The organism is Streptomyces sp. NPDC001568 (assembly GCF_042893755.1).
GTDB lineage: Bacteria > Actinomycetota > Actinomycetes > Streptomycetales > Streptomycetaceae > Streptomyces.
Map to the genome: position 1 here is coordinate 55,002 of NZ_JBIAVF010000010.1, position 114,883 is coordinate 169,884.

Below are 114,883 nucleotides of genomic sequence, written 5' to 3' on the forward strand. Positions count from 1 at the left end.
ATCGACTGCGTGACGATGCGCAAGCGTCCGCTGATCCAGTCGATCGTGGTCGGTCGCCCGCCGACCGAGGACGGACCGCTGGGCCGGGCCACCGAGCGGTTCTTCCTGCCGCTCCTGAAGATCATCGTTCCGGACATCGTGGACTACCACCTGCCGGAGTCGGGCGGCTTCCACAACTGCGCGATCGTCTCGATCGACAAGAAGTACCCGAAGCACGCGCAGAAGGTCATGCACGCCATCTGGGGCGCCCACATGATGTCGCTGACCAAGCTGATCGTCGTGGTGGACAAGGACTGTGACGTCCACGACCTGCACGAGGTGTCCTGGCGGGCGCTGGGCAACACGGACTACGCGCGTGACCTGACGGTGGTCGAGGGCCCGGTGGACCATCTGGACCACGCCTCGTACCAGCAGTTCTGGGGCGGCAAGGCGGGCATCGACGCCACGAAGAAACTCCCGGAGGAGGGTTACACGCGCGACGGCGGCTGGCCCGACATGGTGGAGTCCGACCCCGCGACGGCGGCCCTCGTGGACCGCCGCTGGAAGGAGTACGGACTGTGAGTCCCATCGCCGTGGGCGGACCCGCCCTCTTCATCGGTACCGACACCCCCTGCGTCGCGCTCGTGCGCCCCGAGATCGACCCGGCGCAGCCGGGTGTGCGGGAGGCGGCCGAGCGGGCGGGGGTGACCCCCGAGGAGTTCGCGGGGCCGTCCGACCTGTGGCAGTTGATCGCCGACCGGACGGACGGGGAGGGTCGCGAGATCGCCCTCAACGAGCTGTCCACCGCCGACGCCGACGCCTTCGCGAGCAGCCTGCTGGACGCGACCGCCGACCCGGACGCCGAGTTCACGGTCGTGCTGACCGTGGCCGCCCACGACGTGCTGCGCCTGAGCGGTCGGCCCGCCGGCGAGGGCTTCGCCTTCCTGGCGTCCGTCGTCCCGCCGCCGTCGGAGGGCACGCCCGCGCTGGAGGTGGAGATCGGTCCGACCGCCCTCGCCGACCTGCGCGTCGAACTCGAACAGTTCCGGAGGTCCCTGGGATGACGTCGGCCGCCGAGGGGGTCCTCGGGCCCGGACCCGCGCCCCGGACGCACGGCAGGGTGAAGGCGTTCCTGCGGCTCGTGATGATCGAGCACTCGGTCTTCGCGCTGCCGTTCGCCTACATCGCCGCCTTCACCGCGATGTTCCAGCTCGACGGGACCGTGCACTGGGGCACGCTGCTGCTCGTGACCATCTGCATGGTCGGGCTGCGGACCTTCGCGATGGCCGCCAACCGGATCATCGACCGGGAGATCGACTCCCGGAACCCGCGCACCGCCGGGCGCGAACTCGTCACCGGCGCGGTGTCGGTGCGCTCCGCCTGGACCGGGGCCGGGATCGCGCTCCTCGTGTTCCTGGGCTCGGCCGCGCTGCTGAACCCGCTGTGTCTGATGCTGGCGCCGATCGCCGTGGTGCCGATGGTGGTCTACCCGTACGGGAAGCGGTTCACGGACTTCCCGCACGCCATCCTGGGCGTGGCCCAGGCCATGGGGCCCATCGGTGCATGGCTGGCCGTCACCGGCGAGTGGTCCTGGGACGCGGTCGTGCTGGGGCTCGCCGTCGGGGTGTGGATCGGCGGCTTCGACCTGATCTTCGGCTGCCAGGACGTGGCGGCCGACCGGGCCGAGGGCGTCCGCTCGGTACCGGCCCGCTTCGGCATCCCGGCGGCCCTGTGGGGCGCCCGCGGCGCGCACGTGGTGACCACCGGGTTGCTGGCCTGGTACGGCGTGCTGACGGACGCGGGCGTGCTCTTCTGGGTCGGCCTGGTGATCGTGGTCGGCGCGTTCCTGTACGAGCACACCATCGTCAAGCCGCACGACCTGTCCCGCCTGAACCGCGCCTTCTTCACGGTGAACGGGTTCATCGGGATGGCCCTGTTCGTGTGCGCGCTGCTCGACCTGGTCGTGCGGGGGCTGACCTTCTAGACGCCGGCCCTGCGGACGGCGCGGTTCAGAACGTGAGGGCGGCGCCGGGCTTCGGTCGGCGGAAGAAGAGGGCGGTGGCCACGCCGGCCGCGAGGCCGCAGAGGTGGCCCTGCCAGCTGATCCCGTCGTCGGCGGGCAGGAGGCCGTAGAAGATGCCCGCTCCCCAGTAGAGGCCGATCACCACGCCCACCACGATGCCCAGGATCCTGCGCTCGACGAAGCCCCGCACGACGAGGTAGCCGAAGAGGCCGAAGACGAGGCCCGAGGCACCGGTGGTGATGCTGTCCGACTCGGAGATCAGCCAGGTGCCGATGCCGTCGGCGACGATGATGAGGGCGCTGACGGCGAGGAAGCGGCGGATGCCGCCGAGCGCGGCGACGAAGCCGAAGACCAGCAGCGGGACGCTGTTGGAGGCGACGTGGTCGAAGCCGAAGTGAAGGAACGCGGCCAGCGGGGACCGCAGGAGGCTCTCGGGTTCCCGGGCCACGATGCCGTACTCGTCCAGCGCGTGCCCGGTGGCGTGGTCGACCGCTTCTATGAGCCAGAGCAGGCCCACCCACCCCAGCATCAGCAGGGCGGCCGCCTTGGCCCGCCGCGTACGGCTCCACTCCTCGACCTGTGCTTCCGCCATGGCGGCCCCGCCCCCCGATGCGTCGTGCGTCCCACCCCTTGAAACGTCGGGCCACCTTACCCAGTGCCCTTCCGGTGTGGCCGGATAGTCTCGGAGGTATGACTGAGCGCAATCGCACCCCGTGGGTGGTCGGGGTTTCCGGGGCGTCCGGGACGCCGTACGCGGCGGCGGTGCTCCGCGGGCTGCTGGCCGCGGGGGAAAGTGTGGACCTGGTGGTGAGCAGGGCCTCCCGGCTCACCCTCCTGGACGAGACCGGCATCGCCTTCCGTGACGCGCACTGGCGCGATGACCTGGCCCGGTGGCTGGAGCGCGGGGCGGACGGGAAGCCGGGCACGTTCGCGGCGCCGGAGCTGGACGACGTCCGTCACTGGGCGGCCGGCGACCTGGCGGCCGGGCCGAGCTCGGGCTCGTACCCCGTGAAGGGGATGTTGATCGTGCCGGCGTCCACGGCCTGTGTGGCCGGGGTGGCGCTGGGACTGTCGAAGGACCTGCTCCAGCGGGTGGCGAGCGTGACGCTCAAGGAACGGCGCCGGCTGGTGGTCGCGGTGCGGGAGACCCCGCTCAGCGGGCAGACCCTGAAACACCTGGTGGCGCTGGACGAGGCGGGCGCAGTGGTGCTGCCCGCCTCTCCGGCGTTCTACGCGGGCGCGACGCACATCCAGGATCTGGTGGACTTCGTCGCGGGGCGGGTGCTCGACGCGGCCGATGTGCCGCACGGGCTGTACCGCCGGTGGGAGGGGGAGCTCGGTGGCTCCCGGCCTCCCGAGGGGGCGAGCGGCGGTGACTAGCGCTTCTTGGCGCTGCGCGGCTTGCGGGTCTTGTCCACGTGGTGGGCGGCGGACGGCTGGTCGGTGCGGGATCGGTTGGCCAGCTCCTGGAGCTGTCGCATGTGTGCGTAGGCCATCTCGATCGTGTACACGGTGAACCACTCCTGAAGATCGTCATTGATCAGTTGAAAGATTCGCAGGGTGTTGACCCTGCACGCCTTTGATTCTATACCTAGACTTGCAGCATCGCCGAATAATGGAAGGCTCCACGTAATGGACACGGTGGACAGGCAGCTCATCCAGGCACTTCGCGAGAACGGTCGTGCCTCGTATGCGGAGCTGGGCCGTCTCGTGGGCCTCTCCGGCCCCAGCGTCACCGACCGCATCAACCGGCTGGAGACGGCCGGCGTCATCACCGGCTACCGCGCGACGGTGGCCGCCGCCGAGCTCGGGCTCGGCGTCACCGCGCTGATCGGCATCTCCCTCTCCGACGCGGCGGACCACGAGGACGTGGCCCGCCGGCTGCGCGACCTCGCCGAGATCGAGGACTGCTGGTTCATCGCGGGCGACGACTCCTTCATGCTGAAGGTCCGCGCCAGCGACGTCGACGGCCTGGAGAAGATCATCCGTAGGCTCTCGGGCACCAAGGGCGTCTCGCGCACCCGCACCACGATCGTGCTCTCCACGAAGTGGGAGAACCGGGTCGGGGAGCTGCCCGAGGAGAGCTGAGAGTACGGTGGGTGGCGGTTGCAGGCAGGTCAGGACAAAGAGGAGACACCGGCATGGACGCTGGGCTCAAGCGTGAGCTGGAGGAGAAGGTCCGCTCCGGCGAGCGGCTGACGCGTGAGGACGGCATCGCCCTCTACGAGTCGGACGACCTGGCCTGGCTCGGTGGCCTCGCGCACGAGGTGCGCATGCGCAAGAACGGTGACGTGGTCCACTTCAACGTCAACCGCCACCTCAACATGACGAACGTGTGCACCGCCTCCTGCGCGTACTGCTCCTTCCAGCGCAAGCCGGGGGAGAAGGACGCGTACACGATGCGCATCGAGGAAGCCGTCCGCCTGGCCAAGGCCATGGAGAACGAGAACCTCACCGAGCTGCACATCGTCAACGGTCTGCACCCCACCCTGCCGTGGCGGTACTACCCGCGTTCGCTGTCGGCCCTCAAGGAGGCGTTGCCGAACGTCTCGCTGAAGGCGTTCACGGCGACGGAGATCCACCACTTCGAGACGATCTCCGGGATGTCGGCCTCCGACATCCTGGACGAGCTGATCGAGGCCGGCCTGGAGTCGCTGACCGGCGGCGGCGCGGAGATCTTCGACTGGGAGGTCCGTCAGCACATCGTCGACCACCGCACCCACTGGGAAGACTGGTCGCGCATCCACCGCCTGGCCCACTCGAAGGGGCTCAAGACCCCGGCGACGATGCTCTACGGGCACATCGAGGAGCCGCGCCACCGCGTGGACCACGTGCTGCGACTGCGCGAGCTCCAGGACGAGACCGGCGGATTCCAGGTCTTCATCCCGCTGCGCTACCAGCACGACTTCGTGGACATGCAGGACGGCAAGGTCCGCAACAAGCTCCAGGCGCGCACCACGATGGCGACCGGCGCCGAGGCGCTGAAGACCTTCGCGGTCTCCCGGCTGCTCTTCGACAACGTCCCGCACGTCAAGGTGTTCTGGGTGATGCACGGCGTCCAGACCGCCCAGCTCGCCCTGCTGCACGGCGCGGACGACATGGACGGCTCGGTCGTGGAGTACAAGATCACGCACGACGCCGACAACTACGGCACCCCGAACAAGCTCGGCCGCGAGGACCTCCTCGACCTCATCCGCGAGGCGGGCTTCCGCCCCGTGGAGCGCAACACGCGCTACGAGATCATCCGCGAGTACCCCGGCCCGGACGCCGACCTGCGCGAGACCCCGCAGGCGATGCGCCTCTGAGCGCTCGCAGCCCTCGACGGAGCCCCGGTCCCCAGCGGACCGGGGCTTCTCCGTTGCCCGAGCGGGGATGTAATGATTAGACTGCGCTAATGACCCTTACTTTCACCTTCGATCCGGTCGTCGACCCCGCCCTGCGCGACGGCATCGTCGAGCTGTGGACCGAGGTGTCCAACGCCGGTGGCGCGGTCGGCTTCGTCCCGCCCGTCACCTCCGACGAGGTCCGGCCCGAACTGCTCAAGCACCTCACCGCCATGGCGGAGGGTCGGCACCGGCTGCTGGTCGGTCGGGACGCGGCGGGCCGGGTGGGCGCCGTCGCCTTCCTCGCGCTCAACACGCACCGGCTGATGCGGCACTGGGTGTGGGCCTACACCGTCATGGTCGACCCGGCCCTCCAGGGGCGCGGCGTCGGCCGCGAGCTGATGACGGCCCTCGCCGACGCGGCCCGGTCACTGGAGGGCATCGAGGCCGTCCGCCTCACCTGCCGCGGCGGCCTCGGCCTGGAGCGGTTCTACGCAGGCTGCGGCTACAAGGAGGTCGGCCGCGTCCCCGACGCCATCCGCGTCGCCCCGGGCGACGACCGCGACGACATCACCCTCCTGCTGCCGCTGCACTGACCCCCGGCGGGCCGTCACGGGGCCCCGGCGTGCTTCACTGGACGGGCCCAAAACATCATGCCCGTAGGACGACGAGAGAGAAGGGGTCACCGTGTCCCTCAAGACGAGCGCGACGATCCGCTACACCGCGATGCGCCTGGGCGTCTTCGTCGGATGCCTGGTCCTCGTCGCCCTGCTGGTCCGCCTGGGCTGGGTGCCCTCCGGCCTCGGCGACGCCAACCCCGCCTGGATCGTGCTGCTCGCGCTCGTGCTGTCCGCCCCGCTGTCGTTCGTCCTGCTGCGCAAGCAGCGCGACGCGATGTCCGTGCAGATCTCCGGACGCGTCGCGGGTGCGAAGGACAAGCTCGCCGCGAACCGCAGCCAGGAGGACGGGGCCGACGACGCCGCCCGCGTCGGCTGACCGAGGCCGCGTTGGCTTCCTCACACACCGAACCGCCCCAGCTACGGGAATACCGCCCGTAACGCTGGGGCTTTCGCGTTTTCCGGGCCGAACGGGCCGGGCGTCGGCCCCTTCTGGATCAAAGAATCGCTTTGGGCTTCTCAAAGGAGAAGTGTTAGCGTGTTCAACATGTTGACCACAGTTGCGCACCCGATGACCGCGAGCGTCCCGCTCGTGGCGCGCCTGCACGTCGACCTCTGCCGCCGCGTGTCCGCGGCCTGTTGCTGTTGCCGCTGATTCCCTCTGCAGTTGAGCTTCCCTCCGCAGTCGAGCTGAATCGATACAGCAGCGGTCCCGGCCGGCCCGGCCCCTTCCGGCTGCTGCCGCACCGCACCCCTCGCAGAACCTTCCGCCGTACCTCGTGCGTCCCCCCGGAGAGTGTCCGTGTCCGCCACGCCCCAGGCCCAGGCTCCCGCCAAGGCCTCCTTCAAGTTCCCGTTCTGGGCCCAGATCGTCGCCGGTCTCGTGCTCGGTGTGCTGTTCGGCTGGCTCGCCCGCAGCCAGGACATCAGCTGGCTGAAGACCACCCTCGAACAGGTCGGTGACATCTTCGTCCAGCTGCTGAAGCTGGCCGTCGCCCCGCTCGTGTTCTTCGCGATCCTGGTGTCCATCACCAACCTGCGGAAGGTGAACAACGCCGCGCGGCTCGCCTCCCGCACCCTGCTCTGGTTCATGATCACGTCGCTGATCGCGGTCGGCATCGGCCTCGCGATAGGCCTGCTGACGAACCCGGGCGCGGGCACCGGCCTCACCCCGGCCGACGGCAAGGAGCCCAAGCGGACCGGCTCCTGGATCGACTTCCTGACCGGCATCGTGCCGAAGGACATCATCACGCCGTTCACCGAGCTGAACGTGCTCCAGATCGTCTTCCTGGCCGCCGTCGCCGGTATCGCCGCCCTCCAGCTCGGAGCCAAGGCCCAGCCGGTCCTGAACCTCGCCGAGTCGGTCCTGGAACTCCTCCAGAAGGCCCTGTGGTGGGTCATCCGCCTCGCCCCGATCGGCACCGTCGGCCTCATCGGCACCGCCATCGCGAGCTACGGCTGGGACCTCATCGGCAAGTACGCCACCTTCACCGCCGACGTCTACATCGGCTCGGCGCTCGTCATGTTCGGCGTCTACCCGCTGCTGCTGTGGGCCGTCGCCAAGGTCAACCCGCTGCACTTCTACAAGGGCGCCTGGCCCGCGATCCAGCTGGCCTTCGTCTCGCGCTCCTCGGTCGGCACCATGCCGGTCACCCAGAAGGTCACCGAGCGCCTCGGCGTCCCGAAGGAGTACGCCTCCTTCGCCGTCCCGTTCGGCGCCACCACGAAGATGGACGGCTGCGCCGCGATCTACCCGGCGCTCGCGGCGATCTTCATCGCGAACATCTTCGACGTGCAGCTGGGCATCAAGGAGTACCTGCTCATCGCGTTCGTCTCGGTGGTCGGCTCCGCCGCCACGGCCGGTCTGACCGGCGCGACCGTGATGCTGACCCTGACCCTCTCCACGCTGGGCCTGCCGCTGGCCGGTGTCGGCCTGCTCATGGCGATCGACCCGATCCTCGACATGATGCGCACCGCCACCAACGTGGCCGGCCAGGCCGTCGTCCCGGTCATCGTCTCCGCCCGTGAGGGGATCCTGGACAAGGAGGCGTACGCCACCGCCTCCGCCTCCCCGCTGGACGAGAAGGCCGACCCGGCCGAGACCCCGGCCGAGGAGAAGGCCGGCGCCCCGGTCCCCGTCACCGCCTGATCCGGACGCGCCCCGAGCGCGCCCACCCGCCGCGACCCCCGCCCCCGTCCGGGCGGGGGTCGCGGTGTTTGCGCGTTCGGGGACTCCCGGCTCACACGGTCAGGGCCCGGACGTAGGCGACGCCGGCGAGCAGGAACGGTACGGCGTACCACCAGCGGCCCATCGTGCGGTGGAAGACCGGGACGGCCGTCAGCAGCAGGCCCGCGAAGCACACCGCCACGCAGACCCCGGCCAGGAACCGCACGTCGTCCCGCAGCGGGTCGTGCACCGACTGCGGGCTCATGGCCAGCGCGAGGAAGCAGGCGTACACCGCCGGTACGTAGAGCAGCGCGAGCGGGACGCCGAGCACCCAGCGCAGACAGCCCCGGTCCTCCGGCAGGTCGATGCTCTCCCGCCGGTGGGGCCCGTTGCGCGTGCGGGGCGTGGTCCGGGCCGGGGGCACACGGGCTTCCACGGGCGACGTCAGGAGCGCGCGACGAACTCGGCCCAGGCGCCCGGGGAGAACGCGAGGTGGGGGAGCGCGGTGTCCTTGGAGTTTTCGACGCCGAAATCGGCGGCCCGCTTGCCCGCCTCCTCGCGCCACACCCTCAGCCGGCGGCCGAGCGCCGACAGGACAGCGACGCCCTGTTCGTCGTCCGGGTCGACGTCCCAGCCCGCGTCTTCCGTACCGTCCGTGTCCATCGTCATGCCCGCTCGCTCCCGACGCACCGAAATCGACTCAGCAGTCCTGCCCCTACGGCGTCCGGGACAGCCCCTCCAGCGCGGGACAAGCGCGGGACAAAGCCCGGACCGCAGAAGGCTCGCCCTGAAAACGGTAGGCAGGGCGCTCCACGCTGAGCGATGTGAATACTCAAATCTGGTTCACCGAATACCAGTTCGGCGTGCGGCTCGCTGTCGAGCAAGTGCGTTCCTGGGGACTGTCGCCGGACGGGCCCGCACGGGAGGGTGCCGGGGCGGGACTTCCAGGTCGTGCTCACCCGTACCGGCGGTGTGCTCCGGATCGAGGTGGTGGACACGCGCCGGGACCGGATCCCAGGACTTCGCGACCCGGACGTGGACGCGGAGTCCGGGCGAGGGCTGGCACTGGTGGCCGCGCCGGCCGATCGGTGGGGCGTGGATCAGGGGCCGCCGCCGCGCAAGGTGGTCTGGGCGGAACTGGACCTGCCCGGGGAGGGGCTCAAACCGTGACGCGGGAGGTCGGAACGCGGTCGTGCTCGACCTTTAAGTACCAAGTACCGAGGTGGAACCAACCAACCCCACCCCTCCGGCTCCCCGCTCACTCACACGGGTGAACTACGCCAACTGGGCTGGCTTTTGATGCGGTTGAGCGGCATATGCTCGGCCCCACAACTCCCAGACATGAGACGGCCCCCGCCGGGACTGGCATCCCGAACGAGGGCCTGACCAAACAGGAAGAAAGCAGCTTCCGCATGGTGTCAAAGCACCCTAGCGCGCCCTCGCGCGCTGCGTCCCGGGTTCCTGCCGGGACCATCCGATCCGGTGTAGTCCACGTCAACGTGCGGCACGCCCACCACTACACCGTGGTGGGCAACCACCTCGCCCAGCACCCGGCCCTGTCGCTGGTGGCCATCGGCCTCGCCCTGCACATCCAGTCGCTGCCGACCGGCGCCAAGGTCGGCATCAAGGCCCTCGCGGAGCGCTTCCCCGAGGGGGAGGTGCGCATCGCCGGAGCCCTTCGGGAGCTGGAGGCGCACGGCTACCTGGAGCGCAGCCGCGTACGTACGCCCGAGGGCCGCCTCCTGACCAGGACCGTGTCCTACAACCACCCTCGGGGCGCCGCACCGCCACTGCCCCCGCACACCGACGAGCCCGACCCGGACCCGGACCCGCAGCCGGACCCCGACCCCGAGCTGGACCCGGAGCTGGACCCGGACCCCGACCCGGCACCAGGCGCCGTACCGGTTCTTGCTCCCGTGTCGGCTTCCGCATCCGGGATCGCCGCGGGCCTCCCGAGCCAGGAGGCCATGGATCTGCTCGCACGGCTGCGTTGCGACGATCCCCGGCTGCTGCTCGCGGAGGAACGCGTACGGCAACTGGCGCCCGGCGTGGCCGCCTGGCTGGAGCGGGGCGTGCATCCCGAAGCCGTGCGGCACGCCTTGACCGCCGAACTGCCGGCCGACCTCCGGCACCCGGCCGCATTGATCGGCTACCGGCTGCGGACGTCCATGCCCCCGCATCTCCCCGCACCGCCCCCGGTCACCGCATCCTCGCGGCCCGACCCGCTCCAGAACTGCGACGGCTGCGACCGCGCCTTCCGCGCCCCGGCCCCGGGCCGCTGCGTCGACTGCCCACCCGAGACCCACGCCGCGGTCGCCTGAGCGGGCCACGGGGCCTGTTCTCACGCGCAGTTCGGCTTGGGCCCGGGCACCGTCACCCGGCCGCGTTCCGGGTGTCCGGGCCGGCGTGGGTCGCCAGGAACTCCGCGCGTTCGGGCGTGGCGGGGAGCGGGGCGACGGCCGTGGCGAGACGGGCCGCCAGGTCCGGGAAGAGGAGCCAGGCCGTGGCGGGGCGGGTGACGGCGGCGTGCAGGAGGTCGCCCTCGTAGAAGCAGGCGTCCAGCAGCGGGTCGTCGACCAGCAGGTCGACCGCCAGCGGCAGGACGTGGGGGAGTGCCACGTCCTGGCTGATCAGGGTGCGCAGGTCCGCGGGCGCGAGGCTGCCCAGGGGGCGCCGACGCAGGGCGTGGACCTTGGTGGCGAGGCTCGTCGCGTTCGGCGACGCGGGTGGCCACGGGGGGCCGTCGATCTCGTCGAGGGTGCGGTCCAAATGGTGGAGCATCATGTCGCCCTTGCGTCTGCCGAGTTGCGGAAGAGTGGAGAAGCCTCCCTGTCTACCAGTCGGGAGCGCCTATCGGCGGGAGTACGAGCCGATGCCGACGAGGCAGTACACGTACTCGTTCAGGACGCTGCCGCCCATCGTGTAGCGGTAGGAGAAGGCGTATTCGGTCTTCGAGTTGGTGTTGCAGCGGTCCATGTCCGAGGTGAACGGGATGCTTTCGATCACCCGGTAGTGCGCGTCGGACGCCGAGCAGGGGACCTCGTCCACACCCGTGACGCGTTGCGCCGTCGTCGAGTCCGGGAGCTCGCCGTTGAGGCAGGTGCCCCGATCGAAGGGGGTGGGGGCCTCGGCGCTGGGGGTGACGGGGTAGTAGGGCGCCGAGGTGGTCGGGTCCGGTGCCGGCGCGGCGCTCTGCGAAGGCGTCGACTCGGTCGCCATGTGGGTGGGGGCCGGGGCGTAGGACGGGGAGTACTGGTCCGCGCTCGGCGACTGCGAGGAACCGGCGGCGGTGGACGCCTTGTCGTCGGAGCCGTCGTCCCCGGTGTTCACCATGAAGAAGGCGACGGCGACGGCCGCGGCCACGCCGAGGGCCACCAGACAGCCCGCGCGGCCGGACGTGGCGGGCGCACCGGGCGCACCCGGCGACCCGGGCGCACCGAACGCGGCGGCGGCCATCGGGGTCGTCGCGCCGACCGTGCCGCCGGTCACGAGGATCCGCAGTAGTACTTCCTTGCCGGCCACCTGGGCCCGGATGAGGTCGCCGTTGCGGGTGGGCGGGATGCGCAGGCTGACCGGGCCGCCCGCGAGGTCGACGCTGATGACCGTCCCCGCCGCGGCCTGCTCGGCGGTGAGCGAGAGCTGTATTTCCTGTGACGACACCGGAGTCCCCTTCCGATCGCGGGCCCGAAGCCGTCGGACGGACCGCCCCGATTCTGCCCGCTGCGCGTCGGCGAGCGCACGCGTTCTGCCATACGGAGTAAGGCAGTTGACCATCCAGATGGTCAAAGGGATTGAGGATCGGGCCTGTTCGAGGACGTGACCGCTTCACTACCCACATGGTGCCATTGCCATCGGCATCATGCTGCTGAGGTTGAACGCCGCGGCCGGTCGCCCCCCGCACGAGCAGGTCGCGGGCGTCATCCGACGTGCCGTCGACGAGGGCGAATGCGCCCCCGGGGACCGGGTCCCGACATCGAGTCCGCCCGGGTCGAGGAGCGCGGGCCCGCCCGCGCCGGCGGCTGGGGTTACCGGATCGACGGGCTCGGTACGACCGTGATGCCGCGCGGCGGCGAGTGCCTCGTGATCCGCGCCGGGGGTCGGGACTTTGCCGTGAGCGTGGACGACGCCGAACGCGGCGCCGCCTTGCTGAACTCCCTGAAGGCCGCGGGGGATCGGGCGGGAGGCTGACTTCCGGCGGCCGTCCCGAGGGGCGCCGCACGGGCCCCCGCGTGGGGAAAGACCCGGTCCGGGGGGTGGTCGGACCGGGTTACCCGTGCGTAGATTACCGGCGGTAACTCCGATCGATCCGAGGAGAGCGCGCCGTGCATGCCGAGCCGAAGCTGGTGGAGCCCGTCAAGACGACCGTCGCCGGGGTGGTGCGGGAGGTCTCCGTACCCCCGCTCGCGGGGATGCCGCAGAGAGGCTCCCTCGGGGACCTACCGTTCGACAACGCCCGCGAAGCCCCCGGTGAGGCCGTCCTCGCCCGCAAGGCGCCCGACGGCACCTGGCACGACGTCACCGCCGACCGGTTCGCGGCCGAGGTCCTCGCCGTCGCCAAGGGGCTCATCGCCGAAGGGCTCAGAGCGGGCGACCGGCTGGCCATCATGGCCCGCACCACCTACGAATGGACCCTGCTGGACTTCGCCGGCTGGGCCGCCGGCCTGGTCACCGTACCGATCTACCCGACCTCCTCCGCCTCGCAGGCGCGGTGGATCCTCTACGACTCCGGCGCCGTCGCCTGCGCCGTCGAGGACACCGCGCAGGCCCGGATCATCAGCGCCGAACGCGGCAACCTGCCCGGGCTGGCGCACCTGTGGGAGCTCGACACGGGCGCGGTGGCCCGCCTCGTCAAGGCCGGGGAGCACCTGCCCGACGCGCTCGTGCACGCGCGCCGGGAGGCCCGTACGCCGGACACCGTCGCCACGCTCGTCTACACCTCCGGCACCACCGGACAGCCCAAGGGCTGCGTGCTGACCCACGCCAACTTCTTCGCCGAGGTCGACAACGCGGTGGGGCTGCTCCACCCGGTCTTCAAGTCGGTCACCGAGGAACCGGCCTCCACCCTGCTCTTCCTGCCGCTCAGCCACGTCTTCGGGCGGATGGTCGCCGTCGGGTGCATGCGGGCCCGCGTCAAACTCGGCCACGCGCCGAGCATCCGCACCGAAGAACTGCTCGCCGACCTGGCGGGCTTCCAACCGACGTTCCTGCTCGCCATCCCGTACGTGCTGGAGAAGGTCTACAACACCGCCCGCGCCACCGCCGAGCGGATGGGCCGCGCCGCCTCCTTCGACCGGGCCGCCAGGATCGCGCAGAGCTTCGGCGAAACGGTCGAGGGCAAACGCCCCGGCCTGGGACTGCGCGCCGCCCACGCCCTGTACGACCCGCTCGTCTACCGGCGCATCCGGGCCGCCCTCGGCGGGCGCGTCCGCTACGTCCTCAGCGGCGGCTCCCCGCTCGGCCGGCGGCTCGCCGCCTTCTACACCGGCGCCGGCGTCGAGGTCTTCGAGGGCTACGGACTGACCGAGACCACGGCCGCCTCCACCATCACTCCGCCGCTGCGCCCCCGCCTCGGCACCGTCGGCTGGCCGCTGCCCGGCACGTCCGTACGGATCGCCGACGACGGGGAGGTGCTGCTGCGCGGCGCCCACGTCTTCGCCGGCTACTGGAACGTCGCCGCCCAACCGGCGGGCGACTGGCTCGCCACCGGGGACATCGGCGAACTGGACGCGGACGGGTACCTGACCATCACCGGCCGCAAGAAGGACCTGATCATCACCTCCGGCGGGAAGAACGTCGCCCCCGCGCCCCTGGAGGACTGGCTGCGCGCCCACCCGCTGGTCGGCCAGTGCATGGTGATCGGCGACAACCGGCCGTACGTCACCGCCGTCATCACGCTGGAGCCCGACGGGCTGGCGCACTGGCGGCAGATGAACAAGAAGCAGGGCGTGCCGATCCGCGAACTGGTCTCCGACGAGGACCTGCGCGCCGACCTCCAGCGGGCGGTGGACGAGGCCAACCGGACGGTGTCGCGCGCCGAGTCCATCCGACGCTTCACCGTCCTGCCGGGGGACTTCACCGAGGCGCGCGGGCACCTGACACCCTCGCTCAAACTCCGGCGCGGCGCCGTCGCCCGGGACTACGCCGCCGAGATCGACGCCCTGTACCGGGGGCCGCGGGAGCGGTGAGGGCGGGGCCGGTTGACGACGCCCGTTCGCGATGCCGGTTGACGATGCCCGTTCGCGACGCCGGTTCGCGATGCCGGTTCGCGACGCCCGTTCGCGATGCCGGTCATATGATCACGGCGACCCGGTGTGCGGAGATCGACCGCGCGCCCGAGCTTCGGGGGAAGCCGTGACCGTGAGCCTGTCCGCGATCGTGCGCAGGGCCGTGCGCAAGGCCGTGTCCGCAGCCGTGCCCAGGGCCGTGCCCGGAGCTGTCTCCGTGCTGGTGGTCGTCGTCTGCGCGGGCGGCGCGCTGGCCGGGTGCTCCGGGGCCGAGCCGAAGCCGAAGCCCACCGCGGACGCCGCGCCGACCCCGCCCCCGATCGTCATCCGTACCCCGGCCCCGGCCACGACCCCGCCGCCGGCGGGCACCGAGGAGTTCGGGCCGGTCGTCGCCCGCGACGGCGACGCGACCGCCCACGCCCCCGTACGGGCCGCCGGCGGCGTGCTGCGGGTGCCCGTCTCCCTCACCAACCGGGGCACCGTACGGGCCTTCTACGAGGTCACCCTGCGCGTCACCGGCCCCGACGGCTACGAGGCCACGGGCAGCTTCAGCACGGACACCGTCGGCGTGTACCCGGGCGCGTCCTGGCCCACCGAGGTCGAGGTGTCGATGCCGGGCCGGGCGGCGCCGGCCGACCCGAAGGTGGAGATCGCCGAGGTCCAGGTGGACCGGCACTAGGCCGGGCCGCGGACAGCCCCGCGCCCCGGCGGGAAAGACCCGCCGGGGCGCGGGGGCGGGGCCGTCTAGCAGTTCCCGCGGGCCGGGCGGCCCGCGAAGCGGTCCGCGAGCCAGTTGCCGACCTCCAGGGAGTGCGTGATCACGCCGCTGACGTGTTCGCCGAGCCAGATCGTGTCGAACTCGACGTTCGCGCCCTTCGCGCACCACTCCGAGCGCAGCCGGCTGCCGACCCCGTACGGGATCAACTCGTCGGCGAGCGCGTGGTACTGGTACACCGGCGCGGCCGGGGCGGTGCCGCCGAGTCGGCTCCGGTCGAGGCGGGCCCGCCAGTCCGGCTGCTCCAGCGGGTTGCGGGTGGTCAGGTCGGAGATCCGCTTGAAGGATCCGGCGATCGCGTCGATGGCGACGCAGTGCTCCTTCATCCCGCTCACCAGGGCCTTGCCCGCCGGGTTGAGGTAGGAGTCCAGCCTCAGCTCGGGGAAGGCCGCGTCCTGCCCGGCCGCCGCCATGAAGATCAGTCCGGATCCGTAGGAGCCGTTGTTGAAGTCGGCCACCTTCCGCAGGTCCGCCGGGACACCGCCCGTCGCCGTGCCCTTCACCTTCAGCTCGGGCGCGTACGAACCCTGCAACTCGGCGGCCCAACTGCTGGCCTGGCCGCCCTGCGAGTACCCCATGATGCCGACCGGGGTGTCCGGGCCGAGCCCCGCCGCGGGGAGGCGCAGTGCGGCGCGCGCGGCATCGAGGACGGCGTGGCCCGCCGACGGGCCGACGGTGTAGGTGTGCACGCCCGGGGTGCCGAGGCCCTCGTAGTCGGTGACGACCACGGCCCAGCCGCGCAGGGTCAGCTGCTGGATGAGGTTGGCCTCCATGGAGGTGCCGTACGGCAGGTTGTTGCTCGGCGCGCAGGAGTCGCCCATGCCGACCGTGCCGACGGCGTAGGTGATCAGCGGGCGCGGACCGCTGCGGCCGTCCTGCGGGACGATGACGGTGCCCGAGACGACGTTGGGGGCGCCGTCGGCCGTGGTCGAGCGGTAGTGCACCTTCCACGCCTTGGTGTTCGTGGGCTGCCCGGGCAGCGGGTGGAAGGCGGAGGGCGCGCTGGAGACGAGGTCACCGGGCGCGCCGGCGGCGGCGGGGGCGGAGGTGTCGGCGGTGGCGGCGGAGGGGATCCAGGCGGACATGGCCATGGCGGCCACGACGGCGAGGGCGGTCCTGCGAAATCGCATGGGGCGGCTCTCCCAACGGTCCGTACGGGGTGGGTGAGGAGAAGGTAGTGACCGACCGGTCAGGATGTCGCTGACTGCGCAGCTCACCTTTCCTGACCCGGAGGCCCACCCTCCCCGACACCCGCCCCGCCGCCGGGCAGCGGCGCGCCGACGCCGCACCCGGAGCCGCCTTCACGACACGCCCTGTCCCCCGGACGCGATCCGGTACGCCCCCGGTGTCGTGCCCGTCCAGCGGCGGAACGCGCGGTGGAACGCGGTGTCCTCGGAGAAGCCGAGCCGGGCGGCGAGTTCCGCGATCGGCTCGCCGCTCTCGGCCAGCCCCGCGATCGCCGCGTCCCGCCGTACGTGGTCCTTGAGCTGCTGGAACGACGTCCCCTCCTGCCGGAGCCGGCGCCGCAGCGTCGCTGGGGACACCGCGAGCCGGGCCGCCACCTCCCCGAGCTCGGGCAGTCGCGGGGAGGTCCGCAGCCGCCGCGTCAGGGTCCGGCGCACCTGCTCCGCGACGGTGGTCCCGTACGCGGGGCGCGAGAGCAGGTCGAAGGGGGCCCGGCGCAGCATCGCGTCCAGCGCGGCCTCGTCCCGCACCAGGGGCGCGGTCAGCCAGTGCGCGCCGAACACCGCCTCGGTGCGCCCCGCGCCGAAGCGCACCGGGCAGTCGAAGAGCAGCGCGTACTCGTCCGCGTGCGGCGGCGCCGGATAACTGAAGGACGCCGAGGTCAGCGGGATGCGCCGGCCGATCAGCCAGCTCGCGAGCCGGTGCCAGATGGCGAGCACGCACTCGGTGAGGAACCGTTCCTCGTCCCGCTCGAAGTCGTTGCCGACGCTGAACCGGGCCTCGCCGCCGTCGGCGTCGACGTGGAGCTCCAGCTCGGGCCCGCCGGGGAACAGCCCGTAGAAGGCCGCCCCGCGCTCCACGGCCGCACCCAGATCCCGGCAGCCCAGCGAGGCGTGACACATCATCGCGAACGTGCCGGGCCGGCTCGGGACCGCCGACAGGCCGAGGAACTCGTCCTGCGTGGTCCGGTACAGCGCCCGGAACAGCCGGGCGAACTGCGCGGAGGTGATCAGCGCCCGGTCGTCGCCCAGCAGCAGCGGCGGGATCTGCGCTTCCTGGAGCAGCGGCAGCAGGTCGAAGCCGGCGCTCCGCGCCCCCGCGAGCACGGCGCGCACGTGGTGCACGGTGACCGTCCGCCTCCCCATGACCTCGACGGTAGCCGCAATGAGCGCTGGGGTCAGTGGTGGTGACGCGTCCGGTCATGCCGGAGCCGGCCCGCCGGTGCCTAGCGTCGTGGGTCACCTACTGCGGGAGGGCACGCGATGGACGGTCGGCCGGACACGCTGGCGGAGTTCACCCGGTGGACGGAGGAGAGGTACGGCCCCGGGACGGCCCTGCGCTTTCGCGCGGGACCGGACGGCTGGACGACCCGGACCTACGCCGAACTGGCCGCCTCCGTACGGGCGGCCGGGCGCGCCCTGATCGGCCCGGACCTGGCCGTCGCGGCGGGCGAACGGGTGGCCGTCCTGGCGGAGACCGGGCCGCTGTGGACGTACACGCACTTCGGGGTGCTGGCCGCCGGCGCCGTCCTCGTCCCCGTGTACCCGACGGCGGGGGAGGAGGAGTTGGCGTGGGTGCTGTCCGACTCCGAGGCGGTCGTGGCCGTCTGCGACGACGCCGCCCGGGCGGCCCGGGTGGAGGCCCTGCGGCCGAAGCTGCCCGCGCTGCGGGCCGTCGTACGGATGGACGCCCTGGCCGGGCGGGCCGCCGCCCCGGAGGCGCGACTGCGGGAGCGGGCGGCGGCGGTGGGCCCCGACGACGACGCCTCGATCGTCTACACCTCGGGCACCACGGGCCTGCCCAAGGGCTGCCGGCTCACCCACGGCAACTTCGGGGCGGTGCAGGACGGCACGCTGCCCCTGGTCCGGGGCGGGCCGGGGGACTCCACGTACCTGTACCTGCCGCTGGCGCACCTGCTGGCGCAGCTGATCCAGTTCACGACCCTGCTGGAGGGCGGTGAGCTCTGCTACTTCGGGGGCCGGGTGGAGGACGTCGTCGCCGAGCTGGCCGAGGCCCGACCCACGCACCTGCCGTCCGTGCCGAGGCTGTTCGAGAAGGTCCACGCGGTCGTCCTCGCGCTTGCCGACGGGCAGGAGGGCGGCCGGGAGCGCTTCGCGGAGGCCGTCCGGCTCGGGGTGCTCGCCTGCGAGGGCCGGCTGCCCGAGGAACTGCGGGCCGCCCACGAGGCCGCCGAGGAATCGCTGTACTCCCTGGTCCGGGCCGCCTTCGGAGGCCGCCTGAAATGGGCGCTGACCGGCGGCGCCCCCATCGCCCCCGACACGCTGGACTTCCTGCGCGCCTGCGGGATACGGGTCTTCGAGGGCTACGGGATGACCGAGTCCGGCGGGGTGATCAGCCTCAACCACCCGGACGCCGTCCGGTACGGCACGGTCGGCCGTCCCATCGCGGGCTGTGAGGTCCGGATCGCCGCGGACGGGGAGATCCTGGCCCGCGGCCCGATGGTCTTCCCCGGCTACCACGCGAACGCCGCCGCCACCGCGGGGACCCTCGACGCCGACGGCTGGTTGCACACCGGGGACCTCGGCGAACTCGACGGCGACGGCTTCCTGTCCGTCACCGGCCGCAAGAAGGAACTCATCATCACCTCGGCGGGTAAGAACATCACCCCGACCGAGGTGGAGTTCGCCGTGCGGGCCGCCTCCCGGTACGTCTCGCGGGCCGTCCTGATCGGCGACCGGCGGCCCCACCCGGTGGCCCTGATCACCCTGGACGCCGAGGAGGTCGCCGCGTGGGCGGCCCGCCGCTCCCTCGACCCCGGACCCCGCCCCGGAATCCACCCGCAGGTCCGCGCCCTGGTCGCGGAGGCCGTCGCCGCCGCCAACGCCACGGTCTCCCGCCCGGCCCGCATCCGCGCCTTCCACATCCTCGACGCGGACTTCTCCGTCGAGGACGGCACCCTCACCCCGACCCTCAAGCTGCGCCGCGGCGCGGTCGCCGAGCGGTACGCGGCGCAGATCGAGGCGCTGTACGGGGGGTGAGGCGGGGGCGCCGGACGCCGGAGCCCGGCCCCGAACCGGACCCGGAGCCCTGAACCGGACCCGACCCGACCCGGCCCGGAGCCCCGACCCGGCCCGGAGCCCGGACCCGGCCCGGAGCCCCGACCCGGCCCGGAGCCCGGACCCGGCCCGGAGCCCGCCCGGAGCCGGCCCGGAGCCCGCGTCGGGCTCAGGCCAGGGCCCGGCCCAGGCGGTCCAGGCCCTCCGTGATCTCGGCGGGGGTGTGCGTGGTGAACGACAGCCGGAGCGTGCGCGGGTCCGGGGTGCCGGTGAAGAAGGGGGCGCCGGGCACGTACGCCACGTCGTGCGCGACGGCCGACTTCAGCAGCGCCGTCGCGTCGTACCCCTCGGGGAGCCGGGCCCAGACGAACATGCCGCCCTGGGGACGGTTCCACTCCGAGCCGGCCGGGAGCGCCCCGCCGAGGCCGGCCAGGAGGGCGTCCCGGCGGGCCCGGTAGGCCTCGCGGACCGTGGCCACGTGCGCGTCGAGGTCGTGGGCGGCCAGGTAGTGCGCGGCGGCCAGTTGGTCCACCGTCGAGGTGTGCAGGTCCGCCGCCTGCTTGGCCACCACCGCCGCCCGGCGCAGGGCCGCCGGCGCGCGCAGCCAGCCGAGGCGCAGCCCCGGCGCCATCACCTTGGAGAAGCTGCCGAGCAGGGCCGTACGGTCCTCGGCGCCGGGCTGGGCGGCCAGCCACGGCTCGTGGTCGCCCTCGTAGCGCAGGTCCCCGTACGGGTCGTCCTCCACCAGCCACAGGCCGTGGTGGGCCGCCAGCGCCGCCACCTCCGCCCGGCGGGCTCCCGGCAGGGTGCGACCGGTCGGGTTCTGGAAGGTGGGGACGGTGTACAGCAGCTTCGGGCGCTCCCGGACGAGGATCTCGGCCAGGGCGTCGGGCAGGAGCCCTCGTGCGTCGCAGGGGACCGGTACGACCCGGGCTCCGGCCAGGCCGAAGCACTGGAGGGCCGCCAGATAGGTGGGGTTCTCGACGAGCACCGTGTCGCCGGGCTCCAGCAGGGTCGCCGCGAGCAGGGCGAGCCCCTGCTGGGAGCCGGTCGTCACCAGGACGTCGTCGGCCGTGGTGGCCAGCCCGCGCGCCCGGGCCCGGACCGCCACCGCCTCGCGCAGTTCCGGGGCGCCCTCGGTGGTGGAGTACTGGAGGGCCCGGGCGGCGGCGGGGCCGCTGAGGGCCGCCTCGTAGGAGGCGCGCAGCCCGGCCGTGTCGAAGAGTTCGGGGGCGGGGAGCCCGCCGGCGAAGGAGATCACCCCGGGGCGTTCGGTCAGCGCCAGGATCTCGCGCACCGGTGAGCCGCCCACCGAGACGGCGCGGGCGGCGAAGGAGGGCAGGGGGCGGGCTGGGGCGGAGGGGCTCACGGGGGCTCCTTCGGATGGTGGGTGCGGCGCAGCCTAGCGAAAGAAGGTGCAGATGGCACCTACTTGTTCACCAGGTGAACGCTCCCCGCCCCCTCCCCAACTGACGCCTCATCAGATACACCGGAGCCATGACAACGGACGAGCGAGCAGCAGAGCCGGACGACGTGGCGGCCCCGGGCGCCGGCGACACCCGGGGCCAGGACACCCGGGCGGAGGACTACGCCGCGCTCGCGGCCGTAGGCCCGTACGGCGTCCGCCCCGGCCACGCGCTGATCACCATGGTCGAACCGCACCCGGGCCACGAGTTCGCGTACAACCGCTGGTACGAGGACGACCACTACTACGCCGGCGCCATGGCCATGCCCTGGATGTACGCCGGCCGCCGCTGGGTGGCCACCCGCGAGCTCCAGGAGCTGCGCTACCCGGAGAAGTCGGCGGTGGCCCAGCCCGTGACCGCCGGGTGTTGGATATCGACGTACTGGGTGACCCAGGGCCGCTACGACGAGCACATGAAGTGGACCGTCGGCATCAACAAGCGGCTGAACCGCGACGGCCGCGTCTACCGCGACCGCACCCACGTCTTCACGGCCTTCCAGGACCACGCGGCCACGGTCTACCGCGACGGCGCCGCCGGCCCCCGCGACTTCCACGCCCTCGACCACCCGTACGCCGGGCTGGTGGTCCAGGTGGTCGATGCCGAGGGGCCCGAACAGCGCGCGGAGCTGCTGGAGTGGCTGCGCTCCCGGGCCCTGCCGAAGAGGCTGAACGGTTCTCCGGCGGCGATGGTGACCGTCTTCCGGCCGACGCCGCTGCCCGGCGACCGGATGACCTACGTCAAGCAGGTCGAGGGGGTCGACACCCGACTGACGCTGCTGTGGTTCCTGGAGACCGACCCGCGGGCCTGCTGGGACCACTTCCGCGGGCTGGACGCGGAGGTCGCGGAATCGGGGCTGGGGCGGGTGGAGCTGGTGGCGCCGTTCATTCCCACCGTGCCGGGAACGGACCGGTACGTCGACGAACTCCGGTAGGGGCTCGCGTCGATGTTCCGCTTGGCGTTCCGGTCGGGGTTCCGGATGGAGTTCCGGTCGGTCGTTCCGGCGGCCGGGCGGGGTGCCGCCCGCTGCCCGGGTCCCGGTGTCCGGGCCGCCGTGCCCCGGGTGCGGGCACGGCCGAGCCCCCTCGGCCAGGACGGCGGGCCGGTCGAGAGGGCTCCGATCAGTGATGCGCGTACAACAGTCGAGGTGGACGGCGTGATGTTCAGACGAGGCGCCCCGACCGGCCCTCGGTGACGTCGGTGACGAAGGAGGTCCAGGAACCCGGCGCGAAGGTGAGGGACGGGCCGTCCTGCACCTTCGAGTCTCGGACCGAGATGGATTCCACCGCGGGGGACTTGACCTCGACGCAGGCGCCGTTTCCGCCGGAGTACGAGGACTTGGTCCAGTTTTCCGTGGCGCCCTGACGAATAGCCATGTTTCTCTCCGGTTCAGCGAGTAGTTCCGGTTCGTGCCGGCCGAATTCTCCGGCCGACGTGATCGACGCTACCCGCACCTCCCGACGGGTGAAGGAGGCATTCACTCGACCGGGTGGCATATTCCATTCAGGCCTTCTGTGGCTGGGGATGGACGGTGTACCGTACCCGGCCCTCCGTCGTCCCCAGCCACTTCCGCCACCCAGGCCCCACCCGTTACGGGGCTTTGACCGCGTAGTGCTCGATGATCTCGCCGATGAACTGCCGGGTCTGCTCGACGTTGAGCGCCTGGGCGCGCAGGTGCTCGTACATCACGCTGTACTTCTGGACGTCATTGGCCTTCTCCAGGTACAGGTCGCTCGTCACGCCCTCGATGTAGACCACCGTCGAGTCCGAGGCGTCGGGGAATTCCAGGATCGCGTACTGGCCGTTGACACCGGGGTGCGCGCCCATCGAGAAGGGCATCACCTGCACCGTGATGTACGGCTGCTGGGACTGCTCTATCAAGTACTCCAGCTGCCGCACCATCAACTGCGGATCGCCCACGTGCCGGCGCAGCGCGGCCTCGTCGATCACCGCCCACAACCGCAGCGGGCCGACCTCCGGATTGTTGTTGTCCGTCTCCGAGAGCCGCTTCTGGCGGTGCATCCGGACCTGGACGCGCTTCTCCACGTCGGCGGGCGCGGTCTCCGGCAGGGCGCCGCGGATCAGGGCCTGCGCGTAGTCGGGCGTCTGGAGCAGCCCGGGGACCATCTGCGGCTCGTAGGTGCGCAGGCTGGCCGCGTCCGTCTCCAGGCCGATGTACACGCTGTACGGGATGTCGCCGAAGGCGTGCCACCAGCCCTGTTGACGCGAGTCCTTCGCCATCTGCATGAGCGAGTCCACGAGGCGCGGGTCCTCGACCTCGTACACCTCGCACAGGTCGCGGACGTCGCGCTGGCTGATGGACCTGCGGCCGTTCTCCAGTCGGCTGATCTTCGACTGGGAGACGAGGAGGCGCTCGGCGACCTGTTCGGCCGTCATGCCCTTGTCCTCGCGGAGCTTGCGCAACTCCATGCCCAGTCGGCGGCGTCGGACGGTGGGATTGACATTGGACGCCACGGGTCGGCCCCTCTCTCTGTGTGTCTGCTGTTCAGCAGACTGCCACCGAAGGGCGCGACGCCGCTGGGGAACGGCAGGGAAATGCGAACGCGCGAGGTGGCGGGGCCGGTGGTCCGACCCCGCCACCCCGCGCGCAGGCGACCTGCGGACCGGGTCTTTGGGGGACTTCCGGCCGAGGTGCTGACAAAGCGGTGGAGCGGTGGAACGGTGTGCAGTGGACCCCGCGGCGGTACAGGGGTGTCGCGGGCCCCACGGGTCGTGCCTGCCGGCGCGCCGTCCGCCCGCTAGTGCGCGGCCACGCGGGCCATCGCACCGGTCCGGCGCGGCTGCAGCGGTACGCCGCCGCTCGCCGGGGGCCGGGCGGCCGGCGGAGCCGGAGCACGGTCACGGCGCGGCTGAGCGGCCACGCCGTTCTGGACGTCCATCACGGCGTGCGCCACGAGACCGCCCATCGGGTCGTGTCGGATCAGGTCCCGAAGTCGGGACCTGGACGACCGCCCCTCGTTGCCGGGGTACAGGTGCTTGCCGAGTCCGACCGCGTGGGCCAGCGCGGCGAGCGCCGCGGTCCGCGGGTCCGGCGGTACACCGGTGCGGATCGCACTGTCCAGCCGGGCACGGATCTCCCGGCTGATCGCCGTGTCGGTCGCCTGGTAGCGAGTCGTCGGCAACACCCCGCACATCTGGCCCGCGACGGCATGGACCATGCCGCAACGCTCCAAGTGGGCGAGGTAGATCTGGCGGAGCCCCAACCGGGGTCCACCGATCCAGTGGACGGCCCGTACCGGGCTGCCGCGACGGCGCAGCAGTTCCAGTGCGGAGTCCAGTGTCGGATCTCCTGTCGGCCGTGGCATCACCACGGCGATACGATCCCCGTCAGGGGCTATCCGTCCTGCCAGAGCCAGCTCCACTAGCTGTGCCCCGGCCAGGCCGAGGTCGAGCGACTGCGGCTGCGCCGTGGTTCCCGTGGTCGGGTCCAAAGCGAGCAGCAGAAGCTCCTCCGGAATTGTTCTGCGGCTCTTGCCCATCCATGCCTCCCCGCGTGGATGAGTGACAGGGTGACGCCTCTCACATTCATCTGTCGAGAGCGCGTGGCCGCTTTGTGGGGGAACCCGTAGCTATGTCGTTCTCGTCTCGCACGGGGGCGATGCCCCCTAGACGGGACACTGTTAGACGGTTCGGACAGCGACCGGACGGCGATCGAGGAGGAACGGTGGCGGGCGAGTCCCCCGACAAGTCGGTAGATGAAGGAGCGTCGGGGGCGGCGGAGTCCTCGTCCGCGGAGCGGGATCCGCGGATGTCGGTGTTCCAGCCGCGCGACCCCCTGAAGGAGGCCGTGGCGGCCTGGGTGGCGACGGCCGAGCCGGCCGAGCCGGCCCGGAAGGCGGGTGCGGCGGCCGGCAAGGGCGGGCCCGAATCGGGCGCCGAGCCGGGGGACGGGACGTCCGCCGACGGCGGCGACGCCGCCGCGGGCGCCGACGAGACCCAGGCGTTCGAGGCCGTGCCCGACGCGCAGCCGTCCCCCGGTCGGGTGGACTCCCCGGCCGCCCCCTCGAAGTTGGCGGGCCTCGTACGGCAGTCCGCACCCGCGGAGGCGGACCGGAAGTCGGGCTCCGCTGCGACGGACGACGCGGACGGCGCGGACGGCGCGGACGGCGCGGATGCGGATGCGGATGCCGGTGCGGACAAGCCCGGCGTGACGGCGTTCGGGGTGGCCAGGTCAGGTTCCGCTTCGAAGTCCGGTGCTGGTTCCGCTTCGGCCGCCGGCGCTGCTTCCGGTACGGGTTCCCGGGGTGCTTCCGAGGAGGCGCGGGGCGGGTCCGAGGAGTCGGCGCGTGATGGGCGTGCTGCGGACAAGCCCGCGACCACGGCCTTCGGTGTCGTGAAGTCCGGCCCCGCCAAGGAGGACGGCCAGGCCGACGAGAGCGAGCGCACGGCCGTGTTCCGGGCACCGAAGGTGGATTCCGCTTCGGGCACCGGGGCCGCTGCCGCGAACAAGCCCGAGGTGACCGCGTTCGGGGTGGTCAAGTCCGGCTCCGGTTCCGCTTCCGGTGCCGACCGGGACGGTGCGGGGAAGCCGGCGCGCGACGCCCGGACCACGGCGTTCGGGGTGGTCAAGCCCGAGCAGAAGCCGGATGCCGGGTCGGGTGCCGAGCCCGATGCCGAGCCCGATGCCGGGCCGGGCGCGACGCCGGCTGCGGCCGACAGCGAGCGCACGGCCGTCTTCCGTGCGGTGAAGTCGGACTCGGCGCCCCCCGCCGCGTCCGAGGCGCCCGCCCGGAGCACGGCCTCGGCCGACGCTGCGAAGGGCGCCGCCGGGTCCAAGGACACCGACGCCGCCGAGAACACCCGCAACGGCGGCTCCGACAGCGAGCGCACGGCCGTTTTCCGCGCCGTGAAGCCGGACTCGGCACCGCCCGCCCCCGGGAAGACCCCGCCCGCGGCGCCCGACAGCGAGCGCACGGCCGTCTTCCGTACGGTGAAGCCGGACTCGGCACCGCCCGCCCCCGGCAAGACCCCGCCCGCGGCGCCCGACAGCGAGCGCACGGCCGTCTTCCGCGCCGTGAAGCCGGACTCGGCGCCGCCCGCCGGCCCGGGCCGGCCCGCCTCGGCCGCGGACGGGCCGAAGAAGCCCGCCACGGACGCCAAGGATCCGAAGGACCCGAAGGACCCGAAGGGCGCCGCAGGTCCCAAGGACCCCGCGGACGCTCCGGGAACCAAGGCCGACGGCCCGGCCGCCGGTGAGGGCAAGGGTGCCGACCGCCCCGCGGGCGGCAAGGGAGCCCCGGGCCCCACCGACGGCAAGCGCCCGGGCGGCGCCGGCTCCGACAACGAGCGCACCGCCGTCTTCCGGGCCGTGAAGCCGGGCGGCGCTCCGCCGGCTCCGGCCGGTGACGCGGCCAAGGCGGCGGGGGAGCGTGCGTCCAGCACCTTCGTCCCGCTGCGCGGTGACCTCCCGGCCCCGCCGAAGCCGACCCCGGCGGCCGGACCCCCGGCCCCGCCGAAGCCGGCGCCGACGCACCCGGCCGCGCCCGAGCCGGCGACCCAGGCCCCCGCCGCCCCGGCCGCCGCAGCCGCCGCCGCGACCGCGAACCGGCTCGACTCCAGCGAGCGGACCACGCAGCAGCCGCTGCCGCCCAGGCCGCCGCTCGACATGCTGGCGGACCTGACGAACAACCCGCCCCCGCCGCCGAGCCCGCTGCGCACCGCCGTCCGGCGGTTCAAGATCTACGCCCCGATCGTGCTGCTGCTGGCCGTCGTCCTCGCCGTCGTGCAGCTGGTGCGCCCGCTGCCCGCGCCGAAGCTCGCGCTGACCGCGCAGTCCTCGTACACCTTCCCCGGCGGGAAGCCCGACCTGCCCTGGCCCACCGAGGGGCAGGCCTCCATGGCCGCCGCCGGCCTCGGCACGATCGGCTCCTCCGGCGAGCAGAAGCCGGTGCCGATCGCGAGCGTCACCAAGTCGATGACGGCGTACATCATCCTGCGCGACCACCCCTTCAAGAAGGGTGAGAAGGGCGCGATGATCGACATCGACAAGACCGCCGAGACCGAGGGCCAGAAGGACAAGTCGGACAACGAGTCGACCCTCAACACGGTCAAGGAGGGCGACAAGATCTCGACGTACGACGCGATCGCGGCCCTCATGATCCCGTCGGCCAACAACATCGCGAGGCTCCTCGCGCGCTGGGACGCCGGTTCCCAGGAGGCGTTCGTCAAGAAGATGAACGACACCGCCAAGGAACTCGGCATGACCAACACCACGTACACGGACCCCTCGGGTCTGGACGCGACCACGGTCAGCACCGCCGAGGACCAGGTGAAGCTCGGCCTGAAGATCGTCGAGATGGACGCGCTGCTGGACATCACCCGCAAGCCGAGCTGGGTCGACCCGTACGGCAAGACCTGGCCGAACTGGAACCGCCTGGTCCCGGCCAACGATTCCCTCGGGATCAAGACCGGTACGACGACCAAGGCCGGCGGAAACCTCCTGTTCGCCGCCCAGAAGAAGGTCGGCGGCACCAACCAGCTGATCGTCGGCGCGGTCCTCGGACAGCACAAGCCGCCGATCATCGACAGCGTCATCGCGGCGAGCCGCACGCTGCTGATCGCGACCCAGAAGTCCCTCGAAGGCGCGCCCGTCGTCAAGAAGGGCGACGTCGTCGGGTACGTCGACGACGGCCTCGGCGGCCGGACCCCGGTCGTCGCCACGGCCGACGTCCAGGCGGTCGGCTGGTCCTCGCTGACCGTGGACATCAAGCTGGGCGACGGGGGCGCGAAGCTCCCCGGGACGGCCAAGGCCGGAACCGAGGTCGGCGTGCTGACCGTCGGTGACGGAGCCAGTCAGGTGAAGGTGCCCGTGGCGCTGAAGACCGAGCTGGCCACCCCCGGCATCGGCAGCAAGCTCGTCCGCGTCGGCTGACCGCAGCCGCGCCGGACCGGCGCCCCGGGCAACCCCGGGGCGCCGCGGCGCGTCCAGGTAACCGGGACGGCACCCACGTGCGCGTGTCGGGGAGAGAGCGTCATCGGTGACCACCGCTGAGCAGCACCAGAAGTCCGGACAGCCCCGGCCCTCCGGGTCGTCGGGCCGGTCCGACGCGCCCGCGGGCGGGTCGGGCGCGCCGGGCGGGTCGGCGCCGGGCCCCTCGGGATCGGGGGAGCAGCCGGCGGCGCCGGCCGGGCCCGACGGCATAGCGGCCCGGGCGCTCGCCGGTGCGCACCGGCACCCCGTGGCCGTCGCCACCGCGCTCGCCGCCGTGCTGCACGTCGTCTGGTTCTTCACCTTCGCCAACAGCGGCGGCGACCTGGCGGCGCAGGACGCGTGGGCCGAGTTCGTCGGCCGGCATCCCGACACCGCGTACAACCTGGCCTGGTACGGGGGCATGCACCCGGTCTCGTACAGCGTGGTGTCCCCGTACGTCATGCACATGATCGGCGTCCGGACCACGATGATGATCGCCGGGACCTGCTCGGCAGGCCTCCTCGCGCTGATCCTCACCCGCTGCCGCGACACCGTCCGGCGCCCGCTGTGGCCGGCCCTGGCCGGGGTCTACGGGCTGCTGTGCAACGCGCTCTCGGGCCGGGTCACCTTCGGCCTCGGCGTGCTGTTCGCGCTCGGGGCCGTCGCCGCCGTCTTCTGCTGGCCCCGCAAGTGGGCCCGGCGGCGCTGGGCCAAGGCCGCCGTCGCCGCCCCGCTCGCCGCGCTGGCCACGGCCGCCAGTCCGGTCGCCGGCCTGTTCCTCGGGGTGATAGCCGCCGCGCTGTTCCTGAGCGGCCGACGGCCGGGCGCGTACGCCCTCGGGCTGGCGCCGGTGGCCGTCGTCGGGCTGTCCGCGTGGCTGTTCCCCTTCTCCGGGACGCAGCCGATGAAGATCGGCTCGGCCTGGCTGCCCTTCGTGTTCGGCCTGGCCATCGTCCTCCTCGTACCCAAGCGGTGGAAGACGGCCCGGATCGCCGCCGCCGTCTACGCCCTCGGGGTGTTCCTGACCTGGGCGATCGACTCCCAGGTCGGATCGAACGTCACCCGGCTGGTCATGCTGTTCGGCGGCGCGGTGTTCCTGGCCGCCGTCCCGTACGCCGCCCCGCGCTCCCGGCGTCGGCGCGCGCTGCTGCTCGCCTTCGCGGGCCTCACCGTCTGGATCACCACCAACAGCGTCACCGACATCGTCCGCACCACGCCGGTGGCGGCCTGGAACCGCGAGCTGGCCCCGCTGATCTCCCAGCTGCGGAAGGTCGACGCCGACCGCGGCCGGGTCGAGGTGGTCCCGGCCAGCAGCCACCGCGAATCCTCGGCGTTCCCCGCGTACGTGAACCTCGCGCGCGGCTGGAACCGGCAGGCCGACCTCGAACGCAACCCGCTCTTCTACGACGACACCCTCACCGCCGAGAGCTACCGGACCTGGCTGGACCGCTGGGCCGTGCACTACGTCGTCCTGCCCGCCGACAAACCCGACTCGGGCGGCGAGGACGAGGCGAAGCTGCTGCGCGAGGGCCTCCCGTACCTCCGCGAGGTGTGGGGCGACGCGAACTGGAAGCTCTTCCAGGTCCAGGACCCGGGCAGCCTGGTGGCCGGCCCCGCGACGGTCGTCCGGGCCGGCGCGGACCAGATGGTCATCGACGTGGAACGGCCCGGACGGGTCCTGGTCCGCATCCCGCACTCGCCGTGGCTGGGCCTGGTGGACGCCACCGGCAAGCCGGTCCTGCCCCCGCAGGAGACGTTCGCCTCCCGCGCCCGCGGCACCTCCGCGATGCCGAAGGAGTACGCGAACACCGCCGGCTGCCTGTTCAAGGCGGCCCCCGACGACGCCGGGGACGTGTGGACGGAACTGCTGGTGCCGGCCCCCGGCCGGTACCGGGTGTCGGCGAAGTACCAGATCCCGCGCGGCACGCCCTGCCCCGAGACGCTGATCCAGGCCGGCCTGGGCACCCCGGAACCCGTACGGCCCTGAGCCCCCGTTCTTGCTGCAAGGGCTGCAAGTCATTTCTTTACGTGCTGTTCCGGGTGCATTGGTCCGCATATCTGCATACGATCCGAGTAGTCCGATTGGGTGCTTCCCGAGGGAGTTGACGACGGGATGAGCAAAGAGCAGAAGCAGGACGTCCAGGCCGCACTGGCGAAGACGACGGAGCAGCTCCAGCTGCCCCGCACGGCCGCCGGTCACGGCTTCGACGGTCCGATCCGGAGCAAGGTGAAGGGCGGGGTCCACACCAAGGCCGCCCTCAAGCGCGCCGGCACTCCCCAGGGCGACAGGATCGGCGAACGCAGCAGAGGCCTCAGCTGACGCGACACCCTCCCCGAAAAAAGGCCCTCCCGCACCCCGGGAGGGCCTTCCCCGTACGGCGGGACTCGCCGGACATGTCGGTCGGCCCGGGTCGGCGGCGATCCGGCCCGGGGGCCGCCCCACCGCAGGCGAGCCGGCGCGGGAGCGCCCGTCGGCCGAGCTGCGTGACATCCGCGCACCGCTGTCGGCTCTCGATTCCCGGCATCTGCGGTCAGCGGCAGGTGGATCTCAGTGGGCCGGGCGCTGCGGGGTGCCGGCGACCCCGGCCTCGGTTGCGCCGGCACCGTGGATGCCAAAGGGGCCTCACCTACCAGAACTGGTAGGTGAGGCCCCTTTGAGCTGGTGCCCCCGGCAGGATTCGAACCTGCGACACCCGCTTTAGGAGAGCGGTGCTCTATCCCCTGAGCTACGAAGGCATCGTGCGTGGTGCGGAGCCAGGGCTGCGCACCGGCGCCAGTGTAGCGGGTGGGGGCCACCGGTCGCTGTCGGATTCGAGGCGAGGTGATCTTGGGGGCGTGCGGTGAGGGGCACGGATCCGGCGGTGCGGGTGCTCGCGGTGGGCGAAGGGTGGGGCGGGAGGGCCGTCGGGGTGCGGAGGGGGTGCCTCGGGTGCGGTCGGGGCCGGTGGCCTCGTGCGGGGGAATGTCGGGGGTGACGGTGCGTCAAGATCCGCTTTCTGGTAGTTCTTTCAGCGGGGTACGGGCCGCTGGCCCGGGGCGGTGTTTCGGCGACGCCGCAGGGAGGACGTACATGGGCACCACCACGCGGGACGAGGTCCTCGCGGGCGAGCAGCGGGCCGTGGACCACGCGTACGACTGCTACTCGGCGCGACTGACCGAGATGAGCGGCACGTCGGCGGCCAATGCCTCGGCGAGCGGCAAGGACGGGATCGCCAACCGGATCGGGGCGGAGGCGCGGGCCGCCGCGTACGGGGGTCTCGGCGACGAGGCCCTGGTCTTCGCCCGGGTCGACGCGCCGGACGAACCCGGAACCGAGCCCCGCCCCTGGTACATCGGGCGGCGAGGCGTGCGGGACGCCTCGAACGAACCGGTGGTCCTGCTGTGGACGAGCCCCTTGGCGAAGAAGTGGGCGGAGTTACGGGCCGAGGAGCCCGGTGAGGTGACGCTGCGGCGCCAACTGCGCTGCGTCCGGCGCGTGGTCGAGGGCTACTTCGACGACATCGCGATCCGACCGGCCGCCGCCACCACCGAACCCGCGCCCCCGATCGAAGCCCTGCCCACCCCCACCCCCACCCCCGAACCCGCGCCCGCCGCCGTCCCGGAACCCCGCACGGACTCCGACCGCGGCGACGACGGCGCCGTCGGCGGCGACCCGGGGGCGCCGGAACCGCAGGCGCCGTCCCCCACCCCCGGCGACCTCGTCCGCCGGCAGCGGCGGAAGGCGCTCCAACCGGACGACTTCCTGCTGCGCGAGCTCCAGCGTTCTCGCGGCGGCCGGATGCGGGACATCGTCGAGACCATCCGCCGTGACCAGATGGACCTGGTCACCGGCGCTCCCTCGGACATCCTCGTCGTGCAGGGCGGCCCGGGTACGGGCAAGTCCGCCGTCGGGCTCCACCGTGTGACCTGGCTCGTCAACAACGAGCACTTCAAGGCGCAGGACATCCTGGTGATCGGTCCCCACCAACGGTTCCTCGACTACGTCGGGCAGGTCCTGCCCACGCTCGGAACCCGGGACGTGAACGCCGTCCAGCTGAGCCGGCTGTGGGACGGCGAGATCCTCGGCACTGACTCCCCGCAGGCGCGGCTGGTCAAGTCCGACGAGCGCATGGCGGCCGTCCTGCGGCGCCGCGTCGAGCACGACTACCGGCCCGAGGTGCTCGACGACCTCGTCGTCGCGCCGTCCTTCGAGGGCGACGAGCCCGCGGTCGTCGTCACCGCCGGCAGCACGACCCTGCGCGTACCGCGGTCCGAGGTCCGCGTCCTCCTGGACCGGGCGCACCAGGGCGAGGGCCCCTACCGGGAGCGCCGTGACCGCTTCCGCGGCCTGCTCGTCGACCGTCTCCTGGAGGAGCTCTCCGGCATCGCACCGCGGCGCGGGCAGGCCGGGACGATCCGCCGTGACCTGGAGCGCAACCGCAGGGTCGAGCGGCTCATCGAGCGCGTCTGGCCCTCCCCGGGTGCCCGGGAGGCCCTGCGCGGCCTCTACGACTCGCCCGACCTCCTGCGCGCGTGCGCCGACGGCATCCTCGACGAGGGCGAACAGGCGGCCCTGCTGCGCGCCCGCGCCGCCAGCGCCGACGACGATCCGTGGACCCTCGACGACCACGTCTGCCTCGAAGAGCTCAGGGGCCTCATCAGCGGGGAGATCCCGAGGCGTTACGGACACATCGTCGCCGACGAGGCGCAGGACCTCACGCCCATGCAGGCCCGCGCCCTGCGGCGGCGCTGCGCCGTCAACGGTTCCATGACCGTCCTCGGCGACCTCGCGCAGGCGACGGGACCCCACATCCCGGACGGCTGGGACCGGCTGGGCACGCTCCTGTCCGACGACGGTGACTGGCGGGTCGCCGAGCTCAACACCAGCTATCGCGTGCCCGCCGAGATCATGGAATTCGTCGCCCCTCTCGCCCGGGCGATCGCGCCGACCCTGCCCTACCCGCGGGCCGTGCGCGAAGCCGGCGAGGACGCCGTGCGGACGGTGGCGACGGAACCGTGGAAGCTCCTCGACGACACCGTCGCCCAGGTGACCCGCCTCGTGGGCACCAGCGACGGGAACACCCCGCGCTCGGTGGCCGTCATCGTCCCCGACGACTCGCACTGGCTCGACGCGATCAGTCACCGGATCGACGGGCAGGAGGACATCGGCCCCCGGCGCCGCGGCGCCGTGTCCGTCCTGGCGGCCACCCACGCCAAGGGCATGGAGTACGACCACGTCCTGGTCATCGAGCCCGCGACCATCGCCGACCGCGGTCCGGCGGGCCTGCGGCAGCTGTACGTGGCCCTCACCCGCAGCACCCAGAGCCTGACCATCCTGCACACCGCCCCGCTGCCGGCGGTGCTGGTGGGCTCCGGGGCCCGCCCCGCAGCGCCCACGACCGCCGCCGAGGGGACGGCGGAGGCGGAGGTGGCGGTGGCCGCGGCTCCGGGAGGGCTCCCCCGGATCGGATCCGATCTGCGGGTCGAGGTCGTGGACACGGCCCCCGGTGGGCGCTTCAAGGTCAAGCCCGTCTCCCCGGGGATCGGCCGTCCGCTCGTTCTCGCCGTCCGGCACGGATCGGTTCCGCCGCGCCGCGGCGAGAAGCTGGACTGCTGGGTGTTCGCGAACGAGTCGAACCAGACCGTCCTCACCTCCGACCAGCGGGGCCGGTCGCCCGTCTCCCCGCGGATGGCGGGTCGCTACATCGCGGCCCTGGACGTGCTCGGCGAGCTGGCCGGCGGCGACGGGGACGTGCCCGACGCCCGCGGCCGGCTCTCCGAGTTGCAGGGCATGGCCAACCGCGTCCTGCGGCGGGACCAGGCCGACTGGGTCGATGTGCTCCACCTGTTCGGCTCGCCGGACCGGGAGAGGCTGGGCGTCCTGCGCGACCTCGCCGCGACGGCCAACCGCGCCCTGAAGGAGGGCACCTTGGACGCGGCCCGTCTCGGGGAGGCCCTGACGGCCTCGGGCTGGTCGCGGACCCTGGCCGAAGCCCGACGAGCACTCCGGGACCGCTTCGCCGCGGAGGCCGGAGCGGACCCCGCTGCCGGCAATCCCGCCGCCGAGGAACCCGCCGCCGCGCACACGCCCGAGCCGCAAGCTCCGTACACGCCCGAGCCGCAGGCCCCGCACCAGCCCGAGCCGAAGGACGAAGAGCAGATGACCCTCGCGGACAGCACGACCGTGCCGGCCCCGGAACCGGCCCCGGAACCGGCCCCGGGCACCAAGGAGGGCTTCCTGCGCGCGCTGGAGGCATCGGCCGCCGCCGACCGGACGTGCAGGAAGCACGAGTCGGTCCGCCACGCACTGAAGTCGTCCCTGTTCTGGGCCGACCTCCAGCCCGCCGACTCGCCCGTCGTCGACGTCAGTTGCGTCACCGCGCGCGGCCTGTTCCTCTACGAGGCGCTGGGCGCGGGCCTGTCCACCTACGCGGACCTCCGCTCGGGAGCGACCCGTCTGCTGGAGATCAACCACACCCTGCCCGGCCGGGCCGACGGCCTCTACCTGGTGCTGTCCGAGCCGCCCGCCGAGGAGTGGTCGGCGGACACCGTCCGCGACGTCTTCAACGTGCACGTCATCTGGTGGAGCCCCGAGGGGTGGGGCGGACGGGACACGGACATCGCGCTCGGCTCGGCGCGGCCCTGACCGTCGGAAGCGGACGGACGCGGCGACCGGGAGGCGGTCGCTCGCGGTCGCCGGGAGGGTCCGGGCGGAGACCGGGACGCCCGGAACCGCCCGGGGGGTTCGCCCCCTAGCCCGCACCCCGCAGCCCGCACCCCGCAGCCCGCCCGCGTCGGCTCCGTGCGGGCCGGCCGGCTCCGCCTGCGGGCCGGTCGCCTCACACCCCCATCGGAGTGTGCAGTTCCACGATCAGCTCCACCTCCACGGGTGCGTCGAGCGGCAGCGCCGTCACCCCGACCGCGCTGCGGGCGTGGATGCCCGCGTCGCCGAAGGCGGTGCCGAGCAGTTCGCTCGCGCCGTTGACGACGCCGGGCTGGCCGGTGAACGAGGGGTCGCTCGCGACGAAGCCCACCACCTTCACCACCCGCTTCACCGCGGACAGGTCCCCGGCGACCGAGGCCACGGCGGCGAGCGCGTTCAGCGCGCACTGCCGGGCCAGGTCCTTACCCTGCTCCGGGGTCACCCCGGCACCCACCTTGCCGGTCAGCGCAAGGGCCCCGTTCACCATCGGCAGTTGGCCGGAGGTGTACACGTGGTGCCCGTTCAGCACGGCCGGTACGTACACGGCGACCGGCGCGGGGGCGGGCGGCAGGGTCAGCCCGGCCGCGGCCAGACGCTCTTCGGGGGTCGTGGGGGTCACGGTCACGACGGGCTCCTCCGGGGGAAGTGGACGATGGGTTTGACCATGCCCGGCTCCCGCGCCGAAAGCCGACGAAAGGCCTCCTCCACCCGGGTGAAGGGAAATTCGTGGGTGGTCATCACGGTCGGATCCAGCAGCCCGTCCCCGATCAGATCGAGCATCCGGGCCGTCCGCGCGCCGATCGCGGGACCGCTGAACGCAGGACCGCCGGCCGCGGGACCGCCGGCCGCGCCGTCGTACGCGCCCCCGCCCTCCGCCCCCGTCCCCGCGCGGCAGCGGGCGTGGATCACGCGCCCGCCCGGCGCGGTGCCCGTCCGGGCCGCCCGCGCGGCCCCCCGGTCGGCGGTCGCCAGGACCGCGCAGTCCGCGCCGGCCCCGCCCGTCAGCTCCAGGAGGCGTTCGGCGGAGTCCTCGTACGCCGGGTCCACGACCACGTCCGCCCCGAACCGCAGGGCCAGCAACTGCCGCTTGGGCTCCGGTTCGACGGCGATGACCCGCGCGCCCCGCAGCCGTCCGGCGGCCACCGTCGCGCTGAGCCCGACCGCGCCCTGCCCGAACACGGCGACGCTCCCGCCCGCCGGCGCCCCCGCCTCCTCGGCGGCGGCGAAGCCGGTGGCCAGCGCCCCGGCGGCGTAGAGAGCCTGGTGGTCGCTGATCCGGTCCGGCAGCGGGACCAGCCCCGCCCCGGTGACCGGGACGCGGAAGTACTCGGCGAGTCGTCCGCGGCCCTCGGCCGCCACCCGACGGCCGACGTACGCGGGCGACACCCCCGCGCCGACGGCCCACACCACGCCGACGGCCTCGTGGCCGAGCCCCTCATCGGAAGCGGCGTGCCCGTCCCAGGCGCACACGAGGGCCGCGGTGGTCCGTACGAGGACCTCCCCGGGCCGTGGCGGCGGCACGGGCCGTTCGATCAGGTCCGGATCGCCGTCGGGGCGCAGTACGAGGGCCTTCACGGCGGTCAGCCTCCCAGGGTCGTCGCGGGTCGGTCGGGGCCGGCCGACGGGCCGCGGCGAACGCCCCGACCCCCGGACACCCGGCCCGCACCCCCAGCCTCCCCGCCCCCGGGCTCCCGCACGGGGGCCGGAGGTCCGGACCTGCCGGGCCGAGTGGCACCCGGCCCGCCGGTCCGGGCGCCGGGCCGGCTGCCGTCAGGACCGGGCGCCCTCTGGTCAGGGCGCCCTCTGGTCCGGGCGCCCTACGGACCGGGCGCCGTCAGGGGCGGGTGATCCGTACCTGGTAGCTGCCGTTGCGCAGTTCGCCGACCACCGAGACGCTGATGCCGGACTTGTCGTCGGTGAAGGTCTCGCCCGGTACGAAGGGCGCGTCCGACAGTTCGGCGTGCACGTTGGGCCGCCGGGTGCAGCCGCCGCTGGCGGCCGCGCTGTCCCGTACGGTGACGGGCCCGCGCCCGGTGTCGACGTCCGAGTCCACCTTGTAGATGAGCACGCCGGGCCTGCACACGGCCTCGTCGTTCCCGGCCCGCGTCCGCACCTCCACGGCGTATCCGGCGCTCTCCGACAGCGGGACGAAGGCCAGCTTCGTGCCGCCCGCCACGGCCAGCGGCGACAGCACGTGGTCACTGACACCCGACTTGGAGGCGCAGCTGATCTGCTCCCCGTCCAGCCACCCCAGCTTCCACTTGTGCCAGCCGAGCAGGTCGTTGTTGGCGCCCCAGTCCTCGCTCATGATGTCCCAGTGCCCGACCGTGCCGCCGCCGTCGGCGGTGTAGAGGTCGGGCAGTCCGAACACGTGCCCGTTCTCGTGGGGGAGCACCCGGTAGCCGGTCTCCCGGTAGGAGCCCGAGCCGTCGTCCTGCCGGCTGTAGACGAACGAGGTGTTCGCGAGCGGTACGCCGTCCGCGACCGGGGCCTCGGCGTTGCCCGAGAAGGTCACCGACAGGACGGTGTCCAGGGCCGACGGGCCGGCGTTCGGCGTGACCAGGATGTTGACGAGGTCGTACTTGCCGAAGTCGACCTCGCTGTCGGCGGCCTTCGCGATGTGCTCGACGAGCTGGCGGTAACCGGGCTCGTACGGGGACCCGCGCCCGATCCCGTACTGCGCGAACGGCATCGGCATCCGCAGCCAGTCCGTTATCGGCGCCTCGGCCCGGTAGCTGAGCCGCCCGTAGGAGCTGGTCCGGAACCAGTCGGAGGTCTGCGGGAAGAACTCGGAGAGGCGGTCCATCGCCGTGCCCTCACCCTTGGCGTCCGGGAAGTCGATCATCAGGTTGAGGGCGCGCACCTCACCGGTCGACCGCGAGTACCCGGGCGGCGTCGGCAGGCCCTCGGACATCTGCACACCCATCGTCCCGGCGATCCGGCAGGGCGCCAGCACCGATTCGGCGGTGGTGGCCACGGGGCCGGCCGCCGAGTTCCCGCGACCGGGAATGCCGGTGCTCGCGGTCGCCGTGACGCCGAGGGCCAGCGCGGTCAGGCCGATGTACGCGCAGGCGCGGCAGGGTCTGCGTATCCGGCGGCGGGTCTGCGGCATGGAGATCGCCTTCGGGTCCGCGGCAGCCGGCCGGGTCCGGACTGCGCTCTGTCCGTTCACCCTCCGTCGGCTGCGGCGCGCCCGCGCGTCGGGAGCGTCCAATCGGGACCGGACCCCCGAACCGCCCTGTGAGCCAGGTCACACGCGAGGGTGAAATAACCGGGGAGTCCCTCTCCGTTTGCACCTACGTCCCACGAAGCGGGGAGCTGCTCCCCGTTTCGGAGCGCCCGCCCCGAAACGGTGCCCGCAGCCCGTGCGCACCCGCACCGCACCTCACCTCACCGCAACCCGCATCCACGTCCGTTCAGGAAGGTCCCGGAATGAAGAGCCCGACCCGCACCCGCGCGGCCACCCCCGCGGTGACGGTGGACCTCACCACCGCCCCGATCTGCTCCTCACCCGAGCCGGTCGTCGTGGGTGCGGCCCCCACCCGGGTCCCGAAGCCGCGTGCGGACGCCGTGCGCAACCGGGAGCGGATCCTGGTCGCGGCCCGCGAGATGCTGGTGGAGTTCGGCTCGGACGCGCCGCTCGACGAGATCGCCCGCCGCGCCGGCGTCGGCAACGCCACCCTCTACCGGCACTTCCCGGACCGCTCCACCCTGGTCCACCACGTGGTCCTCTACGTGACGGGCCGGGTCGCCGCCCTCGCCGAGGACGCGCTGGCCGAGGAGGCGGACCCGTTCACCGCGCTCTGCCGCTTCGCGCACGCCGCGGCCGACGAACGCATCGGCGCCCTGTGCCCGATGCTCGCCGCCGGCTTCGACCCCGATCACCCCGAACTGATCGCCTCCCGCACCGCGTTGGAGGAGGCCGTGGAAGCCCTCGTGGCCGCCGGGCAGGGTGGCGGGCTCGTTCGTGACGACATCGGCGTCGGCGACCTGATGGTCGCCCTGTCCCAGCTGAGCCGCCCCCTGCCGGGCACCGGCTGCCCGGACATGGACCGGTACGCGCACCGGCACCTCCAGCTCTTCCTCGACGGCCTGCGCGGCCCGGCCCGCTCCGAACTGCCCGGTGTCGCGGCCTCCTTGCGGGACCTCAGACGTAAAACCACATGACGCGCCAAACCCTCTCCAACTAGTCTTTTTCAGTCATTCCGCACAGTGAAGCAGGTACCCCCATGTCAAAAACAGCCGCGACCGCTCCGCCGGTCGTCGCCGATCCCAATCGTTGGAAGGCGCTCGTCTTCATAGCCCTGGCGCAGCTGATGGTCGTCCTCGACGCGACCATCGTGAACATCGCGCTCCCGTCCGCCCAGACCGATCTCGGCATCTCGGACGGAAACCGCCAGTGGGTCATCACCGCGTACGCGCTCGCCTTCGGCGGGCTGCTGCTCTTCGGCGGCCGCATCGCCGACAAGTGGGGTCGTAAGAACGCCTTCGTCGTCGGCCTCGTCGGCTTCGCCCTGGCCTCCGCGCTCGGCGGCGCCGCCACGAGCGAGGCGATGATGCTCGGTGCCCGCGCCCTCCAGGGTGCGTTCGGCGCGCTGCTGGCCCCGGCCGCGCTCTCCCTGCTGGCCGTCAGCTTCACCGACGCCAAGGAGCGGGCCAAGGCCTTCGGCATCTACGGTGCCATCGCGGGCGGCGGCGGCGCCGTCGGCCTGATCCTCGGCGGCTTCCTCACCGAGTACCTGAACTGGCGCTGGACGTTCTTCGTCAACATCCCCTTCGCGATCGTCGCGGCCGTCGGTGCCTGGATGGTCATCCGTGAGCCGGTCGGCTCCCGCAACCCCGCGAAGCTCGACGTCCCCGGCGTGCTCCTCTCCACCACCGGCCTCGTCTCGCTCGTGTACGGCTTCACCCGCGCCGAGTCCGAGGGCTGGTCGGACCCGCTGACGATCGGCCTGTTCGTGGCCTCCGCGGTCCTGCTGCTGGCGTTCGTGTACGTCGAGTCCAAGGTGAAGTCCCCGCTGCTGCCCCTGCGCGTCCTGCTGGAGCGCAACCGCGGCGGCGTCTACCTCTCGCTGGGTCTGGCCGTCATCTCGATGTTCGGCCTGTTCCTCTTCCTCACCTACTACCTCCAGGTCGTGAAGGGCTTCTCGCCCGTCAAGACCGGCTTCGCCTTCCTGCCGATGATCGCGGGCATGATCACGGGCTCCACCCAGATCGGCGCCCGCCTGATGACCCGCGTGCCGCCGCGCATGCTGATGGGGCCCGGCTTCCTCGTCGCCGCGACCGGCATGCTGCTGCTGACCCAGCTGGAGGTCGGCTCCTCCTACCCGGCGCTGATCCTGCCGGCGCAGCTGCTGCTGGGCCTCGGTATGGGCACCGCGTTCATGCCGGCCATGTCGCTGGCCACGCACGGCGTGAACCCGGCCGACGCCGGTGTGGCCTCGGCCATGGTCAACACCTCGCAGCAGGTCGGCGGCGCGATCGGTACCGCCCTGCTGAACACGATCGCCGCCTCGGCGACGACCGCGTACCTGACCGACCACGCGGCCGAGGCCGCGGCGGGCGGCCCGGCCGCGCAGCTGGTGCAGGCCAAGGCGATGGTCGAGGGCTACTCCTCCGCGATCTGGTGGGCCGTCGGCATCCTCGTGATCAGCGCGAGCATCGCGTTCACCCTGATCACCACGGGCCGTCCCGGCGCGGGCGCACCCACCACGGGCTCGGGCTCCGACTCCGAGGACGCCGAGTTCAAGATCCCGGTGATCGCCCACTGACGAGGATCCCGGTGCGGGAATGACTGATGACCCCGCTTCGTTCAAATTTAAACGAAGCGGGGTTAGTCTTTGTGCGGCAGCCCCGGTAGCCCCCGGCGGCCCCGCCGGCGACCAGGGGACAGCCCTGCCGACGGCCCGTTCCGGCTCCCCGGCGCCCGGCTCCCGTACCGACCTCCCGACCAGCACCGAGGAGCGCCCGATGACCTCCGCGCCCGCCCCCGCCCGCATGCCGGCGCTGTACCTGAGCCACGGCGCCCCGCCGCTCGCCGACGACCCCGTCTGGCCCGGCGAGCTGGCCGCCTGGTCGGCGGCGCTGCCCCGGCCGCGCGCGATCCTGATGGTCTCCGCGCACTGGGAGGAGGCCCCGCTGGCGCTGAGCGCCACCGAGCCCGTCCCCCTCGTGTACGACTTCTGGGGCTTCCCCGAGCACTACTACGCCGTGCGGTACGGGGCCCCCGGCGCCCCGGAACTCGCCGCCTCGGTCCGCTCCCTCCTGCGGACCCCCGGCACCCCCGTCCAGGACATGCCCGACCGGGGCCTCGACCACGGCGCGTACGTCCCCCTCGTCGAGATGTACCCCGAGGCCGACATACCGGTCCTGCAGATCTCCCTGCCGACCCTCGACCCGGCTCGTCTGATGGACATCGGCCGCCGCCTCGCGCCGCTGCGCGACGAGGGCGTGCTCATCGTCGGCAGCGGGTTCTTCACCCACAACCTCGCGGCGCTGCGGCACACCGGACCCGGCGTCCCCGGCTGGTCGGCGGAGTTCGACGACTGGGGCCGAGAGGCCCTCGCCGCCGCCGATGTCGACGCCCTGCTCGACTTCGAGGTCAAGTCCCCGGCGGGCCGGCTGGCCCACCCCCGGACCGAGCACTTCGCCCCGCTGTTCGTCACCCTCGGCGCCGCCGAGGCGGACCTCGGCGCCCAGCGCACCGCGGTGGACGGCTTCTGGCTGGGCCTCTCCAAGCGCTCCGTCCAGTTCGGCTAGCCGGCCGGGCCCCGCCCGCCACCGATGCCGCGACCCACCGCGTGCGGGGCCAGGCGCACCCCGACCTCCACCGCACTCGCGTACGCCGGTTTCGGGCGGAACGCGCTGCTTGTCGTATATCCGGCCATTCGATCGCCAGTCCAGGCAACCAGAAGGCGGTGCGACCCGTCTTCAGGGTGGGAGTGCGGCCACGGGCGGCGCTGTTCCGGGCTGAAGGGCACCATGTCGCATGTGACGGCGGTCTCACGGACGTCGGGGTGGTGCAGCCACGTGAGGCCTGCGAGATCCGCTTCGGTTCCGGGCCTGACCTGCACCCCTTCGGGTTCTCGCGGTACTTCGCGCCCCTCCGTGACCGGGTGATGGCGGGGCAGGATACTGCAAGATCTCGAAAAAGAGGGAGCACCGTGGGAATTCTGTCCCGATTCCAGTCGTTGTTTCCATCGGAAGCGGGCACTCGGGAGAGTGTCCGAAGGACGTACCGCCGCAGCGCTGGCCGCTCCGGGCCGTCCTCCAGCCGCACCGCGACCGACTCATCGCATCGCAAGGGAGCACGCATGGCAACCCGCGCCGTCGCCCGTCGTCAGTCCACGAGCAGCGCCCGCGCCGTGGGCGGGGAGATCGCCGACCGTGACCTGGTCGGCATGTACCTGGACGAGATCGCGCGCACCCCGCTGCTCGACGCCGCCAAGGAAGTGGAGCTCTCGCAGATCATCGAGGCGGGCGTGTACGCCCAGCAGATCCTCGACGAAGCGATAGAGCGCGCGGGGGACGCCCCCGCCCGCGAGGAGCTGGAAGTCCTGGCCGCCGAGGGCGAGCGCGCCAAGGAAGTCTTCATCCGGTCCAACCTCCGCCTGGTCGTGGCCGTCGCCCGCCGGTACCCGCGCAGCGGGCTGCCCCTCCTCGACCTGATCCAGGAGGGCAACGCCGGCCTGGTCCGGGCCGTGGAGAAGTTCGACTACGCCAAGGGCTTCAAGTTCTCCACGTACGCCACGTGGTGGATCCGGCAGGCCATCACCCGGTCCATCGCCGACCAGTCCCGTACGATCCGCCTTCCCGTCCACCTGGTCGAGGAGCTCGGCCGGATCCGCCGGGTGCAGCGCGAGTTCAACCGCGAGAACGGCCGCGACCCGGAGCACGCGGAGATCGCCGCCGAGCTCGACTCCACGGAGAAGCGCGTCGGTGACGTCCTGGACTGGGCGCGGGACCCGGTCAGCCTGAACATGTCGGTGGACGACGAGGGCGACACCCAGTTCGGTGACCTGCTGGAGGACACCTCGGCGATCTCGCCGGAGCAGTCCGTGCTCTCGTTGCTGCGCAGCGAGGAGCTGGAGGACCTCCTCGGCAAGCTGGACCAGCGCACCGCGTCCATCATCAAGATGCGGTACGGCATCGAGGACGGCCGCGAGCGGACCCTGACCGAGGTCGGCAAGCAGCACGGCCTGACCCGCGAGCGGATCCGGCAGATCGAGAAGCACGCGCTCCTCGAACTGAAGCGGATGGCCCGCGACACCGGCTTCGACGCCGTGGCCTGACCGGTAAGCGACCCTGCGGCCCGACCGGCCCGCGTCGCCACCCCCCTGACGAGCCCCGGCACCTACCCCCCCCCAGGTGCCGGGGCTCCCTCGCCTCCGCCCCGCCGTGCCCACGGACCACGCCCCGCCGGGCCCGGCCCCGCCCCGCCGGACCAAGCCCCGCCGGGGCCGGACCCGGGACCGAGCCCCGCCCCGCCGGGCCGAGCCCCGCCGGATCAGGCCCCGCCCGCCGCCCCCGACAGGCGGGCGGCCAGCGACCGGGCGGCGCCCGACAGGAACTCCGGCGCCAGCACCGTGAACGGGAGCCCCGTCAGCGCCAGCCGGGCCGCCAGCCACTCCGGGGCGTCGGCACTCTCGAAGCGCACCCGCGCCCCACCCGGCTCCTCCCGCGCCACCTCCCGCAGCCAGCCCGGCAACTCCGCCGGGGCCACCGCGAAGGACACGTCGACCCCGTACCGCTCCCCGCCCCGCAGCCCGCGCCGGACGAACTCGGCCGCCTCCATCGGCAGCTCCCGCGCCGCGAACCGGGCCCCCGTGGCGAAGGGCTCGCTCACCCGGTCCACCCGGAAGGTCCGCCAGTCCTCCCGCTCCAGATCGAAGGCCACCAGGTACCAGCGGCTCCCCGTGCTCACCAGCCGGTACGGCTCCACCTGCCGCCGGCTGTCCGCCCCGTCCCGCGCCCGGTACGCGAACCGCAGCCGCTCCAGCCCCGCGATCGAGGCGGCCATCGTCGTCAGCGTCCGCGGATCCACGCTCGCACCGTCGCCGCGGGTCACCGCGACCGTGGCCGACTGGAGCGCGCCCACCCGGCGCCGCAGCCGCGACGGGAGCACCTGTTCCAGCTTCGCCAGGGCCCGCACGGAAGCCTCCTCGACCCCCTCGATCGCGTGCCCGGCCCCCGCCCGCAGGCCGACGGCGATCGCCACCGCCTCCTCGTCGTCCAGCAGCAGCGGCGGCATCGCCGCCCCCGCCACCAGCCGGTACCCGCCCTCCGCGCCCAGCGAGGCCTCCACCGGGTAGCCGAGGTCGCGCAGCCGGTCGATGTCCCGCCGGATCGTCCGCGCGCTCACGCTCAGCCGCTCGGCGAGTTCGCTGCCCGGCCATTCGCGGGGGGTCTGCAACAGGGACAGCAGGGTGAGCAGCCGCGCCGGGGTGTCGTTCATGGCCCAAGGCTGCCATCGAAATAGGACACCATCTGACCTACATGCCGTCTAGGTTTCTCTCCATGAGCACCGAGACGTCCCAGACATCGCCCGAAAGAAAGACCGGGCCCGTACGAGAAGAGCGGACCGAACCCACCACATCCGCACCGGATCCGGCCGCCGCGCCGGGCACCGCCGAGGAGGGCGCCGCGTCGCCCGGCGACCGCCGCCGCTGGCTGGCACTCGCCATCGTGATGACCGCGGCCTTCATGGACCTGGTCGACGTCACGATCGTCAACATCGCGATACCCAACATGCGCGAGGGCTTCGGCGCCTCCACCAGCGCGATCCAGTGGATCACCGCCGGCTACGCGCTCGCCTTCGCCGCCGGCCTGATCACCGGAGGCCGTCTCGGTGACATCTACGGCCGCAAGCGCGTTTTCCTCCTCGGCATCGCCGGGTTCACCGCCGCCTCGCTGCTCTGCGGCATCGCCGCCAACCCGTCCATGCTCGTCGCATCCCGCATCCTCCAGGGCGCGATGGCGGCCTTGATGGTCCCGCAGGTGCTGTCGATCATCCACGTCACCTTCCCGCCGCACGAGCGCGGCAAGGTCTTCGGCATGTTCGGCGCGATCGTCGGCCTCGGCGCCGTCTCGGGCCCGATGCTCGGCGCGCTGCTCACGCAGTGGAACCTCTTCGGTCTGGAATGGCGCCCGATCTTCCTGATCAACCTGCCCGTCGGCATCGCCGGCGTGATCCTGGGCCGCAAGTTCATCACCGAGTCCAAGGCACCCCGGGCCCTGCGCCTGGACCTGGTCGGCGTCGTCCTCGCCACGGTCGGTCTCGTCATGCTGATCTTCCCGCTCACCCACGGTCGGGAGAACGACTGGCCGCTGTGGGGCTTCCTGTGCATGGGCGCGGTGCCGTTCCTCTTCGTCGGCTTCATCGCCTACGAGAAGTACAAGATCAAGAAGGACGGTTCGCCGCTCGTCGAGCTCTCCCTCTTCAAGGTCAAGAGCTTCGCCGGCGGCATCGCCGTCCAGCTGACCTTCGGCATCGCGACGGGCATCTTCTTCCTCGTCTGGACCCTGTACATGCAGATGGGCCTCGGCTGGAGCGCCCTGCGGGCCGGCACCACCGGCATCCCCTTCTCCGTGGCAGTCTCGGCCGCCGCGGGCATCTCCGTCCAGAAGCTCGTTCCGCGCTTCGGTCGCAAGGTGCTCCAGGCGGGTGCGCTGACCATGGCCGCGGGCCTGCTCCTCTACATCTGGGAGTCCGAGCACTACGGCATGGGGATCACGTCCTGGCAGATGGCGGCCCCGCTGGTCGTCATGGGCATCGGCATGGGCCTCATCGTGGCCCCGCTGACCGACACCGTCCTGTCCCAGGTCCCGCGTGAGCACGCCGGATCGGCCTCCGGCCTCATCAACACCACCGGCCAGATGGGCAACGCCCTGGGACTCGGCCTGACCTCCGTCGTCTTCTTCGGGTTCATCGACGACGATCGGGTCTACGGCGCCCCCTACGTCGAAGCCTTCCGGGGCGCGCTGTGGTGGGTCGTGGCGGTCCTCGTCGTGATCTTCGCGGTGATGTTCATGCTGCCGCGCAAGCAGGTCCCGATGGGTGAGCGCGAGGGTGCGGCCCCGCACACCGCGCCCTCCCCGGACAAGGCCCCCACGGCCTGACGGTCCCCCGCGGCCCGGCCCGCGCGCACCGTACGGACATGTCCGCCCCTGTGGGCGGGCGTGTCCGTTTTGCTTTGCTTCTCCGGTTCTGTAGGCGTACCGTAAGGGTGAAACCACAGATTCGGGCACAGGACGGACCCAAAGCCACATGTACGCACCCGAGCGCCAGCAGGAGATCCTGCGCCTGGCCCGCGAGGCCGGACGCGTGGACGTGCTCTCCCTGGCCGAACGCTTCCAGGTCACCGCCGAGACCGTGCGCCGCGATTTGACGGCCCTGGACCGGGCCGGCCTGATCCGCCGCGTCCACGGCGGCGCCATCCCGTCCGGCCGCCTCGACTTCGAGCCCGACCTCACCGAACGCGAGGCCACCGCCGCCGACGAGAAGGACCGCATCGCGGCCGCCGCCCTCCTGTGGATTCCCGACGGCGCCGGCATCATCCTCGACGCCGGCAGCACCGTCGCCCGGCTCGCCGCGCGCATCCCGGTCGACCACGCGCTGACCGTCGTCACCCACGCGCTGCCCGTCGCCGCCCGGCTCGCCGACCACACCGGCATCGACCTGCACCTCGTCGGGGGCCGCGTGCGCCACCGCACCCGGGCCGCCGTCGACGCCTGGGCGCTGCGCGCCTACGCCGAGGTCCGCGCGGACGTCCTCTTCCTCGCCACGAACGGCTTCACCCCCGAAGCGGGCCTGACCACGCCCGACCTGGCCGAGGGTGCCGTCAAGCGGGCGGCGATCGCCGCCGCCCGCCGGGTCGTGCTGCTGGCCGACTCCGCGAAGGCCGGCCAGGAACACTTCGCCCGCTTCGGCACCTTCGCGGACGTGGACCTCCTCATCACCGACACCGGGCTCGCCCCGGCCCACAAGGCGGCGATCGAAGCCGCCGGTACGGAAGTCGAACTCGTATGATCGTCACCGTCACCCCCAACCCCTCCCTGGACCGGACGTACGAGGTCCCCTCGCTGGAGCGCGGTACGGTCCTGCGCGCCACCGGCGACCGGGTCGACCCGGGCGGCAAGGGGGTCAACGTCTCGCGCGCCGTCGCCGCCGCCGGCGTCCCCACGACGGCGGTCCTCCCGCTCGGCGGCAGTCCCGGCATACTGCTCGCCGAACTGCTCGGCGCGCAGGGCGTGGACGTCACCGCGGTCTCCATCGCCGGCCGGACCCGCACGAACATCTCCGTCGCCGAACCGGACGGCACCCTCACGAAGATCAACGCACCCGGCCCGGAGCTGCTGCCCGACGAGTCGGCCCTGCTGCTGGAAACGGTGCGCGCCTGCTCCGCCGAGGCGGACTGGATCGCCTGCTGCGGCAGTCTGCCCGGCGGCCCCGGCCCCGACTGGTACGCCGAACTCGTCGCCCGGGCGCACGAGGGCGGAGCCCGCGTCGCCCTCGACACCTCCGGCCCGGCCCTCCTCGCGGCGCTCCCCGCCCGCCCCGACGTGATCAAGCCCAACGCGGCGGAACTGGCCGAAGCCGTCGGCCGCCCGCTGCCCACCCTCGGCGACGTCGTCAAGGCGGCCGAGGAACTGCGCTCGCTCGGCGCCGGATCCGTCCTGGCCTCCCTCGGCGCCGACGGACAACTCCTCGTCTGCGCGGAGGGCGCCTTCCACGGCACCGCGCCCGTCACCACCGTCCGCAGCGACGTCGGCGCGGGCGACGCGGCCCTGGCCGGGTTCCTCATCGCGGGCGGCGCCGGCCCCGCCGCGCTCGCCTGCGCCCTGGCCCACGGGGCGGCGGCCGTACAACTGCCCGGCAGCGCCATGCCCACTCCCGCGGACCTGCGCCCGGCGGAGGTCCGCGTCACCGCGGACCCGCCCCTGGACCTCCCGCTGACCGGATGCGCCGGCTTCTGACCCACGCTCCCCGCCCGGGCGGGGAGCGTCAGCGCACCCGGGCGCGGACCTCCATGGCCCCGCGCGCGACGGCCTCGCTCTCGTAGACCTCGCACATGTGCCGGCCGTCCGGCGTGGCCGTGTGCTCGACCTCCCACAGGCTGAGTTCGCTGCCGTCCAGCAGCACGAACGCGTGCTCGTACAGGCTGAACCCGGCGTCCCGCCCGTCGGCGAGGCACTGCCGGCCCCCGAACGCCTGCGTGATCCGGTGCCCGTACGCCGACCGCAGCAGCGCCGCCACCGCCTCACCGGGACGGTCGAGGTTCTCCGCGCGCCGCAGCACCCGACGGGCGTGGTCCGCGGACTCCTCCATCGCGTACTCGCGGTTGCGCTCCTGCGGCGTCGACGCCGCGAACAGGGCGCTCAGCACGGAGAGGTCGTCCTCCCGGTCGCCGTCGAGGCCGCCCGCCGGCGACGGATCCAGCACCGATTCCGCGGGCGCCTCACCGAACAGCGCGGTCACCGCGAGGCCGAGCTCCGCCTTGCTCGCGAACACCTCGCAGCGGGTGCCGCGGTCACCCCTCAGCCGGTAGGCGAGCTCCCACAGGGACGCCGAACCGCCGTCGGCCAACAAGTAGGTGTGCCGGTGCGTCTCCCGCCACAGACCCGCCGCCGGGCTGTGGTGGGTGGTGTACAGCGAAGAGCTGTGGGCGAGCGCGGTACCCAGACGCTCCACCAACAGGTCCGGCAGATCGAAGGAGTTGAGTGCGCGGCCGAGGAGTCGCTCGAGGTGCGCCTCGGTTGTCTCGTACGGATCGCTCAAGGTGGGTCTCCAGGCCGTCGCAGGTTGTCACTTCGCAGACGCTCAACGTAGCCCCTGGTTCTGACATCACGTCCGGGGTTCGGTAAAACGTCCGGGAAGTATCAGGGGTTCCCGCCACACCTTCAGGTCAACTTCCTGCTGTATAGGCATGATTCGGGTCGCTCTGTGCAACTGCGGGGGACTATGGGTGCCATGGCAACGAATACAGTGGGCGTCCCCCGTCAGCAGGGACTGCCCGGCGGTCGACACGAGGACGAACCGCCACCGGCCCCGAAGGGGCTGCCATGGCTGCTGGTGCTCACCGGCGCCGCGGGGCTGTTGGCCTCCTGGGTCATCACCCTGGACAAGTTCCTCCTGTTGGAGGACCCGGACTTCAAGCCCGCCTGCAGCCTGAACCCCGTGGTCTCCTGCGGCAGCGTCATGAAGAGCGACCAAGCGGCCGTCTTCGGCTTCCCCAACCCGATGCTGGGTCTGGTCGGCTACGCCGTCGTGATCTGCGTGGGCGCGGGTCTCCTCGCCGGCGCCCGCCACCGCGGCTGGTTCTGGCTGGGACTGAACGCGGGAACCCTCTTCGGCACCGTCTTCTGCGCCTGGCTGATGGTCCAGTCGCTCTACGAGATCAACGCCCTGTGCCTGTGGTGCAGCCTGGCCTGGGTGGCGACGCTGCTGATGTTCTGGGCCGTCACCGCGCACAACGTCCGCGCCGGGCACCTGCCCGCGCCCGCGCCGGTACGGGTCTTCTTCGCCGAGTTCGGCTGGGCGCCGCCGGCCCTGCACATCGGGGTGATCGCCATGCTGGTCCTGACCCGGTGGTGGGACTTCTGGACCGGCTGACGGATCCCGCCCCTCACGCACGGGAGCCCCGGCAGCCGCAAGCTGCCGGGGCTCCCTCACCACCCCGTCACGAGCGGGGCACCCCCTGCTCCACGGGCACCGGGGGCCCGGCCGGAGGGGGCGGTGTTCAGCTGCCGATGGAGCCGTTGCCCGAGAGGACCGGGATGTTGCTGAGGATGTGCGAGAGCGGCTCGTCACCCTTGGCCTGGGTGGAGTTCTCGGCGCACTGCTGGTTCTGCGGGTTGGACAGGACGTTGATGTCCTGGACGCCCACGTTGATCAGGGCCAGGATCGACTGGGCGTTGACCTTCGCCGGCAGACCGATGCAGGGCTTGTTGAGCGTGCCCTGGACCAGGCCGAGCTGCGGGCTCTGGTCGCCGTGGGTCTTCTGGTTGCCGTAGACCTGGGAGGCGCCGTTGCCGTTGACGGTGTTGATCCCGTTGTCGTTGCCGATGGCCATGGCCGGAGCCGCGGCCGCAGCGCCGGCGCCGATGGCAACGGCGGAGACCGCGGCAGCAGTCATGATCTTCTTGAGCATCATTGGTCCTTTTGTCGCACGAGTGCCCGTTAGCGGAGCTCCCTGGACAACTCCCGCTCGCGGGGTTGGTTCCGCTCCTTCACTCAAACGGCCCGTTCGTGCGGCGCCATTCGCCGAAGCGGGTGAGGCCGCTCCGGACGCGTGCGCGAAGCCCGTACGCAGCCACCGGTTCCACCCGGGCGTCCTCCGTCCGGTTGCGGTCCGTAGAAGGTGTTCGCACGGTGGGTAAGGAGGCGGATCGCTCGGGTCCGCTTCTGAACGTCCACTTCCGAAGGAACCTCCATGCAGCGCACCAAGCCGTCCCGCCTCCGCGTCCTCGTCCCGTCGGTCCTCGCCGTCGTCATACTGTCCGGCGCGGTCGCCCCCGCGGTCGCCGCGGACGGCGAGGGTTCGGCCGCCCTCACCAAGAAGGTGGAGGCCGTGCAGGAGCAGCTGGAAAACCTTGAGGGGCTGGAGTCGCGCGCGGCGGCCGGCCCGATCGACGACCTCCTCGCCGGCATCGGCACGACCCTGTCGGACCTCCTCAAGTCGCTCCAGGCGCTGCTGCCCGGCGTGACCCTGCCGGAGATCAAGCTGCCGACGCTCCCCGCCCTCCCGGAGATCCCGGCGATCCCCGGCGTCCCCGCGGTCCCGGGCCTTCCCACGGTCCCGAGCGTCCCCGCGGTCCCGAGCCTGCCGCCGGTCCAGGTTCCGCAGCTGCCCGTGGCCAACCCGGCCGTGCCCCCGACGAGCGGCCTCACCCCCGCGATCCCGGCGATTCCGGCGATCCCCGACATTCCGATCCACTAGCAGTTACGACTAATGGGCTGAACAGGTCTGATCGGTTCCGCAGCCGTGTCGTCCGGGACGGTGGACCGTTTCGCTCGGTGTGAGCCCCGGCATCGGGGCAGGACATCGAACAGAAGGTGCACTTCCCATGAACTCTGCTGCTGCCAAGAAGGCCGCCCTGGTCCTGGCCACCGCTGGTCTCGCCGCGGCCGGTGCCGCCGGCTCCGCCGTCGCCGACTCGTCGGCCGAGGGCGCGGCCGTGGGTTCCCCCGGTGTCCTCTCGGGCAACCTGGCTCAGGTTCCGGTCCACGTCCCGGTCAACGTCTGCGGCAACTCCGTGAACGTGATCGGTCTGCTGAACCCGGCGTTCGGCAACGTCTGCGTCAACGACTGACGTTCGTCGCAGTCTGCACACGTGACTGTGGGCGCCCCCGGCCTCGCCGGGGGCGCCCACCGTCATGTCGGCGGCAGTTCAGTGGGCGCCGCCGTTGAGCTTCACACCGCCGAGGAGCTCCGGGGACGCCTGGGGGGCGACGTTCGCGACCTCCAGCACCTGGCCGGGGAGGTTGTTGCGGGCCTCGTTGACCTTCTGGACGGTGCCGAAGACCTTGTCGACGCTCTCGCCCTGCTCGGCGAGACCGTTGCCCACCGTCTGGGGGAGCGCCTCGGTGACGGGGCCGACGGCGTTCAGCGCGTCGGACAGCCCGCTCGTCGCGCTCATGGGGGGCATCGACGCCGGGGTCTCGGTGGCGAAGGCGGGGGTCGCGGCGCCGAGGGCGGCGAGGGAGCCGGCGACGACAGCGGCGACCTGCTTGAGCTTCATTATCGAAATCCTCGTCTTTCGTGGGCGGAGACGTCAGCGGCGACCGTCGCGCCGCTTTCGCCCTGGGTAACGATTACCGGCCGCTACGGAAACGCCGGGCTTCGGAGCACGGCAACGGCCGGAGAATCCGACGAGGGATTCTCCGGCCGATATTTCTTCTGATTACCGGTATTCCCGGTCAGGAGATCCGGGACCTCCGGTACAGGATCGCGCCGCCCAGGATCAGGGCCGAGGCGAGCGCCGCCGCGGCCGCCGGCTGCCCGGCTCCGGTGGCGGCCAGCTCCGGCGCCGCCGCGTGGGCCGGCGCGGGGAAGGCGGGGGCGGCCGGCGCCGGGGCGGACGGGACCTCCGCGGCCGGGACGGGCCCGGGAGCGGGCGCCGGGGCCGGTACGGGAGGCAGCGGCGCGGGGGCGTCACCGCCGGGGGCGGCCGGGGGCTGGTCGCCGGGACGGACGCTCTCCGGCACCGGGACGGGCGCCGGAGCGGGCCTCACGGGCAGGCTGCCGTGCGGCGGCCGCGTCTCGGGCGGCTCCTGCGCGGCGGGCGGCGCGGGGGCGGGCAACGGCGCCGGGAGCGTGTGGGGCTGCGGCTCGGGCTGCGGCTGCGGTACCTCCTGGACGGGCCCCGGGACGGGCTCGGGCGCCGGGAGCGGTACGGGCTGCGGCTCGGGGAGCGGCGGGACCTCGGGCACCGGGACGGGCGCCGGAGCGGGCAGCGGCGCCGGGTACTCCGCGACCGGCACCGGCGCGGGCTCCGGCAGCGGCGCGGGGTGGTGGGGCGCGGGCGGCGCCGGGTGGGGGACCGGCTGCTCGGCGTGCGGCGGGGGACCCGTGGGGTGGTCGTCGCACTCCTCCTGCGGCTGCTGCTCGCCCGGGCCTCCGTAGCCACCGTCGTCGTGACCGTGGTGGGACGGCTCCTCGTGGCGGGGCGCCGCGTGCCGGGGGAGGTGCGCGCGGGGTTCCTCGTAGCCGCGTTCCTCCTCCTGGCGCTGCGAGGGCAGCGCGTGCCGGCCGCCGGGGCGTTCGTCGAGGTAGCGCTCGAAGGCTTCGGCGTGCTCGGGGCTGAGGTAGCGCTCGTAGTCGTGGTCGACGCCGGAGCCGGTGGTCGTGGCGCAGGTGTTGCCCATCGCGGGGTTGAGGGCGGCGCCCCCGTCCACGCTGTTGCCGCACACGTTCGGGGCGAAGGTGATCGGTACCGAGACGCTGTTGCCGGACAGCACACCCGGCGAATGCGAGGCCTCGGCCGTCGACCCGGGATGCGCGTGGGCCGCGCCGGTCGCGATCGACAGCAGGCTGGACGCGGCCGCCGCCGTGAGCATCCCCTTGCCCAGTACCTGTCGGCTCAGTACCTGTCGCATGGGTCCTTCCCTGTCTACCGGCGCTGGGGCCGGTGCTGAATCGAAGGTGGCCCCGGAGTGCACCGCCGTGCACTCCGGGGCCACCCCGAGGAGGTTCGCCCTCACGGGCGCAGGTGCTTCGTCAGGCGTTGACGCAGGTGTTGCCGAACGCCGGGTTCAGCAGCGCGATCACGTTGACGGTGTTGCCGCAGACGTTGACCGGGACGTGCACCGGGACCTGGAGGAGGTTGCCGGAGAGGACGCCGGGGGAGCCGGCGGCCACGCCGTGGGCACCCGCGTCGGCCATGGCGGGGGAGGCGACACCAGCGGCCATCAGCGCGCCGGCGGCCAGCACCACTGCCTTCTTGTACGTCATTTGATTTCGATCCTTTCCCGCAGAGGCGTATCCACTGCAAAAACAACAACGAGCGGCTCCGGGAAAAGAAACCGGAGATTTTCGGGGGCGGCCGGGCAATTCACTCCGATGCCCCCGGGGTTCACGTACGGAATTCCGAACGGATTCGGTCCGGAATTCGAGAGGTCCTATACGCGGCGAGGCCGTCGCGACCCGAGGGGTGCGACGGCCTCGCCGGGGCGGGGCTGAGGGGGGTCAGCTGCCGGAGGAGACGTTGCCCGAGAGGATCGGGATGTTGTCCAGGATGTGCGAGAGGGCCTCGTCGCCCTTGGCCTGGGTCGAGTTCTCGGTGCACTGCTGGTTCTGCGGGCTGGACAGGACCGGGATGTCCTGGACGCCGACGTTGACCAGGGCGAGGACCGACTGCACGTTGGCCTTGGCGGGCAGGGCGATGCAGGGCTTGTTGAACGAGCCCTGGATGAGCGCCATCTGCGGGCTCATGTTGCCGTACGTGGCCTGGTTGCCGTAGATCTGCGAGGCGCCGTTGCCGTTCACGGTGTTGATGCCGTTGTCGTTCCCGATCGCCATCGCCTGCGGGGCCATCGCGGCACCCAGACCCACGACGGAGGCGGCAACCGCTGCGCCAGCCACAAACTTCTTGATCATTTTCGTCCCTTTTTTGCAGGATTGCCCGGTACTGGAGCACCCGGATCAACGGCCCTGCCCCGGCCCGGGTTGCGTCGATTCACCCGGATGCCGACGTTTCGGATCGGAAGGTTGACGATCAGGCGTTCCCGCGCGGGTTCCCGGAGGGGGCGCGGGGCGGGTCGGGCCCGACTTTCGTGGTGATTTTCGCTATCCGTCCGCACGGGGGTGCGCGGCCTTAACGACCCGCCCACTTCGAGGGTGTGTGCCGTCGCCCAAAAGGCCGTACGAGCGAGTCCGACGTGATTTCCAGCCTGATTTCTGACAAAGTTCACTCCTGTTTTGTCCCCTTGATCGAAAATGGAGACAGGGACATGGGTTCACCCCGCAGAATCCTCGGCACACTCGGCCTGCTGTCCTGCCTCGCACTTTCCGCCCACGCCCCTGCGGTGCAGGCGGCGGAACCGGCCGGGCCGCGCGAATTGCCGCGGGTTCCGTTCACGCAGCGTTATCAAGCCGTCCAGCACGGCGGGCTCGTCCGGGCTTCGAACTCGGGCATCAGCTGCCGCAAGGAGGAGTCCCCGCAGGCGGAGCCGTGTGCCGAGGTCAAGCGGGGTGCGGCCGGGGTCAACAGCGACTTCGAGATGTTCTACAGCGAGGTCGACAAGGACCCGGACACCTACAACTCCACCCGCGCCGAGCTCAAGGTCCCGCAGGGCGCGAAGGTTTCGTACGCCCGGCTCTACTGGGGCGGGAACCTGCGGGTGGGGGAGCAGAAGCCGCCGCAGGACAACGGTCGGGTGCTGGTCGCCGAGCCGGGGGGCGCGTACAAGGCGGTCCTGGCCGACACCGTGATCGGGCACCGCACGGACGCCGGCAGTGACGCCTACCAGGCCTCGGCCGACGTGACCCCGCTCGTGCGCAAGGGCGGCGCCGGTCTGTGGACCGTCGCCCAACTGAACATCGCCATGGGGCACTCGGACGTGGGTGCCTGGGGCGGGTGGACGCTGGTGGTCGCCTACGAGCACCCGCAGGAGCCGCTGCGTCGGATCTCGCTGTGGGACGGCTTCGAGGGGCTGGTGGCCGGTGGCGGCGAGGCGGCCGGGGAGACGGTGGAGATCACCGGGCTCGACGCGGCGGCCGGTTCCGCGGGGCGGGCCGGGGTGGTCGCGTACGACGGGGACCGCGGGACACTGGGGGACTCACTCACGGTGACCGCCGACAGTGGTCGTCGGATCAGCCTCAGTGATGCAGAAAATCCTTTTAATGATGTTATGAATTCCACCATCACGGAATTCGGACGTCCCTCGTTCGTGCGACAGCCCGAACATATTAACAATCTCGGATATGACGCGGACGTGTTCGATCTCGGTCCCGCGCTGTCCGGTGGTGCCCGCAGCCTGAGCTTCAAGTTCACAGGCGAAAGTCAGGGTCAATTCCTCGGTGTGCTCTTCGTTCAGACAGACGCGCGCCGCTGAACGCAGGAGTCCACTCCACGTGCCGACACATCCATCAGCGCAGCCCTCACAGCCCTCACAGCCCTCACCGGCACCTTCCGGAGCCGGCTTCACCGTCCTGCACCTCGTGCAGCCCGTGGACGGCGGCGTGGCCCGGGTGGTCACCGACCTCGTACGGGCCCAGGCCGCCGGCGGGCTGCGCGTCGTCGTCGGGTGCCCGCCCGGCGGGCGGCTCGCCGACGACGCCCGGGACGCCGGGGCCGAGGTGCTCCCCTGGCGCGCCGGGCGGGCCCCCGGCCCCGGCCTGCCCGCCGAGGTGCTCGGCGCCGCCCGGCTGGTCCGCCGGGTCCGGCCCGACCTGCTGCACGCCCACAGCGCCAAGGCGGGACTCGCCGGCCGGCTCGCCGTACGGGGCTCCCTGCCCACGGTGTTCCAGCCGCACGCCTGGTCCTTCGACGCCGTCGGCGGCGCCACCGCCGCGCTCGCGCTGCGCTGGGAACGCTTCGGCGCCCGCTGGGCCGACCGGGTGCTCTGCGTCAGCGAATCCGAGCGCCGGGAGGGGGAGTCCGAGGGCATCGCCGGCCGCTGGTCGGTGATCCGCAACGGCGTCGACCTCGACCACTTCCGACCCGGTCGGCCCGACCCCGGGCTCGACCGGGCCGAGGCCCGCGCCGGGCTCCCGCTGCCCGACGGACTACGGGGCGAGCGGCCGCTCGCCGTCTGCGTCGGCCGGCTCTGCCCGCAGAAGGGCCAGGACATCCTGATCCGGGCCTGGCCGGAGGTGCTCGGAGCCGTTCCCGAGGCCCGGCTGGCGCTGGTCGGGGACGGTCCGGACGGCGAGCGGCTGCGCCGCACGGCACCGCCCGGTGTGTTCTTCGCGGGGGCCGCCGCGGACATCCGACCGTGGCTTCGGGCCGCCGATCTCGTTGTACTGCCGTCGCGGTGGGAAGGAATGGCGCTCGCTCCGCTCGAAGCCATGGCCTGTGGTCGACCGGTCCTGGTCTCCGACGTCAGCGGTGCGCGGGAGAGCCTGCCCTCCGGCCAGGGACGGCTCTGCCTGGTGCCGCCGGAGGACCCGACGGCCCTGGCCAAGGCCCTGGGGCGGCTGCTCGCCGAACCGCGGCTGCTCGCCGAACTCGGTGAGCAGGCCCGGCAGCACGCCCGGACCGACTTCGACGTGCGGCGGACCGCGGACGCGGTCACCGGCCTGTACCACGAACTGCTGGGCAGGCCCCGGCCCTCGAACCAGGAGCGCATCAGCCGATGACGATGGACAGCGCACCCGCCCGGCACGGCGGGCAGGGCGGTACGGGGCCGGCCGGCGGCAGCGCCTTCGCGCCCGCGCCGCCGGCGGAAGCCCGCCGCTCCGTGACGGCGATCCACCCCCCTCGGGGGCCCCGGGCCGAGCGGGCCCGGCCCGTCCTGCGTCCGCAGCGGGTCCGCCGCCGCGACGGGGTCGGCCCGCTGCTGACCGTGGACGCGCTGGCCGTCGCGGCCGCCGCGGCGGCCCTACCGGCATCGGCGCTGCCGCCCGGTGCGGGCGCGCCCGCCGTCGTCCTGCTCGCCGCCGCGTACACCGCCCTGCACGCGCAGGCCGGCCTCTACCGGCCCCGGCTCGCGCCCTCCGCCCTGTTCGAACTGCCCGCGCTGCTCGGGCGGGCCGCCGTGCTGTGGTGCGCGGCCGCCGCCGTCCTCGCCGCCGCCCTGCCGGGGCACGCGCTGGGCTGGAGCGCCCTGCTCGGCGCCGTCTGCCTCCAGGCCCTGCTGGCCTGCGCGGGACGCGGATTCGTCAACCAGCTGCACCGCCGCTCCGCCGTGCGCAGGCCGCTCTCCGCGCTCGTCGTCGGCCCCGGCGAGGGCGCCGGCGCGGTAGCCGCCGCCCTGCACGGCCGCCCCGAGTACGGGCTGCGGCCCGTCGGCATCGCCGACACCACGCCCGCCGCCGACGGGCAGGGCGGGCAGCTGCCGCTGCTCGCCACCCACGAGGACATCCGCCGCGCCGTCATCCAGAACTCCGTGCGGCACGCCGTGTTCACCCGGCCTCCCGAGGCCGACGAGCGGACCGCCTCCCTGGTCCGGCTCTTCCACGACCACGGCTGCCGGCTCTGGCTCGCCGACCCGGCCGGCACCGCCAAGGTCACCGGTATGCGGGTCGCGCAGCCCGCCGACCAGCTGTGGGGGTACGCCGTGCAGCCGCTGCTGCCGCGCCCCTCCCGGCCGTTGGAGCGCTTCGTCAAGCGGGGCATCGACTCCTCCCTCGCCGCCCTGGCCCTGCTGGCCGCGGCCCCCGTCATGGGCGCGTGCGCGCTGGCCGTACGGCTCGCCGACGGACCCGGCGTGATCTTCCGTCAGGAGCGGGTCGGCCTGTACGGGCGCCCCTTCACCCTGCTGAAGTTCCGCACCCTGCGCGCCGACGAGCACGAGGCCGCGACCCGCTGGACGGTCGCCGGCGACCGCGGCATGAGCCCCGTCGGCTCCTTCCTGCGCAAGTCGTCGCTGGACGAACTCCCGCAGCTGTGGAACGTCGTACGGGGTGACATGAGCCTGGTCGGACCGCGCCCCGAACGACCGTTCTTCGTCGCCAAGTTCAGCAGCATCCACCCGGGCTACGAGGCCCGCCACCGGATGCCCGTCGGGATCACCGGTCTCGCGCAGATCAACGGCCTGCGCGGGGACACCTCCATCGAGGACCGGGCCCGCTTCGACAACCACTACATCGACACCTGGTCGCTGTGGCAGGACCTGTGGATCCTCGCCCGGACCGCGGCCTCCTTCTTCCGCTTCCGGCTGGGAGGGAGTTGAGCATGAGCCTCGCCGCATCCGCCGCGTTCCGCCTTCCCGGGCTGCCGGGTACGCTGCGCCGGCACTGGCCGTTGCTGCCGCTCGCCGCGACCGTGCTGTTCCTCCTCGCGCCCCTGCCAGCCGGGGACGCGACCGCCTCCGGAAAGGTCGGCCCCGCCGACGCCGCCTCGCTGCTCCTGGCCCTGGTCTGCGGGGTGCAGGCGCTGCGGGGCCGGGTGCGGGCGCTGAGCCCGTTGGGCGTGCTCGTCCTCGGGCTGCCGGCGGTCGGGCTGGCCGTGGCGACGGTGACCGCCGGTGACCCGTACGCCGCCCTGCCCGGCTTCGTCCGCTACCTCCAGGTCTTCGTGCTGGTGCCGGCGGCGGTGGTGCTGCTGGTGCGCGACGCGCGCGAGTTCAGGCTGGCCGCCGGGTGCTTCGTGGTCCTCGCGCTGGTCCAGGGCGCGGTGGGGGTCGTGCAGTACGCGACCCACACCGGTGCCTCCTACCAGGGCGAGGACATCCGCGCCGTGGGCACCTTCGGCCCGGGCGACGTCATGGGCATGGCCACGGTGGTCGCGTACGGGCTGGTCGTGGCGACCGCCGCCGCGCTCGCGCCGGGGCTCGCGCCCCGGATCCGGCGGATCGCCGGGGCCTGCGCGCTGGTGCTCGTGGTGCCGCTGGTGCTGTCGTTCAGCCGGGGCGCCTGGATCGCCACCCTCGGCGCGGCCGTGCTGGTGATGCTGCTCGCCGGGATCCGGCGGGCGCTGAAGGTGCTGATGGCGCTGGGCGCCGCCGCGGTGGTCCTCGTCGGGGGACTGGGCGTCGGCTCCGAGATGGTGGCCGAGCGGCTGACCTCGATCACCCAGGTCTCCAGCGCCCCCGACCAGTCGGTGACCGACCGCTACACGATGTGGGCGGCGGCCGGGTCGATGTGGCGGGAGCGACCGGCCGCGGGCGTGGGCCTCAAGGGGTTCCCCGCCCACCGCGACGGACACTCCTCGCTCGGCCTGTCCTCGGGCAGCGACACCGCCGGCGCCGGGCAGGCGTACCTGCGCCAACCGCTGCTGTCCCCGCACAACATGTACCTGCTGATCCTCAGCGAACAGGGACTGATCGGGCTCACCGCCCTCGTGGGCGGCTGGGCGGTGCTGCTCGTCGCGGGTCTGCGCCGGTACGCGAGCGGGCGCGGGATCCGCGACTGCGGGCTCGTCGCGCTCGGGCTCCTCGTCTGGCAGTTGACCGACTTCCTCTACGCCGACATCGGCGGCCCCTCCACCGTCCTGACCGGAGTGATCATCGGACTCGCCGCCTGGTGGGCGCTGCCCTCCCCCGGGGACCGGTGGGCACCGGGCTCCGGGGGCGCGCGCCCCGAGGGACCGGCCACCCGGTGACCGACACGACGCCCTGGCGGCGGCCCGCGGTCGCGGCGACCGAAGTCGCCGCGACCGCGGGCCGTCCGTCGCGCCCGGCGCCGGTCCCCGCCGGCCCGCTCCCCGAACCCGGGTTCGCCGCGCCCGACCCCGGCTTCGTCGCCGGGGCACCGCGCGGCGGACCGGCCCGCGGTCCGGTGCTCTCCGCCGCCGGGGCGGGAGCGGGAGCCGGGGGCGGAACCCGGGACGGGAGCGGGGCCGCCGACCCCGACCCCGCGCCCGGCACGGCCCGCGCCGCGGCGGGCCCCGAGCACGACGGCGCCCCGCCCGCACCCCGCAGGCCCGTGTTCGCCCGTACGGGCCGGGGCGGCGGCGCGGGGGCCGCGGCGGTACCGGCCCGCGCGGCCGGCCCACGTACGGACGGCGGCTCGGGCGCCGGCGGCGGTACGGCGGCAGCCGGGGGCGGGCCGGGCGGATCCGGATCCGGATCGGGCTCCTCCGGGGGCGGGCCGGCCGCGGCCGCGCCGCTCGGCCGGTTCCTCGCCAAGGCAGCCGCGGTCACCGCCGGGCTCACCGCCGCCGGGGCCGTCTTCGGGCTCGTGCGCGACCAGACCATCGCCCACCTCTTCGGCGCCGGACACGACAGCGATGCCTTCCTGATCGCCTGGACCGTGCCCGAAATGGCCTCGACGCTGCTCATCGAGGACGCCATGGCGCTGCTCATGGTGCCCGCCTTCAGCCACGCCTTGGCCCGCAGGGCCGCCGCCCGCGCCGGCCTGACGCGCCGCGAGGCCCGCACGCAGGACCCCGTACGGCTCCTCGTCGGAGCGACCCTGCCGCGGCTCCTGGTGCTCCTCGTGGCCGTGGCCTCCGTCCTCGTCGTGGCCGCGCCGCTCGTCGTCGGGGCGCTCGCGCCCGGCCTGCCCGACCCCGGGCTCGCCGTCGAGTGCACCCGGCTGACCGCGCTCACCGTGGTCTCCTTCGGCATCGCCGGGTACTTCAGCGCCGCCCTGCGGGCCCACCGGTCCTTCCTGCCGCCCGCCGCGATCTACGTCGCGTACAACGTCGGGATCATCGCCGTGATGGTCGCCCTGCACACCTTGTGGGGGGTACGGGCCGCCGCCGCCGGGGTCGCCGTCGGCGGCCTGCTGATGGTCCTCGTCCAACTGCCCGCGTTCATCCGGAACGTGGGCTTCGGCCCGCGTCGTGTCAGGTCCGCCCCGCGCAGCCAGCGCGACCGGGACCGGCCCACCCTCATCGCCTTCGGCGTCATCGCGCCCGTCATCTTCTTCGCGGTGTTCCGCCAGTCCCAGGTCCTCGTCGAACGCTTCCTGGCCGCCTCGCTGCCCTCGGGCGCCATCTCGCACCTCAACTACGCGCAGAAGGTCGCGCAGATGCCGATGGTGCTGTCCCTGATGATCTGCACCGTCACCTTCCCCGTCGTCGCCCAGGCCATGGCCGGCGGGGAACGGGAGAAGGCCCGGCGCCGGGTGGAACGCGACCTCGCCCTGGCCTCGCTCGCCGTCCTGATGGGCACCGCCCTGGTCATCGGCTACGCCCCGCAGATCATCCAGGTCCTCTTCGAACGCGGCGCGTTCACCCACCAGGACACCCTCGCCACCGCCTCCGTCATGCGGGTCTACGGCCTCGGGCTCCTCGGCCACTGCCTCGTCGGCGCCCTGTCCCGGCCCTTCTTCTCGACCGCCCGGCCCACCTGGTTCCCGGCGCTCGCGATGGGCGCCGGGCTCCTCGTCAACGTCGTCGCCGGAGCCTTCGCCGTCGGCTGGTGGGGCACCTGGGGCATCGCCGCCGCCAACGCCGCCGGCATCTCCACCACCGCCGTCCTGCTGCTCACCGGACTCGGCTCCCGGATCATCGCCATCCAGGTCCGCCGGGTCGCCGTCAGCATCGGCCGGCTCGCGGTCGCCGCCGTCGCCGCCTGCGGCACCGGCTGGCTCGCCGGGCCGATGATCCCCGACCCGCTGCTCAGCGCCGCCCTCGGGTGCCTGCTGGTCCCGGCCATGTTCGGGGCGACCGGCATGGCCATACGGGCCCTAGAAGTCACCGTCCTGCCCGCCCAGCTCGCCCAGCTCACCTCCCAGCTCACCCAGAGGTTCCGCAATGTCCGCTGACACCGACACGGCGCCCGCCGCCGCGGTGGTCCCCGCCCGCCGCGCCGCGTCGCCGTGGGTCCTGATGTACCACTCGGTCGCCGAGTTCACCGACCCCGCCGAGGACCCGTACGGCATCACCGTCACCCCCGCCGCCCTGGAGGCGCAGCTGCTGTGGCTGCGCGCCCGCCGGCTGCGCGGGGTGTCCGTCGGCGAACTGCTGCGGGCCCGCGCCGCCGGACGCGGCCGCGGGCTCGTCGGGCTCACCTTCGACGACGGGTACACCGACTTCCTGACCTCGGCCCTGCCGCTGCTGCGCCGGCACGACTGCACCGCCACCCTGTTCGTGCTCCCCGGCCGGCTCGGCGTCGACAACGTCTGGGACCCGCTCGGCCCGCGCAAGGCGCTGCTCACCGCCGAGGGCATCCGCGAAGTCGCCGCCGCCGGGATCGAGATCGGCTCCCACGGACTGCTCCACCAGGACCTCACCGCCGCCCCCGACGACGTCCTCCAGCAGGAACTGCGGGGCAGCCGCGACCTGCTGCGCGAGCTGACCGGCACCCTCCCCGAAGGGTTCTGCCACCCGTACGGGCACCTCGACGCCCGCGTCACCGCCGCGACCCGGGCCGCCGGCTACGCGTACGCCTGCGGCATCGCCCCCGGCCGGCTCGTCGGCCCGCACGCCATGCCGCGCACCCACGTCAGCCAGGCCGACGGCGCCGCCCGACTGTGGATCAAGCAGCTCCGCCACCGCGTGGCCGAACTGCGCCGGGTGGTGCTCCCGTGAACGAGGTCAAGGCACTGCACATCATCACCGGGCTCGGCGTCGGCGGGGCCGAGCAGCAACTGCGCCTCCTCCTGCGGCACATGCCGATGCGGTGCGACGTACTGACGCTGACCAACCCCGGCCCGGTCGCCGAGGGGCTGCGCGCCGACGGGGTCCGCGTCGTGCACCTCGGAATGACCGGCAACCGGGACCTGGGCGCCCTGCCCCGGCTGGTGAGGTTCATCCGGCGCGGGCGCTACGACCTCGTCCACACCCACCTGTACCGGGCCTGCGTCTACGGGCGGCTCGCGGCCCGGCTCGCGGGCGTCGGCGCCACCGTCGCCACCGAACACTCCCTCGGCGACGCCGAGATCGAGGGCAGGCCGCTGTCCGGCGGCGTCCGGGCCCTGTACCTGGCCAGCGAACGGCTCGGCGCGGCCACCGTCGCCGTCTCGGACACGGTCGCCGCCCGGCTGGAGGGGTGGGGGGTGCCGGCGCCCCGCATCCACGTCGTACCGAACGGCATCGAGGCCGCCCGCTTCCGCTTCGACGAGGGCGTCCGGCGGGCCACCCGGGCCCGGACCGGACTGCCCGAACGGGCCTTCGTCATCGGCGGGGTCGGCCGGCTGGTGCCGGGCAAGCGGTTCGACGTCCTCGTCCGGGCCGTCGCGGCCCTGCCCGGCGCGCACCTGCTGCTCGCCGGCGACGGGCCGGAGCGGGCCGCGCTGCGGGCCCTCGCCGCCGAACTGGGCGCCCAGAGCCGGATCCACCTGCTCGGGGAGCGGGACCCGCTGGGCGACAGCGCCGACGGGCGCACCCCCGGCATCCCCGCCCTGCTGGCCGCCATGGACGTCTTCGTGTCGCCCTCGCGGGAGGAGGCGTTCGGGCTCGCCGTCGTCGAGGCGCTGGCCGCCGGACTGCCCGTCCTGCACGTCACCTGCCCCGCCATCGACGACCTGCCTGCCGCCCAGGCGCCGGGCGCGCGCCGCATCGGGCCCGGCACCGAGGAGCTGGTCGCCGCGCTGCGCGGGCACATGGAGGCCGGCGCCCGCCGGCTGCCGGCGCCGCCCGTGGTGCGCCGCTACGACATCGCCGGCAGCGCGAGCCGGCTGCTCGACGTCTACGCCCTCGCGCTCGCCGCCCCGGTCCCCGGCGGGACGCCGGCCCCACCGCTGCCCGCGCCCTCCACCCCGGCGGGACGGGGTCCGGCCGCGCCGGGCTCCGCGCCCGCGGGCAACGGCTGACCCCGCATCACCACCCGGCCCGCGGAACGGCCGGGTCCGTCGAACTCCCCTCCCCCAGGAAGCGAGCACCGCACATGGCCGAGACCGCCGACCAGAAGAAGTCCGACCACCGCTCGGAGAAGAAGCGCCGCGCCCCGCGCCCGCCCGCGTGGTGGCCGTTGCCCGCCTGCGCCCTGCTCGGCATGGCCGCGGGCGGGGCGTACGGGGTGCTCAAGGCACCCGAGTACGCCGCCACCAGCTACGTCGTCGCCGTCCCGGACGACACCACCGAACCGGCGACCGCGCTCGGCTTCGCCCAGGCCTACGCCCGCATCGCCACCAGCAGCTCCACCCTCGCCTACGCGCAGCCGCGCGCCGGCATCGACGCCAAGCGGCTGCGCACCCAGGTGCGCGCGGAAACCTCCCCCGAGTCCCCGATGATCGCGATCACCGGGACCTCCAAGAGTCCCGCCGAGGCCGCCGACATCGCCAACGCCGTCGCCGACGCGCTGTCGCTGAGCAGCAATCAGGCGGCGAAGAACACCGGCGTGCAGCTGCTCCTGTTCAACCAGGCCGTCGCCCCCGCCGACCCGGCCTCGCCGTCCGCGCCGATCAGTGGCGCCGTCGGGCTGTGCGCGGGCGGGCTGCTGGGTGGCCTGTGGCTGCTGGCGCGGCCCGCCCGGACCGGACGCCCCGCACGGCGTGCGGACGACGGGGCGACGCAGTCGAGCGTCGAGGAGTACGCCTCCCTGCCCGCGCAGGGCGAGCACACCGAGACCAAGGAGAAGGAGTCCGCGCGATGAAGCAGGGCTCCACCGGGGCCCTGTCGGTGACGCTGTGCCGCGACCCCCGGCAGTTCGCCGCCCTGGAAGAGTCGTGGAACCGGCTCTTCCGCGGCTGCCCCTCCGCCACCCCGTTCCAGAGCCACGCCTGGCTGCACTCGTGGTGGCTGTCGTACGGAAAGGAGGGTCGGCTGCGGACCGTCCTCGTGCGCCGGGGGGAGGAACTGGTCGGGGCGGCCGCGCTGATGCTCGTGCACCGGCCGTTGCCGCGGCTGGTGGCGCTCGGCGGCGGGATCACCGACCACTCGGACGTGCTGGTGGCCGCCGAGCACGCCGAGCAGGTCGTCCCGGCGCTGGCCCGCGGGCTGCACCGGGCCGCCCGCAGCGCGATCGTCGACCTGCGCGAGGTGCGGCCGGGTGCCGCCGCCGAGGCGCTGTACGAGGCGTGGCCCGGGGCGCGCGGCAAGCTGGCCGACTCCACCTGCATGGAGCTGCCCGCGCTGCCCTTCGACGAGCTGGTGAAGCGGATGCCGTCCTCCGGCGCCCAGCGGGTGCGCGCCAAGCTCCGCAAGACGGACGCCGCCGGGATCGAGGAGCACGAGGTCACCGAGCCGGAGGTGCCGCAGGCCGTACGGACCCTGCTGCGGCTGCACGAGAAGCAGTGGCGCGGGCGCGGGGTGACGCCCGAGCACCTCAAGCCGCGGTTCGCCGAGCACCTGACCCGGGCCACCCGGCGGATGGTGCGCGCCGGGGAGGGCCGGCTGACCGAGTTCCGGCTGGACGGGAAGGTGGTGGCGGCGAACGTCACGCTGCTGTCCGCCGGGCTGAGCGGCGGCTACCTGTACGGCGCCGATCCGGATCTGCGCGAGCGCAAGGTGGACGTGGCGACGCTGCTGCTGCGCTACGAGACCGGGCGGGCGCTCGCCGACGGCCGGCCCGTGGTGAGCTTCCTGCGCGGCAGCGAACCGTACAAGAACCACTGGCGCCCCGAAACGGTGGTCAACCAGCGGTTCCTGATGTCCACGGCCGCGCTCGCGCCCCTGCTGCGACTGCACGAGTCGCAGGTGACGGGGCGCGAGCGGGCGGTGGACGCGCTGCGCGAGGCGATGCCCGCCGCGCGGGACTGGCGGGCCCGGATCAACGAACTCCGGGTCCGGTGACCGTGCCGGTGCGCTCGCCGCGCGGGGGGCGGGGGCGGGGGCTAGAAGGGCCAGACGTAGGAGTCCTTGCCCCAGTTGAGGTTGAAGCAGACGGCCTGGTTGCCGACCAGCTTGGACAGCCACTCGCCGAAGTTGAGCGGTACGCACCACTGGGTGCTGTTGTTGGGCTGCGGCTTGGGCGGCTGCGGCTTGGGCACCGAGGGGCTGGGCGTCGGCGACGCCGGCAGGGGCGCGGGTACGGAGACCCCCGGGGAGGGCACCGGCGGGAACACGGGCGGTACCGGGACCTGCGGCGAGGGCGCCGGGGGGACGACCGGCGGCACGGAGACGTCCGGCTTCGGGACGACGGGGGTGGGCTCGACGGGGGTGGGCTCGGCCGGGGTGGGCTCGACCGGGGTGGGCTCGACGGGGCCCGGGACCGGGGTCGGCACCTCGGGGCTCGGCACCGGAACGGGTACCTCCGGCGAGGGGACGGCGGGCGAGGGGACGGCGGGCGTGGGGACCGCCGGTGTGGGGATCTGCGGGGTCGGGACGGCCGGGGTGGGGACCGCGGGGGTGGGGATCTGCGGGGTCGGGATCGCGGGCGTCGGGACCACCGGGGTGGGGATCGCGGGGGTCGGGACCACCGGGGTGGGGACCACCGGCGTCGGGATCACCGGGCCGGGCAGGTCCGGAGTCAGGGCCTCGCGGAACACCCGGGAGGACTCCGGGTTGGCCTTGCACTGCCACACGCCGTGCGGGCAGTAGTCGGTGATGGTGTGGTAGAGCGGCTTGTGCTGCTCGATCCACTTCAGCATCCGCCGCATGTACTCCGGGTTGTCCCCGTTGCGGAACAGGCCCCACTCCGGGTACGAGATCTCCTTGCCGTGTGCCTTCGCGAAGTCGACGTGCTGCTGGAGCCCGTACGGCTGGGTGATCTGCTCGTCGAAGTTCCGGCCGGGAGCCTGGTCGTACGAATCCATGCCGATGATGTCGACCCAGTCGTCGCCCGGGTAGCACTTGGTCCAGCCGATGGCGTCCGTGCCCCGGTTGGGGGCGAAATCGAACTTGAACTCCTGGCCGGGGACGGCGCGCATGGTGTTGACGACGCGCTTCCAGTACGCCTTCCAGTTCTGCGGGTCGGGCCCGCAGCGGTGGGTGTAGGTGGTGCCGTTCATCTCCCAGCCGAGCACGATCACCGTGTCCGGGACGCCCAGGTTCACCAGCCGCTCGGCGAGCCTGCGGAAGTGCTGGTCGTACTCGCCGTTCGCGCCGGCCCTGATCAACTGGGCCACCTGACGGTCGGGGATCCGGCTCTCGTTGCGTGCCTGCATGGGCACGTTCAGGACGAACAGCCGGTCGGCCTGCGCCTTGCGCCAGGCCGCCCAGTCCGCGAGGAAGCCGACGTTGCCCTCGATGCCGCCCCACACGTCGCCGGGCAGATAGGTGTGTCCGACCCGGATCTCCTTGCCGCCCAGCCAGCGCGACAGGGACGGGATCCGGGCCACCCCCGGTGGCCCGAAGTCGAGGTACGCGCCCATGGCGACGTCGGAGGTCCTGGACGCTTCCTCCTCGGGTGCCGACAGCGCGGCTCCCGTGGCGAGCAGTCCGGCCGTGACCGTACCGATGCAGGTGCTCGCCAGTCGGCGGCGTGGTCTGGGCATGGCGTCTCCCGAGCTTTCCTGAACCGGTGTGCTTACCAAAGACGTTAGGCATCAGATCTGACGAATGGCCTGTCCGGTGGCCGCTGCGTAGGCCATTCGCAGGTGCGCATCCATCCCGCTTGGTCCGACTAGGTGAAAGACACCGTTTCCATGCACGCGTTCGCCAACCATGTCCCCGCGGTTCTGCTCAGACTCGATCGGAACCCGTTCCACCACGGAACCCTCGGCGCCGTCAGATCGCTGGGGCGCAAGGGCGTGGAGGTCCATGCCGTCGTCGAGGCCGGGGGAGGCCCCATGGGGCGTTCGCGCTACCTGCGCGCCACTCACCCGGGGCCGGACGGAGGGCTGGACCCCGAGGCGCCGGACGCGTTGCGGAAGTGCCTCGTACGGGTGTCGGAGCGGATCGGCCGGCCGGCCGTGCTCATCGCGATGGACGACCTGAGCGCCATCGCGGTCTCGCGGATGGCAACGCTGCTGACGGACCGTTTCCGGATGCCCCATCAGCCCGACAACCTGCCCGCGCGGGTGGCCGACAAGGCGGAGCTGTCGCGGCTGTGCGCGCGCTGGGACGTCCCGCACCCGGAGACCGTGATCCCGGCGAGCGGGGCCGAGGCGGCGGAGGCCTGCTGGCGGCTCGGCCTGCCGGTGGTGGCGAAGTGGAGCCGGCCGTGGCTGCTGCCCGCGGGCACCGGGCTGCGCAGCACCACCCTCGTGCACACCACCGCCGAGGCGCGGGGGCTGTACGAGCGGTCCGCGGAGGCCGGTAGCCGGCTGCTGCTGCAACGGTTCCTGCCGGCCGGCCCGGACACCGACTGGTTCTTCCACGGCGCCTTCGCCCGGGGCGGGCACCCGCTCCTCGCCGGGTCGGGCCGCAAGGAGCTGTCCTGGCCGGTGCGTACGGGGCTGACGGCGGTGGGCCGCTGGCTGCCGGACCCGGCGGTGGAGGAGGCCGGCCTGCGGCTCGCCGACCGGCTCGGCTACCAGGGCATCCTCGACCTCGACTTCCGTCGGGACGAGCGGGGCTGCTTCCGGCTCGTGGACTTCAACCCGCGTCCCGGAGCCCAGTTCAGGCTGTTCACCGACGACACCGGGCTCGACGTGGTCCAGGCGATGTACCTGGACCTGACGGGTCAACGGGTGCCGGAGCCCGTCGGCGGCCCGGGCCGGGTCTTCGTCGCGGAGAACTACGCGCTGCTCGCTGCCGTACGGGGGCGCTCGCTGCCGTGGCGTCGCGGCGGCGCGGGTGGCGCGGCGTCAGGCACGACCGCTCCGCGCGGCGTTGCCGGCGGCGGCGCGGCGGAGGGACCCGTCGCGGCCACCGAGCCGCCGCTGCTGCCGGGCGGGCGGCGGCCGGAGGGCCGGTCGGACGTGCCGCCGCCGGCGGCGCCCCGCGCGGCGGGCCCCGTACGGGGCCGTGGCGCGGCGGGGCCCGGACCGTCGCGGCCGAGGCCGAAGGGGGAGCGGGGGCGGACGGAGCCGGCCTGGTTCGCCGCCGACGACCTCCAGCCGTTCCTGGCGATGCTCGGCGCCTTCCTGGGCCGGGGCCTGGGCAAGGGGGTCCGCGTCCTGCGGGGCGTCCCCGGGCAGGGTCGGCGCACGGCCCGGGCGGCCGTCCGGGCGCCCCGCCAGCGGGCGCAGCCCCCGGCGGCGTCCCGACCGGCCCCGCCCGAGGCCTCGGCGGAGCCGGACGAGCTGGTGACCCGGTGACGGGTGACCCCGTCCCCGAGGGCGGCCGGGCCGGGTTGGTGACGAGCGAGTCGGAGGAACTGCCGTGACGCGGGTGGACGACCTCGTGGTGGTCGGCGCGGGACCGTACGGGCTGTCGATCGCCGCGCACGCGGCGGCGGCCGGGCTCGGTGTGCGGGTGTTGGGGCGGCCCATGGCCTCCTGGCGGGACCACATGCCCGAGGGCATGTACCTCAAGTCGGAGCCCTGGTCCTCGAACCTCTCCGCGCCCGGCGGCCGCCACAGCCTGGCCGAATACTGCGCGGGCCTGGGGGTGGCCGCCGACCACGGCAGCCCGCTGCCGATCGGCACGTTCAGCGCGTACGGTCTCTGGTTCGCCGGGCGGGCCGTGCCCGAGGTGGAGGAGGTGACCGTCACCGAGGTCAGCCCGCAGGGCGAGGGGTTCCTGATCCGCACCGCCGAGGGGCCCCCGCTGCTGGCCCGGACGGTGGCCCTGGCGGTCGGCGTGATGCCCTTCACCCGGTACCCCGACACGCTGCGGGAGCTGCCGCCCGGGCACGTCTCGCACAGCAGTGACCACCGTGACCTGACGCGGTTCGCCGGGCTCGACGTCACCGTCCTCGGTGCCGGGCAGGCCGCCCTGGAGACCGCCGCGCTGCTCGCGGAGGCCGGAGCCCGGCCGACGCTGGTGGCCCGGCGGGCCCGGCTGAACTGGAACACCGTTCCGCAACCCCTGGAGCGGCCGCTGGCGCGGGCCCTGCGCGAGCCCCACAGCGGCCTCGGCACGGGCTGGCGCAGTTGGGTGTGGTCGGAACTGCCCTGGGCGGTGCGCCGGCTGCCCGCGCCGACGCGGGAGCGGATCGCGGCCACGGCACTGGGACCCGCCGGGGCCTGGTGGCTGCGGGAGCGCTTCGAGCGGCGGGTGCCGGCGCTGCTGGGACACCGGCTGCTGGGGGCGGTCGCGGACGGCGGGCGGACCCGGCTCGCGCTGACCACGGCCGCGGGGGAGTCCGTCGTACTGGAGACGGCGCACGTCGTCGCCGCGACCGGGTTCGCCCCGGACCTGCGCCGGCTGGAACTCCTCGACGCCCGGTTGGGGGCGGCGCTGGAGACCGTGGGGGACGGCGGTACCCCGGAGCTGAGCGCCGGCTTCGAGTCGTCGTGGCCCGGGCTGTTCTTCGCGGGGCTGCTGACCGCTCCCTCATTCGGCCCTTCCATGCGATTCGTACACGGTGCGGGGTTCACGGCGGGGAGACTGGTGAGAGGAGTCCGCAAGCGCCTCGGCGCCCGGGGTCCGCTGCCGGGCTCCACGGGCGGCGCCCGGACGGACCGGGCCGCCGCCGGGCATCCGTAGACGTAACTGCGCCGAGATCCACCTGAGAGGGGTCCGCGATGGGAGCGGAGCGAGCACAGGGCGGCCGTGGCTGGGTGCGCATCCCCGCCAGCCGCGGCGAACAGCCCCCGGCCGGCCCGGCCCCGTCCGGGCCGTACGGGGCACCCGCTCAGGGGGGTCCGGCGTACGGGTCCCCGGGGTACGGCACGCCTTCGTACGGGCAGCCTTCGTACGGGCAGCCTTCGTACGGGGCTCCGGCCTACGGGTCCCCGGGCGCAGGGGCCTCGAACCGCAGGTCCGGAGGCTATCCGTCCGGGGATCCCTGCGCGATCTACCACTCCCTCGTCAAGCGCTGGCGGGAGGCCGGACGCACCCTCCCGGGGCATCCTGACGAGGAATGGGAGCGGCTGATCTCCCAGCCGTGCTGGCCCGGCCGTTAGGTGGTGTGTCTCTTGGCAGCGGCTGAGCGCGACGGATCCGAGCAGGGCCGGGAGAGTCCCCTGACAGGCCCGGGCGAACGGCTCGCGCTGAACGGCATGGGCAGCTTCGAGTGGGACCTGGGCACCGGGACGCTGCTGCTGGACGCGGCGGGCCTGGTCGTCTTCGACCTGGAGCCGGAGGAGTTCGACGACACCCCGGAGGGCCTCGGGCTGCGGATCCCGGCCGACGACGCGGCCCGTCTGTCGCAGACCGTGACCGAGGTCCTGGACGGCGACGGCGAGACGTACGGCTCCTACTTCACCGTGCGGCGGCGCGACGGCCGCGACCAGTGGACGCACACGCAGGGCCGGGTGCTGCGCGACGCGGACGGCCGCCCCCCGCGGATCGTGGGCATCGTCCGGGACGCGACGGCGGAGCTGGCCCACGCCACCGCGCTGCGGAAACTGGAGTCGGCCCGTGCCCACCAGGCGACCATCGTGCAGCGCACCACGGAGGCCCTGTCGCGGGCGGTGACGGTCGACGACGTGACGGCCGCCCTGACCGGCGCGGGCGCACTGGAGCGGCTCGGCGCCGACGGGCTGGCACTGGGCCTCGTCGAGAACGGCGCCATCAAGATCATCGCGTTGAGCGGGGAGAGCCTGGAGATCCTCAGCGAGCGACAGTTCACCCGGCTGGACGGATCCCTGCCGCTGTCGCAGGCGGTCGTCACCCGTACGGCGCGCTTCGTCACCTCCCTCACCGAACTCGCCGGCGAGTTCCCGCTGCTGGCCGACTACCTGAGCCGGATCCGCTACGACGCCGCCGCCTACCTCCCCCTGATCGCCCAGGCCAAGGCCATCGGCGGGCTCGTCCTGTTCTACCGGCGGCGCACCGAGTTCAGCCCCGAGGAACGCAACCTGTGCCTCGGTCTGGCCGGCATCGTCGCCCAGTCCCTCCAACGGGCGCTGCTCTTCGACCAGGAACGCGAGTTCGCGACGGGCCTCCAGGCCGCCATGCTGCCCCGCCGGATCCCGGAGATCATCGGCGGGGAGATCGCGGTCCGCTACCACTCCGCCTGGAGCGGGCGCGAGGTCGGCGGCGACTGGTACGACGTGATCGCGCTGCCCCGCGACCGCGTCGGGATCGTCGTCGGTGACGTGCAGGGCCACGACACGCACGCGGCGGCCATCATGGGGCAGCTGCGGATCGCGCTGCGCGCCTACGCGGGCGAGGGGCACCCGCCCTCCACCGTGCTGGCGCGCGCCTCCCGCTTCCTCGCCGAACTGGACACCGAACGCTTCGCCACCTGCATGTACGCGCAGGTGGACCTGGAGACCGGCGGCGTACGGGCCGTGCGCGCGGGCCACCTCGGCCCGCTGATCCGGCACACGGACGGGCGTACCGGCTGGCCCAACGTGCGCGGCGGGCTGCCGCTCGGGCTGGCCTCGCTCTTCGAGCGGGAGGAGTTCCCCGAGACCCGGCTCGACCTGGTGCCGGGCGAAACCCTCGTGCTGTGCACGGACGGGCTCGTGGAGGAGCCCGGAACCGACATCAGCCAGGGCATGGAGGCCCTCGCCCAGGCCGTCCGGAGCGGCCCCCAGGGGGCCGGGGCGCTCGCCGACCACCTCTCGGACCGGCTCTGGGAACGATGGGGCTCCGGCGACGACGTGGCCCTGCTCGTCCTGCGCCGCGCCCCTGACCCGGGCACCCACCGGGCGCCCCGGATCCACCAGTACGTCCACCAGGCCGACCCGGAAGGGCTCTCCGAGGCCCGCTACGCCCTGCGGCACGCCCTGCGCGACTGGGGCATGCCCGAGCTGGCCGACGACGTGGAGCTCGCGGCCGGGGAACTCCTCGTCAACGCCCTCCTGCACACCGACGGCGGCGCGGTGCTGACCATGGAGGTGCTGCCGGAGCCGGTGCGGCGCATCCGGCTGTGGGTCAAGGACCGCTCCAGCGTGTGGCCGCGCCGACGCAGCCCGGGCGAGGCGGCCACCACGGGGCGCGGGCTGCTGCTGGTGGACGCGCTGGCCAGCCACTGGGGCGTGGAGTCCCGCGGCGACGGCAAGGCCGTCTGGTGCGAGTTCGACGTGGACGGCATCCGCCGCGCCGGAGGGTGACCGGATGCCTACGTCGGGTTGTGGGGCGCGGGGCGCGGGGTGATGATGCGGCCATGGAACGGACGGTTTTCAAGGCTTCGCGACGGAACGCGCAGTGCGCCGCCTGAACCGGGGCGCGGTCACCGCGCTGCTGGCGGCCCTGCTGCTGGTGGCCGGGGTCCCCACGGTCGTGGACTGGACGACGGGGCGTCCGCACGCGGACCCCGGGTGCCAGACGGTGGCGTTCATGTCGATGACGGGCGAAGCGCCCGAGTGCCGGTAGCGGCGGCTACCGGACGACGCGGGACATCGTCCTGTCGGGCCGACTCCTTCGGATCCCGCCCGACAGGACGGCCCTAGCGGCGGCGGTCGTGCACCGTGATGTCCCGGGCGTCCTCGGCGACGATGTCGACGGCCCGCGGCAGCATCCCGCCGCCGAAGTGGATCTCCTGGAGCTGCGCCACCGCGCGGGCCGCGCCCCCCTGCACGCCCCAGGTGCGGCCCGGCTTGCTCTCCGCGCGCCACGGGTGCTCGTGTCCGTCGCAGACGGCGTCGCCGGCGCCCATCGTCACCCGGACGCCCTCCTGGATCACCGTCGCCCTGACCTGAACCGCTCCGTCGGGTGACGCGGCCTCGCAGCTGTAGGTCCCGGAAAGGGTGATCCTGCCGTCGGGGGTGATGTGGGCGTCCGACCGTACGGAAATCTCCTGATGGAAAACGGTGGCTTCCGCGGGAACGGCCAGCGCGGCGGTGGCGGCCAGTGCGGAGCAGGCCGTGAGGGCCAGTCGGACGGCGGTCGTGCGCATTCTTCCTCCAGGTGGACGAGCGGGGTGGACGAGGCCGGCGGTATTCCGCCGGAACGCATTGTGCTGGCAGTTGGCGGGCAACTCGCTCCCTCCGCCCGTGTCGGTGTGTGCAATTGCCCGCTCGGGCGCGTGAGACTGACCGGAATAAATTCCCGAAGTTCGAAGATCCCCGAAGGGATCCCGTATGCGCTGCCTTTCCGCCCCCGCCCTCGCCGGCGCGGCCCTGATCCCGCTCCTGCTGCTCGGCGCCACCGCCTGCTCCGGAGAGACCGAGGGGGCCGCCGTCGCCCCCGCCGCGGCGCCCGCGGTCCCCGTCGACGACGGAGCGCCCGGCGCCGACGAAGACCCGGCCGCGCCGCCGCGCGAGGTGAGGCCGGCCGCCGTGAAGGAAGCCCATGTGGGTGACTCCGTACGGGTGCAGGGGCGGGAGGTGGGCCGTCACCTCCAGGTGGTCCTCGCCGCGTTCGTGGACCCTGCGGTGAGCGTGGAGCCGAACTTCGTACCGCCCGCCGGGAAGCGTTGGGTGGCCGCCTCGATGTCGTTCGTCAACGTCGGCGGAGCCTCGTACGGGGCTCTCGGGCGCATGTGGGCGCACGACAGCGCGGGCAAGCGCCACCCCGTGGTGCGCACCGGGGAACTGACCACCGGCAAACCACTCGTCTTCGATTCCCTGGAGGTCGGTGAGCGGGCCGAGGGCTGGGTCGTGTTCGAAATTCCGGAAAACGCGCGGATCGTACGGGTCCAGTACCAGGACGCGAACATGCAGGCGAATTCCGGAGGGGGTTTCTGGGCGGTCTAGCCCGGGCGGGTGAAAGGCCGTGAAAGGGTCGGGTGACGGCCCACTAAGGTGCGGCGCATGACTTCAACGCAAGCCGAAATCGACCGGTCCCACCTCGGCACCCTTTCGGTGCTCGCCTGGATCGGCGACCCCTCCGAGGGGCACGACATCCCGTACCTCCTCGCCTACACGCTGGGCGACGGCCCCAAGGGCCGGGAGGCCGGCGAGGCGGCCGCCCGGGGGCTGCTGGAGGAGATCGGCCTGCCCATCGGCGACGTGGTCATGGACGGCACCCGCAACCCGCACAAGTTCGACGTGAAGGTCCTGCTCGCGGACAACCAGATCGCGCTGACCATGCCGGGTCTCAACGCGACCTGCACCGCGCCGCCGGAGTGGGTGGACGCGGCCAACGAGAGCGGGCAGGCGTACTTCCTGTTCGCCACCCGCGCCTGGCCCGAGGCGGTTCCCGGCAAGCCCGTCACCGCGGAGGTCCTCCAGGCGTTCGCCGGTGACGAGGAAGTGCTGACGAGCAGCGCGCACTGCGTCGTGACGGTGCAGAGCCTGCAGAAGTGACCGTGCGGGGCCCGCGGGGCTGACCGCGCGGGCCCGCGGGAGCGACCGTGCCGGGCCCCGCGGAAGCGACCGTGCCGGGCCCGCGGAGCAGATCCGCGCGGGGCCCGCGGCGGCGGTGTCGTCGTACGCCGCCGTGGTTCGCGGTTCGCCTTCCTTCCGCTCCGGCCGCCGGGCTCCCAGCCTGCCCGGTGGCCGGTCCCCCCGCCCCGTCCGCCCTCGCGGGTCAGGGGCGTTCGAAGGCGAACCGCAGCGAACGCACCCGGTTGTCGAAGCTGGACCCGGCCAGGTCGGGCAGGCCCACCGCGCGCAGGCCCACCGGGCGGGTGAGCAGCTCGCGGAACAGGGCCTTCATCTCCACCCGGGCGAGGTGCGCGCCCAGGCAGAAGTGCGGCCCGCCGCCGCCGAATCCCAGGTGGGGGTTGGGGGAGCGGGTGATGTCGAAGGCGTCCGGGTCCGGGAAGACGGCCTCGTCGCGGTTGGCGGAGGCGTAGTACAGCACGACCTTCTCGCCGGGTCGGAACAGCCTTCCGCCCAGGCTGTGTTCGGCGGCGACCGTGCGGCGGAACTGGATGATGGGCGTCGAGTGGCGGATCATCTCGTCCACGGCGCCGTCCGCGTACTTCTCGAAGTCCGACAGCAGCAGGTCGCGTTGCTCGGGGAAGTCGGTGAGCAGGGTCAGACCGTGGGTGATGGCGTTGCGCGTGGTCTCCACCCCCGCCACCATCAACAGGGAGAAGAAAGCGCCCAGTTGCCGGGCACCCAGGGCCTGCCCGTCGACGTTCGCGGTGACCAGCGCCGAGATCAGGTCGTCCGTCGGGTGCCTGCGCCGCTCCCGGCCGATGCCGGCGACCATCCGCTGCATCCGTGCCAGCGCCCGCAGGCCGCGTCCGGGCATCCGCATCCGTGCCGCCAGGCCCCGCTCCACGCCGATGTTCTCCGAGGCGTGGTTGACCCGGTCGGCGATCTCCGCCCGGTAGCGCTCGGGGATCCCCATCATGTTGCAGATGACCTCCAGCGGGAGCCGGGAGGCCACCGCGGAGACGAACTCGTCCGGCCGCTCGGCCAGCACGTCGTCCACGATGCGGGCCGCCACCGCGTGGATGTCCTGCTCCGCCGCCGCCAGCAGCCGGGGGGTGAAGGCGCGCTGCACGATCTTGCGCAGCTGCGCGTGGTCAGGGCCGTCGAGGTTGACCATCGAGTCCCCGAACAGGGCGCGCACCCAGCGGGCCGGCTCGGGGGTCGTGACGCCGGGCGCGCTCGCGAACACCTTCGGCAGCCGGCTCGCCTCCTGCACGTCCGCGTGCCGTACGAGGGCCCAGTGGCCCGCCCCCTCGGGGACGAACACCGGCGCGTCCAGGGCGCGCAGACGGGCGAAGGCGGCCAGCCGCCGATCCGGGGGGAGCTGCCAGAACCCCGGGTCGGCCAGCTCCCCTGCGGGGTCGGCCGCGCCTGCGTGCCGTTGTGGGGGCAGTGTCATGGGCCCGTCCCTTCCTGTTGCCGTTCCGCTGAGCTGCTGAACGGGTCGGGGGGTGCGGGGGTGACGGGTCCGGCGCCGTTCACCCGGCGGCGGTATGCGTTCCCGGGCCGCGCACGGCCAGGGTCTGGCCGACCACCACCGTGAGCGTCGCGACCAGGCCCGCCCAGAGGACCGCGTACGGGCCCGCCCAGGTACAGGCGAGGAGCGCCGCGGCGGACAACGGCAGCACCAGCTGTTGGGCGGCGCCGCGCTTGAAGTACCGGGAGTGCAGCAGCCACACCATCAGCAGGAACAGCGCCGAGGGGACGGTGACGGCGGCGTTGGCGGCCGGCTGGGAGATGTGCGCCTTGCCGACCGCGTGCTCCACCGCGACCTCGATGCCCGCGCCGATCGCCGCGCCCGCCAGGAAGACCAGCAGGTGCCCGTAGCCCCACGGGATGGCGTCGCGGTTGGAGGTGAGCCGGGTGTGCATCGGGACCGCGAAGTAGATCCACCACGCGGCGAAGACGATCAGCAGCCCGCCCGCGGCGATGGGCAGCAGCTCGCCCAGGGCCTCGTGCTCGTCGAGCGCCGATTTCACCGCGACGGTGCTGGCGGCGATCGTCTCGCCGAGCACGATGATGGTGAACAGGCCGTACCGCTCCGCGATGTGGTGGGCGTGCCAGGGCGTTTGGTGTCCCCGCTCGGCCAGCACCGGAACGAACAGTTCGGCCACCACCAGCACCAGGAACAGCCAGCGCCTGGAGTCCTCCGGGGCGAACAGCAGGGCCACCCAGCCCGCCTGGCACACCACCAGCCCCGCCGCGTAGGTGAACGCGGCCTTGCGGGCCGGACCGCTTTCCCCGGCCGCCGCGCGCAACCACTGGGCGGTGAGCGCCACGCGCATGATGAGGTAGCCGATGACGGCCACGACCCAGTCGTTGTCGTCGAAGGCACGGCTCACGCCCGCCGCGTAGACGAGGACGCCGGCGATCTGGACGAGCGTCGCGACCCGGTACGGCACGTCGTCGCAGTCGTAGGCGGAGGCGAACCACGTGAAGTTCATCCACGCCCACCCGTGAACCAAGGGAACAACACCGCTTCTGACCTGGGCAAACGCTGAAAACAGGCGATCCACGCTCTAGGACCCCCCAGAAGCGGCCCTACGGCGAACGGAACACCATGGAACGCACAGACCTGCCCACCCTCCGCGCACTGGGCTTCAAGGATGAAGAGCTACAGCGGCTAGGGCTGTGGGCGCCTGCGGCGGGAAACTCTGGCGATCTGGCAGAGGCGTACATCAGGCGCAGCAAGAAGCGTGATGACCTTTCCACGCTGCGGGCTCACGTCCGGGATATCTGCCGCATGGCAACCAGTGAAGACGTAGCCATTCGCCACGTTTGGTTTGAGCAGAAGTCAGCAAGCAAGGCGCATGTACGTCGCGAGGAGTTCGAAAAGGCGACTGGGGCCGTCCTTGAAGGACTCTCCAAGACGCTTTACGTATGGAAGACCGACCGACTTTCCCGCCGGGGCATGGGCGCTGTAGACCGGCTCATTGACGATTTCAAGCCTCGCGGAGCACGCATCGTTTCCGTGACTGAGGGGCTGGACTCTTCACAGCGGGGCGTGCGAATGGTATTCGGCATTCTCAGTGACCGGGCGCGCGAAGAGGCGGAAGACATCGCCATGCGCACTAAGACCGGTGGGGACGCACACAAGGCAGAGGGGCGCTGGCCCGGCGGAGTAGTTCCGTACGGTCTGCGTTGCCCCAAGGGGAGCGGAAAGCTGGAACACGACCCAGCCGAGTACCCGATAGCGCGCCGTATTGCTGAGGCTCTTCTCGATGGCGAAACGCCTGCGAGAATAGCCAACGCGCTCAATGCCGAAGGCATCAAAACCCGTAAGGGGAAGATGTGGCGAGCGCAGACCGTAATTCACCTTGCCCAGTCTCCTAGTTGGGCTGGGCTAATTCCCGATCGCGAACGGGCCAAGGATGAATTCGGCAACCCGCTGGATAGGTGGCACCGGCGCGGAGCACCGCTAATGGGACCCAACGGTCATCCGATTCAGGCAGGTGAAGGAGTGGTCACCTTCGCTGAATGGCAGAAAATCAGCGCAATAATCAGCGGGCGAAGCCGTCCAGGGACCACGATTGGCGACAGGTCGCGTGGAATTCGTAAGGCTGCGACCATCATGACCGGCATTCTCCGATGCCCTTATTGCAAAGGTTCCATGGGGAACGGGGGGCGCAATTATCGATGCATTACCCGAATGAACCAGGGTGAAGCCGCCTGCCGGGGCATGGCTACCCTTCGTCAGCGCGTAGATGAAGCCATGGCGGTTATGTGGATTGACCATGTGCTCAGCCTCTCCCCTGACTCTCCGACCATTCACGCCATTGCGCGCGATTGGTTGTCGTACCAAGATCCTGAGAAAGAAAACCGCAAGACCCAGGCTATCGCTGCGCTCGAATCGGCAGTCGGTCGAGAAATGCAACTACGAAAGGAGCGGTTCCTTCTCAACCGAATGTCAGAAGCTGACTTCGACTACCTGTGGCGAGAGTTGAACGTGCAGATTGAAAGCCTCAAGGTGGAGCTTGCGGAAATTTCGCGGGAGGCCGACCTTTCCCCGCTGATGGACCCGTACTCACTTGCTGAACTTTGGCAAGACGCGGGAATAAGCGGGCAGCGCGCCCTGCTCAAAGCAGCGTTGAAAAGCGTGACGATGATTCCGCCGAAGGGTGTCGGGGATCGAACGCCCATTCTTGACCGCCTGGAACCGCACTGGCGAGATGAAAGCGTCAATCCGGCAGTGGAAGCCGCATGGGATGCATGGGAGGAGCGGCGCACGGGAGTCGCCCTGATGAACTAGCCCCAGACTTCGAGACGCTGAGCCCCCGTTCGGTCAATGACCGGCGGGGGCTTTGTCGTGCCCTGAGTGACCCCCTGAGGGCTTCTCGCGTCCTCGCTGGCACCAGGACCGGCGGACGATACAGAGGCGCTCAGGCGGGCGCATGGGGCTCCGAGGGGGGATCGGGACAGCAGGGGGAGCGAAACTACATCCCATAACCTGACACCCCATCAGTCATATGCCGTCTGACCTGCATAAACAACCTTCCAATGTAGAAGTGTAGAAACAGACCCCAAACTCATAATCGATAGAGGTTCCTAGTCCCATTACGAAAATGCCCCCCCTACCTACACTTCTACACACAGTCCAGAGTTCTGTGCCCGTTCGCTGCCCTCGCAAAGCAATTCACGTGAGCCGCATCACACGCCGGCCGTTTTGGAGCAATTTTGGGACTCCGAGGGCACACCAAAGGCGATCGACTCACTAGTTTAATAAGGGAGGGACCTTTAGCTTCCTCTCTCGCGGGTCTGCCACCGACAACCACCCGCCCCCATATACGCCCGTGCGGGGGTTAATCCGTACTAGGCCCCAACCTGATCGGTTGAGCGCCCTTACCGAACGTGGCAGATCGGTAAGTGTGGCTCCCTGTCGGGTTGGGGCTTTTTCTCTTTTCTGCCACGTAGAAGGACTTCACCATGTCTGCCGAAAACGATTACCACACCATGCACCGTCGACTAGACGCAATGAGACTGCCCGCGAAATATCACCCTTGCGCCTGGTGCCTCTTGACTGCTGACCAGTGGGCATATCTGTGGAATGACCCGAACGAACGCCACGGGGCCGGACGTGTCCACCGAGTCTGGTCTGAGGACAGCCGCTATTACGTGGCGATGTGCCGAAGTTGCCACAAGCTCATGGATAACGCACATCGACGGGTTGGCCGGGAAGGGTTGGCAGACGCCATAGCACCGCTCAAAGAGGCCGCATACGCCGCTGTGAGGCCCGAACGTCGCGCAACTGAGGCCCGGGGTCGGGAAGCCAGCGCAAGGGCCGCACACGCCTTTCTAGACGCTCAGGAAGCAAGGTCGGGGAGAAGTCGATTGGGCCGCCCCCCTGCTGCTGCTGTGCGCGCCACCAATGCGCTTATGTCCCGTGCCTACGCCAGGGGGCCGGAGTGAGTTTCGCTGAACTCCTCCTAGCGGCATTTCTCACCTTCGCTATCTACGCGCTGATGCGTGGCGTAGGTGTTACCTGACTCCGCTGATTACACGTCAGCGGTAACGGGGGCTTGGCATGGCCCCCGGCCTTTCGGAAAAGGGGCCCCGGTCATTCCTCAGCAGGGTGACCGGGGCGGTTTCCTCAATACACTTCCCCGCCGTTCCCGGGCTGTCCGATGCCCCGGACCGGTTGAGCGGCGGGGATCACACGTTAGGGCATCCGGCATGAAGTTCCTTGAGGGTCTTTCAGACCACATTTTTGCGTCAGCTCAGATGGTCGCTCAGCTTCACCGCGACAACGTCCGCACACAGTTCCCGCCCGGCATTCTGGCGGAGATTCTTTGGCTGAACGCTGACGAGCTATCACAGCTCTACGGCGACGCCATGACTGCAAGTGATGCTGTTGCCCACGTGCGCCACGCAAACCCGAATCACATCCTGCTAACCATCCTGAACGGGGGTAACGACCGTGGCTGAACCAGTGGCAGATCAGAATTCCGCACTACCCGAGTCGCCCCCGGATGAGCAGGTCGAAGCCAGCGAGCCCATCAATGGGAATCGGGAAGCGGCGAAGTACCGCACAAAGCTGCGCGAGGCCGAAGCGAAGCTAGAAGCCACTGAGAAGCGCGTGCATTCCCTACTGCGCTCTCAGGTTGAATCGCTGGCCGCTAAGGATCTGAGCGTTGCCTCAGACCTCTTCGACATTGGCGGGGCGAGCATTGACGACCTGACAGACCCAGAGGGGAATGTCGTGCCGGACGCTGTAGACGCTGCCGTTAAAGCGCTGCTAGCGAAGCGTCCGGGCCTTCGAAATGGATCTGCCCCATGGGGTGATGTTGGCGGGGGTCGTCGGGGTTCTATTCCTGATGCGCCACTCACGATGACAGAAGCGCTCAAGTTTACGCGTCGCTAGACACAAGAGGAGTGGATGAGCGCTAGCGCTGGTGCTCATCCTTCTACAACTGAATATCACCTACCGACTTTCGTAGGTGCCTTTTGAGAATCCGCTAGTGCCCCAGGTGGGCGGCGGATTTCTCACGTTTGGGCCTGGTGCCCGCTCCCTTCGCTGTCAGGCACAGCGGGCAACTAATCGCGCGGCGCTCGCGCTTTCGCTCACACGCAAAGGTCCTTACGCATGTCTATGTTCACCACTGATGCCGGTACTCGATCGATTCTACCGCCCGAGTACGGCGAGCTAGTTACTAAGCCAGTTGAGGCGCTATCCGTCGCATACCTGACCGGCGAGAAGGTCACTACTAACGCCAACAAGTACATCGTCCCGATTCTCGTGTCTGACGTGACTGCTGGCGCTGTTGCTGAGGGTGCAGAGATCACCCCTTCTGACGCTGACTTCGATGAACTAGAAATCATTCCGGCAAAGTTCGCGGCCCTCACCATCGTTTCTCGTGAGCTGGCCGATGACTCCAACCCGTCTGCGGCTGATCAGATCGGAAAGAGCATTGCTCGACAGATCGCTAACCGGGTGGACAACGCGCTCTTCAACTCCCTGGGTGGCGTGAACCCAGACGGCTTCGCTGATCTAACCGGAATTTCCACGGTTTCCGCTCCGGCGGCTTACGCCAACCTTGACCCCTTTGAAGAGGCCGTTTCCAAGTCCGAGGCTGCCGGGGGTCGGATTACTCACTGGGTCACCGGCGCCGCCACTGCCCTTGAAATTGCGAAGCTCAAGGACACCAGCGGGTCTAACCGTGGTCTACTCAATCCGGATCTAGCCGTTGAGGGTCGGCGTACCATCCTTGGCCGTCCGGTCGTCGTTTCGCCTTACGTCCCGGCTGATGTGGTCTACGGCATCAGTAAGGAAGATTTCCTTGTTGTGACCCGTGAGGACACGCGCCTTGACGTCGACCACTCGGCCTACTTCTCGTCTGACCGGGTTGGCGTTCGAGGCACCATGCGTGTTGCATTCGCCATGCCTGTTCCTGCGGCTCACGTTCGTATCATCAATGCTGCTGCCTAAGCGCTAACGCGCACCTGATCTAGCCCCGGTCCCTACCAGTGCGGGGGCCGGGGCTTTTCTCTTCTCCTCGCTGGGCAGACAACCTTCCCTTCCGAAAATCTCGCCAAAACGCCGGCTGAGCCTGCCACCCCCATTGATCAGCGCGTATGCCCCCGCCCTCGGGTTGCTGGCCCCTTCGCTGGTGCTACTCCCTGCTGCCTCCCGAAGGGACCCCCCGTGGTCGTACGGCTCCACCCCTCCAACTGCCGCGAACCTCAATGCAGCGCACAGCGAGATAAGGCGAATGGCTCGTTCTACTGCAAGGCACACACTTCTATTCGTTGGGCGCTGTACCAAACAGAGTCCACACATGGCGGATACGACAGCACATGGCAGAAGACACGTAAGCGATTCTTGTACTCGAATCCGTGGTGTGTTGAATGCAGCCGACCTGCGAATGTAGCTGACCATCATCCGATTGATAGGCGGACGATGTGGGCGCGAGGTTGGGAAGACCTTGATGAGCCTAAGCGGCTTCGTCCTATGTGCCGTAAATGCCATAACGCGCACACGGCAAAGGAGCAGGGTTCGCTGTCCAAGAACCGGCGCACAAAGTCAGCAGCAGAGCGAGAGTACGAACGATGGCAGCGTGAGCGGGGAACTGACGACCACGGCAACACTCGCTGACCCCCTCCCCCCTGGGCATAGACCCCTTTTTTATTTTTGAGCTTGATCGGCAGGGAGGCGACGCGCTCGCCTGTCAAGAATTGATCTTTCCTGTGGCGCGACATGCGCTTTTCCCCGAAAGGACTTACTCCATGGGCGCTGTACGACCAATTGGCCAGCACATCAGAGAGGGCACATACCGCGCTGACCGTCACGCGGAACGAATGGCGCTGCCCCCGAGCGACCTAACCGAACCTGATTGGGGCACGGTTCTAGGTAACGGCCCCGGAGCCGACAAGGTGAAGGCGGACGTTTCGGATATATGGCGGCGCATTGTTCCCGCTCTTTCCGCTGCTACTCGAATCACTAACGCACAGCGAGAGGTGGTAATTACCTTTTGCACGGCTCAGGCGCGTGTATGGGAAGCGGAGCGACTCATCAGCCGGGATGGCCTTCTAGTCGTTGGCGCTAACGGTGTCCTCGTGAAGAATCCCGCCACGACCGTAGTTAATGCCTATTCGTCAATCCTGCGCGCTGCCCGTGTAGAGCTAGGACTCAGCCCGTCTGCTGCCGCCCGTATTGCTATCCCGCAGAATGACGACAACGCCGATAGTGATATCTGGGACTGAAGTGCAAGGCCGACCACGATGGGTATTCGCCCCTTCCGAGCGCTGGGCCCCGTGATCTCTGCCGTAACTGGTTGAGAATGCGGGGCCCTTCTCTTTGTTGATCGGCCGTCAGTTTTATTGAGTCAGCAGGTTCGGAGGTGTCACAAGTCGGGCCCGCTCGGACAGGTCTCGCGCTGTGTGGTTCTTCAGGTAGGGGCGAATTCGGCTGTGTAGGGCGGCGATGTTTCGGTCGCACTGCCCGGACTGCACCAGGGGATAAATCTCCAGGACTCGCCCCCACGTCTCGCACGCTGTCTCTAGGTGCCCTACCTCTAGTTGCCGTTCGGCCAGCATGGACAGATAGCGAACGCTGGTCCGACGGAAAGTGCTAGGCCGTAGCTTGTCAGACTCCTTGAGCGACGCAATGGACCCGGCGACGTCGCCCAGTTCATACCGCACCTGCCCCATGTGATAGGCCAGCGAGGAAGGGTTGTAGGACCCGAACGTCTTGGGCTGTGACTCCGCTTTGTTCATGGCTACTTCGGCTTCCTTGATTCGCTGTAGGGCAATCCGGCTGTTGCCCTCTTGCGCTGCCGCATGTGCCTGTTGTCCGGCAAGGAATGCGCGCATCCTGGGGCCAGCCTGAGGGGAAGCAGCAGCGGCAGCGTCAGCAAGCCTCACAGCTTCGGCGCCGTGCCCCAGGTCGACGGCCTGAACGCTCATTCCCCGCAGCGTGGTGCAGTAAGTCAGATGGTCTTCTGAGGCTCCGGCAAGCTCCAACGCTTTGAGGTAATAGCGCTGAGCCATTCCGTGAATGCCTTCATCAACGGCCATGTACCCCGTCAAATATGAGAGGTCCGAAGCAGCAGCCATCATGGCCTTACGGACACTCTCCGGGGCGTCAGCTCGCAAATATGGCGCCACAGTGTTGACTAGGTAGGCGGCAGCCATCGGGCGCGCTGTCCGTCCACCGAATTGGTCGTCAATGTCTGAGAGGCGTTCCGTCATCGCGATGACCGACTGAACATCGGAAAGCCCTATGCGCTGCGTTTTGCCTGTCTGGACGGCTTCGATTCGGCCCACGACGTCCGGCCAGTTGGGCACCGTGAGAGCAACCGAAAATAGGCCAATCCCTAGGACGCTCCGGCGGGATGGGTCCATATCTTGCCTCCCCAGGTCTAGCAGCCCTTCCACCGTACTGGGGAGCGCGCCGGACTCTTCGACGGGGGATACCGGAAAGCCCGCTTCGCTATTTGTGATCGGTCGGCTGAGCTTGCGGGCCAACGCTTCCAAGATGAGCGGCCGGACGCTCTCCTTCGGTAGATGACCCTTGAGCCACTGGTGTACTGAGGGTTCGCGGTATCGGAGAGGTGTCCCGCGCTCCGTTCCCAACCGATTGATCTCCTGAGCGAACTGGCGCAACGTCCAGCCGGTTTCGCGGTACAGCCTCTCAAGTCCCTGGTTCAGATCCGGACTAGCCACCGGTCATCAACTCCCCGTGCCTGCAAGCCGCTTAAAGCTCTTAAGTCCTGGCGCTGCCACAACGGTACCTCCGACCGTGCTCATCCGGTTGCCTTAAGTGAGTGCGCAGGAAGGAGCGCAAGCGCAGCGACAGGAGGGCACGACGATGACGACCAGCAGCGAGACCGACATGGCGGCAGACCTGGGCGCCGCTGTAGATCGCAGGGAGTTTCACAGGCTGGAGCGTGACCCGTTCCCCGCGTGGGCGGACGTGCCGAGCTGGGTCCCCCGTCGTGGCTACACGTGGCCGACGCGTGACGTCCTGCGGGCTGTTGAGGCCGGGCTCAGGCGCCTTGCGGAGAGGGCGGCGCAGTAATGAACAGACAGACCCTGGCTCATGCGGAATGGACCCTCAGCGGAGACAACAGCCCCGGTGTTCCCGTGGCCATATTTCAGATGTCGTGCATGAGCTGTCATGAGATGTCCGAGCCGACGGACAACGACGGCAACCCGCATCAGACATGGGCGCTGAACCACACCGGCCGACAGCCGGACCACCGGGAATTCAAGCTCATCACCGAAACCTATTGGCGTGTGGACCCCCAGCGGGGAAATCCGCACGCAGAATTGAGGTAGCTATGAACTGTGGCAACTGTGGCGCAGCCGCGCAGCAGGGACCTGACGGCCGCTGGATCTGTACGAACTACTGTGGCTGGTCCGCCGTCTCGCCCGGCAGTACGGCGGTAGCGTGCCTCCATGACGTACAGGGAACCGGCGCTACCTCCACGGGATGAGGAACCCCCGTTGTCCGCGCTAGAGATCACCGAGACCGAGTGCCGCCAGTGCGGAACCCTGATCGCCGGGCTGAACGGGCGCTATGCCTGTCCACTGTGCGGTTGGGTGAACGACCACACCGAAGGTCACACCGACCTACCGGCGGCAGACGATGACCCGGACTACCCCGCCAAGCTCCGCCGAAATGCGAGGGGTTCGGGCGGCGCGAAGTAGGTAGTCCTCACAAGCTCCCGTCCGGCTGTCTCCTTGGACGGTCGGCAGTCGGGCGGGTTGTAAGCGAACGACGGCACGGGGACCGATTCCCCGAAGTGCGTCGAAGGGATAGGCACAATGACCGCGATTCCCGAATTCGAGTTCCGCACGTCCAGCGCATGCAAGTACAACAACAGCGACCCGCGCTGCGTCGAGGTGGCAACGAACGTCTCCGGCAAGGTGGCGGTACGCAACACCCTGACGGGCGAGGCGGTCGAGTTCACGTCCGGCGAGTGGACCGACTTTCTCAGCGGTGCCAAGCTGGGTGAGTTCGACCTCTCGGCCTAGGAGTCACCGTGCATGAGTGCCCCCGCTGTGGCAGCGATGCCGTACCCGACCCGGAGAGTTCACGGATGCTCTGGTGTCTAGCTTGCTGGCACTCCTGGACGCTCCCGCAGGACACCCGCTGTACGGGCTCACTGCCCCGTCTCCTGCCCGGTCTTCGGGTGCTGGACGAACAGCGACACCTGAACCGCTGAACCCCGCAACTGCCCCGTTCATGCCTCCCCCTCCGGAGCGTGGACGGGGCTTCCTGTGTGTTCCCAACTCTTCTTGCGGTGGCGGGAGTTGAAGTGCCTAACCTGCCTGGTCAGAGTCCCTGCGCTAAGGTGGTGCACTGTTGGTTCACGCCCACCACACGCCGAAGAAGACGAAGAAGTAGCCGATCACACCGGCCCCCGGATGCCCCTCCGCGAGGGAGTGCACCAGCCGCGCCCCGGCCTGAGCGATCGCGACGACGAAACAGAGGTCGAAGAACAGCTCCAGCGGGGTCGCCGCCCGATGGTCCTCGTGGCGGCTGCGGGCGGTCATCGGTACGTACGTCATACCGCTCAGCACAGCAAAGCCGGGCCTGCTAGCAGGCGAGGCGCGCGGCCCGCGGGACACGGGTACCCCGGGCGGACTCCTGGGACTCGTACCGGTCCAGCACCAGCCGGGCGATCCGCGGATGGTCGGCCAGCGGGTCGGTGACGGCCCAGGCGTCGGCGTCGGCGAGGGCCCGCGTGAAGCGGCCCGGCGCCAGCAGGTGCGCCACGATCGCGATCCGGCGGTGTCCGGCCGCCCGGAGCGCGGCGAGCGCCTCGGGGACGGTGGGACCGGCCGAGGTGAGGTACGCGGGGACCACCGGGACGTGGCCGGGCCCGCGGTCGGCCGCCAGCAGTTCCGAGAGCCGGGCCGCGGCCGTCTCCGTGCCCGCGTTGCCGCCGGGGCGGGAGGAGCCCGCGCCGGCCACGAGCACCGCGTCGGCCCGGGTGAGGGGGCCCCGGCGGCGTTCGGCTTCCCGCAGGCGCCCGTACAGGGCCAGGGCGACGGCGGGCTCGCCACCGAGGCCGCCCGCGAGGTGGCAGCCGGTGCCCTCCAGGACCGCGGGGACGTCCACGCGCAGGTGGTAGCCGTCGCCCAGCAGCAGCGGCACGACCACCGCCCCCGGGTGCTCCCGGACGACCTCGGCGAGGGAGGGGCGCTGCACGTCCAGGTGGCCCACGACCGGTCGGACCCCGCCGAGGGCCTCCACGGCGTACGTGAGGCGGCGCACGGTCGCCGCGGCGGCCGGGGCCGCGCTGCCGTGCACGGCGAGGACGAGCATCTGGTACCTCCGGAGAACGCGGACCGGCCCCCCTGTCCCCAGCCCACGCTAAGCGCCCGGGCGACCGGGCGGAGCCGGTCCAAGGACCCTGCGCGCAGGCCACAGGTCCCGCGCGGAACGGGCCCGTGTCCCCGCCCCCACGGGCCCTTTTCGGGAGTCCGGGGCCACGGGAGGGACCTACCGTCGAGAAGCGGGGAAGCCACCTGCCCGCACCCCTCGCACACGCACCCCTCCCGCACGCACCCCTCGCACACGGAGTGAGACCCATGGCGCAGACGCTGCTTGTCATCGGCCACGGCATGGTGGGACACCGCCTGCTGGAGGCCCTCGCCGAGCGCGACGCGCTCGTGGACCCCGCCCGGCCGGACGGCGCGGGATGGCGGGTGACCGTCCTCGCCGAGGAGCGCGTCCCCGCCTACGACCGGGTGCACCTGTCCGCCGCCTTCACCGGCTCCACCGGCGAGGACCTGTCGCTGCTCGCACCCGGCTTCCTGGAACGGCACGGGATCGACCTGCGCCTGGGGGACCCGGCCGAACTGATCGACACCGCCGGCCGCACCGTCACCAGCCGCTCCGGCGCCGTCCACGGCTACGACGCGCTGGTCCTGGCGACCGGCTCCCACCCCTTCGTGCCGCCCATCGAGGGCGCCGGTGCGGAAGGCTGCTTCACCTACCGCACCCTCGACGACGTACGGGCCCTGACCGGCTATGCCGGCGACGCCCGCAGCGGTGTGGTCATCGGCGGCGGGCTGCTCGGATTGGAGGCCGCGGGAGCGCTGCGCACCCTCGGACTGACCACGCACGTCGTGGAGTTCGCGCCCCGGCTGATGCCCCTCCAGGTGGACGACGGCGGCGCCGCCGCCCTGCGCGCCACGATCGAGTCGATGGGCGTGGCCGTGCACACCGGCGTCGGCGCGGCCGCCGTCCGGGTCGACGCCGACGGCCGGGCCCGCGCGCTGCGGCTCACCGACGGGCGGGAGATCAGCGCCGAGGTCGTGGTCTTCTCCGCCGGGGTGCGCCCCCGCGACCGGCTGGCCCGCGAGTGCGGGCTGGCGGTCGGAGACCGCGGCGGCGTCGTCGTGGACGCGCACTGCCGCACCAGCGACCCCTTCGTCCACGCGATCGGCGAGTGCGCGCAAACGGTGGACGGCAAGGTGTACGGGCTGGTGGCGCCCGGCTACCAGATGGCGGAGACGGTCGCCGAAGCCCTCGCGGGCGCGGGCGAACTGACCTTCACCGGGGCCGACACCTCCACCAAGCTGAAGCTGATGGGCGCCGACGTGGCCTCCTTCGGTGACCCCTTCGCGCCCGAAGGGCGGGACGGGGCGGTGTCCGTGGTCTTCTCCGACACCCGCGAGGGCGTCTACAAGAAGCTGCTGCTCGGCCCGGACGGCGCCCTCCTCGGCGGGATCCTGGTCGGCGACGCGCAGGCCTACGGCTCGCTGAAGCCGCACGCGGGACGCCCACTGCCGGCGCCGCCCGAGGCCTTCCTCCTGCCCCCGACGGAGGGGACGGCGCCACCCGGAGCGGACAGCCTGCCCGACGACGCGGTGGTGTGCTCCTGCCACAACGTCACCAAGGGTCAGGTGCGCACCGCGGTCACCGCCGAATCCCTCACCGACATCGGTGGGATCAAGAAGTGCACCAAGGCCGGTACCGGCTGCGGCGGCTGCCTGGGGACCCTCCAAGCCGTCCTGGACGCCGAACTGTCGGAGCAGGGCATCGAGAAGCCCCGCGGGTTGTGCGAACACTTCGCCCTCACCCGCGCCGAGATCTACGAGAAGGTCCGCACCGAACGCATCCGCGGCTTCGGCGAGCTGCTGGAGGCGTACGGGGAGGGCGGCGAGGGCTGCGCCGTCTGCAAGCCGGTCGTCGGCAACGTACTCGGCACCCTCGCCCCGGACCTCGGCATCGGCCACATCCTGCGCGGCGAACAGGCGACGTTGCAGGACACCAACGACCTCTTCCTCGCCAACCTCCAGAAGGACGGCAGCTACTCCGTCGTCCCGCGCGTCGCGGGCGGCGAGATCACCGCCGAGCAGGTCATCGCGCTGGGCGAGGTGGCCCGGGACCACGGCCTCTACACGAAGATCACCGGCGCGCAGCGGATCGGCCTGTTCGGGGTCCGCAAGGAACAACTCCCCGACATCTGGAGGCGCCTCGGCGGAGCCGGCTTCGAATCGGGTCAGGCCTACGGGAAGTCCCTGCGCGCCGTGAAGTCCTGCGTCGGCGCCCGGTTCTGCCGCTTCGGGCAGGGCGACTCGATCCGGCTCGCCATCGACCTGGAGCTGCGCTACCGGGGCCTGCGCACCCCGCACAAGTTCAAGGGCGGCGTCTCGGGCTGCCTGCGCGAGTGCGCGGAGGCCCGGGGCAAGGACATCGGCGTCATCGCCACCGCCAACGGCTGGAACCTGTACGTCGGTGGCAACGGCGGGGCCACCCCCCGCCACGCCGACCTGCTGGCCTCCGACCTGACGACGGACGCGCTCCTCAAGCTGGTCGACCGCTTCCTCATGTACTACGTGCGCACCGGTGAACGGCTGGAGCGCACGGCCACCTGGATCGAGCGGATCGAGGGCGGCACGGAGCACCTGAAGGCCGTCCTCATCGAGGACTCGCTCGGCATCTGCGCCGAGTTGGAGGCGCAGATGGAGCGGCACGTGGCGGCGTACGAGGACGAGTGGCAGGCCGTACTCGAGGACCCGCAGGCCCTGGAACGCTTCGGACCGGTGCCCCCGGGCGGGACGGCCCCCGGCGCTGCGGCCGACAACGCTCTGGAGCCGGGCCGGGGACGTGCGGTGCGGCTCGCCGACGGCACCGAGGCGGCCGTCTTCAAGGACCGGACCGGTGCGGTGTACGCGGTCGGGAACCGGGACCCCTTCTCGGGCGCCGACGTGATCTGCGACGGAATCATGGGCTCGCGGGACGGCGCGCCGGTGGTGACGTCGCCGATGCACAAGCAGGTCTTCGACCTGCGCACCGGCGTCTGTCTGGACGACCCGCGGGTCTCCCTGCCGGTGGTCGCCCTGCGCTGACCGGCCGCCGAACGTCGTGTGGGCGACAGGACCTTGTCCTGTCGCCCACACGACGTTCGCCCCTGATGCGGGACGGCGTCGCGGGCGGAACCTGGATAGGTCAGGACCCTTCTCGACGTTCAGGATCACGCGATGAGTACCGCCACGCAGCAAGTGCCAGAGGTGCTGGCCGATCCGGCGCAGTACCGCCCCGGCCGCACCATCACCGAATGGACGCCGGAGGATCCGACCTTCTGGCGCACCACCGGCAAGAGGGTCGCGACCCGCAACCTGTGGATCGCCGTACCGGCGCTGCTGGTGGCCTTCGTGGTGTGGCAGGTCTGGAGCATCACCGCGACGAACCTGAAGGACGTCGGCTTCGGCTTCTCGCAGTCGCAGCTGTTCTGGCTGACCGCCGTACCGGGCATCACGGGCGGCACCGCCCGCGTCTTCTACACCTTCCTCGGCCCGATGATCGGGCAGCGCCGCTTCACGGCGCTTTCGACGGTGGTGCTGATCGTGCCGCTGCTGTGGCTCGGTTTCGCGGTGCAGGACCCCAACACCTCGTACACCACGATGGTCGCGATCGCCGCGCTCTGCGGCATCGGCGGCGCCAACTTCTCCTCCTCGCTGGCCAACATCGGCTTCTTCTACCCGAAGCAGGAGAAGGGCAACGCGACCGGCATCAACGGCGGCCTCGGCAACCTGGGCGTCTCGGTGGTCCAACTGCTGACGCCCATCCTGATCACCGCCTCGGTGCTGGCGATCGGCGCGGGCCAGAAGAAGGCCGACGGCTCGGAGATCTACCTCCAGAACGCCGCTTTCGTGTGGGTCCCGGTCCTGATCGTCCTCGCGGTGATCGCCTGGTTCGGTCAGAACGACCTGAAGGTCGCCTCCACCCCCTTCAGCCAGCAGAAGGTCATCTTCAAGCGCAAGCACAACTGGCTGATGACCTGGCTCTACGTCGGCACCTTCGGCTCCTTCATCGGCTTCGCCGCCGCCCTGCCGCTGCTCATCAAGACCACCTTCCCCGACTACTCCGTGGCCACCTACGCCTGGATGGGGCCGGCCATCGGAGCCCTGGCGCGCTGGGCGGGCGGCTGGATCGCCGACAAGCTGGGCGGCGCCCGGGTCACGATCCTGTCCTTCGTCGGCATGGCCGTCTCGATCATCGGCGTGATCACCTTCCTGCCGGTGGGCTCCGACCAGGGCTCCTTCTACGGCTTCTTCTTCTGTTTCCTGGCGGCCTTCTTCTTCTCGGGCATCGGCAACGGCTCGACCTTCCGCCAGATCCCGGTCATCTTCCGCGGCCTGCACCTGAAGGGCCTGACCGAGGGCACCCCGCAGTACACGGCCGCGCTCAAGCAGGCGGAGATCGAGTCGGGCGCGGTGACCGGCTTCACCGCCGCCATCGCGGCCTACGGCTTCTTCTTCATCCCGGCGATGTTCGCGAACTTCGCCGTCACCAGCGCCATGTGGGGATTCGTGGCCTTCTACGCCAGCTGCGTGGTCGTCGCCTGGTGGTTCTACGCCCGCAAGGGCGCGGAAGCCCCCAGCTAGGCCGTCCCGGCCGTTCCGTCCCTCCGGGTCGGCCCCCACTCCCGGCCCGCGGCCGACCGGTACTCCCCGGCGCGACCGCGGGCCGGTCGGCATCGGGGCTCCGGCCGCTTCCCGTGGCCCTGCCGCTCCAGCGGCTCCCCGCGCCCGCTCCGACCCCGCCCGACCCCTGATGCCGCTGGAACTCGCGCTCGACATTGCGGCCCCCCTCCTGATCGCCGTGTGACCCGCGGTCAACGGCTGTTTCCTGGTGCCGACCTGCGGTGACCTTCATCGCCGCGATCGACTTCGACCGGACCGGCGCCACCCGGGTCGGCCGCTTCGTCGTCAACCGCTCCTTCATGCTGCCGGGGCCGGTCACGACGTGCGTCGCGGTATCCACAGGCTTCGCCCTGGTTCGGATCATCTGATTTCTTGGTCCCGACCCCAGAATCTTGTGAATGTTTTCACAAGCGCACGACGGACTTTCGGCCCCACTGAAACGGCAGGTCAAGACCGGTGCGGCGAGTCGGTCGCCGCGAACGGCGGGACCTTCGGGCTCCAGCTCGGGACCAACGCGGCGCCAAATGATCGATCAAAAGGCGTGCAATGGAAGCAAGCAACGAGGCGACTGAAGAAGGTGCCGGCCATGACTGCGACCCCTGCGGAAACCACGAAGAGCGCGGAGGCCTGGAACGGCTTCAAGGGCGGTCTGTGGCGCGACGCCATCGACGTCCGCGACTTCATCCAGCAGAACTACACGCCGTACGAAGGCGACGACGCCTTCCTGGCCGGCCCCACCGAGCGGACCACCGCCGTGTGGAAGGCCATCACGGACAAGTTCCCCGAGGAGCGCGAGAAGGGCGTCTACGACGTCGCGCACGACATCCCGTCGACGATCACCGCGCACGCCCCCGGCTGGATCGACCGCGAAAAGGACCTGATCGTCGGCCTCCAGACGGACGCCCCGCTCAAGCGGGCGATCATGCCGTACGGCGGCTGGCGCATGGTCGCCGGCGCCCTGGAGACCTACGGGTACCCGGTCTCCGAGGACCTGGAGAAGGTCTTCACCGACTACCGCAAGACGCACAACGCCGGTGTCTTCGACGCCTACACCCCCGAGATCCGCGCCGCCCGCAAGGCCGGCATCGTCACCGGCCTTCCCGACGCCTACGGACGCGGCCGCATCATCGGCGACTACCGCCGGGTGGCCCTCTACGGCGTCGACCGCCTCATCGCCTTCAAGAAGGAGGAGAAGGAGGAACTCAACGCGCTGCCCGCGGGACCCCGTTCGTTGGAGGAGACGATCCGCCTGCGCGAGGAGCTCTCCGAGCAGATCCGCGCGCTCGCCGAACTCAAGGCGATGGCCGCCTCCTACGGGTGCGACATCTCCGGCCCCGCCTCCACCGGCCGCGAGGCCATCCAGTGGCTGTACTTCGCCTACCTGGCCGCGGTGAAGGAGCAGAACGGCGCCGCCATGTCGCTGGGCCGCACCTCGACCTTCGTCGACGTCTACCTCCAGCGCGACATCGAAGCCGGTCTCCTCACCGAGGAGCAGGCCCAGGAGCTGGTCGACGACTTCATCATCAAGCTCCGCATCGTCCGCTTCCTGCGCACCCCGGAGTACGACGAGCTCTTCAGCGGCGACCCCACCTGGGTCACCGAATCGATCGCCGGCATGGGCGAGGACGGCCGCCCGCTGGTCACGAAGAGCTCCTTCCGGTACCTCCAGACCCTCTACAACCTCGGCCCGGCCCCCGAGCCGAACATGACGGTCTTCTGGTCCCCCCGGCTGCCCCGGGGCTTCAAGGAGTTCTGCGCCCGCGTCTCGATCGACACCTCATCGGTGCAGTACGAGTCCGACGAGCTGATGCTCCCGCGCTTCGGCGACGACACCGCCATCGCCTGCTGCGTCTCGGCGATGCCGGTCGGCAAGCAGATGCAGTTCTTCGGCGCCCGCGTGAACCTCGCCAAGACCCTGCTGTACGCGATCAACGGTGGTCGCGACGAGAAGTCCGGCGCCCAGGTCGGACCGGAGACCGGCGCGCTCACCTCCGAGGTGCTCGACTACGGCCAGGTCATGGCGAAGTTCGACGAGCAGATGGAATGGCTCGCGCAGACCTACGTCCACGCCCTGAACGTCATCCACTACATGCACGACCGGTACGCCTACGAGCGCATCGAGATGGCCCTCCACGACCGCGACGTGCGCCGCACCATGGCCTGCGGCATCGCCGGCCTGTCCGTCGCCGCCGACTCGCTCTCCGCCATCAAGCACGCCAGGGTCACGGCCGTGCGCGACGAGACCGGCCTCGCCACCGACTACGTCATCGACGGTGACTACCCGGCCTACGGCAACAACGACGACCGGGTCGACGACATCGCCGTCTGGCTCGTCGAGGAGTTCATGAAGAAGGTCCGCAAGCACGAGACCTACCGGGACGCCGAGCACACCCAGTCCGTGCTGACGATCACCTCGAACGTCGTCTACGGCAAGAAGACGGGCAACACCCCGGACGGCCGCCGCGCCGGCGAGCCCTTCTCCCCGGGCGCCAACCCGATGAACGGCCGCGACACCCACGGTTACGTCACCTCGGCGCTGTCCGTCGCCAAGCTCCCCTACGAGGACGCCGAGGACGGCATCTCGCTGACCAACACCGTCACCCCCGACGGCCTGGGCCGCACCCCCGAGGAGCGGATCAAGAACCTGGCGGGCGTCCTCGACGGCTACATGGCCAGCGACGGCTTCCACATGAACGTGAACGTGCTCAACCGCGACACGCTCATGGATGCCATGGAGCACCCGGAGAACTACCCGCAGCTGACCATCCGCGTCAGCGGATACGCGGTGAACTTCGTCCGGCTCACGCGGGACCAGCAGCTCGACGTGCTGAACCGCACCTTCCACGGCTCGCTGTAGAGCCCCCGTACCGCGCGGCCCGGGGCCGGGCCCCCACCCCTCACCCCGGCCCCGGGACCGCGCGTTCCACCTCGATCCCCACGGACACCGGCTCACTCTGGAGCGCCTGCCATGAACGTCCTCTTCGGTACGAGCATCCCCGTCGGCCGGGCCAACGCCATCGCCACGGCCGCCGGCCCCGGCCGGACGCCGGCCGCCGCCGCGACGCAGCGGCCGAGCGAGGGCTCGGTGCACTCCTGGGACCTGTCCACCGGCGTCGACGGCCCCGGAACGCGCTTCGTCACGTTCCTCGCGGGCTGCCCGCTGAGCTGCCTTTACTGCCACAACCCCGACACCATGCGCATGCGCAACGGCACGCGCACCTCGGCCGACGAGGTCATCGCCGAGGCCCGCAAGTACACCCGGTTCATCTCGGCCTCGGGCGGCGGTGCCACCATCTCCGGAGGCGAGCCCCTGCTACAGCCCGTCTTCGCGGGCGAGCTGCTGCACCGGATGAAGAACGACCTCGGCCTGCACACCGCCCTGGACACCTCCGGCTTCCTCGGCGCCCGCGCCACCGCCTCCCTGCTGCGCGACGTGGACCTCGTCCTGCTCGACATCAAGTCCTGGGACCGCGACACCTACCGGAAGGTCACCGGCCGCCCGCTGGAGCCCACCCTGGACTTCGCCCGGCGCCTCGCCGACCTCGGCAAGGAGGTGCACCTGCGGTTCGTCCTGGTCCCCGGGCTCACCGACGCGCGGGAGAACGTCGAGGGCGTCGCCGACTTCGCGGCCACGCTCGGCAACGTCTCGCGGGTCGACGTCCTGCCCTTCCACAAGCTCGGCGAGAGCAAATGGGAGTCCCTGGGCATGCCGTTCACCCTGCACGACACCCCGTCGCCCGACGCGGAGCAGGTCGCCGCGGCGAAGGCGGTCTTCGCCGCCCGCGGGCTGACGGCCGTCTGACCGGGTCGTCGTGGCCGCCGCGCGTGTCCCGGTCCCACCCCGGCTGACCCGGTCGACCCCGTTCGGCCCAACCCGACAACGGGCACAAGAGGCTGAATCGGGACGAACCGCCTAGCGTGGTGGCTGTGTCCGAGCCCACAGAACTCATCGCCGAAGCCCCGCCACCGCCGCCCGGGGTGCCCGCCACCCCGCCGCCCGCCGGGCGGTCCGTCACCGCACGGGCCACCCTGGCGGGCGTCGTCGTGTCGCTGTTGCTCATCGCCGCGATCGTGCTCGGCAGTCGGCTCCTGCGGGACTTCGACTCCGCCCTGCTGCCGTACGCCGTCGCGACCGTCTTCCTGGCCTTCGGCGTGGCCTACCGCTACACCGTGTGGGTCTCGGCGCCCGGCGCGCGCCGCCTCTTCAAGAAGGGGTTCGGCAGCTTCTTCTCGGTCGCCAACTTCAAGAAGGCGCCCACCGCGCTGCCCAGGATGATCGCCACCTACCTCGGCTTCCAGAAGTTCCTCGGCGCCCGCTCGCGCGGCCGCTGGGCCGCCCACCAGCTGATCTTCTGGGGCTGCCTGCTGGCCGCCGCGATCACCTTCCCCCTCACCTGGGGTTGGTTCACCTTCACCTCCGACAGCGGCGCCGGTCCCGGCTACGCGATGCGGATCTGGGGGGTCAAGGTCCTCGGCTTCGACTCGCTGAGCATCCTGGGCTGGCTGATGTTCCACGGCCTGGACATCGCCGCCGTCCTCGTCATCCCCGGAGCCTCGTACTTCCTGTGGCGCCGGATGAAGGACCGGGGCGCCATCACCGGCCAACGCTTCGCGTACGACCTGCTGCCGCTGATCTGCCTGATCGTCATCTCGGTGACGGGGCTGCTGCTGACGTTCTCGTCGATCTTCCTGCACGGCGGCGGCTACGAGTTCCTCGCGATCCTGCACATGGTGTCGGTCGTCTTCACCCTCATCTACATCCCCTTCGGGAAGTTCTTCCACATCGTCCAGCGCCCGGCGGCCGTCGGCATGCAGCTCTTCAAGTACACGGGCCGCCAGGACGAGCAGGTCTTCGCCTGCAAGCGCTGCGGGGAGCCCGTCGACACCGCCCCGTACGTGGAGAACCTGCGCGGCACGATGAAGGACCTGAAGCTCGACTTCGACGCCTGGGCCGAATACTGCCCGCGCTGCAAGCGGGTGCTCCGCGGCAACGCCTACCTGACCCACGTCAAGAAGGGCTTCAAGTGACCGCGACGGACCCCGCCAGGACGGAACCCGCCAGGACGGCCACCACCCGGGCCCCGTTGCCCCTCGACCCGTCCATCGCCCCGCCCGGCACCCGCAACTTCCGCGACGCCGGCGGCATTCCCGCCGACCAGTGGCACGCCGACCAGAACGGCGAGACCCTCGTCCCCACCCACTGCTGCTTCTGCGGCGTCCAGTGCGGGATGTACCTGCGCGTCGACAAGGGCGGCAAGGTCTTCGGCGTGGAGCCCCGCAACCACGACATCAACCGGATGCGGCTGTGCCCCAAGGGCATCAACGCCTACCAGCAGGTCAACCACCCCGACCGGCTGACGGCCCCGCTCATGCGCCGCTCGCGGGACGAGGAGTTCCGCGAGTGCTCCTGGGACGAGGCGCTCGACTTCACCGTCTCCGAGATCCGGCGCATCCAGGCGGAGCACGGCAACGACGCCTTCGGGCTGCTCGGGGGCGCCAGCCTCTACTCCGAGAAGACCTACCTCGTCGGCAAGTTCGGGCGGGTCGCCCTCAAGACCCGGCACGTGGACTACAACGGCCGCCTCTGCATGGTCAGCGCGGCCGGCGCCAACAAGCTCGCGTTCGGCATCGACCGGGCCGGGAACCCCTTCTCGGACATCCTCCTCACCGACTGCCTCCTGATCGCCGGGTCCAACGTGGGGGAGTGCTTCCCCGTGATGACCCAGTACGTGTGGGGCGCCCGCGACCGGCGTGCCTCGCTGATCGTCGTCGATCCCCGCGAGACGGCCGTCGCCCGTACCGCCGACATCCACGTCGCCCTCAAGCCCGGCACGGACTCCGCGTTCTTCAACGCCGTCCTGCACGTGATCATCGCCGAGGGGCTGACCGACGAGGCCTACCTCGCCGCCCACACCACCGGCTGGGAGGAGGTCCGGGAGAACGTCCAGGACTACCCGCCCGCCCGCGCGGCGGCGATCTGCGGCATCCCCGAGGAGCAGGTCTTCCAGGTGGCGCGGACGTTCGGCCGGGCGGGCAACGCCATGGCGTTCCACGCCCGGGGCGTCGAGCACCACTCGCAGGGCGTCGAGAACTGCCTGTCCATCATCAACCTGTGCGTCGCGACCGGGAACATCGGCAAGCCCGGGGCCGGCTACGGAACCATCACCGGGCAGGGCAACGGGCAGGGCGGCCGCGAGCACGGCCAGAAGTCGGACCTGCTGCCCGGCGGGCGCTCCATCATGAATCCGGAGCACCGCCGCCAGATCTGCCGGATCTGGGGCATCGAGGAGTCCGAACTGCCGCTCGCCGGAACCTCCATGATGGAAATGGTCTGGCAGATGCAGCGCCGGGAGATCCGTGGCCTCATCGGCATCTGCAACAACCCCTTCGTGTCGCTGCCCAACTACGCGACGGTCAAGGACGGGTACGACACCCTCGAATTCCACGCCCAGTTCGACTTCTTCCTCTCCGAGACGGCCACCAACGCCCACGTCGTCTTCCCCGTCACGGTGTGGGCCGAGGACGAGGGCGTCATGGCCAACACCGAGGCCCGCGTCGTCAAGCACAACAAGGCGCAGGAGCCGCCCGCGGGGGTGCGCACCGACACCTGGGTGATGTGCGAGCTCGCCCGCCGCCTCGGCGTCGGCGACAAGTTCGACTTCCCCGGCTCGCGCGAGGTCTTCGAGGAGCTGCGCGTCGCTTCCGCCGGCACCGTCAACGACTACTACGGCATCACCTACGAGCGCCTGGAGGAGACCGGCGGCATCGCGTGGCCGTGCCCGTCCACCGACCACCCGGGCACCCCCCGGCTGTTCGAGGGCGGCACGACCTACCACCCCGACGGGAAGATCCACCTCCAGGTCGTCGAGTGGCACGCGCCGATGGATCCGTACTCCGAGGAGTACCCGCTCTCCCTCACCACCGGGCGCACCGTCGCGCACTTCCTCTCCGGCAACCAGACGCGCCGCCTGGGCGCCCTCGTGGAACAGACCCCGAGGCCCTGGGTGGAGGTCCACCCCTCGCACGGCTTCCGCAACGGCGATCCGGTCCGGGTCGTCACCCGACGCGGCAGCGAGGTGTTCCCCGCCCTGGTCACCGAGGCCATCCGCCCCGACACCGTCTTCATCCCGTACCACTGGCCCGTCCCGACGGCCGCGAACGCCCTGACCATCGACGCCCTCGATCCCCGCTCCAAGATCCCCGAGTACAAGGTGTGCGCCGCGCGCATCGAGGCCGCCGAACGGGTCGACGAGGTGCCCGCGCCGCCCACGGCCCCCGGCCACGAGGCCTACCCGGAGACCCAGGTCTCCCGCACCGACGCCCTGCCGCCGACGTCCCCGCAGGGCCGCGGCACGGCCGAGAGGAGCTGACGCGCCATGATGGGCCGCACGATCTTCATCGACCCGGGCCGTTGCATCGGCTGCCAGGCCTGTGTCTCCGCCTGCCGCGAATGCGACTCGCACCGCGGCAAGTCGATGATCCACCTGGACTACACCGACCCCGGCATGTCCGTCGCCTCCCTCCCGACCGTCTGCATGCACTGCGAGGACCCGGTCGCGCCCTGCGCCGAGGTCTGTCCGGCCGACGCGATCCTGGTCACCGCCGACGGAGTGGTGCAACAGGCCGACACCACCCGCTGCATCGGCTGCGCCAACTGCGTCAACGCCTGCCCCTTCGGCGTTCCGAAGATCGACCTCCAGGCGAAGCTCCAGATGAAGTGCAACCTCTGCTACGACCGCACCGCCTACGGCCTGGCCCCCATGTGCGCCACCGTCTGCCCGACCGGAGCGCTGTTCTACGGAACCCTCGAAGAACTCCAGGCCGAGCGCCCGGGCGTGCAGGTCGCCGACTCCTTCGTCTTCGGTGACGTGGTGGTCAGCACCGGCGTGGCGATGGTCGTACCCGCGGACAAGGTCCAGTGGCCCGTTCCCGGCGGTCTGCCCGTCGTCGAGATCAACGGAGTGGATGTCCGATGAGCGTGACCCAGCAGCCCTCGCCGGGATCCGGATCGGGACCGGGATCCGACGGCCACGGCCACGGCCACGGCCTCGACGGCGACGCCGCCGCCGACCAACTGCGCGACCGGATCAGCGCCGACTCCCTCACCACCCGCCGCGACTACCTGCGGATCGTCGCCACCGTCTCCGGGGGCCTGGCCATCGGCGGGGTCGGCGTCGCCGCCGGCATCCTGCACCGGCACGGCGACAGCGAGAGCCTGCCCGAGGCCAAGCGGGTCGCCGACGACCTGCCCCCGGGGCAGTCCGTCGCCTTCCGCTTCCCCGGCGAGGAGGACCGGGCGGTGGCCGTCCGGCTGTCCGACGGCAGCCTCGTGGGCTACTCCGCCGTCTGCACCCACCTGGCGTGCGGTGTGCTCTGGCGCGAGGACCGGGGCGCCGACGGGGAGCTGTACTGCCCTTGCCACGAAGGCGTCTTCGACGCCCGCACCGGAGAGGTGACGGCCGGCCCACCGCCCCGTCCCCTCCCCAGGATCATCCTGACCGAGCAGGCCGACGGCAGTGTCTGGGCCGTCGCCACCGCCCGGTCGGGCGAGCCGGCCAAGGAAGCCCTGTGCCGGCAGTTCGGCGAGTCCCGACCGGAGATGGCCCAACGCCTGGGTTGCCCCGCGGCGGACCGCGCCACCACGACCGAGAGCGGACGGACGTGAGCGAACCACCCCTGCCCCCGCGCCCCGGCTACCGGCCCGGGAGCGCCGAGCCCCGACTGAACCGCCCGGTGCGCGAGCGGTATCCGCAGATCCGCCCCACGAGCGGTTACGGAGACCCGCGGATCCGGCACACCGGCCCCGGCCCCGGAGCCGGCACCGAACAGGAGCCGGAACGCTCCTCGAAGCTCAACGCGCGCCTGACCCTGGCCCTGACCGTCGTCATCGGACAGCTCTGGGCGCTGACCGTCACCGTCAACGAGTGGATGAAGGGAAACACCGGCACGGCCTGGTGGGGGGCGGGATTCCTGGTCCTGTCCTTCCTCGTCGTGATCGGTCTGTGGCTCCTCGACCCGAAGGACCGATGACCATGTCCATACCCACGCCCACCCCGCCCGCGGTGCGATCGCACCGTGCGGAGACCTACAAGCCCGGTGCCACGATCGGGGACTGGAGGCCCGAGGACGACGGCTTCTGGCAGTCCACCGGCCACAAGGTCGCCCAGCGCAACCTGTGGGTGTCGATCCCCGCGCTGATGCTCGGCTTCGTGGTCTGGCAGGTCTGGTCGGTGACCGTGGTCAAGCTGAACGACGTCGGCTTCGCGTTCTCCAAGTCGCAGCTGTTCTGGCTGACCGCCGTCCCCGGCCTCACCGGCGGCACCTTCCGGATCCTGTACACCTTCATCGGGCCGATCTTCGGCGAACGCAAGTTCACCGCCTTCAGCACGATCATCCTGGTGGCTCCGATGCTGTGGCTGGGCTTCGCGCTCCAGGACACCGGCACGCCCTACTGGGAGCTGGCCCTCATCGCGGCCGTCTGCGGGATCGGCGGCGCGAACTTCGCCTCCTCGATGGCGAACATCGGCTTCTTCTTCCCCAAGCGGGAGAAGGGCAGCGCCAACGGCCTCAACGGAGGGCTCGGAAACCTCGGCGTGAGCGTGGTCCAGCTGGTCGCGCCGCTGGTGGTCACCGCCGCCGTGCTGGGCGCCCCCGCCGGAGGCCCGCAGCGGGACGCGAAGAACGGCACCGACATCTGGCTCCAGAACGGCGCCTTCCTCTGGGTGCCCCTGCTGGTCATCATGGCGGTGCTCGCCTGGTTCCTGATGAACGACCTCAAGGTGGCCTCGGCCCCCTTCAGCCAGCAGAAGATCATCTTCAAGCGCAAGCACAACTGGCTGATGACCTGGCTCTACGTCGGCACCTTCGGCTCCTTCATCGGGTTCGCGGCCGGCCTGCCCCTGCTGATCAAGAACAACTTCGAGTCCCAGGGCTACCAGGCCACCACCTACGCCTGGATCGGCCCCTTCGTCGGCGCCCTCATGCGATGGGCCGGCGGCTGGCTCTCCGACAGGATGGGCGGCGCCAGGGTGACCATGCTGTCCTTCATCGGCATGGCCGCGGCCCTGGTGGTCGTGATCTTCGCGCTGCCGCACGGCGGCGACCAGGGCAGCTTCTGGGCCTTCTTCATCGGCTTCCTGGTGGCCTTCGCCTTCTCCGGACTGGGCAACGGCTCCACCTTCCGGCAGATCCCGGTGATCTTCCGGGACCAGCACATGAGCCGGGCCGAGGGCCAGGGCCCGGAGGCGCAGGCGGCCGCCATGAAGCAGTCCGAGATGGAGGCGGGCGCCGTCACCGGCTTCTCCTCCGCCATCGCCGCCTACGGCTTCTTCTTCATCCCCGCGATGTTCGCCGCCATGGCGGTCACGCACGCGCTGTGGCTGTTCATCGGGTTCTACGCGACCTGCCTCGTCGTGTGCTGGTGGTTCTACGCCCGCAAGGGCGCGGAAGCCCCCAGCTGAGGGGCGGCGGTACGGGTACGGGGAGCGCCGCGAGCGGCAGCGGGAACGGAGGCGTGGTCGGCGGCCGGGGCGGGGGTCGCCGACCGGCCGGCCGTACCCTGGAGGCATGAGCACCGCCCGCGCCTTCGAACCGCAGCCCCCGCAGCCCGAGACCGGGGCGCAGCCGGCGAAGACCGAACCGAAGCCCACGCCGGCGCGGCCCAAGCCGCGCCTGGTCTTCGACGACCCGCTGGACCAGCAGTCCTCCGACGACACGGACCGCGGCTGGGGCGACCGGGCTCCCGCCGGCGGAAGCGCGGCCGACCTGGCCCGCTTCCTCGACGAGAAGCCCCCGCACCACATCTGATCCGCGGCGGCGGTCAGAAGGCGTCGCGCGACCCCGGCGCCCCGGGGGCGCCCCCACCGTTCGCGGTGCGCTGCGCGACGAGCGCGTCCCGGATCTCCTTGAGGACCTCCAGCTCGGTGATCTCCATCGTCTCCTGCACGCCCTCCTTGGCCTTGCGGCGCGCTTCCTGCTTGGCGAGGTACTTCGCCATCGGCAGCACCATCAGGAAGTAGACGACGGCCGCGGTGATCAGGAAGGTCAGTGTGGCGTTCAGGACCGAGCCCCAGAGGATCTCCACCCCCGTCGGCTGACCGTCCTTGCCGATGCCGCAGGGGTTCTTGATGCAGGACTTGTAGACGTCCAGGTTCTTCGTGCCGATGGCGCCGATGACCGGGCTGATGATGCCCTTCACGAGCGAGTTCACGATGTTCGTGAACGCGGCGCCGATGACGACCGCCACCGCCAGGTCGACGACGTTGCCGCGCATCAGGAAGGCCTTGAAGCCCGCCAGGACGCTCTCCTTCTTCTTCTCGCTCACCACTGAGCCTTTCTTCGCATCTACGGAACTTGGAGCCAACGGTTCCGAAAGCTACGGCAGTCCGGGCCCGGCGTGTCCAATCGCTGCCCTCCTCAAGGTGACTTGACTGCTCACCCGTGCGAATCGGCGCCCGACGACCCGGCGAGGGACGGGTCGGCGCGGAGCGGATCAACACAGCGTCACCGCCAGCCTCGCCACCGCGCCCGCGCCGACGAGGACCCGCGCGGTGTCGCGGGGGACCGACAGGACCACCAGTGCCCCGCCTTCCCCCACGTCCCGGTCCGCATGCGGGACTTGGGTCACCCGCGCCCCGGCCGCCACCACCCGGGGCGGTCCCGCGCGCTCCGCCGCCACCACGTCCACCCGATCCCCGGGCCGCAACAACCCCACCGTCGCCGCGTCGGCGATGCGTACCGGGGCGGAGACCATGCGCACCACCGCCTGCGGCGGTTTCACCCCGGGCGGCGGCGCGCCGCGCGCCGCCCGGGCCTCCGTCCCGCCGACGACCAGCGCCGCCGCCGTCACGGCCAGCCCGGCCGACGCGGCGCGCCGCCGACGCCGCACCGCGCGGCGCAGCCGCCCCCCGCCCCGCCCCACGCGCAGCGGGGGGAACAGCGGAACGGGGCGCGCGGGAGGACACGTGGAAGCGGGGGAGCCCGCAGAGGAAGGGGAGCCCGCGGAGGCGGGCCAACCCGCAGAGGCAGGCAAGGCCGCGGAAGCGGGCCCACTCGCAGAGGCAGGCAAGCGCACGGTGGCGGGCGAACACGCCGACGGGGAGGGCGGGAAGGAGGTCGGGAGCGAGCCGCGAAGGGCAGGGGGAGTCGTCCTGGACATGGTGGGCACCGCCGAGCTGATCGGGTTCCGGTGTCCGGGCGGGCGCCCGAACACCCCTCACGATCCGCCCCGCCACCCGATCACGCTCCGCCCTGTGGACGGTCCCCAGGGTGTGGAAAACTCCGCCACCCGAACGAGTGGGCGCCCCGGGACGGCGTCAGGCCATGGCCGCCGGCTTCACGCCCGCGCCGCCGGCTTCACCGCGCAGGCCTCGGCGAACCCCTGGCTGGTCAGGCCGAAGGCGCTGTTCACGCGCGAGCGGAAGTTCTCCAGGGCGACCATGGCGGTGAGTTCGACGAACGCCTCCTCGCCCAGCAGGCCGATCAGCCGCGCCGCCAGCTCGTCGGTCACCGTCGGCTCGGTGTCGGTCATGGCCTCGGCGTACTCCATGACGAGCAGCTCGGTCGCGGTGAACACCTCGCGGGCCTCCCGCCACTGCGGCACCCGCTCGATCTTCTCCGGCGACAGCCCGAGCCCGGTGCCCTCCCAGTAGCCGAAGTCCGTGCACCACGAGCAGTTGACCCGCGAGGCGGTGGCCATCACCGCGAGGTGCTTCAGTCCGGCGTCGAGCTTGTTCCACTTCGCCGCCCGCTGTTCGAGCCGGACGTACGAGAACATCACGCGCGGGTTGTGCCCGTATGCCAGCCCGGGCTCCAGGACCTTGCCGTAGGTGCGGCGCGAGTACCAGGTCGCGATCCGTACGAGGAGGGTGCGCGGCGGGGTGAGCGAGATGCGCGGCATGATCGGCCTCTTCCGGTCGGGGGCGGGTCGTCGCCCGCCCGTTCACCATGGAGACAAAGGAGCCGCGCGGAACGTGACACCTCCGGCGAATTTCATTCGCCGCGAGCCGCGAGCCGCGAGCCGCGAGCCGCGAGCCCCGGAGCCCGGACCCCGGACCCCGGCCCCACCGACTCTTGACCCGCGCCCGACCCGCGCTCCCTCCCCGGCCGACTACGGCAGCTCGATCCCCAGGTCCCAGCCGTCGTGGGCGTGGGTGCACAGGCAGTCGCGGGACTTCGTCTCCGGCAGCGCGGTCACCGCGTCGAAGAGGACCTCGCGCAGTCGGCCGACGTTCTCGCCGAACACCCGCAGGACCTCGGTGTGGGACACGCCCTCGCCCGTCTCGGCGCCCGCGTCCAGGTCCGTGACCAGCGCCATCGAGGTGTAGCAGAGCCCCAGCTCGCGCGCGAGGACCGCCTCGGGGTGCCCGGTCATGCCGACCACCGCCCAGCCCGCCGCCGCGTGCCAGCGGGACTCGGCGCGGGTGGAGAAGCGCGGCCCCTCGACGACGACCATGGTGCCGCCGTCCACGGCCTCCCAGTCCCGCCCGCGCGCCGCCGCGAGGGCCACGGAGCGTCCGACGGGGCAGTACGGGTCGGCGAAGGTGGTGTGCACGACGTTCGGGACGGAGCCGTCGGGCAGCGGTTCGCCGTCGAAGAAGGTCTGGGCACGGGACTTCGTACGGTCCACCAGCTGATCGGGGACGAGCAGCGTGCCCGGCCCGTACTCCGTGCGCAGGCCGCCCACCGCGCAGGGGCCGAGCACCTGGCGGACGCCGACCGAACGCAGCGCCCACAGGTTCGCCCGGTAGTTGATCTTGTGCGGGGGAACCGTGTGGCTGCGCCCGTGCCGGGGCAGGAACGCCACCCGGCGGCCGCCCAGCTCGCCCAGGTACAGGGAGTCGCTCGGGGGCCCGTACGGGGTCTCCACCCGGATCTCGGAGACGTCCTCAAGGAAGGAGTAGAAGCCCGATCCGCCGATTACACCGATCTCTGCATTCGCCATGGCGTCACCCTAGCCGGGCACGCGCAAGGCCCCGCCGCCCACAGGGGCGACGGGGCCTTACGGAAGGCGTTCGAGGTCAGGCGGCCGACGTGGAGCCGGCGCTGCTGCCCGAGCCGCTCGACGTCGATGAGGACGAAGCGGCGGGCGCGGCGGCGGCGGTCGACGTCGTCGTCGACGCCGGCTTCGCGGCCGGCGTGCTGCTCGACGAGGAGCCACGGCTGTCGTTCCGGTAGAAACCGGAGCCCTTGAAGACGATGCCGACCGCGGAGAACACCTTCTTAAGGCGTCCGTCACAGCTCGGGCACACGGTCAGTGCGTCATCGGTGAACTTCTGCACGGCCTCAAGGCCCTCACCGCACTCGGTGCACTGGTACTGGTAGGTCGGCACGAATTTCCTCCTGGCACTCTGACTCGATGAGTGCTAACGACGCTCCATGGTGACGTATTCCGGCGGATCAGTCCACCGTCACCGGCGTGCGGTGACCGATCCCACGCCCGTTCACCCGATCACGGGCGACCGGAGCGGAGGCGGCTGAGCTGTTCGTGGTACCCGTCGAGGACGAGTTCACGATCCGGCTCGGGGCCGTCGGGGCCAGCTTCGCGCGCAGCGCCAGCAGGGTGGCGAGCGCGACGGCGGTGGCGACGAGCGGCACGAGGAAGCCGTACGAGGACCCGTGCGCGTCCGTCAGGCGGCCGGCCAGGGTCACGGCGCCGGCCTGGCCGAACGCGACCGCGCCGGTCAGCCAGGTGAAGGCCTCGGTGCGCGAGGCGGCCGGGATCAGCTGCTCGATCATGGTGTAGCCGGTGATCAGCGCGGGGGCGATGCAGAGGCCGACGACCAGGCCGAGCGCGCCCAGCAGGATCACCGAGTTGGCGGCCCACAGGACCGAGGCGGCGGCGGTCAGGCCGACGTAGCCCAGGATCAGGCGGCGGCGCGGGCCGATCTTCCAGGCGATGGCGCCCATCGCGATGCCGGCGATCATGTTGCCCGCGGCGAAGACGCCGTAGAGCATGCCGTTCGCGCCCGGGTTGCCGATCTCGTTGGAGAAGGCGGCGAGGGAGACCTGCATGCCGCCGAAGACGGCGCCGATGCCGATGAACGCGACGATCAGGACGCGCAGCCCGGGGAAGGACAGGGCGGAGGCGTGCTTCTCGCCGTTCGCGAGGGCGGGGGACGCCTTCGGCTCGGTGGAGCGCTGCGCGGCGAAGAACAGACCGCCGAGCAGGGTCAGGGCCGCCTCGGTGGCCAGACCGGCCGCCGGGTGGACGCCCGTGCACAGCGCGGTGGCGAGCACCGGGCCGACGACGAAGGTGAACTCGTCGGTGACGGACTCGAACGCGGCCGCGGTCGGCAGCAGCGGGGAGCCCTCCAGCTTGGCCGCCCAGCGGGACCGGACCATGGGTCCGACCTGCGGGACGGAGGCGCCGGCCGGGACGGCGGCCAGCGCGAGCACCCACAGCGGGGTGCCGATCAGGGCGAGCGCCGTCAGCGTGCTCACGGCGACGGCGTGCACGAGCACGGCCGGGACCAGGACGGCGCTCTGGCCGCGACGGTCGGTGAGCTTGCCCATGACCGGGGCGAACAGGGCCATGGAGACGCCGGTGACGGCGGCGACGATGCCGGCGTCGCCGTAGGAGCCCGTGGAGTGCTGGACGAGCAGCAGGATGCTGATGGTCAGCATGCCGAAGGGCAGGCGGGCGGCGAAGCCGGGGAGGACGAATGAGAGGGCACCGGGAGTGCGCAGCAGCTGCCCGTAGCCGGGGCGGGCGGACGTGTCGGTCGTGACCGCGGATGTCACGGCCTGGCCTTTCCGCTGCCTGGTAGAACTCCCCGTCTGCGGACGATGCGCCGCTTTGTGAGCGGCCGCACCCGTACATGTGGGAGCCCCGAGAGCTGTCCTCTTGCGCAGAACCGAGTGATACCTGGGCGCCCACTGCGGGAGGGAGCCACGGCCGCTTTGCGGTCGCGCCAGCTCTGCGTCAGGCAGAGTTGGTTCGATCTGGTGTGCCTTCATCATACAGGGGAATGTGCTAGCACGCCCTGTGATTACGGTGACAAGGCATGACTTCACCTGCGATTAACCGGAACTTCGCATTCCTTGACCTCCGATATAGGGGCAAGGGGTGTCACACACCACCGAAATTGGCCGAATTAGAACGTCACTCTAACGAAAAACGTTCACACAGGACCGGTTCCGGCCACCCTCCGCCACCTAGAGTGACGCCGCGCCACCGGTCCCGAGCCACCCCGCCAGCTTGCCGCCGCGGGCCACGGCGCGCAGTCGCGCCTCCGCCGCGTCCCGTACCGGGTCGGTGGCCACGACCAGCAGCTCGTCCCCGCGCCGCAGCACGGTCGACGGCGCCGGTACGAAGCTCTTCGCGTCCCGGACGACCAGCGTCACGGAGGCTCCCGCGGGCAGCCGCAGCTCGCTGACCTCCACACCGTGCATCCGCGAGGCGGGCGGGATCGCGAACGACAGCAGGTGCCCGCGCAACTTCTCCAGCGGCGCCGACTCGATGCCGAGGTCCGAGGCGGCCTCGTCGGTGTCGCCGAGTTCCAGCTTGCGCGCCAACCACGGCAACGTCGGCCCCTGGACCAGGGTGTAGACCACGACCAGCACGAAGACGATGTTGAAGACCCGCTCGCTGCCCTCGATCCCGGACACCATCGGGATGGTCGCCAGGATGATGGGGACCGCGCCGCGCAGCCCCGCCCACGACATCAGGGCCTGCTCCTGCCAGGGCACCCGGAACGGCAGCAGGCTGACGAAGACCTCCAGGGGTCGCGCCACCATCGTCAGCACCAGCCCGATGATCACCGCGGGCCAGAAGTCGTGGACCAGCTCGTGCGGGGTGACCAGCAGGCCGAGCAGGACGAACATGCCGATCTGGGCGATCCAGCCGAGCCCGTCCGCGAACCCCCGGGTGGCCGGCCAGTGCGGCAGCTTGGCGTTGCCGAGCACCATCGCGGCCAGGTACACCGCGAGGAAGCCGGAGCCGTGCGCCATCGCGCCGGCCGCGTACGCGGTGATCGCGATCGCCATCACCGCGATCGGGTACAGGCCCGAGGCGGGCAGGGCCACGTGCCGCAGCCCGTACGAACCGAGGAAGCCGACCGTCAGGCCGATGGCTGCGCCGATCGCCAGCTCCAGCGCGATCTTGCCGAGCAGCAGGTACCAGTCGTCGACCGGGCCGACCGTCGCGAAGGCGACGACCAGGATGACCACGGGGGCGTCGTTGAAGCCCGACTCGGCCTCCAGCACGCCCGTGATCCGGGACGGCAGCGGGACCTTGCGCAGGACCGAGAACACGGCCGCCGCGTCGGTCGAGGAGACGACCGCGCCGATCAGCAGCGCCTGCCGCCATTCCAGTCCGACCAGGTAGTGCGCCCCGGCCGCCGTCACGCCGACGCTGATCGCGACGCCCACCAGCGACAGCATGATCGCGGCCGGGAGGGCCGGTTTGATCTCTTTCCACTTGGTGCCCAGACCACCCTCGGCGAGGATCACGACGAGCGCGGCATAGCCGATGACCTGGGTCAGCTCGGCGTTGTCGAAGACGACGTTGCCGATGCCGTCCTGGCCTATCGCGATTCCTATGCCGAGGTAGATGAGCAGGCTGGGAAGTCCGCTGCGCGACGAGACGCGCACCGCCGCCACCGCGACGAGCAGTACGAGCGAGCAGACCAGCAGGAGCTCATTGAGCGTGTGGACAGTCAGTGGGCGGCCCTTCCTGGAGGCGCCGCCCGGCGGATCGTTCCTTCCGAGGGCGCATTCGGCAAGTACTTCGTTACCTTACCTAATCTTTGACGCTTTCTTGACGCGCTCCTCACATTGTGAAACGCCGGATCGGCCTTGTCCTCAGCACCCGCGACCCCGCTTCCGCGTCGGGCCGGGCGGCCCCCCTACCCCTGGCGGATCAACGAACCCGGGTCTGCGCCTATGGTTGCTCCCAGACTCAGGACCACCCTGCCCCTCTAAGGACAGCGATGCCCGCCAACGAATCCGGACCTTCCGTCAAGAAGAAGGGACGACGCGCACGCCTGCTCGTGCTCGTCATGGTCCTGGCGCTCTTGGCGGGCCTCGGCTACGGCGCGTACTGGAGCGCGGACACCGTACGCGCCTCGTTCCCGCAGACGACCGGCTCCCTCAAGGTCCCCGGCCTGACCGGGACCGTCGACGTCAAGCGCGACGAGCACGGGATCCCCCAGCTCTACGCCGACAACGACGAGGACCTCTTCCGCGCCCAGGGCTTCGTGCACGCCCAGGACCGGTTCTGGGAGATGGACGTACGCCGCCACATGACCTCGGGCCGTCTCTCCGAGATGTTCGGCTCCGGGCAGGTGGAGACCGACGCCTTCCTGCGCACCCTGGGCTGGCGGCAGGTCGCCCAGGCCGAGTACGACACGAAGCTCTCGCCCGAGACCAAGAAGTACCTCCAGGCCTACGCCGACGGGGTCAACGCGTACCTGAACGGGAAGTCCGGCAAGGACCTCTCCGTCGAGCACGCCACCCTCAAGCTGAGCGAGGGCTACGCGCCGGAGAAGTGGTCGCCGGTGGACTCGGTGGCCTGGCTCAAGGCGATGGCCTGGGACCTGCGCGGCAACATGCAGGACGAGATCGACCGCTCGCTGATGGCCAACAAGCTCTCGCAGGCGCAGATCGACGAGCTCTACCCGCCGTACCCCTTCGACCGGAACAAGCCGATCGTCGAGGGCGGCACGGTCGCGGGCGGCAAGTACACCCCGCAGGGCACGGGCACGGGTACGGGCACGGGTACGGGTACGGGCACCGGCACCGGCACCGGCACCGGTACGGGTACGGGTACGGGCACCGGCACCGGTACGGGCACCGGCTCGGGCTCCGGCACCGGATCGCAGGCCCTGCCCCAGGGTGGTAGCACCGCCTCCGGTCTCGCCGGCAACGCCACCGCCCAGGGCGCGAGCGTCGGCCTGCGCACGCAGCTGACCTCCCTCGCCAAGACCCTGGACGAGATCCCGGCCATCCTCGGCCCCAACGGCAGCGGCATCGGATCGAACTCCTGGGTCATCTCGGGCAAGCACACGACCACCGGCAAGCCGCTCCTCGCGAACGACCCGCACCTGTCCCCGCAGCTGCCCTCGGTCTGGTACCAGATGGGCCTGCACTGCCGCGCGGCCTCGCCCCAGTGCCAGTACGACGTCGCCGGCTACACCTTCTCCGGCATGCCAGGCGTGGTCATCGGCCACAACGCCGACATCGCCTGGGGCATGACCAACCTCGGCGCCGACGTCACCGACCTCTACTTGGAGCAGGTCCGTCCCGACGGCTACGTCTACGACAACAAGACGCTCCCCTTCACCGTCCGCGACGAGGTCATCAAGGTCGCCGGCGGTCCCAGCAAGAAGATCACCGTCCGCTCCACCAACAACGGACCGCTGATCTCGGACCGCAGCGACGAACTCGGTACGGTCGGCTCCCGCGCCCCCGTCCCCAGCTCGGCGCCCGACCGGGGCGACGGCTACGCCGTGGCCCTGCGCTGGACCGCCCTGGACCCGGGCAAGTCGATGGACGCGGTCTTCAAGCTGAACCGGGCCAAGGACTTCAACAGCTTCCGGGCCGCCGCCGCGGACTTCGAGGTCCCGTCGCAGAACCTGATCTACGCCGACAACAAGGGCGCCACCGGCAACATCGGCTACCAGGCCCCGGGTCGCATTCCGATCCGCACCCAGGGCGACGGCCGACTGCCCGCCCCGGGCTGGGACCCCAAGTACGCCTGGAAGAGCGGCAATGCGGGTTACATCCCGCAGAACGAGATGCCGTGGGAGCTCAACCCGGCACGCGGCTACGTCGTCACCGCCAACCAGGCGGTCACCGAGAGCGGCACCGGCGCGGGCAAGTACCCGTACCTGCTGACCACCGACTGGGGCTACGGCGCCCGCAGTCAGCGGATCAACGACCTCATCGAGGCGAAGATCAAGGACAGCGGCAAGATCTCCACCGACGACATGCGCACCATGCAGATGGACAACAGCAGCGAGATCGCCGCGCTGCTGACCCCGATGCTGGCCAAGATCCAGGTCTCGGACCCGGACGTGCGCTCGGCGCAGAAGCTCCTGGAGGGCTGGAACTACACCCAGGAGCCCGACTCGGCTGCCGCCGCCTACTTCAACGCGGTCTGGCGCAACATCCTCAAGCTGTCCTTCGGCGACAAGATGCCGAAGGAGCTGCGCATCGAGGGCAGCTGCGTCAACGTCCGCGACCAGACCAGCGGTCCGGCCGACGACCTCGCCGAGCTGGTCCGCGAATGCGGTACCCGCGGCCCCGACTCGGCCCAACCCGACGGTGGTGACCGCTGGTTCGAGGTGGTCCGCCGACTGGTCAAGGACGAGAAGTCGGCCTGGTGGCAGAGTCCCGCGATCCGCGCGGAGAAGGCGACCACGACCCGCGACGAGCTGTTCGCGCGGGCCATGCAGGACGCCCGCTGGGAACTCACCGCCAAGCTCGGCAAGGACCAGTCCACCTGGAGCTGGGGCCGGCTGCACCAGCTGACGCTGAAGAACCAGACCATCGGCACCGAGGGCCCCGGCTTCATGCAGTGGCTCCTCAACCGCGGCCCGTGGAACCTGGGCGGCGGCGAGGCCACCGTCAACGCCACCGGCTGGAACGCCTCCGGCGGCTACGGGGTCACCTGGGTCCCGTCGATGCGCATGGTCGTGAACCTCAACGACCTGGACAAGTCCCGCTGGATCAACCTGACCGGCGCCTCGGGGCACGCGTACCACGACAACTACACGGACCAGACGAGCCTCTGGGCCAAGGGCGAGCTGCTGGACTGGCCCTTCGGGAAGGCGGCCGTCGACAAGGCGACCGTCCACACCCTGACGTTGAAGCCGGCCGGCTCGAACTAGCCGAAGCGCACCACCCCCGACGGGGTGGCGACCGCCTGCACGGGGTGGTCGTGCGGTTCCTCCGGGACCCGCGCGACCACCTCTTCGTCGTAGAGGAGCACCACCAGCGCCGGGTGCGCCCCGGCCCGTTCCAGCCGCGCCAGCACCCGGTCGTACGACCCGCCCCCGCGGCCGAGTCGCATGCCGCGTCCGTCCACCGCCAGTCCGGGCAGCAGGACGGCGTCCGCCCCGGTCACCGCGTCCGGGCCGAGCCCCGGCCCGGCGGGCTCCAACAGCGTCATCCTGCCGGGGTGCGCGGCCTCGGCGAGGCTGTCGGGGCCTTCGTACACCGCCCAGTCGAGGTCGTTGTCGGGCAGCAGCAGGGGCAGCAGTACCCGCTTCCCGGCGGCCCGCAGCGCGTCGAGCAGGTCCCGGGTGCCCGGCTCGCCGCCGACGGAGACGTACGCGGCCACCGTGCGGGCGTCGGCCAGTTCGGGCAGCGCGAGGGCGGTGCGGGCGAGCGCGCGGGCCGCGGTCCGACGCGCGTCGTCGGTCAGGGCGCGGCGGGCGGCGAGCAGTTCCCGGCGCAGGGAGGCCTTCTCGGGCGGCCGGGGTCCGTTTTCGGGCGGATTTTCTACCACAGTTGAGTCTCAATCCCTTGTTCATTCGGGCATATCGGGAGGTATTTACCGGTATCCAGCGGAGTGTTCGATGGGAGCCACTATCGTTCTGCCCATGACTCAGTTGCACCCCGTGATCAAAAAGGCCGTCATTCCGGCTGCGGGCCTCGGCACTCGGTTCCTTCCGGCGACCAAGGCGACCCCCAAGGAAATGCTCCCGGTCGTGGACAAACCGGCCATCCAGTACGTCGTGGAGGAAGCGGTCTCGGCCGGCCTGGACGACGTCCTCATGATCACAGGACGTAACAAGCGGGCACTCGAAGACCACTTCGACCGGAACTACGAGCTGGAGTCGGCCCTCATCGCCAAGGGCGACGACGACCGACTGAAGAAGGTCCAGGAGTCCAGCGACCTGGCCACCATGCACTACGTCCGCCAGGGCGACCCGCGCGGTCTCGGTCACGCCGTGCTCTGCGCCGAGCCGCACGTCGGCAACGAGCCGTTCGCCGTCCTCCTCGGTGATGACCTCATCGACCCCCGCGACCCGCTGCTGCGCCAGATGGTCGACGTTTACGAGCGCACCGGCGGCACCGTCATCGCGCTCATGGAGGTCGACCCGGCCAACGTGCACCTCTACGGCTGCGCGGCCATCGAGGCGACCGACGAGGCGGACGTCGTCCGCGTGACCGGCCTCGTCGAGAAGCCGGACGCCTCCGAGGCGCCCAGCAACTACGCGGTCATCGGACGGTACGTCCTGAACCCGGCGATCTTCGGCATACTGCGGGAGACCGAGCCGGGCCGCGGTGGGGAGATCCAGCTCACCGACGCCCTGCAGAAGCTGGCCGCCGACGAGACCGTGGGCGGCCCGGTGCACGGCGTGGTCTTCCGCGGCCGCCGCTACGACACCGGCGACCGGGGTGACTACCTGCGGGCCATCGTCCGACTCGCCTGCGAGCGCGATGACCTGGGACCCGAGTTCCGCACCTGGCTTCACCGTTACGTCACGGAGGAGATGTAGCACCTTGAGCAGTCCCGCACCGCAGGACACCGGCCACCAGCGTCTGTGGTCCGTGGACGAGCACCTCGCGGACATCCTCGCCACCGTCCGGCCGCTGGAGCCCATCGAGCTCCAACTGCTGGACGCCCAGGGCTGTGTCCTGGTCGAGGACGTCACCGTGCCCGTCGCCCTCCCGCCCTTCGACAACAGCTCCATGGACGGTTACGCCGTCCGCACGGCCGACGTCCAGGGTGCGAGCGAGGAGTTCCCCGCGGTGCTCGCGGTGATCGGGGACGTGGCGGCGGGCAGTGGCGAGCTGCCCACCGTCGGCCCCGGCCAAGCCGCCCGCATCATGACCGGCGCCCCGCTGCCCCCCGGCGCGGAAGCCGTCGTACCGGTCGAGTGGACCGACGGCGGCACCGGCGGCGGAGCGGCCTCCGGGATGACCCCGGCCGCCACCGCGCCCGAGGGCGCGGGCGGAGAGGTACGGGTCCACCGGCCCGCCGAGGCGCGGGCGCACGTCCGCGCCCGCGGCAGCGACGTACA

At 71.6% G+C, this 114,883-nt stretch carries 100 protein-coding genes, 1 tRNA gene and 3 pseudogenes (2 of these 104 only partly in view); 66 read left to right on the top strand and 38 right to left on the bottom strand.

All coding sequences use genetic code 11. From position 1 onward, the window contains the following. The 3 genes in view from ACFY0I_RS19440 to mqnP are tightly spaced (each overlapping or abutting the next) and all read left to right on the top strand, a layout consistent with a single transcriptional unit that may run on beyond the window. Positions 1-561: the end of a menaquinone biosynthesis decarboxylase gene (locus ACFY0I_RS19440; protein ID WP_388897037.1), read on the top strand. 897 nt of this gene lie to the left of the window's left edge; only the last 561 of its 1,458 coding nucleotides appear in the window; its start codon lies off the left edge, out of view; its stop codon occupies positions 559-561. After that, on the top strand, positions 558-1,043 hold the full coding sequence (locus ACFY0I_RS19445; protein WP_388897040.1) for a hypothetical protein: 486 nt from the start codon (positions 558-560) through the stop codon (positions 1,041-1,043). The genes ACFY0I_RS19440 and ACFY0I_RS19445 overlap by 4 nt, the downstream gene beginning before the upstream one ends. Continuing rightward, complete coding sequence (gene mqnP / locus ACFY0I_RS19450) at positions 1,040-1,963, top strand: menaquinone biosynthesis prenyltransferase MqnP (RefSeq protein WP_388897042.1); 924 nt, start codon at positions 1,040-1,042, stop codon at positions 1,961-1,963. Before ACFY0I_RS19445 ends, mqnP begins: the two co-directional genes overlap by 4 nt. 25 nt (positions 1,964-1,988) lie before the next feature. Here the strand turns inward: mqnP and ACFY0I_RS19455 are convergent, their stop codons facing one another. Then, positions 1,989-2,594 (bottom strand): rhomboid family intramembrane serine protease, encoded by a 606-nt coding sequence (locus tag ACFY0I_RS19455; RefSeq protein WP_388897045.1) that lies wholly within the window; start codon positions 2,592-2,594, stop codon positions 1,989-1,991. Between the two features lie 98 nt (positions 2,595-2,692). Here ACFY0I_RS19455 and ACFY0I_RS19460 point away from each other — a divergent pair, with 98 nt between their 5' ends. Then, complete coding sequence (locus tag ACFY0I_RS19460; protein ID WP_388897047.1) at positions 2,693-3,382, top strand: UbiX family flavin prenyltransferase; 690 nt, start codon at positions 2,693-2,695, stop codon at positions 3,380-3,382. On the opposite strand, the gene ACFY0I_RS19465 is transcribed toward ACFY0I_RS19460, so the two are convergent. Then, positions 3,379-3,513: a hypothetical protein gene (locus tag ACFY0I_RS19465; protein ID WP_388897050.1), complete on the bottom strand. Its 135-nt coding sequence runs from the start codon at positions 3,511-3,513 to the stop codon at positions 3,379-3,381. The two genes, ACFY0I_RS19460 and ACFY0I_RS19465, sit on opposite strands and share 4 nt — an antisense overlap. A 121-nt stretch (positions 3,514-3,634) precedes the next feature. On the opposite strand from ACFY0I_RS19465, the gene ACFY0I_RS19470 reads away from it, so the two are divergent. From ACFY0I_RS19470 to ACFY0I_RS19490, 5 genes are all read left to right on the top strand, one after another. Further along, a complete protein-coding gene (locus ACFY0I_RS19470) occupies positions 3,635-4,090 on the top strand; it encodes an Lrp/AsnC family transcriptional regulator (protein ID WP_281206151.1) in 456 nt (151 codons plus the stop codon). 53 nt (positions 4,091-4,143) lie between these two features. Continuing rightward, positions 4,144-5,307 (top strand): aminofutalosine synthase MqnE, encoded by a 1,164-nt coding sequence (gene mqnE, locus ACFY0I_RS19475; protein ID WP_388897053.1) that lies wholly within the window; start codon positions 4,144-4,146, stop codon positions 5,305-5,307. 89 nt (positions 5,308-5,396) lie between these two features. Then, positions 5,397-5,921, top strand: coding sequence for a GNAT family N-acetyltransferase (locus tag ACFY0I_RS19480; protein ID WP_388897056.1), 525 nt, complete (start codon positions 5,397-5,399; stop codon positions 5,919-5,921). 130 nt (positions 5,922-6,051) lie between these two features. After that, positions 6,052-6,321 (top strand): DUF4229 domain-containing protein, encoded by a 270-nt coding sequence (locus ACFY0I_RS19485; protein ID WP_388897599.1) that lies wholly within the window; start codon positions 6,052-6,054, stop codon positions 6,319-6,321. Positions 6,322-6,744: 423 nt separating this feature from the next. Continuing rightward, entirely contained in the window at positions 6,745-8,091 is a 1,347-nt protein-coding gene (locus ACFY0I_RS19490) for a dicarboxylate/amino acid:cation symporter (RefSeq protein WP_388897059.1), read from the top strand. Positions 8,092-8,182: 91 nt separating this feature from the next. Here ACFY0I_RS19490 and ACFY0I_RS19495 read toward each other — a convergent pair whose 3' ends face one another. Both ACFY0I_RS19495 and ACFY0I_RS19500 read right to left on the bottom strand, forming a co-directional pair. Further along, positions 8,183-8,533: a hypothetical protein gene (locus tag ACFY0I_RS19495; RefSeq protein WP_388897062.1), complete on the bottom strand. Its 351-nt coding sequence runs from the start codon at positions 8,531-8,533 to the stop codon at positions 8,183-8,185. 20 nt (positions 8,534-8,553) lie between these two features. Next, positions 8,554-8,778: a DUF397 domain-containing protein gene (locus ACFY0I_RS19500; RefSeq protein WP_388897065.1), complete on the bottom strand. Its 225-nt coding sequence runs from the start codon at positions 8,776-8,778 to the stop codon at positions 8,554-8,556. 282 nt (positions 8,779-9,060) lie between these two features. Between ACFY0I_RS19500 and ACFY0I_RS19505 the strand changes: the two genes are divergently transcribed. Further along, the gene (locus ACFY0I_RS19505; RefSeq protein ID WP_388897068.1) at positions 9,061-9,279 is read left to right on the top strand and encodes an ATP-binding protein; all 219 of its coding nucleotides are present in this window, start codon (positions 9,061-9,063) and stop codon (positions 9,277-9,279) included. A gap of 329 nt (positions 9,280-9,608) precedes the next feature. Continuing rightward, positions 9,609-10,430, top strand: a complete 822-nt coding sequence (locus tag ACFY0I_RS19510; RefSeq protein WP_388897071.1) for a helix-turn-helix domain-containing protein — start codon at positions 9,609-9,611, stop codon at positions 10,428-10,430. 52 nt (positions 10,431-10,482) lie between these two features. On the opposite strand, the gene ACFY0I_RS19515 is transcribed toward ACFY0I_RS19510, so the two are convergent. Beyond that, positions 10,483-10,893: a contact-dependent growth inhibition system immunity protein gene (locus tag ACFY0I_RS19515; RefSeq protein WP_388897074.1), complete on the bottom strand. Its 411-nt coding sequence runs from the start codon at positions 10,891-10,893 to the stop codon at positions 10,483-10,485. Positions 10,894-10,959: 66 nt separating this feature from the next. After that, positions 10,960-11,769: a hypothetical protein gene (locus ACFY0I_RS19520; RefSeq protein ID WP_388897077.1), complete on the bottom strand. Its 810-nt coding sequence runs from the start codon at positions 11,767-11,769 to the stop codon at positions 10,960-10,962. Positions 11,770-11,968: 199 nt separating this feature from the next. Between ACFY0I_RS19520 and ACFY0I_RS19525 the strand changes: the two are divergent. The 4 genes and pseudogenes from ACFY0I_RS19525 to ACFY0I_RS19540 form a co-directional block, all read left to right on the top strand. After that, positions 11,969-12,085 (top strand): annotated as a pseudogene (locus ACFY0I_RS19525) (GntR family transcriptional regulator); the annotation flags it as partial. Beyond that, positions 12,079-12,297 (top strand): annotated as a pseudogene (locus ACFY0I_RS19530) (DUF1648 domain-containing protein); the annotation flags it as partial. The pseudogenes ACFY0I_RS19525 and ACFY0I_RS19530, both read left to right, overlap by 7 nt. Positions 12,298-12,431: 134 nt before the next feature. Next, the gene (locus ACFY0I_RS19535; RefSeq protein ID WP_388897080.1) at positions 12,432-14,294 is read left to right on the top strand and encodes an AMP-dependent synthetase/ligase; all 1,863 of its coding nucleotides are present in this window, start codon (positions 12,432-12,434) and stop codon (positions 14,292-14,294) included. Positions 14,295-14,466: 172 nt separating this feature from the next. Beyond that, positions 14,467-15,012, top strand: a complete 546-nt coding sequence (locus ACFY0I_RS19540; protein WP_388897082.1) for a hypothetical protein — start codon at positions 14,467-14,469, stop codon at positions 15,010-15,012. 65 nt (positions 15,013-15,077) lie between these two features. Here the strand turns inward: ACFY0I_RS19540 and ACFY0I_RS19545 are convergent, their stop codons facing one another. Together ACFY0I_RS19545 and ACFY0I_RS19550 are read right to left on the bottom strand one after the other, a co-directional pair. Further along, positions 15,078-16,238: a lipase family protein gene (locus tag ACFY0I_RS19545; RefSeq protein ID WP_388897085.1), complete on the bottom strand. Its 1,161-nt coding sequence runs from the start codon at positions 16,236-16,238 to the stop codon at positions 15,078-15,080. A gap of 171 nt (positions 16,239-16,409) precedes the next feature. Beyond that, positions 16,410-17,438 carry an AraC family transcriptional regulator gene (locus tag ACFY0I_RS19550; RefSeq protein WP_388897088.1) on the bottom strand — a complete coding sequence of 343 codons (1,029 nt, stop codon included), beginning with the start codon at positions 17,436-17,438 and terminating at the stop codon, positions 16,410-16,412. A gap of 117 nt (positions 17,439-17,555) precedes the next feature. Between ACFY0I_RS19550 and ACFY0I_RS19555 the strand changes: the two genes are divergently transcribed. Further along, positions 17,556-19,292, top strand: coding sequence for an AMP-dependent synthetase/ligase (locus tag ACFY0I_RS19555; RefSeq protein ID WP_388897091.1), 1,737 nt, complete (start codon positions 17,556-17,558; stop codon positions 19,290-19,292). 187 nt (positions 19,293-19,479) lie between these two features. Here the strand turns inward: ACFY0I_RS19555 and ACFY0I_RS19560 are convergent, their stop codons facing one another. Next, entirely contained in the window at positions 19,480-20,679 is a 1,200-nt protein-coding gene (locus ACFY0I_RS19560; protein WP_388897094.1) for a PLP-dependent aminotransferase family protein, read from the bottom strand. Positions 20,680-20,807: 128 nt separating this feature from the next. Between ACFY0I_RS19560 and ACFY0I_RS19565 the strand changes: the two genes are divergently transcribed. Continuing rightward, positions 20,808-21,707 (top strand): hypothetical protein, encoded by a 900-nt coding sequence (locus tag ACFY0I_RS19565; RefSeq protein WP_388897097.1) that lies wholly within the window; start codon positions 20,808-20,810, stop codon positions 21,705-21,707. Positions 21,708-21,936: 229 nt separating this feature from the next. Here the strand turns inward: ACFY0I_RS19565 and ACFY0I_RS19570 are convergent, their stop codons facing one another. From ACFY0I_RS19570 to ACFY0I_RS19580, 3 genes are all read right to left on the bottom strand, one after another. Then, complete coding sequence (locus tag ACFY0I_RS19570) at positions 21,937-22,149, bottom strand: DUF397 domain-containing protein (protein WP_388897100.1); 213 nt, start codon at positions 22,147-22,149, stop codon at positions 21,937-21,939. Positions 22,150-22,363: 214 nt separating this feature from the next. Further along, positions 22,364-23,248, bottom strand: a complete 885-nt coding sequence (locus tag ACFY0I_RS19575) for a helix-turn-helix domain-containing protein (protein ID WP_388897103.1) — start codon at positions 23,246-23,248, stop codon at positions 22,364-22,366. Between the two features lie 284 nt (positions 23,249-23,532). Next, positions 23,533-24,273 (bottom strand): GPP34 family phosphoprotein, encoded by a 741-nt coding sequence (locus ACFY0I_RS19580; protein ID WP_388897105.1) that lies wholly within the window; start codon positions 24,271-24,273, stop codon positions 23,533-23,535. Positions 24,274-24,542: 269 nt separating this feature from the next. Between ACFY0I_RS19580 and ACFY0I_RS19585 the strand changes: the two genes are divergently transcribed. The 3 genes from ACFY0I_RS19585 to ACFY0I_RS19595 all read left to right on the top strand — a co-directional run bounded on the left by ACFY0I_RS19585 (position 24,543) and on the right by ACFY0I_RS19595 (position 30,024). Continuing rightward, positions 24,543-27,665, top strand: coding sequence for a hypothetical protein (locus ACFY0I_RS19585; protein WP_388897108.1), 3,123 nt, complete (start codon positions 24,543-24,545; stop codon positions 27,663-27,665). Positions 27,666-27,771: 106 nt separating this feature from the next. Beyond that, a complete protein-coding gene (locus tag ACFY0I_RS19590) occupies positions 27,772-29,691 on the top strand; it encodes an MFS transporter (protein ID WP_388897111.1) in 1,920 nt (639 codons plus the stop codon). Positions 29,692-29,817: 126 nt separating this feature from the next. Next, positions 29,818-30,024, top strand: coding sequence for a hypothetical protein (locus ACFY0I_RS19595; RefSeq protein ID WP_388897114.1), 207 nt, complete (start codon positions 29,818-29,820; stop codon positions 30,022-30,024). Between the two features lie 340 nt (positions 30,025-30,364). On the opposite strand, the gene ACFY0I_RS19600 is transcribed toward ACFY0I_RS19595, so the two are convergent. Beyond that, positions 30,365-30,440, bottom strand: a tRNA-Arg gene (locus tag ACFY0I_RS19600). A gap of 334 nt (positions 30,441-30,774) precedes the next feature. Between ACFY0I_RS19600 and ACFY0I_RS19605 the strand changes: the two genes are divergently transcribed. Next, entirely contained in the window at positions 30,775-34,329 is a 3,555-nt protein-coding gene (locus ACFY0I_RS19605) for a HelD family protein (RefSeq protein ID WP_388897117.1), read from the top strand. 193 nt (positions 34,330-34,522) lie between these two features. Here the strand turns inward: ACFY0I_RS19605 and ACFY0I_RS19610 are convergent, their stop codons facing one another. From ACFY0I_RS19610 to ACFY0I_RS19620, 3 genes are all read right to left on the bottom strand, one after another. Then, the gene (locus tag ACFY0I_RS19610) at positions 34,523-35,005 is read right to left on the bottom strand and encodes a RidA family protein (RefSeq protein ID WP_388897602.1); all 483 of its coding nucleotides are present in this window, start codon (positions 35,003-35,005) and stop codon (positions 34,523-34,525) included. 2 nt (positions 35,006-35,007) lie between these two features. Then, entirely contained in the window at positions 35,008-35,961 is a 954-nt protein-coding gene (locus ACFY0I_RS19615; protein ID WP_388897120.1) for a zinc-binding dehydrogenase, read from the bottom strand. Positions 35,962-36,220: 259 nt separating this feature from the next. After that, positions 36,221-37,498 (bottom strand): M6 family metalloprotease domain-containing protein, encoded by a 1,278-nt coding sequence (locus tag ACFY0I_RS19620; protein WP_388897124.1) that lies wholly within the window; start codon positions 37,496-37,498, stop codon positions 36,221-36,223. A 320-nt stretch (positions 37,499-37,818) separates the two neighbouring features. Here ACFY0I_RS19620 and ACFY0I_RS19625 point away from each other — a divergent pair, with 320 nt between their 5' ends. The 4 genes from ACFY0I_RS19625 to ACFY0I_RS19640 all read left to right on the top strand — a co-directional run bounded on the left by ACFY0I_RS19625 (position 37,819) and on the right by ACFY0I_RS19640 (position 42,677). Continuing rightward, positions 37,819-38,553 (top strand): TetR/AcrR family transcriptional regulator, encoded by a 735-nt coding sequence (locus ACFY0I_RS19625; RefSeq protein WP_388897127.1) that lies wholly within the window; start codon positions 37,819-37,821, stop codon positions 38,551-38,553. A gap of 62 nt (positions 38,554-38,615) precedes the next feature. Next, the gene (locus tag ACFY0I_RS19630) at positions 38,616-40,157 is read left to right on the top strand and encodes an MFS transporter (RefSeq protein WP_388897130.1); all 1,542 of its coding nucleotides are present in this window, start codon (positions 38,616-38,618) and stop codon (positions 40,155-40,157) included. A gap of 199 nt (positions 40,158-40,356) precedes the next feature. Beyond that, entirely contained in the window at positions 40,357-41,145 is a 789-nt protein-coding gene (locus tag ACFY0I_RS19635; RefSeq protein ID WP_388897133.1) for a dioxygenase, read from the top strand. Positions 41,146-41,699: 554 nt separating this feature from the next. Further along, positions 41,700-42,677, top strand: coding sequence for an RNA polymerase sigma factor RpoD/SigA (locus tag ACFY0I_RS19640; RefSeq protein ID WP_388897136.1), 978 nt, complete (start codon positions 41,700-41,702; stop codon positions 42,675-42,677). Between the two features lie 215 nt (positions 42,678-42,892). Here ACFY0I_RS19640 and ACFY0I_RS19645 read toward each other — a convergent pair whose 3' ends face one another. Next, positions 42,893-43,840 (bottom strand): helix-turn-helix transcriptional regulator, encoded by a 948-nt coding sequence (locus ACFY0I_RS19645; RefSeq protein ID WP_388897139.1) that lies wholly within the window; start codon positions 43,838-43,840, stop codon positions 42,893-42,895. Positions 43,841-43,902: 62 nt separating this feature from the next. On the opposite strand from ACFY0I_RS19645, the gene ACFY0I_RS19650 reads away from it, so the two are divergent. From ACFY0I_RS19650 to pfkB, 3 genes are all read left to right on the top strand, one after another. Then, positions 43,903-45,504 carry an MFS transporter gene (locus ACFY0I_RS19650; protein ID WP_388897142.1) on the top strand — a complete coding sequence of 534 codons (1,602 nt, stop codon included), beginning with the start codon at positions 43,903-43,905 and terminating at the stop codon, positions 45,502-45,504. Between the two features lie 148 nt (positions 45,505-45,652). Continuing rightward, complete coding sequence (locus ACFY0I_RS19655; protein WP_388897145.1) at positions 45,653-46,414, top strand: DeoR/GlpR family DNA-binding transcription regulator; 762 nt, start codon at positions 45,653-45,655, stop codon at positions 46,412-46,414. Continuing rightward, on the top strand, positions 46,411-47,361 hold the full coding sequence (pfkB, locus tag ACFY0I_RS19660; protein WP_388897148.1) for a 1-phosphofructokinase: 951 nt from the start codon (positions 46,411-46,413) through the stop codon (positions 47,359-47,361). Before ACFY0I_RS19655 ends, pfkB begins: the two co-directional genes overlap by 4 nt. A 28-nt stretch (positions 47,362-47,389) precedes the next feature. Here the strand turns inward: pfkB and ACFY0I_RS19665 are convergent, their stop codons facing one another. Then, positions 47,390-48,163, bottom strand: coding sequence for a DUF6227 family protein (locus tag ACFY0I_RS19665; protein WP_388897152.1), 774 nt, complete (start codon positions 48,161-48,163; stop codon positions 47,390-47,392). Between the two features lie 192 nt (positions 48,164-48,355). On the opposite strand from ACFY0I_RS19665, the gene ACFY0I_RS19670 reads away from it, so the two are divergent. Beyond that, the gene (locus ACFY0I_RS19670) at positions 48,356-48,997 is read left to right on the top strand and encodes a vitamin K epoxide reductase family protein (RefSeq protein WP_388897155.1); all 642 of its coding nucleotides are present in this window, start codon (positions 48,356-48,358) and stop codon (positions 48,995-48,997) included. A gap of 127 nt (positions 48,998-49,124) precedes the next feature. Here the strand turns inward: ACFY0I_RS19670 and ACFY0I_RS19675 are convergent, their stop codons facing one another. Then, positions 49,125-49,535 (bottom strand): rodlin, encoded by a 411-nt coding sequence (locus tag ACFY0I_RS19675; protein WP_388897605.1) that lies wholly within the window; start codon positions 49,533-49,535, stop codon positions 49,125-49,127. 282 nt (positions 49,536-49,817) lie between these two features. Here ACFY0I_RS19675 and ACFY0I_RS19680 point away from each other — a divergent pair, with 282 nt between their 5' ends. Both ACFY0I_RS19680 and ACFY0I_RS19685 read left to right on the top strand, forming a co-directional pair. Continuing rightward, entirely contained in the window at positions 49,818-50,324 is a 507-nt protein-coding gene (locus tag ACFY0I_RS19680; RefSeq protein WP_388897157.1) for a hypothetical protein, read from the top strand. A 127-nt stretch (positions 50,325-50,451) separates the two neighbouring features. After that, positions 50,452-50,697 carry a chaplin gene (locus tag ACFY0I_RS19685; protein ID WP_281209865.1) on the top strand — a complete coding sequence of 82 codons (246 nt, stop codon included), beginning with the start codon at positions 50,452-50,454 and terminating at the stop codon, positions 50,695-50,697. Positions 50,698-50,775: 78 nt separating this feature from the next. Here the strand turns inward: ACFY0I_RS19685 and ACFY0I_RS19690 are convergent, their stop codons facing one another. The 4 genes from ACFY0I_RS19690 to ACFY0I_RS19705 form a co-directional block, all read right to left on the bottom strand. Next, positions 50,776-51,126, bottom strand: a complete 351-nt coding sequence (locus ACFY0I_RS19690) for a hypothetical protein (RefSeq protein ID WP_388897159.1) — start codon at positions 51,124-51,126, stop codon at positions 50,776-50,778. A gap of 178 nt (positions 51,127-51,304) precedes the next feature. Further along, positions 51,305-52,483 (bottom strand): chaplin, encoded by a 1,179-nt coding sequence (locus tag ACFY0I_RS19695; protein ID WP_388897162.1) that lies wholly within the window; start codon positions 52,481-52,483, stop codon positions 51,305-51,307. Positions 52,484-52,604: 121 nt separating this feature from the next. Then, entirely contained in the window at positions 52,605-52,838 is a 234-nt protein-coding gene (locus ACFY0I_RS19700) for a chaplin (RefSeq protein WP_388897165.1), read from the bottom strand. Positions 52,839-53,072: 234 nt separating this feature from the next. Then, a complete protein-coding gene (locus ACFY0I_RS19705; protein ID WP_281209869.1) occupies positions 53,073-53,483 on the bottom strand; it encodes a rodlin in 411 nt (136 codons plus the stop codon). A gap of 281 nt (positions 53,484-53,764) precedes the next feature. Between ACFY0I_RS19705 and ACFY0I_RS19710 the strand changes: the two genes are divergently transcribed. The 9 genes from ACFY0I_RS19710 to ACFY0I_RS19750 all read left to right on the top strand — a co-directional run bounded on the left by ACFY0I_RS19710 (position 53,765) and on the right by ACFY0I_RS19750 (position 65,112). Continuing rightward, positions 53,765-54,940 carry a DUF3344 domain-containing protein gene (locus ACFY0I_RS19710; protein WP_388897168.1) on the top strand — a complete coding sequence of 392 codons (1,176 nt, stop codon included), beginning with the start codon at positions 53,765-53,767 and terminating at the stop codon, positions 54,938-54,940. Positions 54,941-55,037: 97 nt separating this feature from the next. Further along, positions 55,038-56,186 carry a glycosyltransferase gene (locus ACFY0I_RS19715; RefSeq protein WP_388897608.1) on the top strand — a complete coding sequence of 383 codons (1,149 nt, stop codon included), beginning with the start codon at positions 55,038-55,040 and terminating at the stop codon, positions 56,184-56,186. A gap of 2 nt (positions 56,187-56,188) precedes the next feature. Next, the gene (locus ACFY0I_RS19720) at positions 56,189-57,721 is read left to right on the top strand and encodes an exopolysaccharide biosynthesis polyprenyl glycosylphosphotransferase (protein ID WP_388897611.1); all 1,533 of its coding nucleotides are present in this window, start codon (positions 56,189-56,191) and stop codon (positions 57,719-57,721) included. A 2-nt stretch (positions 57,722-57,723) separates the two neighbouring features. Then, a complete protein-coding gene (locus ACFY0I_RS19725) occupies positions 57,724-59,091 on the top strand; it encodes an O-antigen ligase family protein (protein ID WP_388897171.1) in 1,368 nt (455 codons plus the stop codon). Between the two features lie 323 nt (positions 59,092-59,414). Continuing rightward, positions 59,415-61,202 carry a murein biosynthesis integral membrane protein MurJ gene (gene murJ, locus ACFY0I_RS19730; RefSeq protein WP_388897614.1) on the top strand — a complete coding sequence of 596 codons (1,788 nt, stop codon included), beginning with the start codon at positions 59,415-59,417 and terminating at the stop codon, positions 61,200-61,202. Beyond that, entirely contained in the window at positions 61,192-61,968 is a 777-nt protein-coding gene (locus ACFY0I_RS19735) for a polysaccharide deacetylase family protein (RefSeq protein WP_388897173.1), read from the top strand. The genes murJ and ACFY0I_RS19735 overlap by 11 nt, the downstream gene beginning before the upstream one ends. Further along, complete coding sequence (locus ACFY0I_RS19740) at positions 61,965-63,191, top strand: glycosyltransferase (protein WP_388897176.1); 1,227 nt, start codon at positions 61,965-61,967, stop codon at positions 63,189-63,191. The genes ACFY0I_RS19735 and ACFY0I_RS19740 overlap by 4 nt, the downstream gene beginning before the upstream one ends. Positions 63,192-63,265: 74 nt before the next feature. Beyond that, entirely contained in the window at positions 63,266-63,973 is a 708-nt protein-coding gene (locus ACFY0I_RS19745; protein WP_388897179.1) for a lipopolysaccharide biosynthesis protein, read from the top strand. Continuing rightward, positions 63,970-65,112, top strand: coding sequence for a GNAT family N-acetyltransferase (locus ACFY0I_RS19750; RefSeq protein WP_388897182.1), 1,143 nt, complete (start codon positions 63,970-63,972; stop codon positions 65,110-65,112). The genes ACFY0I_RS19745 and ACFY0I_RS19750 overlap by 4 nt, the downstream gene beginning before the upstream one ends. Positions 65,113-65,153: 41 nt before the next feature. Here ACFY0I_RS19750 and ACFY0I_RS19755 read toward each other — a convergent pair whose 3' ends face one another. Beyond that, complete coding sequence (locus ACFY0I_RS19755) at positions 65,154-66,755, bottom strand: glycosyl hydrolase (RefSeq protein ID WP_388897185.1); 1,602 nt, start codon at positions 66,753-66,755, stop codon at positions 65,154-65,156. Positions 66,756-66,905: 150 nt separating this feature from the next. On the opposite strand from ACFY0I_RS19755, the gene ACFY0I_RS19760 reads away from it, so the two are divergent. The 4 genes from ACFY0I_RS19760 to ACFY0I_RS19775 all read left to right on the top strand — a co-directional run bounded on the left by ACFY0I_RS19760 (position 66,906) and on the right by ACFY0I_RS19775 (position 72,576). After that, a complete protein-coding gene (locus tag ACFY0I_RS19760; RefSeq protein ID WP_388897188.1) occupies positions 66,906-68,462 on the top strand; it encodes an ATP-grasp domain-containing protein in 1,557 nt (518 codons plus the stop codon). Positions 68,463-68,535: 73 nt separating this feature from the next. Continuing rightward, complete coding sequence (locus tag ACFY0I_RS19765; protein WP_388897617.1) at positions 68,536-69,795, top strand: NAD(P)-binding domain-containing protein; 1,260 nt, start codon at positions 68,536-68,538, stop codon at positions 69,793-69,795. A gap of 431 nt (positions 69,796-70,226) precedes the next feature. After that, on the top strand, positions 70,227-72,314 hold the full coding sequence (locus ACFY0I_RS19770) for a SpoIIE family protein phosphatase (protein ID WP_388897191.1): 2,088 nt from the start codon (positions 70,227-70,229) through the stop codon (positions 72,312-72,314). Positions 72,315-72,408: 94 nt separating this feature from the next. After that, positions 72,409-72,576: a hypothetical protein gene (locus ACFY0I_RS19775; RefSeq protein WP_362877725.1), complete on the top strand. Its 168-nt coding sequence runs from the start codon at positions 72,409-72,411 to the stop codon at positions 72,574-72,576. A 73-nt stretch (positions 72,577-72,649) separates the two neighbouring features. Here ACFY0I_RS19775 and ACFY0I_RS19780 read toward each other — a convergent pair whose 3' ends face one another. Next, a complete protein-coding gene (locus ACFY0I_RS19780; RefSeq protein WP_388897194.1) occupies positions 72,650-73,099 on the bottom strand; it encodes a DUF6299 family protein in 450 nt (149 codons plus the stop codon). A 184-nt stretch (positions 73,100-73,283) separates the two neighbouring features. Between ACFY0I_RS19780 and ACFY0I_RS19785 the strand changes: the two genes are divergently transcribed. Both ACFY0I_RS19785 and ACFY0I_RS19790 read left to right on the top strand, forming a co-directional pair. Continuing rightward, a complete protein-coding gene (locus ACFY0I_RS19785) occupies positions 73,284-73,898 on the top strand; it encodes a hypothetical protein (RefSeq protein WP_388897197.1) in 615 nt (204 codons plus the stop codon). Positions 73,899-73,955: 57 nt separating this feature from the next. Beyond that, on the top strand, positions 73,956-74,450 hold the full coding sequence (locus ACFY0I_RS19790) for a DUF5949 family protein (protein ID WP_388897200.1): 495 nt from the start codon (positions 73,956-73,958) through the stop codon (positions 74,448-74,450). 223 nt (positions 74,451-74,673) lie between these two features. Here the strand turns inward: ACFY0I_RS19790 and ACFY0I_RS19795 are convergent, their stop codons facing one another. Both ACFY0I_RS19795 and ACFY0I_RS19800 read right to left on the bottom strand, forming a co-directional pair. Beyond that, positions 74,674-75,927 carry a cytochrome P450 gene (locus ACFY0I_RS19795; protein ID WP_388897202.1) on the bottom strand — a complete coding sequence of 418 codons (1,254 nt, stop codon included), beginning with the start codon at positions 75,925-75,927 and terminating at the stop codon, positions 74,674-74,676. A gap of 79 nt (positions 75,928-76,006) precedes the next feature. Beyond that, positions 76,007-77,035: a low temperature requirement protein A gene (locus ACFY0I_RS19800; protein WP_388897620.1), complete on the bottom strand. Its 1,029-nt coding sequence runs from the start codon at positions 77,033-77,035 to the stop codon at positions 76,007-76,009. A gap of 53 nt (positions 77,036-77,088) precedes the next feature. On the opposite strand from ACFY0I_RS19800, the gene ACFY0I_RS19805 reads away from it, so the two are divergent. The 4 genes from ACFY0I_RS19805 (at position 77,089) to ACFY0I_RS19820 (ending at position 83,225) form a co-directional block, all read left to right on the top strand. Then, complete coding sequence (locus ACFY0I_RS19805) at positions 77,089-78,777, top strand: recombinase family protein (RefSeq protein WP_388897205.1); 1,689 nt, start codon at positions 77,089-77,091, stop codon at positions 78,775-78,777. A 1,421-nt stretch (positions 78,778-80,198) separates the two neighbouring features. Next, a complete protein-coding gene (locus ACFY0I_RS19810; protein WP_388897208.1) occupies positions 80,199-80,450 on the top strand; it encodes a hypothetical protein in 252 nt (83 codons plus the stop codon). A gap of 658 nt (positions 80,451-81,108) precedes the next feature. Continuing rightward, complete coding sequence (locus ACFY0I_RS19815) at positions 81,109-81,951, top strand: phage major capsid protein (protein ID WP_388897211.1); 843 nt, start codon at positions 81,109-81,111, stop codon at positions 81,949-81,951. An 869-nt stretch (positions 81,952-82,820) separates the two neighbouring features. Beyond that, positions 82,821-83,225: a phage terminase small subunit P27 family gene (locus ACFY0I_RS19820; RefSeq protein WP_388897623.1), complete on the top strand. Its 405-nt coding sequence runs from the start codon at positions 82,821-82,823 to the stop codon at positions 83,223-83,225. A gap of 114 nt (positions 83,226-83,339) precedes the next feature. On the opposite strand, the gene ACFY0I_RS19825 is transcribed toward ACFY0I_RS19820, so the two are convergent. Continuing rightward, positions 83,340-84,686: a tol-pal system YbgF family protein gene (locus ACFY0I_RS19825; protein ID WP_388897214.1), complete on the bottom strand. Its 1,347-nt coding sequence runs from the start codon at positions 84,684-84,686 to the stop codon at positions 83,340-83,342. A gap of 1,104 nt (positions 84,687-85,790) precedes the next feature. Here ACFY0I_RS19825 and ACFY0I_RS19830 point away from each other — a divergent pair. Beyond that, complete coding sequence (locus ACFY0I_RS19830) at positions 85,791-86,000, top strand: DUF397 domain-containing protein (protein ID WP_388897217.1); 210 nt, start codon at positions 85,791-85,793, stop codon at positions 85,998-86,000. Positions 86,001-86,339: 339 nt separating this feature from the next. Here ACFY0I_RS19830 and ACFY0I_RS19835 read toward each other — a convergent pair. Further along, positions 86,340-86,597 (bottom strand): annotated as a pseudogene (locus ACFY0I_RS19835) (low temperature requirement protein A); the annotation flags it as partial. After that, on the bottom strand, positions 86,566-87,297 hold the full coding sequence (locus ACFY0I_RS19840) for a sirohydrochlorin chelatase (protein WP_388897220.1): 732 nt from the start codon (positions 87,295-87,297) through the stop codon (positions 86,566-86,568). The pseudogene ACFY0I_RS19835 and the gene ACFY0I_RS19840, both read right to left, overlap by 32 nt. A gap of 266 nt (positions 87,298-87,563) precedes the next feature. On the opposite strand from ACFY0I_RS19840, the gene nirB reads away from it, so the two are divergent. The 12 genes from nirB (at position 87,564) to ACFY0I_RS19900 (ending at position 102,716) form a co-directional block, all read left to right on the top strand. After that, positions 87,564-90,332, top strand: a complete 2,769-nt coding sequence (gene nirB / locus ACFY0I_RS19845) for a nitrite reductase large subunit NirB (RefSeq protein WP_388897223.1) — start codon at positions 87,564-87,566, stop codon at positions 90,330-90,332. Positions 90,333-90,464: 132 nt separating this feature from the next. Then, positions 90,465-91,871: a NarK family nitrate/nitrite MFS transporter gene (locus tag ACFY0I_RS19850; protein WP_388897226.1), complete on the top strand. Its 1,407-nt coding sequence runs from the start codon at positions 90,465-90,467 to the stop codon at positions 91,869-91,871. A gap of 260 nt (positions 91,872-92,131) precedes the next feature. Next, positions 92,132-92,278 carry a hypothetical protein gene (locus ACFY0I_RS19855; protein WP_388897229.1) on the top strand — a complete coding sequence of 49 codons (147 nt, stop codon included), beginning with the start codon at positions 92,132-92,134 and terminating at the stop codon, positions 92,276-92,278. A 218-nt stretch (positions 92,279-92,496) separates the two neighbouring features. Next, entirely contained in the window at positions 92,497-94,767 is a 2,271-nt protein-coding gene (gene pflB, locus ACFY0I_RS19860) for a formate C-acetyltransferase (protein ID WP_388897232.1), read from the top strand. A 111-nt stretch (positions 94,768-94,878) separates the two neighbouring features. Then, positions 94,879-95,712, top strand: coding sequence for a pyruvate formate-lyase-activating protein (pflA, locus tag ACFY0I_RS19865; protein WP_388897234.1), 834 nt, complete (start codon positions 94,879-94,881; stop codon positions 95,710-95,712). Between the two features lie 125 nt (positions 95,713-95,837). Next, on the top strand, positions 95,838-96,938 hold the full coding sequence (locus ACFY0I_RS19870; RefSeq protein WP_388897237.1) for an MFS transporter: 1,101 nt from the start codon (positions 95,838-95,840) through the stop codon (positions 96,936-96,938). Next, positions 96,935-99,280 (top strand): molybdopterin oxidoreductase family protein, encoded by a 2,346-nt coding sequence (locus ACFY0I_RS19875; protein ID WP_388897240.1) that lies wholly within the window; start codon positions 96,935-96,937, stop codon positions 99,278-99,280. Before ACFY0I_RS19870 ends, ACFY0I_RS19875 begins: the two co-directional genes overlap by 4 nt. Before the next feature lie 6 nt (positions 99,281-99,286). Further along, a complete protein-coding gene (locus ACFY0I_RS19880) occupies positions 99,287-99,886 on the top strand; it encodes a 4Fe-4S dicluster domain-containing protein (RefSeq protein WP_362056519.1) in 600 nt (199 codons plus the stop codon). After that, entirely contained in the window at positions 99,883-100,575 is a 693-nt protein-coding gene (locus ACFY0I_RS19885) for a ubiquinol-cytochrome c reductase iron-sulfur subunit (protein WP_388897244.1), read from the top strand. The genes ACFY0I_RS19880 and ACFY0I_RS19885 overlap by 4 nt, the downstream gene beginning before the upstream one ends. Then, positions 100,527-100,940, top strand: a complete 414-nt coding sequence (locus ACFY0I_RS19890) for a hypothetical protein (RefSeq protein ID WP_388897247.1) — start codon at positions 100,527-100,529, stop codon at positions 100,938-100,940. Before ACFY0I_RS19885 ends, ACFY0I_RS19890 begins: the two co-directional genes overlap by 49 nt. Before the next feature lie 2 nt (positions 100,941-100,942). Then, entirely contained in the window at positions 100,943-102,370 is a 1,428-nt protein-coding gene (locus ACFY0I_RS19895) for a NarK family nitrate/nitrite MFS transporter (protein ID WP_388897250.1), read from the top strand. A gap of 106 nt (positions 102,371-102,476) precedes the next feature. Next, positions 102,477-102,716 (top strand): hypothetical protein, encoded by a 240-nt coding sequence (locus ACFY0I_RS19900; protein WP_388897253.1) that lies wholly within the window; start codon positions 102,477-102,479, stop codon positions 102,714-102,716. 13 nt (positions 102,717-102,729) lie between these two features. Here ACFY0I_RS19900 and mscL read toward each other — a convergent pair whose 3' ends face one another. The 7 genes from mscL to ACFY0I_RS19935 all read right to left on the bottom strand — a co-directional run bounded on the left by mscL (position 102,730) and on the right by ACFY0I_RS19935 (position 109,544). Then, entirely contained in the window at positions 102,730-103,233 is a 504-nt protein-coding gene (mscL, locus tag ACFY0I_RS19905) for a large conductance mechanosensitive channel protein MscL (protein ID WP_388897255.1), read from the bottom strand. Positions 103,234-103,401: 168 nt separating this feature from the next. Next, the gene (locus ACFY0I_RS19910; protein WP_388897258.1) at positions 103,402-103,830 is read right to left on the bottom strand and encodes a hypothetical protein; all 429 of its coding nucleotides are present in this window, start codon (positions 103,828-103,830) and stop codon (positions 103,402-103,404) included. Positions 103,831-104,244: 414 nt separating this feature from the next. Then, a complete protein-coding gene (locus ACFY0I_RS19915; protein WP_388897260.1) occupies positions 104,245-104,808 on the bottom strand; it encodes a carboxymuconolactone decarboxylase family protein in 564 nt (187 codons plus the stop codon). Positions 104,809-105,018: 210 nt separating this feature from the next. Beyond that, on the bottom strand, positions 105,019-105,852 hold the full coding sequence (locus tag ACFY0I_RS19920; protein ID WP_388897263.1) for an S-methyl-5'-thioadenosine phosphorylase: 834 nt from the start codon (positions 105,850-105,852) through the stop codon (positions 105,019-105,021). Positions 105,853-105,928: 76 nt separating this feature from the next. Further along, positions 105,929-106,240, bottom strand: a complete 312-nt coding sequence (locus tag ACFY0I_RS19925; RefSeq protein ID WP_388897266.1) for an FmdB family zinc ribbon protein — start codon at positions 106,238-106,240, stop codon at positions 105,929-105,931. 67 nt (positions 106,241-106,307) lie between these two features. Then, positions 106,308-107,651 (bottom strand): MFS transporter, encoded by a 1,344-nt coding sequence (locus ACFY0I_RS19930; protein ID WP_388897269.1) that lies wholly within the window; start codon positions 107,649-107,651, stop codon positions 106,308-106,310. A gap of 414 nt (positions 107,652-108,065) precedes the next feature. Next, a complete protein-coding gene (locus tag ACFY0I_RS19935; RefSeq protein WP_388897626.1) occupies positions 108,066-109,544 on the bottom strand; it encodes a potassium/proton antiporter in 1,479 nt (492 codons plus the stop codon). Positions 109,545-109,840: 296 nt separating this feature from the next. Here ACFY0I_RS19935 and ACFY0I_RS19940 point away from each other — a divergent pair, with 296 nt between their 5' ends. Next, entirely contained in the window at positions 109,841-112,741 is a 2,901-nt protein-coding gene (locus tag ACFY0I_RS19940; protein WP_388897272.1) for a penicillin acylase family protein, read from the top strand. Here the strand turns inward: ACFY0I_RS19940 and ACFY0I_RS19945 are convergent. Then, positions 112,738-113,361: a 5-formyltetrahydrofolate cyclo-ligase gene (locus ACFY0I_RS19945; RefSeq protein ID WP_388897275.1), complete on the bottom strand. Its 624-nt coding sequence runs from the start codon at positions 113,359-113,361 to the stop codon at positions 112,738-112,740. The genes ACFY0I_RS19940 and ACFY0I_RS19945 overlap by 4 nt on opposite strands. A gap of 94 nt (positions 113,362-113,455) precedes the next feature. Between ACFY0I_RS19945 and galU the strand changes: the two genes are divergently transcribed. Further along, positions 113,456-114,358, top strand: a complete 903-nt coding sequence (gene galU, locus ACFY0I_RS19950) for a UTP--glucose-1-phosphate uridylyltransferase GalU (RefSeq protein WP_388897278.1) — start codon at positions 113,456-113,458, stop codon at positions 114,356-114,358. Positions 114,359-114,362: 4 nt separating this feature from the next. Continuing rightward, positions 114,363-114,883 carry the beginning of a gephyrin-like molybdotransferase Glp gene (glp, locus tag ACFY0I_RS19955; protein WP_388897281.1) on the top strand. The gene runs 820 nt beyond the window's last position, so only the first 521 of its 1,341 coding nucleotides appear in the window; it begins with the start codon at positions 114,363-114,365; the stop codon falls past the right edge of the window.

Coding starts and splice junctions, on each gene's coding strand:
- mqnP (WP_388897042.1), top strand. CDS start 1,040: ATGACGTCGGCCGCCGAGGGGGTCCTCGGGCCCGGACCCGCGCCCCGG.
- ACFY0I_RS19455 (WP_388897045.1), bottom strand. CDS start 2,594: ATGGCGGAAGCACAGGTCGAGGAGTGGAGCCGTACGCGGCGGGCCAAG.
- ACFY0I_RS19460 (WP_388897047.1), top strand. CDS start 2,693: ATGACTGAGCGCAATCGCACCCCGTGGGTGGTCGGGGTTTCCGGGGCG.
- ACFY0I_RS19470 (WP_281206151.1), top strand. CDS start 3,635: ATGGACACGGTGGACAGGCAGCTCATCCAGGCACTTCGCGAGAACGGT.
- mqnE (WP_388897053.1), top strand. CDS start 4,144: ATGGACGCTGGGCTCAAGCGTGAGCTGGAGGAGAAGGTCCGCTCCGGC.
- ACFY0I_RS19480 (WP_388897056.1), top strand. CDS start 5,397: ATGACCCTTACTTTCACCTTCGATCCGGTCGTCGACCCCGCCCTGCGC.
- ACFY0I_RS19485 (WP_388897599.1), top strand. CDS start 6,052: ATGCGCCTGGGCGTCTTCGTCGGATGCCTGGTCCTCGTCGCCCTGCTG.
- ACFY0I_RS19500 (WP_388897065.1), bottom strand. CDS start 8,778: ATGACGATGGACACGGACGGTACGGAAGACGCGGGCTGGGACGTCGAC.
- ACFY0I_RS19515 (WP_388897074.1), bottom strand. CDS start 10,893: ATGATGCTCCACCATTTGGACCGCACCCTCGACGAGATCGACGGCCCC.
- ACFY0I_RS19545 (WP_388897085.1), bottom strand. CDS start 16,238: ATGCGATTTCGCAGGACCGCCCTCGCCGTCGTGGCCGCCATGGCCATG.
- ACFY0I_RS19550 (WP_388897088.1), bottom strand. CDS start 17,438: ATGGGGAGGCGGACGGTCACCGTGCACCACGTGCGCGCCGTGCTCGCG.
- ACFY0I_RS19555 (WP_388897091.1), top strand. CDS start 17,556: ATGGACGGTCGGCCGGACACGCTGGCGGAGTTCACCCGGTGGACGGAG.
- ACFY0I_RS19565 (WP_388897097.1), top strand. CDS start 20,808: ATGACAACGGACGAGCGAGCAGCAGAGCCGGACGACGTGGCGGCCCCG.
- ACFY0I_RS19570 (WP_388897100.1), bottom strand. CDS start 22,149: ATGGCTATTCGTCAGGGCGCCACGGAAAACTGGACCAAGTCCTCGTAC.
- ACFY0I_RS19580 (WP_388897105.1), bottom strand. CDS start 24,273: ATGGGCAAGAGCCGCAGAACAATTCCGGAGGAGCTTCTGCTGCTCGCT.
- ACFY0I_RS19585 (WP_388897108.1), top strand. CDS start 24,543: ATGTCGGTGTTCCAGCCGCGCGACCCCCTGAAGGAGGCCGTGGCGGCC.
- ACFY0I_RS19595 (WP_388897114.1), top strand. CDS start 29,818: ATGAGCAAAGAGCAGAAGCAGGACGTCCAGGCCGCACTGGCGAAGACG.
- ACFY0I_RS19605 (WP_388897117.1), top strand. CDS start 30,775: ATGGGCACCACCACGCGGGACGAGGTCCTCGCGGGCGAGCAGCGGGCC.
- ACFY0I_RS19620 (WP_388897124.1), bottom strand. CDS start 37,498: ATGCCGCAGACCCGCCGCCGGATACGCAGACCCTGCCGCGCCTGCGCG.
- ACFY0I_RS19625 (WP_388897127.1), top strand. CDS start 37,819: ATGAAGAGCCCGACCCGCACCCGCGCGGCCACCCCCGCGGTGACGGTG.
- ACFY0I_RS19630 (WP_388897130.1), top strand. CDS start 38,616: ATGTCAAAAACAGCCGCGACCGCTCCGCCGGTCGTCGCCGATCCCAAT.
- ACFY0I_RS19635 (WP_388897133.1), top strand. CDS start 40,357: ATGACCTCCGCGCCCGCCCCCGCCCGCATGCCGGCGCTGTACCTGAGC.
- ACFY0I_RS19640 (WP_388897136.1), top strand. CDS start 41,700: ATGGCAACCCGCGCCGTCGCCCGTCGTCAGTCCACGAGCAGCGCCCGC.
- ACFY0I_RS19645 (WP_388897139.1), bottom strand. CDS start 43,840: ATGAACGACACCCCGGCGCGGCTGCTCACCCTGCTGTCCCTGTTGCAG.
- ACFY0I_RS19650 (WP_388897142.1), top strand. CDS start 43,903: ATGAGCACCGAGACGTCCCAGACATCGCCCGAAAGAAAGACCGGGCCC.
- ACFY0I_RS19655 (WP_388897145.1), top strand. CDS start 45,653: ATGTACGCACCCGAGCGCCAGCAGGAGATCCTGCGCCTGGCCCGCGAG.
- pfkB (WP_388897148.1), top strand. CDS start 46,411: ATGATCGTCACCGTCACCCCCAACCCCTCCCTGGACCGGACGTACGAG.
- ACFY0I_RS19670 (WP_388897155.1), top strand. CDS start 48,356: ATGGCAACGAATACAGTGGGCGTCCCCCGTCAGCAGGGACTGCCCGGC.
- ACFY0I_RS19675 (WP_388897605.1), bottom strand. CDS start 49,535: ATGCTCAAGAAGATCATGACTGCTGCCGCGGTCTCCGCCGTTGCCATC.
- ACFY0I_RS19680 (WP_388897157.1), top strand. CDS start 49,818: ATGCAGCGCACCAAGCCGTCCCGCCTCCGCGTCCTCGTCCCGTCGGTC.
- ACFY0I_RS19685 (WP_281209865.1), top strand. CDS start 50,452: ATGAACTCTGCTGCTGCCAAGAAGGCCGCCCTGGTCCTGGCCACCGCT.
- ACFY0I_RS19690 (WP_388897159.1), bottom strand. CDS start 51,126: ATGAAGCTCAAGCAGGTCGCCGCTGTCGTCGCCGGCTCCCTCGCCGCC.
- ACFY0I_RS19695 (WP_388897162.1), bottom strand. CDS start 52,483: ATGCGACAGGTACTGAGCCGACAGGTACTGGGCAAGGGGATGCTCACG.
- ACFY0I_RS19700 (WP_388897165.1), bottom strand. CDS start 52,838: ATGACGTACAAGAAGGCAGTGGTGCTGGCCGCCGGCGCGCTGATGGCC.
- ACFY0I_RS19705 (WP_281209869.1), bottom strand. CDS start 53,483: ATGATCAAGAAGTTTGTGGCTGGCGCAGCGGTTGCCGCCTCCGTCGTG.
- ACFY0I_RS19720 (WP_388897611.1), top strand. CDS start 56,189: ATGGACAGCGCACCCGCCCGGCACGGCGGGCAGGGCGGTACGGGGCCG.
- ACFY0I_RS19725 (WP_388897171.1), top strand. CDS start 57,724: ATGAGCCTCGCCGCATCCGCCGCGTTCCGCCTTCCCGGGCTGCCGGGT.
- ACFY0I_RS19735 (WP_388897173.1), top strand. CDS start 61,192: ATGTCCGCTGACACCGACACGGCGCCCGCCGCCGCGGTGGTCCCCGCC.
- ACFY0I_RS19745 (WP_388897179.1), top strand. CDS start 63,266: ATGGCCGAGACCGCCGACCAGAAGAAGTCCGACCACCGCTCGGAGAAG.
- ACFY0I_RS19750 (WP_388897182.1), top strand. CDS start 63,970: ATGAAGCAGGGCTCCACCGGGGCCCTGTCGGTGACGCTGTGCCGCGAC.
- ACFY0I_RS19755 (WP_388897185.1), bottom strand. CDS start 66,755: ATGCCCAGACCACGCCGCCGACTGGCGAGCACCTGCATCGGTACGGTC.
- ACFY0I_RS19760 (WP_388897188.1), top strand. CDS start 66,906: ATGCACGCGTTCGCCAACCATGTCCCCGCGGTTCTGCTCAGACTCGAT.
- ACFY0I_RS19780 (WP_388897194.1), bottom strand. CDS start 73,099: ATGCGCACGACCGCCGTCCGACTGGCCCTCACGGCCTGCTCCGCACTG.
- ACFY0I_RS19785 (WP_388897197.1), top strand. CDS start 73,284: ATGCGCTGCCTTTCCGCCCCCGCCCTCGCCGGCGCGGCCCTGATCCCG.
- ACFY0I_RS19790 (WP_388897200.1), top strand. CDS start 73,956: ATGACTTCAACGCAAGCCGAAATCGACCGGTCCCACCTCGGCACCCTT.
- ACFY0I_RS19795 (WP_388897202.1), bottom strand. CDS start 75,927: ATGACACTGCCCCCACAACGGCACGCAGGCGCGGCCGACCCCGCAGGG.
- ACFY0I_RS19805 (WP_388897205.1), top strand. CDS start 77,089: ATGGAACGCACAGACCTGCCCACCCTCCGCGCACTGGGCTTCAAGGAT.
- ACFY0I_RS19810 (WP_388897208.1), top strand. CDS start 80,199: ATGAAGTTCCTTGAGGGTCTTTCAGACCACATTTTTGCGTCAGCTCAG.
- ACFY0I_RS19815 (WP_388897211.1), top strand. CDS start 81,109: ATGTCTATGTTCACCACTGATGCCGGTACTCGATCGATTCTACCGCCC.
- ACFY0I_RS19820 (WP_388897623.1), top strand. CDS start 82,821: ATGGCGCTGCCCCCGAGCGACCTAACCGAACCTGATTGGGGCACGGTT.
- ACFY0I_RS19830 (WP_388897217.1), top strand. CDS start 85,791: ATGACCGCGATTCCCGAATTCGAGTTCCGCACGTCCAGCGCATGCAAG.
- ACFY0I_RS19840 (WP_388897220.1), bottom strand. CDS start 87,297: ATGCTCGTCCTCGCCGTGCACGGCAGCGCGGCCCCGGCCGCCGCGGCG.
- nirB (WP_388897223.1), top strand. CDS start 87,564: ATGGCGCAGACGCTGCTTGTCATCGGCCACGGCATGGTGGGACACCGC.
- ACFY0I_RS19850 (WP_388897226.1), top strand. CDS start 90,465: ATGAGTACCGCCACGCAGCAAGTGCCAGAGGTGCTGGCCGATCCGGCG.
- pflB (WP_388897232.1), top strand. CDS start 92,497: ATGACTGCGACCCCTGCGGAAACCACGAAGAGCGCGGAGGCCTGGAAC.
- pflA (WP_388897234.1), top strand. CDS start 94,879: ATGAACGTCCTCTTCGGTACGAGCATCCCCGTCGGCCGGGCCAACGCC.
- ACFY0I_RS19880 (WP_362056519.1), top strand. CDS start 99,287: ATGATGGGCCGCACGATCTTCATCGACCCGGGCCGTTGCATCGGCTGC.
- ACFY0I_RS19885 (WP_388897244.1), top strand. CDS start 99,883: ATGAGCGTGACCCAGCAGCCCTCGCCGGGATCCGGATCGGGACCGGGA.
- ACFY0I_RS19895 (WP_388897250.1), top strand. CDS start 100,943: ATGTCCATACCCACGCCCACCCCGCCCGCGGTGCGATCGCACCGTGCG.
- ACFY0I_RS19900 (WP_388897253.1), top strand. CDS start 102,477: ATGAGCACCGCCCGCGCCTTCGAACCGCAGCCCCCGCAGCCCGAGACC.
- ACFY0I_RS19915 (WP_388897260.1), bottom strand. CDS start 104,808: ATGCCGCGCATCTCGCTCACCCCGCCGCGCACCCTCCTCGTACGGATC.
- ACFY0I_RS19920 (WP_388897263.1), bottom strand. CDS start 105,852: ATGGCGAATGCAGAGATCGGTGTAATCGGCGGATCGGGCTTCTACTCC.
- ACFY0I_RS19940 (WP_388897272.1), top strand. CDS start 109,841: ATGCCCGCCAACGAATCCGGACCTTCCGTCAAGAAGAAGGGACGACGC.
- galU (WP_388897278.1), top strand. CDS start 113,456: ATGACTCAGTTGCACCCCGTGATCAAAAAGGCCGTCATTCCGGCTGCG.